General features: G+C 45.0%; 89 protein-coding genes, 1 pseudogene and 1 riboswitch (2 of these 91 only partly in view). Of the genes and pseudogenes, 14 read left to right on the top strand and 76 right to left on the bottom strand.

What is annotated here, in order from left to right:
• The 3 genes from NYR53_RS12555 to NYR53_RS12545 form a co-directional block, all read right to left on the bottom strand.
• Positions 1–1723 carry the 5' portion of a heavy metal translocating P-type ATPase gene (locus tag NYR53_RS12555; RefSeq protein ID WP_261305479.1) on the bottom strand. The gene continues 704 nt to the left of window position 1, outside the view, so 1723 of the gene's 2427 nt are visible here — the first part of the coding sequence; its start codon is at positions 1721–1723; the stop codon falls past the left edge of the window.
• A gap of 94 nt (positions 1724–1817) precedes the next feature.
• The gene (copZ, locus tag NYR53_RS12550; protein ID WP_171688992.1) at positions 1818–2021 is read right to left on the bottom strand and encodes a copper chaperone CopZ; all 204 of its coding nucleotides are present in this window, start codon (positions 2019–2021) and stop codon (positions 1818–1820) included.
• Between the two features lie 17 nt (positions 2022–2038).
• The gene (locus NYR53_RS12545; protein WP_261305478.1) at positions 2039–2371 is read right to left on the bottom strand and encodes a metal-sensitive transcriptional regulator; all 333 of its coding nucleotides are present in this window, start codon (positions 2369–2371) and stop codon (positions 2039–2041) included.
• Between the two features lie 480 nt (positions 2372–2851).
• Between NYR53_RS12545 and NYR53_RS12540 the strand changes: the two genes are divergently transcribed.
• Both NYR53_RS12540 and NYR53_RS12535 read left to right on the top strand, forming a co-directional pair.
• The gene (locus NYR53_RS12540; protein ID WP_261305477.1) at positions 2852–3283 is read left to right on the top strand and encodes a helical membrane plugin domain-containing protein; all 432 of its coding nucleotides are present in this window, start codon (positions 2852–2854) and stop codon (positions 3281–3283) included.
• 21 nt (positions 3284–3304) lie between these two features.
• Complete coding sequence (locus NYR53_RS12535; protein ID WP_261305476.1) at positions 3305–4486, top strand: NAD(P)/FAD-dependent oxidoreductase; 1182 nt, start codon at positions 3305–3307, stop codon at positions 4484–4486.
• Between the two features lie 778 nt (positions 4487–5264).
• Here the strand turns inward: NYR53_RS12535 and NYR53_RS12530 are convergent.
• The 3 genes from NYR53_RS12530 to NYR53_RS12525 form a co-directional block, all read right to left on the bottom strand.
• Entirely contained in the window at positions 5265–5630 is a 366-nt protein-coding gene (locus NYR53_RS12530; RefSeq protein ID WP_261305475.1) for a group I truncated hemoglobin, read from the bottom strand.
• 172 nt (positions 5631–5802) lie between these two features.
• A complete protein-coding gene (locus tag NYR53_RS34440; RefSeq protein WP_367618670.1) occupies positions 5803–5886 on the bottom strand; it encodes a hypothetical protein in 84 nt (27 codons plus the stop codon).
• A gap of 25 nt (positions 5887–5911) precedes the next feature.
• Positions 5912–7738 (bottom strand): UbiD family decarboxylase, encoded by a 1827-nt coding sequence (locus NYR53_RS12525; RefSeq protein WP_261305474.1) that lies wholly within the window; start codon positions 7736–7738, stop codon positions 5912–5914.
• A gap of 363 nt (positions 7739–8101) precedes the next feature.
• Between NYR53_RS12525 and NYR53_RS12520 the strand changes: the two genes are divergently transcribed.
• The 5 genes from NYR53_RS12520 (at position 8102) to NYR53_RS12500 (ending at position 14266) form a co-directional block, all read left to right on the top strand.
• A complete protein-coding gene (locus tag NYR53_RS12520) occupies positions 8102–9418 on the top strand; it encodes a spore germination protein (RefSeq protein WP_261305473.1) in 1317 nt (438 codons plus the stop codon).
• The gene (locus NYR53_RS12515; RefSeq protein ID WP_261305472.1) at positions 9415–10497 is read left to right on the top strand and encodes a GerAB/ArcD/ProY family transporter; all 1083 of its coding nucleotides are present in this window, start codon (positions 9415–9417) and stop codon (positions 10495–10497) included. Before NYR53_RS12520 ends, NYR53_RS12515 begins: the two co-directional genes overlap by 4 nt.
• The gene (locus NYR53_RS12510) at positions 10484–11533 is read left to right on the top strand and encodes a Ger(x)C family spore germination protein (protein WP_261305471.1); all 1050 of its coding nucleotides are present in this window, start codon (positions 10484–10486) and stop codon (positions 11531–11533) included. Before NYR53_RS12515 ends, NYR53_RS12510 begins: the two co-directional genes overlap by 14 nt.
• A gap of 358 nt (positions 11534–11891) precedes the next feature.
• Complete coding sequence (locus tag NYR53_RS12505; RefSeq protein WP_261305470.1) at positions 11892–13241, top strand: cytochrome ubiquinol oxidase subunit I; 1350 nt, start codon at positions 11892–11894, stop codon at positions 13239–13241.
• Positions 13238–14266, top strand: a complete 1029-nt coding sequence (locus tag NYR53_RS12500; RefSeq protein ID WP_261305469.1) for a cytochrome d ubiquinol oxidase subunit II — start codon at positions 13238–13240, stop codon at positions 14264–14266. The genes NYR53_RS12505 and NYR53_RS12500 overlap by 4 nt, the downstream gene beginning before the upstream one ends.
• Positions 14267–14505: 239 nt before the next feature.
• Here the strand turns inward: NYR53_RS12500 and NYR53_RS12495 are convergent, their stop codons facing one another.
• The 4 genes from NYR53_RS12495 to NYR53_RS12480 form a co-directional block, all read right to left on the bottom strand.
• Positions 14506–15312, bottom strand: a complete 807-nt coding sequence (locus NYR53_RS12495) for a transporter substrate-binding domain-containing protein (RefSeq protein WP_261305468.1) — start codon at positions 15310–15312, stop codon at positions 14506–14508.
• Positions 15313–15456: 144 nt separating this feature from the next.
• Positions 15457–16665: a ZIP family metal transporter gene (locus NYR53_RS12490; protein WP_261305467.1), complete on the bottom strand. Its 1209-nt coding sequence runs from the start codon at positions 16663–16665 to the stop codon at positions 15457–15459.
• Positions 16666–16685: 20 nt separating this feature from the next.
• Positions 16686–17723: a multicopper oxidase domain-containing protein gene (locus NYR53_RS12485; RefSeq protein ID WP_261305466.1), complete on the bottom strand. Its 1038-nt coding sequence runs from the start codon at positions 17721–17723 to the stop codon at positions 16686–16688.
• Between the two features lie 1259 nt (positions 17724–18982).
• The gene (locus NYR53_RS12480; RefSeq protein ID WP_261305465.1) at positions 18983–19906 is read right to left on the bottom strand and encodes an NHL repeat-containing protein; all 924 of its coding nucleotides are present in this window, start codon (positions 19904–19906) and stop codon (positions 18983–18985) included.
• Positions 19907–19998: 92 nt separating this feature from the next.
• Here NYR53_RS12480 and NYR53_RS12475 point away from each other — a divergent pair.
• A pseudogene (locus NYR53_RS12475) lies at positions 19999–20349 on the top strand (alpha/beta hydrolase); the annotation flags it as partial.
• Positions 20350–20383: 34 nt separating this feature from the next.
• Here NYR53_RS12475 and NYR53_RS12470 read toward each other — a convergent pair.
• Positions 20384–22207 carry a heparinase II/III family protein gene (locus NYR53_RS12470; protein WP_261305464.1) on the bottom strand — a complete coding sequence of 608 codons (1824 nt, stop codon included), beginning with the start codon at positions 22205–22207 and terminating at the stop codon, positions 20384–20386.
• Between the two features lie 279 nt (positions 22208–22486).
• On the opposite strand from NYR53_RS12470, the gene NYR53_RS12465 reads away from it, so the two are divergent.
• Complete coding sequence (locus NYR53_RS12465) at positions 22487–23032, top strand: hypothetical protein (protein WP_261305463.1); 546 nt, start codon at positions 22487–22489, stop codon at positions 23030–23032.
• 159 nt (positions 23033–23191) lie between these two features.
• Here NYR53_RS12465 and NYR53_RS12460 read toward each other — a convergent pair whose 3' ends face one another.
• The 8 genes from NYR53_RS12460 to NYR53_RS12425 form a co-directional block, all read right to left on the bottom strand.
• A complete protein-coding gene (locus NYR53_RS12460; RefSeq protein ID WP_261305462.1) occupies positions 23192–24106 on the bottom strand; it encodes an SGNH/GDSL hydrolase family protein in 915 nt (304 codons plus the stop codon).
• A 128-nt stretch (positions 24107–24234) separates the two neighbouring features.
• Positions 24235–24915: a GntR family transcriptional regulator gene (locus NYR53_RS12455; RefSeq protein ID WP_261305461.1), complete on the bottom strand. Its 681-nt coding sequence runs from the start codon at positions 24913–24915 to the stop codon at positions 24235–24237.
• A gap of 157 nt (positions 24916–25072) precedes the next feature.
• Positions 25073–29509 (bottom strand): X2-like carbohydrate binding domain-containing protein, encoded by a 4437-nt coding sequence (locus NYR53_RS12450; RefSeq protein ID WP_261306347.1) that lies wholly within the window; start codon positions 29507–29509, stop codon positions 25073–25075.
• A 99-nt stretch (positions 29510–29608) separates the two neighbouring features.
• Positions 29609–31249 (bottom strand): extracellular solute-binding protein, encoded by a 1641-nt coding sequence (locus NYR53_RS12445; protein ID WP_437180178.1) that lies wholly within the window; start codon positions 31247–31249, stop codon positions 29609–29611.
• 160 nt (positions 31250–31409) lie between these two features.
• Positions 31410–32306 carry a carbohydrate ABC transporter permease gene (locus tag NYR53_RS12440; protein WP_261305459.1) on the bottom strand — a complete coding sequence of 299 codons (897 nt, stop codon included), beginning with the start codon at positions 32304–32306 and terminating at the stop codon, positions 31410–31412.
• Between the two features lie 19 nt (positions 32307–32325).
• Positions 32326–33279, bottom strand: a complete 954-nt coding sequence (locus NYR53_RS12435) for an ABC transporter permease (protein WP_261306346.1) — start codon at positions 33277–33279, stop codon at positions 32326–32328.
• 226 nt (positions 33280–33505) lie between these two features.
• On the bottom strand, positions 33506–35812 hold the full coding sequence (locus tag NYR53_RS12430) for a helix-turn-helix domain-containing protein (protein WP_261305458.1): 2307 nt from the start codon (positions 35810–35812) through the stop codon (positions 33506–33508).
• A 205-nt stretch (positions 35813–36017) separates the two neighbouring features.
• Positions 36018–38324: a glycoside hydrolase family 95 protein gene (locus NYR53_RS12425; protein ID WP_261305457.1), complete on the bottom strand. Its 2307-nt coding sequence runs from the start codon at positions 38322–38324 to the stop codon at positions 36018–36020.
• Positions 38325–38626: 302 nt separating this feature from the next.
• On the opposite strand from NYR53_RS12425, the gene NYR53_RS12420 reads away from it, so the two are divergent.
• A complete protein-coding gene (locus NYR53_RS12420) occupies positions 38627–38842 on the top strand; it encodes a hypothetical protein (protein ID WP_261305456.1) in 216 nt (71 codons plus the stop codon).
• A gap of 267 nt (positions 38843–39109) precedes the next feature.
• Here the strand turns inward: NYR53_RS12420 and NYR53_RS12415 are convergent, their stop codons facing one another.
• The 27 genes from NYR53_RS12415 to NYR53_RS12285 all read right to left on the bottom strand — a co-directional run bounded on the left by NYR53_RS12415 (position 39110) and on the right by NYR53_RS12285 (position 74407).
• Positions 39110–40012, bottom strand: coding sequence for a polysaccharide deacetylase family protein (locus tag NYR53_RS12415; RefSeq protein ID WP_261305455.1), 903 nt, complete (start codon positions 40010–40012; stop codon positions 39110–39112).
• A 155-nt stretch (positions 40013–40167) separates the two neighbouring features.
• Positions 40168–41496 (bottom strand): DRTGG domain-containing protein, encoded by a 1329-nt coding sequence (locus NYR53_RS12410; RefSeq protein WP_261305454.1) that lies wholly within the window; start codon positions 41494–41496, stop codon positions 40168–40170.
• Between the two features lie 104 nt (positions 41497–41600).
• A complete protein-coding gene (aceB, locus tag NYR53_RS12405; protein ID WP_261306345.1) occupies positions 41601–43181 on the bottom strand; it encodes a malate synthase A in 1581 nt (526 codons plus the stop codon).
• A gap of 49 nt (positions 43182–43230) precedes the next feature.
• Positions 43231–44508 (bottom strand): isocitrate lyase, encoded by a 1278-nt coding sequence (gene aceA / locus NYR53_RS12400; protein ID WP_261305453.1) that lies wholly within the window; start codon positions 44506–44508, stop codon positions 43231–43233.
• A 33-nt stretch (positions 44509–44541) separates the two neighbouring features.
• Positions 44542–44709, bottom strand: coding sequence for a hypothetical protein (locus NYR53_RS12395; RefSeq protein WP_154669581.1), 168 nt, complete (start codon positions 44707–44709; stop codon positions 44542–44544).
• Positions 44710–44896: 187 nt separating this feature from the next.
• Positions 44897–45094, bottom strand: a complete 198-nt coding sequence (locus tag NYR53_RS12390) for a hypothetical protein (RefSeq protein WP_261305452.1) — start codon at positions 45092–45094, stop codon at positions 44897–44899.
• A gap of 204 nt (positions 45095–45298) precedes the next feature.
• Positions 45299–45943 (bottom strand): HAD family hydrolase, encoded by a 645-nt coding sequence (locus NYR53_RS12385; protein WP_261305451.1) that lies wholly within the window; start codon positions 45941–45943, stop codon positions 45299–45301.
• Between the two features lie 377 nt (positions 45944–46320).
• The gene (locus NYR53_RS12380) at positions 46321–47967 is read right to left on the bottom strand and encodes a helix-turn-helix domain-containing protein (RefSeq protein ID WP_261305450.1); all 1647 of its coding nucleotides are present in this window, start codon (positions 47965–47967) and stop codon (positions 46321–46323) included.
• Between the two features lie 47 nt (positions 47968–48014).
• Positions 48015–48866: a carbohydrate ABC transporter permease gene (locus NYR53_RS12375; protein ID WP_261305449.1), complete on the bottom strand. Its 852-nt coding sequence runs from the start codon at positions 48864–48866 to the stop codon at positions 48015–48017.
• A complete protein-coding gene (locus NYR53_RS12370; protein ID WP_261305448.1) occupies positions 48866–49747 on the bottom strand; it encodes a carbohydrate ABC transporter permease in 882 nt (293 codons plus the stop codon). The genes NYR53_RS12375 and NYR53_RS12370 overlap by 1 nt, the downstream gene beginning before the upstream one ends.
• A gap of 79 nt (positions 49748–49826) precedes the next feature.
• On the bottom strand, positions 49827–51146 hold the full coding sequence (locus tag NYR53_RS12365; RefSeq protein WP_261305447.1) for an ABC transporter substrate-binding protein: 1320 nt from the start codon (positions 51144–51146) through the stop codon (positions 49827–49829).
• Between the two features lie 104 nt (positions 51147–51250).
• Positions 51251–53047: a cache domain-containing sensor histidine kinase gene (locus NYR53_RS12360; protein ID WP_261305446.1), complete on the bottom strand. Its 1797-nt coding sequence runs from the start codon at positions 53045–53047 to the stop codon at positions 51251–51253.
• Positions 53048–53347: 300 nt separating this feature from the next.
• Positions 53348–57259 carry a polysaccharide lyase family 8 super-sandwich domain-containing protein gene (locus NYR53_RS12355; RefSeq protein WP_261305445.1) on the bottom strand — a complete coding sequence of 1304 codons (3912 nt, stop codon included), beginning with the start codon at positions 57257–57259 and terminating at the stop codon, positions 53348–53350.
• Positions 57260–57424: 165 nt separating this feature from the next.
• The gene (locus NYR53_RS12350) at positions 57425–58960 is read right to left on the bottom strand and encodes an extracellular solute-binding protein (protein WP_261305444.1); all 1536 of its coding nucleotides are present in this window, start codon (positions 58958–58960) and stop codon (positions 57425–57427) included.
• Positions 58961–59048: 88 nt separating this feature from the next.
• Positions 59049–59927, bottom strand: coding sequence for a carbohydrate ABC transporter permease (locus NYR53_RS12345; protein ID WP_261305443.1), 879 nt, complete (start codon positions 59925–59927; stop codon positions 59049–59051).
• Position 59928: 1 nt separating this feature from the next.
• Complete coding sequence (locus NYR53_RS12340) at positions 59929–60915, bottom strand: ABC transporter permease (protein WP_261305442.1); 987 nt, start codon at positions 60913–60915, stop codon at positions 59929–59931.
• Between the two features lie 209 nt (positions 60916–61124).
• Positions 61125–63560, bottom strand: a complete 2436-nt coding sequence (locus NYR53_RS12335) for an AraC family transcriptional regulator (RefSeq protein ID WP_261305441.1) — start codon at positions 63558–63560, stop codon at positions 61125–61127.
• A 114-nt stretch (positions 63561–63674) separates the two neighbouring features.
• Positions 63675–64607, bottom strand: a complete 933-nt coding sequence (locus NYR53_RS12330) for an EamA family transporter (RefSeq protein ID WP_261305440.1) — start codon at positions 64605–64607, stop codon at positions 63675–63677.
• Between the two features lie 106 nt (positions 64608–64713).
• Positions 64714–65643 carry a nucleoside hydrolase gene (locus tag NYR53_RS12325; RefSeq protein ID WP_261305439.1) on the bottom strand — a complete coding sequence of 310 codons (930 nt, stop codon included), beginning with the start codon at positions 65641–65643 and terminating at the stop codon, positions 64714–64716.
• A gap of 17 nt (positions 65644–65660) precedes the next feature.
• Positions 65661–66608, bottom strand: a complete 948-nt coding sequence (locus NYR53_RS12320; RefSeq protein WP_261305438.1) for a nucleoside hydrolase — start codon at positions 66606–66608, stop codon at positions 65661–65663.
• A gap of 11 nt (positions 66609–66619) precedes the next feature.
• Complete coding sequence (locus NYR53_RS12315; protein ID WP_261305437.1) at positions 66620–67561, bottom strand: nucleoside hydrolase; 942 nt, start codon at positions 67559–67561, stop codon at positions 66620–66622.
• A 15-nt stretch (positions 67562–67576) separates the two neighbouring features.
• On the bottom strand, positions 67577–68548 hold the full coding sequence (locus tag NYR53_RS12310; RefSeq protein WP_261305436.1) for an ABC transporter permease: 972 nt from the start codon (positions 68546–68548) through the stop codon (positions 67577–67579).
• Positions 68549–69607, bottom strand: coding sequence for an ABC transporter permease (locus NYR53_RS12305; protein WP_261305435.1), 1059 nt, complete (start codon positions 69605–69607; stop codon positions 68549–68551).
• Positions 69604–71151, bottom strand: coding sequence for an ABC transporter ATP-binding protein (locus NYR53_RS12300; protein WP_261305434.1), 1548 nt, complete (start codon positions 71149–71151; stop codon positions 69604–69606). Before NYR53_RS12300 ends, NYR53_RS12305 begins: the two co-directional genes overlap by 4 nt.
• Positions 71152–71177: 26 nt before the next feature.
• Complete coding sequence (locus NYR53_RS12295) at positions 71178–72242, bottom strand: BMP family lipoprotein (RefSeq protein ID WP_261305433.1); 1065 nt, start codon at positions 72240–72242, stop codon at positions 71178–71180.
• Between the two features lie 25 nt (positions 72243–72267).
• Complete coding sequence (gene rbsK / locus NYR53_RS12290; RefSeq protein ID WP_367618641.1) at positions 72268–73188, bottom strand: ribokinase; 921 nt, start codon at positions 73186–73188, stop codon at positions 72268–72270.
• A gap of 121 nt (positions 73189–73309) precedes the next feature.
• Entirely contained in the window at positions 73310–74407 is a 1098-nt protein-coding gene (locus NYR53_RS12285; RefSeq protein WP_261305432.1) for a BMP family lipoprotein, read from the bottom strand.
• A 225-nt stretch (positions 74408–74632) separates the two neighbouring features.
• Between NYR53_RS12285 and NYR53_RS12280 the strand changes: the two genes are divergently transcribed.
• Both NYR53_RS12280 and NYR53_RS12275 read left to right on the top strand, forming a co-directional pair.
• The gene (locus NYR53_RS12280; RefSeq protein ID WP_261305431.1) at positions 74633–76363 is read left to right on the top strand and encodes a cache domain-containing sensor histidine kinase; all 1731 of its coding nucleotides are present in this window, start codon (positions 74633–74635) and stop codon (positions 76361–76363) included.
• A complete protein-coding gene (locus NYR53_RS12275) occupies positions 76360–77109 on the top strand; it encodes a response regulator transcription factor (protein ID WP_261305430.1) in 750 nt (249 codons plus the stop codon). The genes NYR53_RS12280 and NYR53_RS12275 overlap by 4 nt, the downstream gene beginning before the upstream one ends.
• 165 nt (positions 77110–77274) lie before the next feature.
• Here the strand turns inward: NYR53_RS12275 and NYR53_RS12270 are convergent, their stop codons facing one another.
• The 25 genes from NYR53_RS12270 to NYR53_RS12150 all read right to left on the bottom strand — a co-directional run bounded on the left by NYR53_RS12270 (position 77275) and on the right by NYR53_RS12150 (position 109692).
• On the bottom strand, positions 77275–79032 hold the full coding sequence (locus NYR53_RS12270; RefSeq protein WP_261305429.1) for a methyl-accepting chemotaxis protein: 1758 nt from the start codon (positions 79030–79032) through the stop codon (positions 77275–77277).
• A gap of 120 nt (positions 79033–79152) precedes the next feature.
• Positions 79153–80106 (bottom strand): ribose ABC transporter substrate-binding protein RbsB, encoded by a 954-nt coding sequence (rbsB, locus tag NYR53_RS12265; protein WP_261305428.1) that lies wholly within the window; start codon positions 80104–80106, stop codon positions 79153–79155.
• Between the two features lie 23 nt (positions 80107–80129).
• Positions 80130–81041 (bottom strand): ABC transporter permease subunit, encoded by a 912-nt coding sequence (locus tag NYR53_RS12260; RefSeq protein WP_290429008.1) that lies wholly within the window; start codon positions 81039–81041, stop codon positions 80130–80132.
• Between the two features lie 34 nt (positions 81042–81075).
• The gene (locus tag NYR53_RS12255) at positions 81076–82584 is read right to left on the bottom strand and encodes a sugar ABC transporter ATP-binding protein (RefSeq protein WP_261305426.1); all 1509 of its coding nucleotides are present in this window, start codon (positions 82582–82584) and stop codon (positions 81076–81078) included.
• Between the two features lie 14 nt (positions 82585–82598).
• Positions 82599–82994: a D-ribose pyranase gene (rbsD, locus tag NYR53_RS12250; RefSeq protein WP_261305425.1), complete on the bottom strand. Its 396-nt coding sequence runs from the start codon at positions 82992–82994 to the stop codon at positions 82599–82601.
• Positions 82991–83902, bottom strand: a complete 912-nt coding sequence (gene rbsK / locus NYR53_RS12245; protein ID WP_437180177.1) for a ribokinase — start codon at positions 83900–83902, stop codon at positions 82991–82993. Before rbsK (NYR53_RS12245) ends, rbsD begins: the two co-directional genes overlap by 4 nt.
• Before the next feature lie 23 nt (positions 83903–83925).
• A complete protein-coding gene (locus NYR53_RS12240) occupies positions 83926–84924 on the bottom strand; it encodes a LacI family DNA-binding transcriptional regulator (protein WP_261305423.1) in 999 nt (332 codons plus the stop codon).
• 318 nt (positions 84925–85242) lie between these two features.
• Positions 85243–85434 carry a hypothetical protein gene (locus tag NYR53_RS12235; RefSeq protein ID WP_261305422.1) on the bottom strand — a complete coding sequence of 64 codons (192 nt, stop codon included), beginning with the start codon at positions 85432–85434 and terminating at the stop codon, positions 85243–85245.
• Positions 85435–85833: 399 nt separating this feature from the next.
• Positions 85834–85989 (bottom strand): hypothetical protein, encoded by a 156-nt coding sequence (locus NYR53_RS12230; RefSeq protein WP_261305421.1) that lies wholly within the window; start codon positions 85987–85989, stop codon positions 85834–85836.
• A 49-nt stretch (positions 85990–86038) separates the two neighbouring features.
• Positions 86039–88222, bottom strand: a complete 2184-nt coding sequence (locus NYR53_RS12225) for a hypothetical protein (protein WP_261305420.1) — start codon at positions 88220–88222, stop codon at positions 86039–86041.
• A 100-nt stretch (positions 88223–88322) separates the two neighbouring features.
• A complete protein-coding gene (locus NYR53_RS12220; RefSeq protein ID WP_261305419.1) occupies positions 88323–90005 on the bottom strand; it encodes a type 2 periplasmic-binding domain-containing protein in 1683 nt (560 codons plus the stop codon).
• 51 nt (positions 90006–90056) lie between these two features.
• Positions 90057–90950, bottom strand: a complete 894-nt coding sequence (locus tag NYR53_RS12215; RefSeq protein ID WP_261305418.1) for a carbohydrate ABC transporter permease — start codon at positions 90948–90950, stop codon at positions 90057–90059.
• Between the two features lie 40 nt (positions 90951–90990).
• The gene (locus tag NYR53_RS12210; RefSeq protein WP_261305417.1) at positions 90991–91953 is read right to left on the bottom strand and encodes an ABC transporter permease; all 963 of its coding nucleotides are present in this window, start codon (positions 91951–91953) and stop codon (positions 90991–90993) included.
• 162 nt (positions 91954–92115) lie between these two features.
• Entirely contained in the window at positions 92116–93738 is a 1623-nt protein-coding gene (locus NYR53_RS12205; protein ID WP_261305416.1) for a response regulator, read from the bottom strand.
• Positions 93731–95461: a sensor histidine kinase gene (locus NYR53_RS12200; protein ID WP_261305415.1), complete on the bottom strand. Its 1731-nt coding sequence runs from the start codon at positions 95459–95461 to the stop codon at positions 93731–93733. The genes NYR53_RS12205 and NYR53_RS12200 overlap by 8 nt, the downstream gene beginning before the upstream one ends.
• A 95-nt stretch (positions 95462–95556) precedes the next feature.
• Positions 95557–98736, bottom strand: a complete 3180-nt coding sequence (locus tag NYR53_RS12195) for a GxGYxYP domain-containing protein (RefSeq protein WP_261305414.1) — start codon at positions 98734–98736, stop codon at positions 95557–95559.
• Between the two features lie 262 nt (positions 98737–98998).
• The gene (locus NYR53_RS12190) at positions 98999–101419 is read right to left on the bottom strand and encodes a sensor domain-containing diguanylate cyclase (RefSeq protein WP_261305413.1); all 2421 of its coding nucleotides are present in this window, start codon (positions 101417–101419) and stop codon (positions 98999–99001) included.
• A 98-nt stretch (positions 101420–101517) separates the two neighbouring features.
• A riboswitch (cyclic di-GMP riboswitch) is annotated at positions 101518–101603 on the bottom strand.
• Positions 101604–101872: 269 nt separating this feature from the next.
• Entirely contained in the window at positions 101873–103585 is a 1713-nt protein-coding gene (locus NYR53_RS12185) for an adenine deaminase (protein WP_261305412.1), read from the bottom strand.
• A gap of 21 nt (positions 103586–103606) precedes the next feature.
• A complete protein-coding gene (locus tag NYR53_RS12180) occupies positions 103607–104668 on the bottom strand; it encodes an ABC transporter ATP-binding protein (protein ID WP_261305411.1) in 1062 nt (353 codons plus the stop codon).
• Positions 104669–104683: 15 nt separating this feature from the next.
• Complete coding sequence (locus NYR53_RS12175; protein ID WP_056839164.1) at positions 104684–105472, bottom strand: ABC transporter permease; 789 nt, start codon at positions 105470–105472, stop codon at positions 104684–104686.
• A 4-nt stretch (positions 105473–105476) separates the two neighbouring features.
• Positions 105477–106298 carry an ABC transporter permease gene (locus NYR53_RS12170; RefSeq protein WP_261305410.1) on the bottom strand — a complete coding sequence of 274 codons (822 nt, stop codon included), beginning with the start codon at positions 106296–106298 and terminating at the stop codon, positions 105477–105479.
• Positions 106299–106325: 27 nt separating this feature from the next.
• Positions 106326–107258: a nucleoside hydrolase gene (locus tag NYR53_RS12165; RefSeq protein ID WP_261305409.1), complete on the bottom strand. Its 933-nt coding sequence runs from the start codon at positions 107256–107258 to the stop codon at positions 106326–106328.
• Positions 107259–107329: 71 nt separating this feature from the next.
• Complete coding sequence (locus tag NYR53_RS12160; RefSeq protein ID WP_261305408.1) at positions 107330–108442, bottom strand: ABC transporter substrate-binding protein; 1113 nt, start codon at positions 108440–108442, stop codon at positions 107330–107332.
• A 255-nt stretch (positions 108443–108697) separates the two neighbouring features.
• Positions 108698–109045, bottom strand: coding sequence for a DUF2294 domain-containing protein (locus tag NYR53_RS12155; protein WP_261305407.1), 348 nt, complete (start codon positions 109043–109045; stop codon positions 108698–108700).
• Positions 109046–109353: 308 nt separating this feature from the next.
• Positions 109354–109692: a winged helix-turn-helix transcriptional regulator gene (locus NYR53_RS12150; RefSeq protein WP_261305406.1), complete on the bottom strand. Its 339-nt coding sequence runs from the start codon at positions 109690–109692 to the stop codon at positions 109354–109356.
• 164 nt (positions 109693–109856) lie between these two features.
• Between NYR53_RS12150 and NYR53_RS12145 the strand changes: the two genes are divergently transcribed.
• Both NYR53_RS12145 and NYR53_RS12140 read left to right on the top strand, forming a co-directional pair.
• Complete coding sequence (locus NYR53_RS12145; protein ID WP_261305405.1) at positions 109857–110408, top strand: NAD(P)H-dependent oxidoreductase; 552 nt, start codon at positions 109857–109859, stop codon at positions 110406–110408.
• Positions 110396–111148 carry an SDR family oxidoreductase gene (locus NYR53_RS12140; RefSeq protein WP_261306343.1) on the top strand — a complete coding sequence of 251 codons (753 nt, stop codon included), beginning with the start codon at positions 110396–110398 and terminating at the stop codon, positions 111146–111148. The genes NYR53_RS12145 and NYR53_RS12140 overlap by 13 nt, the downstream gene beginning before the upstream one ends.
• Positions 111149–111275: 127 nt before the next feature.
• Here the strand turns inward: NYR53_RS12140 and NYR53_RS12135 are convergent, their stop codons facing one another.
• The 5 genes from NYR53_RS12135 to NYR53_RS12115 all read right to left on the bottom strand — a co-directional run.
• On the bottom strand, positions 111276–111800 hold the full coding sequence (locus NYR53_RS12135; RefSeq protein WP_261305404.1) for a hypothetical protein: 525 nt from the start codon (positions 111798–111800) through the stop codon (positions 111276–111278).
• Between the two features lie 168 nt (positions 111801–111968).
• A complete protein-coding gene (locus NYR53_RS12130) occupies positions 111969–113108 on the bottom strand; it encodes an exo-beta-N-acetylmuramidase NamZ family protein (protein ID WP_261305403.1) in 1140 nt (379 codons plus the stop codon).
• Positions 113109–113213: 105 nt separating this feature from the next.
• Positions 113214–113921 carry a PIG-L deacetylase family protein gene (locus NYR53_RS12125; protein ID WP_261305402.1) on the bottom strand — a complete coding sequence of 236 codons (708 nt, stop codon included), beginning with the start codon at positions 113919–113921 and terminating at the stop codon, positions 113214–113216.
• The gene (locus NYR53_RS12120; protein ID WP_261305401.1) at positions 113922–114890 is read right to left on the bottom strand and encodes a GNAT family N-acetyltransferase; all 969 of its coding nucleotides are present in this window, start codon (positions 114888–114890) and stop codon (positions 113922–113924) included.
• 34 nt (positions 114891–114924) lie between these two features.
• Positions 114925–115343 carry the 3' end of a carbohydrate ABC transporter permease gene (locus NYR53_RS12115; protein WP_261305400.1) on the bottom strand. 442 nt of this gene lie beyond the right edge of the window, so 419 of the gene's 861 nt are visible here — the last part of the coding sequence; its start codon lies off the right edge, out of view — the gene reads right to left on this strand; it ends in the stop codon at positions 114925–114927.

Raw genomic sequence — 115343 nt, 5'->3', positions numbered from 1 at the left:
GAATTCCGTAACCAGGAATAGCTTCGAATTGCTCAGTGGTGGTTAGCGTTATGCCTTTAGCCACAATTCCTGCCACGATCGCCTCAGCAAGCGGATGCTCAGATTGTTTTTCAGCAGAGCCGATTAAGCGAAGAGCTGTCTCTTCATCCATGTTTTCAATTTGAAAGTCGGTAAGTTCCGGTTTGCCTTTCGTTACCGTACCCGTTTTATCAAGTACAATAATTTGCACTTTTTGCATCGATTCTAAATGTTCTCCACCCTTAAACAGGATGCCAAATTCCGCCGCGCGACCGGATCCGGCCATAATCGAAGTTGGTGTTGCAAGACCTAGAGCACAAGGGCAAGCAATGACAAGAACAGCAATGGCCTTTTCCAGCGCAGTTGCAAATTCACCAGGAGCAACCCAAATAAACCATACCAGAAAAGTAACAACAGCAATTCCTACAACAATCGGGACAAAGATACCCGAGATCACATCAGCGATACGTTGAATAGGTGCTTTAGAGCCTTGGGCTTCTTCCACAACTTTAATAATTTGAGCAAGAGCTGTCTCTTGACCAACACGAGTTGCTTTAATTTTCAAACCGCCGTTTTTATTAACAGTAGCGCCAATAACGGCGTCACCGATTTTCTTCTGGGCAGGGATACTCTCACCCGTAAGCATGGATTCATCAACTGCGGACAAACCGTCTACAACTTCACCATCGACGGGAATTTTCTCACCCGGTTTGACAAGCACAATGTCCCCGATGACAACTTCTTCAACCGGTATCGACTCTTCTTGACCATTCCGAATGACTAACGCTGTTTTCGCTTGAAGCCCCATCAATTTCTTGATGGCTTCAGAGGTTCGCCCTTTTGCCAACACTTCAAACAGTTTCCCTAAAATAATCAAAGTAATAAGAATCGCGCTTGTTTCGTAATACATATCGGGCGCATGGTGATGAGCATCAGCAGAAGCTGCCCATTGCAGTGTTAGGTATAAACTATAGAAGTACGCAGCTGATGTTCCAAGGGAAACAAGCACATCCATATTGGCGCTTTTATTGCGAAGTGCTTTATATGCTCCCACGTAAAACTGACTACCAATAATGAATTGTACCGGTGTGGCAAGAACAAGCTGTACCCAAGGATTCATCAAGAACTCTGGCAGGTAAATCCACGATGTAAAAGTAAAGTGACTCACCATGGCCCACAGAAGCGGCAGCGAAAGAATTGCCGATACAGCTAGCTGTATTTTCTTGTGCCGTATCTCCTTTTGCTTATAATCGCCTTTAGCAGCCACTTCCTCTTTACGTATGGCTTTATATCCGAGTTGATCAACTTTGTTAACCATATCGCTTATCGAAACTTCGGCTGCGCTAAACTCAACATGAGCAGTTTCTAATGCAAGGTTAACAGTAGCTTTGCTAACACCTGGCATTTTATTTAACCCTTTCTCAATACGAGTCGAGCACGCGGCGCAGGTCATACCAACGATATTAAAATCGACTGTTTCCTTTACCGTGCTGTAACCCAGATCCAGTATTTTCTCTTCCATGGCCGATACACTGATTTGATTCGGATTATACGTTACTGAAGCTTTCTCAAGTGCAAAATTCACGTTAGCTTCTGCAACACCTTCTAATTTCTTCAAGCCTTTTTCTATTCGGTTCGCGCATGCCGCACAAGTCATTCCCGCAATTTGCAGACTCGCTTGTTGCTGCTCTAATGGTTTTGCCATTGCAGTCCCTCCAGCCTCTAAATACCCCCAAGGGGTATATTTTTTTAAAAAAAAATAAGTGTTACATGGAGCCGCATGAAGCGGCTCATTATCTTTATTTCGCAACGTCATAACCTTGTTCTTCAATCGCTTCTTTAATAGCGTCCAAAGAAACTTTAGACTCATCGAAATCTACAGTAACGGAGCCACCACTCAAATCAACTTTGCCGGAAGCACCAAGTTTCTTGACTGCGCCCTCAACGGAATTCACGCAATGCCCGCAGGACATACCTTCAACTTTAAGTGTAACTGTTTGCATATCAAATCTCTCCCTTATTATTTCATTAATTTATTCATGGTAACCATGAGTTCTTTAATAACCTCATTATCGCCTTCTTGAATGCGTTCGATCACACAGCTGTTTAGATGATGTTCGAGAAGCAGTTTCCCAACCCCGTTTAAAGCGGATTGAACCGCGGCAATTTGATTTAACACATCGTCGCAATACGTATCCTTCTCAATAAGACCTTTCACACCGCGAATTTGTCCTTCGATGCGATTAAGCCTAGAAATCAAATTGTTTTTTGTTTTATCAGAATGATGACTTTTTCGATCACTGCCCGAATGACAACTGTTCTCATTTATTTCTTGGTTATCATGTTGTTCCATTGCATTTCCTCCTCACATTCAGAATATACCATACCCCCATACCCTATATCAAGTGATATTTCAATTATTTTCAATTTTTTTTTAGAAAGAAACAGAATGCGCGCGGTAAATTTTTAAGTTCGTTATATCTTCATTTTCATTGTATATTGATCGCCTTCATTTTGGTTTTGTTTAGACTTATCCACTGCAAATGTTGCTATTACGGCGATTAATGAAATAGAAAGCTTTCTCACTACTCTTCCTTATTTACAAAAAAGTATGCCGGACCTATCATGTTCACGAAATTGAAATATTTTCATTTTAATATTTATCGCAAAAAGGTGTAAAATATTTAAATACGGTTTAATCCAATTGTGTCGATGTTGATTGATATTTTGTTATGTGAAAAATGTTACAATCATTTTTTCGAAAACGAAGTTACCGTTTCGTACACATTGTGACAGTACCCGATTTTTTTCAACGCAAAGGAGGATTTTTCATATGTCACAGACATCTGCTGTTCAAGAAGTAGCAGCAACGCTTGCTGCGGAACCAAAAACGTTAGACGTACTTGACCAATTATTGAAGCCTGAGGTGCAGCAATCTCTGACTGTATTGGTCGATAACCTGCCTAAATTAGCTGAAATGGTGACTGTCTTAACCAAAGCCTACGATTTCGCGCAAAGCATTGCCACAGACAAAGTTCTGATCAACGATTTTGCCCAAGGTATTGGGGAATTCGTCAAACCTGTGCAAGAAAAGGCAAAAGACATTGCATCGGCAGCGATTGAGGCTGGCGAACGCTCACAGGCTGAGGCAGGAACAACCATCGGTCTTTTCGGGATGCTAAAAATGCTGAAAGATCCTGAAGTGCAGAAGACACTTCGTTTTGCTCAAGCATTCTTGAACGTACTCTCTGAGCGCAAAAATTAATACGGACAAGGGATGATAACGATGGCTAAACAAATACTTATTCTTGGTGGCGGTTACGGCGGTCTACTAACCGCATTGACAGCACGTAAACATTTGACGGCTGCAGAAGCCAATATTACGATCATCAACCGCTTTCCAACACACCAAATTATTACGGAATTGCATCGTTTGGCTGGTGGTACTATCAAAGAACAAGCTGTTGCGCTTCCGCTTCAAAAACTGCTAGGCGACAAAGCTGTGAATATCGTTGTCGACACCATTAAGGAAATTAAGCCAAATGAGAAGCAAGTCCTTACAAGCAGCGGCGCCTTACATACGTACGATGCGCTGGTCGTTGCGTTAGGTAGCGAAACTAATTACTTCGGCATTCCAGGTCTGGAAGAGAACAGTCTTATTCTCAAATCTGCAGCTGATGCTAACCGTATTCGCGAACATGTTGAAGCTCGTCTAGACGCTTATAAGGCTACCGGCAATAAAGCAGATGCAAACATCGTAGTTGGCGGCGGCGGTTTAACAGGCGTTGAGCTTGTTGGCGAATTCGCTGATAAGCTGCCTGAAGTTTGCCGCAGCAAAGGCATCGATTTTAGCGATATTTCGATCTATTGCGTTGAAGCGGGCCCAGCCATCCTTCCGGTATTCCCTCCAGTACTGATTGAGCGCGCGGTAACGAGCCTTGAGAAACGCGGCGTTACTTTCCTGACAGGTGTCGCGATTACAGAAGCAACGAAAAATTCGGTATCGCTTAAAAGCGGTCAAACCATCGAGTCGAACACGATTATTTGGACTGGCGGCGTCAAAGGCAACCACGTTGTTGCAAGCTGCGGAATCGCTGAAGATCGTGGCCGTGCTACCGTGACACCGACGCTGCAATCCACATCCCACTCCGATATCTTCCTTGCAGGCGATTGCGCGGTTGTATTCCCTGAAGGCAGTGAAAGACCTTACCCTCCTACTGCTCAGCTTGCTTGGCAGATGGGTGAAACCGTCGGTTACAACCTGTCCGTTCAGCTCAAAGGCGGCGTCATGGATAAGTTCATACCGGTATTCTCCGGAACACTCGGCAGCTTGGGCCGTAAAGACGGCATAGGCACTATCGGCGGAAATAACACGAAGCTAAAAGGCTTACCGGCTTCGCTTATGAAAGAAGCGAGCAACGTTCGCTATCTGTCCCACATTCATGGTCTATTCGCTTTAGCCTATTAAGATACCAAAACAAAAGATGTCCCACTGCCTCTTATGGCTAAGTGGGACATCTTTTGTTCACATTTTATCCGCTCAGCCCCTTAGTGTACCGATATGATTGGAGCCTTAAAAGGAAGGCTTTGATTCATTCCGTGTGCCTCATCACAACGGGGTTAAGGCAAATAGGCTGCAGCGATTACCAATGATGTAAATACTGCAACAATTCATGTGCCAAATGGCCATTTAGTTCGTTGAAGTTGCAGAACGTACAACATTTTAGACCTTTTTACAATATCAAGCTAAAAATCATAGAAGGTGTAATCTTCGCTTAGCCCAAAACCCCAAACATATAATTGTTTATATCTCAAAATAGGTTTTATCAAAAATTTTCCATTGGTGTGAAACCTCAGCTGACTCTGAGGGACCTGTGGCATCTCCTGAATCCATCCGATCAAAATCCCATGCAACATCAAGTTGTATCTTTTCGGTCCAGCCCGGACCTGCAAAAAGTACATCTTATTTTAAATAATTTGCCGTTTTCAAGGTGCTTACCTGTAAAACCTGCATCTCATTTGCTCGAAAATCGCCAACAGTGAATAAAACGATCGGTTTAGATGTAACTTTTGCAGGTCATCCCCTATAATTCTATCTATTGTCTGCATTATCGTGTATAAAATGCAGGTTGTTCATCCTCTGACAGAAGGCAGTTACTTGCGGAAACTGTGGCTTCTTCTTTTGTTTTTTCCTTTTTGCTTCCCAGCAAAAAGGAACAGGACATTTAGCACCTGTTCCCTATTTTTCATTTATACAGAATATCATCTTTTAATGGCGCAACATGACTTAAGGCTTCTGAGATATCAGATTCACTAACTTGAAAATGAGCGAGCGCATCATGAAGATGCTTAACAATGGCAGAAAAATGTTCTGGTTGAATATTCATACCCTCATGTGCTTTAGCCATCGATGATCCTGAATATTGGTTAGGACCACCTAATGCGAAACTAATAAACTTGGTCTGATGCTTTCGTTGTTTCTCCATGTCCGTGTCAAGGAAAAACTTTTCAACCGTCTTATCTGCTAAAACTAGCGTGTAAAAGTAATCGACCACTTTGGAGATTACCTCTTCCCCACCTAATTTATCATATAGCGTTTCTTTGGTTTGCATATTTACAACTCCCTTGACAAATTTTGATCATGGATATATTTTACACAAGATAATCATTTTATCCACTTCAATGGCTGACTGCATTAATAAATATCACGGTTTATTTTCTTTACATAAGAGGCACGAAATAAAAAAACGACCTTCATGCCATTTTTTGGGATGAGGGGGTCGTCTATTCATTATCTAAGCAGGCTTGTGTGGTTGTTTTTTCTATCCTTGAAACATTACTCCGCGAAATCCCCAGCTCTTTCGCAATCTCTCACTGCGTTCGCTTTGCTTCGTTACAGCACGCCATTCAAGCTGCCACCGGTGGCAAACAGCCGGTTGATTCTCTTTTCAATCGCCGGATCGGAGACAAGCGGTGGGGCGTGATGTGGTTTCGTCCGAGCGTCGATAATGACGTTGTCGCAACCCCAATGCTTGAACACGAACCCGTCATTCACCCCGTAAATATCATGGGACGGATTGCTCCGGGTAAAGGTAATCCACAGGAAGTTGGCTAACGACGCGCCGACAAAGGAACTGTCGTCACAAAGTACAATCAGCGGGCATTCCGGCATTGGCCCGCGCGCGCCTATCGCTTCCGTTAGTTCGCGAAGTTGCTGATTGGCATCCGCGTAATTACTGAATGACGGTCCCTCCAGTGCGACGACGCCCGGCAGAACGAGCAACGGGTTGCCGTAATCCCGCAGTCCCCGAAGCTGCTCTGGCAAGTTGTTACATAGCTCACGCTTCTTGTCTCCGCAGGCAGCGAATACGACTTTGCTTCCCTGGTTTAGACCACTACCAGAATAATCCAACGTATCGATTGTCGTGTTTGTTTGGAAATGAAGATCGCGCCTGAGGTCGATCCGCTCTAGTACGTACGCTAGAAATTCCGCTTCCTGATATGTGCTGAGCGGCTGTCTTTCTTCAGCCGTGATAAACAAATATTTAGCAAGACTGAGTTGTCCCGTCCCGAGAATCCGGTTCGCAATCGTAAGCAGTTCGGACGGCTGCTGCACCTTGGTGTAAGGGGTGTAGCGTTCGGTGCCGATCGCGAACAACAGTGGGTGAACGCCCGCGACATCGACGGCGTGAACCTCCTTCACACCCGGCACCTCCTGTTTTACAGCATCGCCGGTTAATTCGTGAATGAGCGCCCCAAACGCAGTGTCCTCCTGGGGGGGCCTGCCGACGACAGTAAACGGCCAGATCGCGTTCTGCTTTGCATACACCTTTTTGACGCGCATCAATGGAAACGGATGGACCAAGCTGTAGTAGCCGAGATGGTCACCGAAGGGTCCTTCAGCTTTCGTCTCGCCGGGATGAATCTCTCCCGTAATGACGAAGTCGGCGTCGTGACTGATGCAAAATCCATCCGAATAACCGTATCGGAAGCGGCGGCCTGCAAGCAGACCTGCGAATGTCAGCTCGCTTAAACCTTCCGGGAGCGGCATGATGGCCGACAGGGAATGGGCTGGTGGTCCGCCAACAAAGATGCTTACTTTAAGCGGTTCTCCCTTACGGTTCGCTTTATGCTGGTGAACGCCAATGCCGCGGTGAATTTGGTAATGCAGGCCGATTTCCTTATTCGTCGCATAGTCATTACCAGTCAGTTGTATCCGGTACATCCCCAAGTTCGCGTTCATAATCCCAGGATTATCGGGGTCTTCGGTATAAACTTGCGGCAGCGTGACGAAAGCCCCTCCATCCATTGGCCAGTGCTTAATCAATGGAAGATCGGTTATCGCTACTTCCTTAAAGCCGGAAACACTACCTCCATGCTGAAGCGGCAGTGCCTTTGTTGCAGCTATCGCCGCACTAACATGCCGAATTGGCTGCCTCAACGCCCTCATTGGATCGTTGCGCAGAGCGATGACGCTCTGTGTTGATTTCCAGGTCTGCCTAAAAATAAACTTACTTCGCTCCAGTGAGCCGAACAGGTTTGAAACCGCTCTGTATCTAGTTCCTTTCAGATTCTCGAACAAGAGGGCCGGACCTCCGGCATTGAACACACGCAGGTGAATTGCAGCGATTTCCAATTCGGGGTCCACTTCTTCCCGGATCCGGACGAGATGGCCATTCCGTTCAAGGTCGTTTACACATGCTTCCAACGTTGGGTACATCTTTAGTTTACTCCTATCATTTCATCGAATTGCTACGGAATATAGAAACTTACATAACCTTATTTTACACTAGGAGATGCGATTACGCTAAACCAGCTAATAGCCTCAGGGTTGTCCCTAATATAAAAATGCTTATCCTTTACTTTTCCCCTTTGAAATTGCCTGCCCATTACACTGGATTCATAATGTTCTCCCCCGGTATCCCTCCGATTTTACAGCTTGGAATATTGTGCAGGGACGGTGTGGCTCACCGTCCTTTTTACAATGATAGCGGTTGTGAGTTGGTAGACGGCTTGAACCTGCATAATCATTCCATTTGCTGGAAACAATAGGGCTACACGTTACTTGAAGGGGCATGGTTTCATGGGCAATTTCGTTCAGGAAATGAAATCCACATTCGCCGAGCATGATGATTTTTTCATTCACGAAGAGCAATTTGATCATACGGCGATTTTTCTTATAGGATTTAATTCGCTCATCAATTTTTCCAAGTCCAATTTATACGTTCGGCAAATGGCGGAATTATCTGGTTCCGTTGATGAACTATTTACGAACCTCAGTGATCAGCATGATGTTGATGCTAAACAAATCATAAGGGCCGTTCTAGAAGGCAAATTGGTCATCTTAACAGGAGATGATCAACGTAACGCCATTGTGGAACCCGTCCCCCAAAATCTGAGGAGAAGCATTGAAGAGCCCAAAAATGAAAGCCCTGTTCAAGGTCCTTTGGACGCCTTTGGAGAGGATATTGATATTAACATAGGACTGATCCGAATGAGACTGGGCACTGAGCGTCTGATCCATAGCTCATATCAAGTCGGAGAGCTGCCAAAGCGAAGGATTTCCATGCTTTATCTTAAAGGAAAAGCTCCGGATGAACTTATTGAAAAAATAGACCAGAAGTTGAAACAAGCTCACTCAGATATTGAAACGATAAATGACCTGAATATTCTTTTTGGTGCCCACAAATTTGTACCTGTCAGTCATTTCTCCATAACTGAACTTCCGCTACAAGCCGTCTATTCGTTAAAACGGAACAGAGTCGTTCTCTTTTTGGACAATACTCCCTACGCTTTTGTTCTTCCGCATCTGTTCTGGGATATGTTGTCCACTGCAAACGATCGCAATTTCCATGTCAGTTTCACATATTTGATTCGAACCCTCAGGGGATTGGGGATATTGTGCAATCTCATCCTTCCCGCTTTATATATTGCCATAACGTCAGTCAATCCTGAAATATTGAAAATAGACCTCGCCTTGTTTGTCGCAGAAAGCAGAGAAGGCATTCCGCTAGCACCCTTATTTGAAACCCTTGCTATGGTCGTATTAGTTGATTTAGTGACTGAAGCGATTATCAGACTCCCCAAAACCGTAGGACCGACCGTTACGATGGTTGGAGGAGTCATACTAGGCCAAGGGGTCGTGGAAGCGAAATTGGTCAGTAATTTATTGGTCATTGTCATCACCGCAATGTTGATTTCAGGTTCAGCAATCGTTGGAGTTCAAAACTCGTTGTACATTCGTACGCTAAAATACTTTATTTTAATTTCGGCATCCGTTTTCGGCATACTGGGTATATGTACCGGATTATTATTTGTATGCATAATTCTGGCAAGTTTTAAGACATGCGATATTCCGTATATGGCATTTCGGATAACGGAAAAGGGGGATGCCAAGTGAACCATAGGGTACAACTTGGAATGTTGGTTTGTGTCATGAGTGGGGGCTTCGTTTTTTTGCAGTATCCCAAAATCATAAATTCGATCACGGTAGGTGGTCATTGGGTAGTGATTCTTTGTACAGGATTGCTGCAAATGGTATTTACGCTGATCTACAAAAAAGGGTTGGATTATTTTCCGAAAAAGGATGTGATCGATATATTTAGGCAAATGGGAAAGTGGGCTGCATGCATCGTGCTTGTCCCTTTGGCATTTGTTCTCACAGCAATGGTTGGATTCGGCCTTCGCGCCCACAGCGATGCAACTATAGCAATTTTTTTGAATCGGACTCCTTCTTGGGCGGTTCTGGCTGTTTTCGTTTTCCTAGCTGCTTTTGCAGCAGTAAAAGGGTTGGAAACGATGATGCGTGCTTCTGTCATTGTATTCATTATCGTTAATTCATTGGTATTGTTCATAGCATTTACTGTAATCATCAATTTTGATGTACATAATGCTTCACCCGTTTTGCCTACATCTCCAAAATTTTTATTGAACACAAAGTTTTACTATCTATCGGGTTTTTCAGCGTTATTATTTATAGGCTTCGTGCCTTCCGAAAACAATATGAAATACGGTCAACTGTTTATGGTATGTACCTATGTGACGTTGCTCATTCTCCTCATAATTTATCTTCCGATTTTCGTATTTGGACAAGAAACGCTTGTCACGTTTCGTTATCCGGTAGAAGAGGCGGTGAATATCGTTGACTTGAGATGGTTTATATTCAGTCGGCAAACGGTGTTCTTCGGCATCTCATTAATCGGATTCACGATCTTCTTGAATGCCGTAATACTATGGATGACCGGACAAATTATGCAGAAAACGTTCAATTGGCAAAGAACCAAATCTTATTATTGGATCATTGCTTTGGCTCTAATCGCATTTCTTATGGGAGTATATGTCCCAAACCGGGACATGGTTGAAAAACTTTTGGTGTTGAGTACAAATGCTCACGCTTTGTTTATCGTCATCATTACATTTACCATTTTTATCTATGGAGTCTTAGGTAATCTAAGGATGGCGAGTTATGAAAAGAAATAATCGATTCAAACTTTTCATTGTACTTACGGCTTTAACCCTTCTATGTGGTTGTTGGGATGTTAAAGAAATCAATTTACGTACCCCTCCTTTACTCATCGGCATTGCCAAGGGAAACGATGATGAATACAGAGTGACACTGTATATTCCCGTAACGCAAAAAGGTAAAACAACATCAAGAATAGTAACGGGGAAAGGCAATTCAATTTTCAATATTCTGCAACAAATGCAGACAAACTCTGATGATGCCCTCGATTACACACAAGTACAATTCATTCTTATCGAAAACAACTTGGCAGAGAACGAAGAGGAAATGGGTAAACTTTTTCGACTTTTAATGGAGATGGAGCAACTGCCGTCCAAAGCGTTGGTTGCCATTACAGATGAGGGTATTGAGAAAATGCTGTCGAATATTGACAAAGTAACAGGTGCTCAAATTACCTCTATCCATGAATTTTTTAATAAAGGGGAGTGGGCACCAGAGGTTTCGAGTACCCGCATTATGGAATTTTATGGAAGTTTATATTCCTATACGAAGGATATAAACGTTCCGATCGTCATTTCCGGCAAAGAAACAGTATTACGCTTCGAAGGCTCCGCTTTTTTCAAAAAAGAGAAAATGGTGGGACGGATCAACTCAAAGGAAAATCTGCTAGTTAATTTGTTTCATCACCGCAATGTAACAGGCGAGATTGAGAGCCTGGGTTCTGCCGACATGATCGTAAAAAACAGCTCATTGCACATCAAGTCGTCAATGAAAAAGGATGAACCGTTAGTGTCATGCGATTTGAAATTAAAGATACATGTTATGGAAAGAAAAGAGGGCGTGACGGATAAACAGATCCAAGAAGAACTCGAAAAGCAGATCGAAAAGCGGTTTAACAAGATATTCGAACAAGCCCAAGAAAACAAATCAGATATTTTTGGGTTTGGCCAACATTTCCGTAATCAGATTCCATATCAGGAATTAAAAAACTGGAGAGAAGAATATTATCCAAAGCTAAAAGTGAATTTTCAGGTCCATGTAAGCCATTTGTAATTTCAAGAAGCGCCTCCTTATCTTTATCAGAGGCGCTTTTAATAATCCCACTCGATCGTAGCAGGCGGTTTGGAAGTTCTTCAATCTTTATTTTCCCTGATCAGTAAGTGAGTTAATAAAGTTGTAATACATTGTTCAAACCCTATTCACATCTTATGTGAAAAAAATCACATACATGAAGTAAGATAGAAATATATAACAAATCAAATTGAAAACAGAAGGTGATACCCCTTGAATCAAGCTCGAAAACATGAAAAACGATTGATGTACCTGATGTTCGTTGTTGCTTTTGTCATGTTGCTCTCTTTTATTCGCAAGTTTTTTTGAACATGAAAGTTACCAAGGGAGATGAGTCCATATGCCTACCTACGATTCCGTATTTTATAGTCGCATGCTCACTGAGACCACACTGGCATTTCATATTATTTTCGCTACCATCGGCGTTGGTGTTCCAGTCATGATTATGTTAGCTGAGTTAGCCAGCATCAAACGCAAAGATCCCTACTATGCCTTGCTGGCACGAAGATGGGCTCGCGGATTCGTTATCACCGTTGCTATTGGGGTGGTTACGGGTACGGCTATCGGGCTTCAGCTCAGCCTGTTGTGGCCGAAATTCATGGAGATTGCCGGGCAAGCCATTGCGCTTCCGTTGTTTCTGGAAACTTTCGCCTTTTTCATCGAGGCTATCTTCTTAGGGATTTATTTATATACATGGGAACGTTTAAAACCTAAACATCATTTGTTATTACTCGTGCCTGTTGTCATTGGTTCGTCTGCTTCCGCATTTTTTATTACGACTGTGAATGCTTTCATGAATACGCCGCAAGGCTTCACGCTAAAAGATGGCTTGATTACGAATGTACAGCCGATTCTAGCTATGTTTAATCCTTCCATGCCGACCAAGGTGGCACATGTACTTTCCTCTTCCTACATGACCAGCGCGTTTATCTTGGCAGCTGCAGCGGCTTACTCCCTTCTCAGGAAAAAAGGGGACACTTTATATGCTAAGAAAGCTTTAAAACTGACCGTGACTGCCGGTCTCGTGTTCGCCATTACTACGGCAATGATCGGTGATCTATCTGCCAAATTTCTAGCTCATACTCAGCCCGAAAAACTTGCCGCAGCCGAGTGGCATTTTGAAACGACATCGAATGCACCGCTCGTACTGGGTGGCATTTTGACTGAAAATAATGAGGTTAAATATGCGTTGAAAATTCCATATGCACTTAGTATCTTGGCAGGTGGAACTCCCGGAACCGAGGTCAAAGGGCTGAATGAGATTCCGAAGGATCTCCGACCTCCTTTATATGTACATTATTTCTTTGATGCCATGGTTGCTATAGGGATGTTTGTGATAGTCGTTGCCATTTGCCATATGTGGTATGCACGCAAAAAATCCCGTAAACCTTATCCGAGATGGCTTCTAGCGATTATCGTAGTGTGTGGTCCTCTTTCTATGTTAGGCATCCAATGTGGATGGTTTTACGCGGAGGTTGGTCGCCAACCTTGGATTCTGCGTGGTTATATGAAGGTAGCAGATGCCGCTACAACTTCACAAGACGTGGATACGATGTTACTGCTGTTCTGTTTACTTTATCTCGTTTTAGCACTGACTGCTGTAAAAGTATTATCCAAACTTTTTAGAAAAAACGATGTTGCAGATGAACTGATTGCACTTGGTATTTTCGGGGGGAGGACCCCAGAATGAGTCTAGAACTTGTTGGAATTACGGTTTTGTGGATTTTTTTATACGGCTATTTAATTGTAGCATCCATTGACTTTGGTGCAGGTTTCTTCAGTTACTATTCGGTTATCACGATGAAAAAACATATCATTCATAAGATTATTGATCGATATTTGTCTCCCGTCTGGGAAGTTACCAATGTATTCTTAGTTTTCTTCTACATCGGTATGATCGGTTTCTTCCCTGAAACTGCACGTTATTATGGGACCGCGCTACTTGTACCAGGTAGTATGGCTATCATATTGCTAGCCATTCGAGGCGCATACTACGCTTTCAGCAATTATGGTTCCAAAGATAACAAGTGGTACATGCTGCTCTATGGAGCAACGGGCCTACTCATCCCTTCAACCCTTTCTACGGTGCTAACCATTTCTGAGGGTGGAATCATCGTGGAACAGAACGGAACGATTTTGCTAGATTGGAGTAAGCTGCTTGGGAGCCCTTATACTTGGTCGGTCATTTTACTATCCCTAGTCAGCGTTCTCTATATTTCGTCCATGTTCCTTTCCTTCTATGCCTATAGAGCAAAAGACTATCCCGCTTTTGGCATTTTACGAGGCTATGCTCTTGTCTGGAGCGGGCCTACTATTCTAGCAAGTCTGCTTGTTTTTTTCACTATAAACCAGCAAAACCCTGAACATTTCCGCAACATGCTTAACCTTGGCTGGATGTTCGGAGCATCCTTTCTCTGCTTTTTAGTAGCCGTCTACTTCCTTTGGAAACAAATCAAGCTAGGTCTAGCGTTCATTTTGGTACTTTTACAATTTGCTTTTGCTTTCTTTGGTTATGGTAAGGCCCATTTACCGTATCTTTTATTTCCGTACATTTCCATTCACGAAAATTTTACTAACCAAGCAATGGGAACTGCGCTAGTCATTGCCTTTCTTGCAGGGCTTGTTATTCTAATCCCCTCTCTGTTTCTGCTTATGCGTCTATTTCTATTTGATGCTGATTATGTGCAAGGTAAATTGATAAAGAAGGGTGACTAAACTTATGGAAAACATGCTAATCCAATATGCTCCACCGGTATTTGTTATATTATCACTTGTTTTTATGATTCTATGGGTATCAAGAGCTAGTGAAGTCATAGAATATACGGATAAAAAATAACGGAACTAAAGCATGAGCAAGGGGTTGCCCATTATCGAACGATAGTGAGCAACTCCTTTTCTTCCTTCGGTGTTTGTTTAACCACCATAGCGCTTCAACCTTTACGAAGCACTTATGATTATTCGTGTTCAATATCCTTTTCCATCTCGTGTCTAAGCTCTTTTGGCGTTTTTTCTGGTTTACTTCCGAACCACTTTGTATATAGAGCTTCATAGGTTCCATCTTTGGAGACTGCTAGAATGGCCTTATTGATCTTTCCCATGTACATGTTCCGCTTTTTAGCAACGATTGCGTAGCTATCTTTGTTGAATACTTCCCCTACTTTTTTAAATTTTCCATCTGCTGAGTTTTGCACATAATCTTGAATGCTGTGCTCTTCAAAAATCACGGCATCAACGTTTTTATTTTTCAAATCATCGTAGGCGTCGGAGATATCCGCATAGCTTCTTATTTTGATCCCTTGAATTTCACTTGCAAATTGATAAGCAGTGGATCCGTTCCTTGTTGCCACCACTTTCTGGGCCAAGTCATCTTGGCTGTTGATCGTCTCGTTATCTGATGCGGTAAGTATCGCTTCTCCCGATTCAAAATACGGATCTGAATAATCTAATTTGTTCTTGCGGGCATTCGTGATGGTCATTCCGGCGATTGCCAGATCCACATCACCCGATTTTACACTTTTGTTCAACTCACCGTATTCCATATCTACCCATTCATAGTTTATTTTCGCCTTTTTCGCAATGGCTTGCCATAATTCCACTTCGAAGCCTTTCTTCTCTTCCCCCTCTGTATACGTAAAGGGACGGTTGTTTTTCTCAATACCGACTTTGATCGTTTCATCTTTCGAACATCCCGTGAAAGCTAGTGTTACCAAAAGACCGATCAACAGCGTGATCCCCAGCTTGCTTCGAACTTGTATATTCATTGCTTTTTATACCCTCCTTATCAGGTAAACAACGGTATTATTTGTAAATTGTTAACCGGTTATGCAGAAATGACAGCATATATTGTTGTTATTCAGGGGCGTTAAAAAGACCAACCCGCAAAATGTGGATTGGTCTTCTATTCACTAAAATTTAACCATGAGAGCCGTCACATACATAATAAGAATTCCAGCAGTTAGCCCTCCAAAATTAAGCCATGAAACAGGGGAAAGATTTCTTTTATCGGATTCTTTAAGAATCATTTTGGATATGACATAAATAACCTGTAGAATGGCGCCAGCGCCTATACCGAAGAAAAGCGCGGCTAAAGTATCGTTAAAAATAAATCCGCCTACCCATGTGCCAATAATGGCGGGTCCACCCGCGATCAACGCTAAGATGACAAAAGTCTTCCAGTTCGGACGATCTTTAAGCAGTGGGGCCGCGATTCCGACACCTTCCGTGATGTTGTGAAGCGTAAACCCGATGATTAAGAAAGTTCCTAATGCTGCTTCTCCGACCGCAAAAGCGGATCCAATGGCAAGCCCTTCACCAAAATTATGAAGACCAATACCGGTGGCGATTTTGCCCGATACCCTTCTTCCTTCCAAAGAGCTGCTATTTAGCTTGCGTTCATTCGACTGATCTACCGCAATTAGGAAGAGACAACTGAGCAGTGCACCAAACCACACCAATCCAGTACCTTGAAATACACCTGGAGCTTCTGAAGCCATTTCAAACCCTTCTTCAAAGGTATCTATCACAAGAAAAAACAAAAGCCCAATCGTCAATGCGAGAATAGCATGCATCCCTCTAACTGAAAATCTACGTAAAAATGGATACCACATGAGTCCTAACCCAATAGGAACAATTCCTACGTAAAATCCTATTAAGGCATATTGCCAAAAAAGTTTGCCATTGGGTTCAGGTGTTGCGGCTGCGGCAGCAACTTCCCCAGTGAAAATCAATCCATTTGAGGTGATGAGTTTAACTTCATGTGGATCTCCTTGAACCCAAGGGTAAGGGATATTGACAGTGCCCTGTTCAAATCTTTGCAAGGTATCACTTGGTAAGAATTCCGCATTCCAAAAGGCTCCATCCACAACGACTTGGGCGATCGTTACTTCCTCTGGTCCCGAATTAAGCACCTTAAGCTCAATTCCTTCATCGTTAAGCGTTATTTTCTCCACATTCAGAACTTCAATAGGAGCAGCAGGCTCATTTTCGATTCCTGTTCCTACTTTTGCTATGGCAGTGATAATGGCAATTAGCAAAATCAGAGGGAGAATTCCCCATAAGACAGCTTTCAATTTGTTTGTTGGAACCTTATTTTCAGTTTGAACATTAGTATTCATCGTACGCTCACTCCTCCTCTCTATTCAGCTATGAAGAAGCCCATCCAACCGAGCTCAGCAAATTCACTTTGATGCGCATGAAACATGTATCGCCCAGGTACTGGGAATACAATTTCTAATAGGCCTCGTTCTCCCTGACATTGCATAATCGTGTCTGTAAAATGAGGTCGCGCTTCTGGATCTGCACCAGTTGCATAATAGTTGAAAAAGTTCGCATGAAGGTGAAAAGAATTAATGGGATCAAATTCAGTCAGATTGCTGAGATAAATACGTACGAGTTCCCCAGCTTTCACCTTAATTGGTTCTTGCTGATAGGCAAATGCGTACCCATTCACCGTGTAGACTTCATTTTCGCCATCTAGGTCAAGATCATAGCCGTTCATCAGCATATTGAATTCTTTGGCAGCAGCCCTTGGTTTCTTCGGATCAATGATGAAGTTACCATAAAGTCCTTTATGAATATGTCTGGCGAGAGGAGCAACGTGACAATGGTAGACATGCATACCAGCAGGCTTCGCCTCAAACTCGTATGTAAAAGTTCCACCTGCCTTAATTGCTTCCAGTCCGTCCATGTTGGTAGGATGCATGCCATGAAAATGGATCGAATGAGGATGGCTCGTTGCATTGGTAAAATGAACCCGGAGGACATCTCCTTCTGTACAACGAATAGTGGGTCCTGGAATCGTGCCGTTGAATGTCCAACCGGGAAACTTGATCCCTTTTGCGATCTCAACGTTAGTTTCATAGGATGTAATTTCGTACTCCCGTAACGTTCTTCCGTCAGGAAGCTTACTTACCTTTCCATAATCAAATGCTGTCAGTGCTTTCTGTGCTGCTTTAAAACCTTCGGTCACTTCTGTACTCGGAACATAACCATGCTTCATACCATCATGCAATTGTTCTTTCATAGCATTATGAACGCTATGCTTATCCGCAGCTAATGTTGTTTTACCAAATGGATTCAATAAAGCACTGCCAATGACAGCAAAAGCACCAGCGGTTCCCATTTTCAAAAGATTACGTCTTGATACCTTATCAACTGGTTTACGGAACATCATTTATACCCTCCTATTTAATATTGCTTGTTTACAATTTTTTTGTATTAGGGAAACATTTTATGCAAAAAAATTTTTGTTTCCAATAGGACAAAGAGTTTACCAAGGGAAACACCATAGTTTCACTATAATCATAAACACTTGGTTTGTAAACCTATTTTTCTAAAGAAACATACCGTCACTGCTTTCCATCTCAAAAGAAAACCTGAGCGTATAAAACACGGCTTACGCCGTTGTTCGGGAGCTCCAGAAGCGGGAAATAAAGGCTTCATATTCCGCTAACATCTGGTGATACCAAGTGCTTGTCGAGTTTGGGATATAGATAGAGGAACTAGGGTACGGCTTGCCTGTGATTGGGCCATGATATGGACGTGCTCCGTTATTGGAGGGTATAGTTAAAAGTTTGATGCGGGGGCAGGTAGATAGAAATCTGTTCAGTTACTGATAAGCTAGCTGATCGAATCTAAATTCTTTGGAGTGATTTCGGACATAAAAGCTGCTAATTTGAGGTTCAGGGGGAACGAGGTGGCGCTATTTCGGTGATTATGCCGACGCAGGGCTGGCAAGCGGAACGAGGAGGCTCTATTTCTTTGTTTTACCGGTTTTTACACCCCCAAAGTGGGAAATAGAGGCTCCACGTTCCGCAAAAACGTGATATACGCAGTTTTGAGCAAAATAAGGCTTCTACGTTCCGCTGATATCTGGTGATACCAGGTGATTGTTGAGGTTAGGATACAGATAGAAGTAGTATGGTGCGCTTTTCTGTGATTGGACCATGGGATGGACGGCAGGTAGATATCAAAAAAAGGTTCACAGTGGGTGAACCTTACCTATTTGGCTACAGAAGGAGCGGCTATACGGGAATCGACATGAAATGTACGGTTGAGCGCTAAGTGGATACCATTTCTGCATCCAATCCAGCAGCAGCTTTTGACTTGGCTGTCCCTAATCCCTGTTTTGTATGATTACAAAACAGGGACTTTTTCCACAAACTACTTCTGAAAGGTTCTCGGCGAGCTACCATTTTTCTTATAAAATTCGACTTCTTCCTTGGTTGATTTACTCAACGTTATCCCTCCAAAATGTAGCTCTTATCAACAAATCAACTATAACGCACATGTTGGATAACAAGCTTATCGTTTACTCAGAAAAAGTTAGCGTATCTTAAGGTAAAGTTAAAATTAGCTGCGTAGAGCACAAAAATAAGCCACTCTCGGAAGAGTGACTTTGTTCCTGCATGATAAGCAACATAATGATTTCAATTAACTGCGAGCCAGCTTGGTCAAACGCCCATCCGAAATCCACTCGGCAACATACACATCTCCACGCGAATCGACACAGATGCCATGCGGAGAACTGAATTTGTTTGCGCGATAGTAAGCTTTATCCAGATTAGGCCATCCCTCCTGTGATTTAGCTTGACGATCCTCACCCAAGTGCGTAATTAATCTATCATGTTTATCGAATACCGTTACACGGCTGTATAAGTCCGGAAAATACATTTCATCCTTGTAGAAATAGAAGCTGCAAGGCATATCCATATCATGGTCAAAAGCGCGTTTGAATTGCCCATCTAGAGTAAATACTTGGATCCGATGATTGCCTCGATCCGCAACATAAAGTTCCGGTTCTCCGCGTCGCAAATCAACGGAAATACCATGCGGACAAGCGAATTGCCCAACTTCAGAGCCTTTTCCTCCCCATGAGCGAATATAGTCACCAAGTGCATTATATTGATGCACCCAGCTTTGACCATAACCATCCGCAATATAAATATCGCCATTTGGCGCCACAGCTACATCCGTAGGCACAAATTTGCGTTCAGCATCATAAATCTCAGGTAGATCTGGCGTCCCGATCGTTAACAAATGTTCGCCGGTTAATGTTGTTTTAACCATAATCCCTTTGTCCGTATCGGTCACATAAAGGAATTCGCCACCTGCTTCTTTGTGAAGATAAAAGCCGTGCGCACCTCCCTCGAATTCTTCGCCCCATGCATTCAAATATTGCCCATTGCGGTCAAATACCACAACAGAAGGCGTTCCGGTATGGAACAAATAAAAGCGATCCATTTGATCAACTTCAATTCCGTGTGTGTAACCTAGCGTGACATTCTCGGGTACTTTGGCCCAATTCGGAATAACTTCATAGTTATGTGACGTATTACCTGCTTGAAGGGAACTCATAGATAGCGCTTCCAATTTATCCACATCCTTTTTCTACTTATTTCCTTTCATAATAACACTTAATTATTGCTGTATACTAGTTCAATTGTTGAAAAGGGCGCGAGACTGTTGACAAGGTGCAATCCGAGCCCGTCCATAAAGAAACTGTCGACATGCAAGATCTTACAATCGCAGGTGGCCCGAGCGGTGAAGTATCCGTGAGAATTCTGCGACCAAAGAATTCACCGCCGACACTCCCTGTTATCCTGTATATCCACGGTGCTGGGTGGGTTTTCGGAAATGCACATACGCATGATCGCTTGGTCCGCGAGCTTGCCGTTGGTGCTCAGGCAGCCGTCGTATTCCCCAATTATAGCCTTTCGCCTGAGGCCAAGTATCCAACAGCACTCGAGGAGCTCTACGCTGTCCTCCAATGGATAGCCGACCATGCAAAAGAGTACGGCTTCGATGCTCATTACTATTACATCCATTAACTTATTAAAACACAGGCTCTAGCGTAACAGATATGACCTGCTGCCTAGCTGAATCTCTACTCTGTAAATCAATGAGATACACGGTCTCGGAATTGCCAGAATGATCAAGATGTTCAGCAGTCTGGATCGTTGCATGCAACCGCCGAGCTTCATATAGTAGGCGAAGATTCCGACCTTCACTCGCTCTTAAAATGATCTCCCCTTCCCTACCGACTTCTGGCGGATAAAGGGTAATGAAACGCTCAGTAATCGATGTAGGAGATTCCGAGAATTCATAGCTGTCAGAAATCGTTAACTTGCCCTGCTGCTTGTCCAAATCGAACAATCGCTCTAATTTGAGCAGTTGCGGTACGTCATAAGCTTGCCGCAGATCCAATAGGAATCGATCTCTACCTTCTTGAATACCCACTTCCACTACCTGCGATCGATACTGCTCTCCCTCGCTTTGAAAGCAGCCATTGATGATGGGAACACTATGCCCAGCCGAGCTGTTGCAAAGAATCGAATAACGTTCATCGCCAAAATATTGTCTTGTATATAAACCGGCACCAAGATCCTCCCACCACCTGACGCCGTCCACTACCAAGACAAAATGTCCGATATCATTATGATTATGAGGCTCTGCATTATGTCCGCCTTTGGCCGCAAAGCTAATAAGTTTACCGCCAACCTGACACCGGCTCACCATCCATTCGGCTTCTTGAAGGAACTCTGAATGAAGCGGCAGCCCTTCTCTTTTTTCCAGCAGCGCATAGTCCGTCCAAGCCAGATCACGAATTGCCGTTGCGAAACGGCCGCAGTGATCAATTGAATTAAGGCGATGCGTCAGTGACGGGATGCGGAGTTGTTCAATCCTTTGGCATAGCCGGCTGAACAAGCCAGACTGAATACCGCTCGTACGCCCGCAATCGGAGAAATTCGCCACATGATTCTCCTGTAAAAAGCAGAATTGCGGGAACTCCGCAATACGTTTTGCTTTCTTTTCAACCAGAAGCAGATCGACCTGTCCACCTGTACGCTGCTTCAGCAGCTCTGCAAAATAAACGTAATAACCGAAACCGTAGTACCAGTATCCGAGACCTTCGAGACACGCCCCCTCTTCGGTGAACCCTTCAAGGAAACACGCCATCGCTTCAAAAACACGATTTAACAATGGCATCAGGATTCTCGAATCCTGAATCATATAAATAGCAGCCATTCCGATACTTCCTGCGCATACAGCCGACCAGTTGTTCGTTGCTGTTTCCCACCCAAACACACTCTTGAGCTGCATATACGGATTCAGTACTCTTCGCATAACCTCGTGGCGTGCGCGTTTAACAATTTGTGGATCGAGTCGATCCTTGAACAAATGACAAATCTCACTCAATGCATGCGCTGTCTCTGAAGCGAACAAATCAACATGCTTTGACGCATCATTTTCCGCTTCGAGATCATGAACGTTCAGGTGTGCAGGCAAGCACCATGTGTATTCATCGCATATGGCCCAAATTATGTCCTCGAGTGCAGGAATGAATGCTGCATCATCTTCCGTTAGGGCAGCGATTGCTAAAGCAGCAAGCCGACGTCGGCGATCGAAGTAGACCTTCTCGAATTCTTTTCTCGAACCATTTAATTGAAATAATCGAAATGCGCTGAAGGGCAACGCCTCGATGGGCTGCATGAGAAATTGATCAGCCAACTGCCGGATTTCTTTCTGGTGGGCATCCAGCAGCGGATTGTCCATACCAGAGCGTATATCCGCGGATCGCGTTCTGACTTCTTCAAAAAGGGAAGCGTGATCCGCCTCCGCAGCCTGCAGCGCTTCCAACAATAATCGACTATTCAAGTGAACACCTCTTTTAGGTTAGTTATCTTTAAACCCACTATAATGAATAAGGTGTTTACCGTCTAGTTCATGAATTTACTTTTTCGGGTAAAATATTGACCTCTTCCAATGTTCAGCCATTGACTATTTTTCACATAGGTCTAACCTGCAAGAAGGAGAATTTGCAATTTCTCACAATTTCGTATATATTCTTATATTGCTGATTAAAAATAATATATATTTCGGATAATTTTACAAAATCAGACTTATCCGAACGATGAAATGAAGAGGTGCATGACAATGACTTTGAAAAAAACAGCAGCAGGACTCATTCTACTATCCGTGATGTTGACAGGAGCAGCTTGCTCTTCCAGCCAACCGAAATCATCCCCGAGCCCTGCGGCTACAACGAACGTTGCAGCTTCTCCGCAAGCAACTGCTGAAAGCCAAGATGCCGTTAATATGAAAGGCTATATAGCTGCTAGAATCGCTCAAGAGAAAGTGGACTTCCTCTTTGCGGAAGCCAAATCCAGTGACGGCGCGTTTATCCTCAACCCTAAAGCTGCAGACGGCAAAGAAAAAGCAGTGAAATTTCTTTCCAGCTACTTCGATACTGCAATGGTAGATAAACTAACTGCTCATTACCTAACCGATCAAAAAGCGGATAATGCTATCGTAACAAACAAAAAGTCTTTCTTTACTTCGAACCTTCTCGCTACCAAAAAAGAAGATATTACGTTCGACGCTTCGAATTCGAAGGATCAAGTGAAGTTCACTACCAAAGACGGTGCAGCGTATACAACAAAAAAAGTGAACGACAAATTCGTTGTCGCTGATGTTCAATAAAATAACGGCAAAAAAAGTACCGTCAGGGAAGTTTCAAACCCTGATGGTACTTTTTTGTCTGAATTAAGCGCGAAAAACGCGCTTACACGATTATCCCGCTTACGATATACGGAAGCCTTCTAATTTATCAATGAATCATGAAAATTTCGGGAGTGTAACTTAAGACTTTGCGGCGATCATCCGGATTTGCATGGTGATCTCTTCGCCTTTTCTAAAGGCTAATTCCAGCGGCAAAGCTTCCTTTTTATTAGGATTGGTATGACCTACATGCTCTTTCCATGCTGAGCCTAATAACCGTTGACGCTGCAAAATCAATTGAAATATTGGGGATTGATCGGGATGTTCTACGAAATCAGGCACCTGTTCCAAGGTAATATGAAATAAACGGCTTAAAAGCGTTTTAGCCATTATCCAATGACCATCTGAATTGGGATGAATACCGTCACCCGAACGATAGCCAGGGTTCATTTCGCGTTCACTTTCTCTATGCTGAAGAAGTGGGTCGAAGATATTCACGACTTCATCAGCAATTGAATCCAGCGTTAGCAGCCAATTAGCATAGTGTCTAAGGACATCATTGTAGCGTGCATATGGCTCCTTATAGCTGTAATCTTTTTGACCATCGGGCAAAAGAACATTAGCATCCATAGATTCGGGATCAAATGGCGGAGGCGTCATGATGATGGCTTTTGCTCCGTGCTGATGGATCAATCGAATGGCTGTAAGAATACCATTTTGATAAGCTTGAAATCGTTCAATTAAAAATGGCGAATAGATGCCATCATTCATTCCGTATCCCACAACAACCCAATCCGGTTTGCTTTCTTGTAGCGCCCTAGCTAATCGATCATGGATATAGGGACGTGGAAATGGATGGTCGGCCTCGGTTAATCCAGAGGCTGTCTCACTGCTTATGCCTAGGTTTATGAATGTAAAAGGAATGTCGGACGTACGCTGCTCAAAATATGTATCCAGATAAGTAATAAACGTCCCTTCATCTGTAATACTGTCCCCAAGAAAAACGATTTTTTTACCGCCAGTCAACTGCGATTCCTCTCCTTCGATTGGAGTCATCTTAACCCTCCTTTTTATCGTATATCATGTATGATAATATTGTAGAGGATTGCTACAATACCTCTTTTTCAGTATCCAAAAGACGTACTGCAATCAACCGTTAAAGCAATCCCCCTGATAAAATTCGACTAGTTACTTCCTGCTTCCATAAAGTGAGCATTCGTCCTTTTGCGGGAGTTACTAATATGTTGAGACATGGCGTCGGATGCGCCTTTGGGATCTCGCTGCTTTAATTTCTGCAAGACCGCATTATGTTCCACCCATTCCTCATTCGTGGAATTAATATCCAAATTCAATTGGATGTAGGTTAAATATCTTTGATTCTGTTCAATATACCCCCAAACCAAATTCTGTAAGTTGGTATTTTCGCAATAGGCAAGAATAGTACCATGTAAAGACATGTTCATTTCTTTAATTGTCTCCAAACCGTTAGTCGATCTCGGTGATTGCTGGGTTTGAAGAGAATTCATAGTTTCTTGCAGCCGCTCTAAGATATCATCAGGAATAAGCAGCGTAGCCTTTTCAACAGCAAACGGTTCAAGCTGCAGTCTAATTTCAAATAATTCGTCCAACTCTTTGACACTCATCTTATTCACAAACATTCCTTTAAAAGGAATAACATTCAGATATCCTTCTGATTGCAATCTAGAGAGAGCTTCACGAATCGGAATGTTGCTTACTTCTAAAGCGCGCGCTAATTGATCAATGTTAATTTTTTCGCCGGATTTTAATTTATGAGTTAAAATGTCTTCTTTGACAATCCGATAAATTTCTTCAGTTAAATTAACACGACTAATTTTATTACCCATGTGACACCCTCAATTTTTTACACTCAATATATCATGTATGATTGGGGATTATCAAATAAAAATATCGAGCCCTCCCTTGACAACTTAGAAGGGCTCGATATCTCAGATGCCTATGGTGTAACGCTCAGAAAATTTACTCGCCGCAGTACTCGAATAGTTATTGATCATTCTGGTCATCGTCTTCATGATCATTCTGATTCTCGGATTGCTTACTTGTTTTAAAAGTAACTTCAGCCCCATAGCTCGTTCCAGCTGCGTTGGTCGCGTAAGTTCTGGCGTAATACGTCGTATTAGGTTTCAATTTCTTTATTTTTCCGCTAAACACGCCTAATCCAGAACCAATGGCAACTTTGGTTGATCCGGAACCAGTTATTGTAGGAGTAGGTGCTGTTGCATACACAATTCCTCGCGATGTGACAGCAGAACCTCCATCAGCCGTTACATTCCCGGCAATCGTTGCGCTTGTACTTTTGACCTTAGAGACCCCAGTCGTCGTTACGGCTGCAGTTGACGGGACTTGCGCAACCGTAAAGCTTAGTTTATCCAGCAGCATGTAGCTGCCTGTTTTTTTCACGACTTTGATCGTATGCAAGCTGTTGGACAGATCGGCGATACTGTACACCGTTTGTTGAACTAACCGCGTCGCATTATACGTGTTAACAGTTTGTTTGAAAACATTATCCACGTATACGTCGATTTCACCTTGTGAAGCATCTTTTTCCGTAATAACAGCAACTCCGGTTCCTTTAAAGGTGTATGTGAAATAATCGTTGTTCGTTTCTGTAAAATGCACATCATTCTGATAATCCCCACTGAAGACAAATGTCAGATTCGTAGTTCCGACCGGCTGCGCTGCAAGGTATGACTTCTTGATCGTCAACGTATTGCCTACTAATGTATAATCGGTGCCTGGTACTAGGGTAGTTCGGCCATTGTCGATTCGTTCAAGTACATACTCGCCTAGGGACAACGTTGTACTCACATCCGCCTGTGCAGTTATCATTTTGTCAAAATTGCCTGTATCCGGACTCATCAGATCGCCTACAACTATCGTTAATTTATCGAGCAGCATATAGGATCCCGATTTTTTCACAACTTTAAGCGTATGAGAACCACTCGGCAATCCTGCAATGCTGTACACCGTTTGCTGTGCTAATCGACTAGAATGATAAGTACTCACGGTTTGCTTGAATACATCGTCAACGTAAATATCGATATCGCCCTGCGAAGTATCTTTCTCTGTGATCAACTCGATGCCCGTTCCCTTGAAAACATATTCAAAATAATCATTGTTATTCTCGGTGTAATGAACATCGTTCTGATAATCTCCGAGTCCTCGATTGTTGCTATAACCCCATGAACCGGAATAATGAATCGCAGCATTCGTATCATTAATGCTGGCCGTGGCGCCATGGGATGCGGGAGCCGTTTGTACGGTCATTTCTGAGGCTGCCGACGGAGTCAACTGAATCGACGTAATCGTTGGTACTACTTGAACCGATTGTGCTGACACCTGTCTATACACACTTCCCGTAACTGTGCTGCCCGCAGCTGATGGCGTCACGCTCAGTTTATCCAACAGCATATAGGACCCTGATTTCTTCACTACTTTTATCGTATGAGAGCCATCCGGCAGTCCCGCGATACTGTATACGCTTTGCTGGACTAACCGACCATTATTAAATGTACCCACCGTTTGCTGGAACACGTTATCTACATAAATATCGATATCTCCCTGCGAATTATCTTTCTCCGTAATCAATTCGATGCCCGTTCCCGTGAAAGCATACTCGAAGTAATCGTTGTTAGCCTCGGAATAATGAACATCATCGTGATAATCTCCGAGTCCCCGATTGTAGCTATAGCCCCAAGAGCCTGTATACACAATGCCCGGATCGGTATCGTTAACAGAAATCGGCGTAATCGTTGTTGAACTATCGATTACTGAAATGGCAAGCGTCTGGGTGGCTCCCCCACTGAAGGAGAAAGTCAGATCCGTCCAGCCAATAGGTTGAGCTGCGACGTATTCCTTCTTGATTGTTACGACGTTACCCGATAACGTGTAGTCGGTACCAGCAACCAATGTCGTTGCTCCGTTTGCTATGCCGTTGAACGTATAGGTGCTTGGTGTCAGAGTAATCGTTACGTCTGCCTGTGCCGTTGTCTTTTTATCAAAGCTTCCCGCAACGGGATTAATCAGATCAGCGATGAGTATTCGCAATTTATCAAGGAGCATGTAAGAACCTGATTTTTTCACAACCTTGAGCGTATGCTGACCGCTGGATAGTCCTGAAATTCCGTAGACGGGTTGTAGGGCTAAACGGCTCGAATTGTACGTGCTAATCGTTTGTTTAAATACACCATCCACGTAAACATCGACATCGCCCTGTGATGAATCCATTTCAGTAATGTATTCAATGCCCGTTCCGGTAAAGGCATATTCAAAGTATTCATTATTCCTCTCCGTGAACTGCACATCATTCATATAATCGCCTAGTCCTCGATTCGTACTTCGCTGCCAAGCGGTCGAATACGTAATCCCCGAGTCGTCGTTATTGATGGCAATTGAACCGCCCTGAGAGGTGTTGCTTACAACAATGGCAAGCGTTTGCGGATTTCCGGCACTGAAGGAAATGAGCAAGTTCGTTGTCCCGAGCGGTTGTAGAGCTAGGTACTCCTTCTTGATCGTTATCGTATTGCCAGATACGGTATAGTCGGTGCCGAATACAAGCGGTGTTCCACCATTCGTTATAGCACTCAACTGATTACCGTCTAGTGTCATTGTAGTTGTAACATCCGCTTGCAGCGCTGTCTTCTTGTCAAAATTTCGAGTCGATGGAAGGATCGTGCTGTTCTTAGGCGAAGTGTCACTCACTGCAATGTCTAGAATCGGTCTAGCTCCGGCACTGAAAGTGAAAGTTAGCTGCGTCGTTCCGACAGGTTGAGCAGCAAGGTAACTTTTCTTGATCGTGACCGCGTTACCTGAAACTGTATAATCGGTGCCTAGCACCAAGTCTACACCATCATTCGAAATACCACTTAGTGTGTTTCCATTCAAAGTCATCGAAGTCGTTACATCGGTCTGAGCGGTTACATTTTTATCAAAGTTCCCGGTAGACGGGCTGATCGTGCTATTCTGTGCCAGGGAATCAATCACGGTGATGGCAAGATTCTGCGTGGCACCCAGCCCCCTGTTGCTGTTTCGCTGCCAATCGCCCGTGTAGGAAATTCCCGTATCATCATCGTTGATGGAGGAAACGCCGCCTTGTGATGTAACCTTCAACAAACGAGAAGCATGAGGCGCTAAATCCCCTGAACTGAAGCTCGAGTTAAAAACACCTAGATCGCTATGACTCCACAAATCACGTACAGAGGCAGCTCCGCTTAAACCGATATCGCTCCAATTGACATTGACCGTCGCGTTCGAGCTTCCCAGGTTAAACAATCCAACGGTATACGTACCATCACCGTTGTTCGCATACCAGACCTGCTGATCTGATGCGAGAGATACGGGATGTGCCGGCTTACCGGCCTGATTGACGGCGATTGCCTCATCGTTCGTCAACAGCTTAATGCCGAACTCGTCTAGATTGGTTAAGTCATTGCCTGTGTATAATTGGGCCGACGAGATGGCCCAGAAAGTCATAGCTGTCTGCCGCTCATCCGGTGTAATGCCGTCCATGGCGCCGTTACCGATATTCAAGGAATCGAAATTATTCCATCCGCCCGGACCTGCGTGACGCCACCACTCACCTGCTCGCGGAAATAGCCTTGCGATATTCGCCCAATTGGTTAGTCCCGCTTTTCCACAATAACATTCAATATCCCAGTCGACACGCCATCCATTCGCATACTTTTTCCAAGTGTCAACGTAGTTAATATCCAGCGCCCACGATAGCTCGAACCAAATATGGTGCGGGGCGAGTGCCTGTGACCACGCTTTGACATCACCGCGAGCATCAATAGACGTGTCATTATGTCCAGAGCCCGGTGTTACGCTATCGAATTTTACAAAATCAACACCCCATGAGGCAATCTCATCGGCAATGGAGTTAATATAGCTCTGAGCACATGGCTTAGAGAAGTCAATTTTATAGCCTATATTCCAATAATCCGACGTAGTTAGTGGAAGTACCACGATGTCTTGTGCGTGGCAGGAGGTACCATAAATCGGCAAGTTGGCGTCGTACGCTTGCGGTGACATCCCCGGTATAAAATAGAGACCAAACTTTTGTCCATTGTTATGTACATGATTGATGACCTCACTAAGACCATTCGGATACAAAGTGGTGCTTGGTTGCGGGCGTCCATATTCATCCATGCTGCCATTCCAAGCTGCATCTACATTGATATAATTGTAACCATGAGGTTGCAAAATGGCATGCATAGCATCAGATTGCGCCATAATCTGCGCAGCTGTAATCCAATTCCCGCTGTTATACACTTGCATACTGTAGCTGCTCCAGCCCATGTAGGGTTTTTGAGCTAGTCCATTATCGGCTGCCTGTACGGGTTGATCCTTCGGAATAAAGACAGCAAACAAAGTGATAAAGAAACTAAAAACCAGCAGCCATAATCTAGTCTTCTTAATCATATATCCCACATCATACATCCCCTTTAGTGTTAAAATTCGTAAAAAAGAGCCAGGTGCTTTATTTCTGGAACAAACACCTGGCCACTTCTTCATCGATCGTTATTTTTTTATTGCTGCCGTATCGTAAGCCTTTTGCAGAATTTCAAGGTATCTGCCGACTTTCAAGTTTTCGAGACCCTTCACATAAGCATCCCAATCCTTCGTCAAATCCTTATTCCCTGTAATAAATTGAAGCGAACTTTGATCAATATAGTTCTTAATGTTTGTTTGCAGAATGCTTGCTTCGTCAGTGAGAGCTGGATCAATCCAAATCGCCCACATCGGGAATAGTTCCTTCGGTTCATGACCTTGATACAAGAGCGTCGCATCGTACAGTCTGCGTTCGTAGTTGGCTGAGTCGTAAACATCCGTCCCTTGTACGAAGCTGTCTCTGTACTCTTTCGGCTGGTAGAAGTGACCCATACCGCTCCATCCGGCATTACGAGGAGGCTGCCCATCTACAGTTGGAATCGTTGCAATTTGAGGGGTAACTCCCTTGCCTAGCGCCACTTCGCCATCTTTCGGTTTTCTCCAATCAATGCCTTCCATACCGGATGCTGCGTTCGTTTGTCCTTCTGTCGTATACATATAATCAACCATTTTGATGAGTGCGATTTGTGCTTCTTTGCTTGCTTTATTCGTTAAAACGAATTTCGCACCCGGAGTTAAACCGCCTCCATCATGCGTTGCTAATGAACCATGCGGTCCTGTGAGCGGAGGTACGGGATTATAATCAGCTGAATTTTTGTTTCCTTTATCAATGTTAACGAAGATGGCTGGATGCATGCCCGCGCCTGCACCTAGAATTTGTCCGCCAGCGTTCTCGCCAATTTTCTTAAAGGCTTCGGCATTTTGCGTAAAAGCACCTGGATCGATCAAGCCCTCATCGTACAAGGATTTAATATAAGCAAGTCCTTCTTTCCATTCCGGCTTATTGGCCGCAGTATCCACTTTACCGTTAACTAAGTTCAGGTAATTCCGGTCGTCATCATAGATGAAGCCGTTCATCAGGAATGGAATGACACGTACACCGAAGTCCTCAATGGATCCGCTGAGCGGAACTTCGTCTGCTTTACCGTTGCCGTTCGGATCGTTCTTCTTGAAAGCTTGAAGCACTTTCTTGAAATCTTCGGTCGTTTTTGGCATTTCGAGGTTTAATTTTTTCAACCAACTTGTATTGATCCACATTTTATTCGGGTAGGAACAGTGGAAACATTGCGTATAAGAGCCAAGTCCGTATATTTTTCCATCTGGCGCTGTAATGAAGCTTTTGAGCGTTGGATCCTTCTCCATCGCCTTTTTAATATTAGGCGCATACTGGTCGATCAAATCATTCAATGGAAGCAGTACGCCCTGCTTACCGAACTTGAGAAGATCAGCTTGCGAGAATTGGTCGATATAGGCCGTTAAGATATACGCCTCTGGATAATCGCCGCTCGCTAAGGAGATTTGCCGTTTTTCCTTCGCACCATCATAAGGAATGATTTCGAACTTAAATTTAGCGTTAAATTTGCTTTCCAAATGTTTCGTGAACAGGTTCGTCTTCAAATCCATATCGTTAGCCTGTTGAGCAAAGACACTTATTTCTACGGGCTTAGCCGCCGCTGGTGCTGCACTCGGCGATGCTGTACCTGTTGAAGGACTTGGCGATGCCGGAGTCTCCACTTTACTTGAACATGCGGCAAGAACCATACTGAACATCAAGATGAAAACCAAGCTACTAACCGATCTTCTTTTCAATTGAATCCGCTCCCTTTTTGAATTGACTAGTTTGCTTATCTATCGTTTACTCCTTAGACGCTATGTTTTTAGTCAATCACCCCTTTCAATTCTTCAATAAGACACGGTATCCCTCTTTCAGTTACCCTTTTACAGAACCTACCAACATCCCCTGAACAAAATAGCGCTGCACAAACGGATAGATGATGAGTACTGGAAGCGTTGCCACGACAATCAGTGAATATTTCAAAAGCTCTGCCAACTGCTGTCTTTCTACCTGTTTTAAAGCATCTGTGGCATTTGAGCTATTGTTAAGAATGATAATGCTGCGCAAGATGAGCTGGAGTGGAAATAGATTAGCGGTTTTGAGATAAATAAGAGCATCGAAGTAAGAATTCCATTGACCCACAGCGTACATCAAGAACAGAACAGCTATGATTGGTTTCGATAACGGAACCACGACACTCCACATAAACCTGATATCGCTGCATCCGTCTATTTCACTCGAATCAATTAATTCATCTGGAATCGAGGATTGGAAGAACGTTCTTGCAATGATCACTTGCCATACCCATATCGCGTTTGGAATCAATAAGGCCCATCTGGTATCGATTAACCCCATCTGCTTCACAACCAAGTAAGTAGGAATCAATCCTCCGCTAAATAACAACGTGAATGTAATGAGCATCATCAGCATATTTCTTCCGAATAACGTTTTACGTGATAAGGGATAAGCAATCATGATCGTAAGCGCTACACTAATGATCGTTCCGGAAGCCGTATAAAATAGAGAGTTGGCGTAGCCTGTCACGATTTTCGGATTCTCTATGATACTTGCATATCCCTTAAGTGAAAAATCTACTGGCCACAGCCACACACGGCCTGAAGTTACCGCCGACGGACTGCTGAACGAGCTGCTAAAAATATAAATAAGCGGATATAAGACGACAACTAATAGGAGGCTCAGTATCACGTAGATGCTAATCAAAAATAGTTTATCGCCAACCGAATCTCTAATCGTCGTTTTCATCGTATTCATCGTTTGGTTCCTCCATTATTTACCAGATACTCGTATTCGATAATCGCTTTGCCACCATATTTACACCAACCAGCAGAATTAAATTGATAACGGAATTAAACAATCCCACCGCCGTTGCAAAGCTATAGTTCGCGTTCAATAAACCTATTTGATACACGTAAGTGGCAATCACTTCGGAACTTATCTTGTTCAGCGGATTTTGCAGCAGATAAATCTTTTCGAAGCCTAGCGACATGACACTTCCTACATTTAATATGAAAACGATCGTGATCGTTGGCATGATGCCAGGCAAGTCAATATGACGGATTTTCTGAAACCGTGAAGCGCCATCAACCTTGGCTGCCTCATAGAGCGAAGGATCGACTCCCGCTAACGCAGCCAAGAAGATAACGGCCGAATAGCCTGCCGTCTGCCAAATATCCGACCACACATAGATCGAACGAAACATGCCGGGTTCCCCGAGAAAATTGATAGATCCCATTCCGAAATGATTCATCGCGACATTCACAAAGCCTAACCGTGGTGCTAGAAAAAGCATGATAATAGATACCATAACGACGGTGGATATAAAATAAGGTGCAAACGATACTAATTGAACAAACCGCTTAAATTTGCCGTTGCGTATTTCATTAAGCGCTAAGGCTAACAAAATCGGAATTGGAAATCCGACGATTAGCAAGTATCCGCTAATGAGGAGTGTATTTTTAATTAACGTCCAGAAAATCGGATTATCAAAAAACAACTTAAAATGTTTGAATCCCACCCATGGGCTTCCCCATATCCCTTTCGTGACGTTGTAATCCTTAAAAGCTAGGACGGCATTCAACATTGGATAGTATTTAAAAATAAGGAAAAACAAGGCTGGCGGAATGACGATAAGATATAATTGCCAGTGTTTTCTAAAACTCTTTGCCGCTGCTGTGAGGAGGCCTCCGCGCTCTTTTGGTACCACTCTGCTGCGTTCGATTACCATTCCTTTTTCCAAAATGCTCCCTCCTAAATTCCTCACGCCGTTATGTTAGCGCTTTCTATATGGCTGATTATAGGGGGCTTTTGTGGCTGCAGTATAGGTACAATTGCGTCGTTTTACGAACAAATAACCCGAATTCAGCGGACATTTTTCCTATACGAACGGCCATTTTTCCCTCAACAGCCTTGTAAGACAGAAAAAATCCTAACCGCCTAAGCGATTAGGATTTTCATTCTCCTGGGGACTGTCTGAACGAGCTGGGGGATACGCCCATCACTCGCTTAAACGCCCTTCGGAAGGAATGTGAACTGTTATAACCAACATGCGAAGCGATTTCATCCACGTTATATTGGTTTCTTTTTAAAAGAGTCGCTGCGTGGTCCATTCTCACTTTTTCTAGATGATCGGATAAATTCGTCCCCGTTACCTCTTTAAATAATTGGGAGATGTATTTTTCTGGACGCTCTACAATCTCAGCTATCCGGTACAGATTTAAATCGGGATCTGAATACTTTTCAGCGATATAATCATTAATTTGCTTCACGGTTTTAATGTGTGCATCGTTCTTTTTACTCATGATGAGACCGCACATGGCTGAGATAATCTCATTAATTTCACGCGAAATGAGTTCCATGGCTTCAGTGGCTTGGATGCTAATGATCCGATTTTTGATTTTCTCGAACATCGGGGATTCCATGAGAGCCTTCTGGTCGAGTAGTTTAAGCAGCGTTCCTTTCACTTCACCGATGAACTGATGCTTCATCTCCACAGAAAGTTCTCGATTTTCCGTATTTTGCTCGATCATCGACTTAACAATCCGCTCGGCTTCATCCACATCGCCGGCCCTAATCGTACTAATTAATCGCAGCTCCACATCGATTGGATAATAATACGTGTTACTCTCTACTCGTGTATCACTGTACCAAACTATTCCTTTTCTATTCATATATACAGCGTATTCTAAGGCCTGTCTGGCTTGCTCATAGGAACGGCTGATCTCCATGACAGAGGAAAAAGGATCGCTTAGTGCGGCTGTGATGGTAATTCGATAATCGGTAAAGGCCAGATCAGCTAGATTCGCCACGAGCTGCTCGATATCTTCCTTGCCAACTTCTTCACCTTCATCTTTTTCTCCCGATGTAAATAGAGTGACTATGCGATCTGAACCCAAATCCGTCATATGAACATGCAGGCGGCTGCCTGAATCCATTAAAATCTGTTTCAGGATGAGTCTGGCCGCATTCAGTTCGTTGAGAATTTCAACGCTTTCCATACCGGAGTATCCATTGATTTGCAGAATACCCGTATATCCGGCATTCATATTAAGCCCTGTATCAGCCTGCGCGGCAGCAGAAATCAATTCTTCCCTCGATTGAAATTCTCCCGCAATTAACCTTTTATAAAAGGCATCGCGGATTAATGGCAGCTGCCGATTAAGCTCAGACTCCAGGCGCTTATTGTTGGTAATGATACTCGATATATTCCCCTGCAAGAAATCATATTCATTGCGTTCAGTCGTTGCTTCCTTGCCAAACTGCTCTTTCATCACACTAAGCAGCCTATTGATCGGGGCCGTATTTCGATATGACAGCATAAATCCAACAAAGAGTCCGATCAATATAGCAACACCGGTCACTGACCAAGTGATGTACTTGATTTTATTCGCATTCTCCATGAGGACATATCTTGGAATGCCTGTGCTGTATACCCATCCCGTTGATTTGGATTGTATCCGTATCACAAGATCATCGTCATAGAATTGACTGACTTTCCCTTTATCGAAGCGGCTATCAGCGGATAAGTGATCCATTTCCAGTTGACTAATCCCCTGCAAACTAATGGTATGTCCTTCCGAATCGCTAATATGCGTCCAACCGCCGTTCGGATCTCTTAACCCAGACAAAACACTGTTGATCGTTTGTTCATCAATAATGGTGACAACCGTGGCCGGTGGAGAATCACCGAAGCTGTCTAATGGGAGCGATTGCATAAAGGTAACGACTGAGGTTTGCACGCCGTTATTGACAAACGGACTCAGCGGCATAATTTCGCTTCTATGCGTTTTCTCTAGTACCGTTTTTTTCCATTCATCCAAGGAAAGATTGCTGTAATGGGAAGTCTGATAATAATGCTCAGGGCGAAAATAAGCATTGCCTGGTGTCACAACAACGTTAAAATTCGTCAAATAAATATAGAATTGCTTCAAAAAATCATTCGTTTGGCTGTAGGCCTTAATATCTCTCGTTATTTTCCAGACCCCATACACATTTGCTTTATCATCGACCAATTTTTCGTTCAAAAGGACACTCAAGTCTTGGTTTAAAGCTAATTGTCTCGTAAAACTTTCAACTTCGGCCATTCTGCGTTCCAGAATCTCTTGGCTCTTTTGAAGCTGCGTCACATTATTCTCAATGGAAATCGATTGCGTGACTGTGATCGAAGTACGGTATGACATATAGCCTGCGATGCTGGGGATGATCAAAATAACGATATAAGAGATCAGAAACCTTCGAAATAATCTGGAATACTTGGGCACTGGCAATTCTCCCTTCCATTTTGGAGGTTTCGGAATACGTTCTTTAACAAATTAGCATGATTCTTCAACAAAAAAAACCCCTAGTCGGGTCTTTTCTGATTTTCTTAAATGACTTTTATATGATAGCGCTTTCCACAAGTCTGATTATATAGATTTAGGGCAATATCGCATAGGTACAATTGGGTCGTTGAGCATACAATTTTCCTTATTGCTTCTGAGTCACTTTCAACTGCTTGTCGATTGTATAGACAGAATTAGGCGTTAGCACGAGCGGAACGCTTTGTTCACGGAAGCGCAGAAATGTTTGACCCGCTGAGAATGCTTGAATAGTGGCCTCCATCAACTCACCGTTCTCCCAGACAATATCCACTTCTATATTTCCTTTGGCCCGCAGTCCTGAAACTTTACCTGTATGCCATTTCCTCGGCAGGGCGGGAAGCAAATTGATTTCTCCCGCATGACTTTGCAGCAGCATTTCCGCAATCGCCGCCGTCCCTCCGAAATTTCCATCTACGACAAATATGTGTTTCTCCGCTCCAGCAATCCCCGGTTTGGAAAACGTTAATAAGTTATCGAAGCTCAATTGACCGATTAAATGGGTTAAATGCTTATACGCATGTTCGCCGTCCTCTAGTCGGGCGAAGCTCGCTGCAAACGAGGCAACCGTGAACTCAACATCTTCCAACGCCTCGCGAGACATGCGATTTTCTAGTGTGGTTCTTGCAGCGGCGCTTAGTTCCGGTGTTCCTCTTAGGGTGATTTGGTTACCAGGATGTAAGCTGACTAGATGAGATAGGTGACGATGATCCGGCTGTGCTTCTTTATAATCTTCCAGCCATTCCTGTAATTGTCCCCGTTTGCCAATGCGAAGGGGTGGCAGCTTATCAATGGCTTGCTTCAACTTTGTTTGCAAATCGAAATCCACTTGCAGCGTATCGGCAGCCTCTAGGCAAAAGACGAATAAGTCACGAACCAATACTTGATCGAGTGTCGATCCCATCGACAATTGATGAACGTTGTCTTCGATATAGAAGCTATTTTCCGGTGAGTTAGAAGGCCCGGTTACAAGCCACCCATATTGTGGATGCATCGTCATGTAGTCCAGGAAAAAGGCGGCGGCTTCTTTCAACACAGGATAAGCTTGCTGCGCTAAGAACTCCTGATCTAAGCTAAATTCATAATGTTCTCGCAGTTGGCTTGCAATCCATAAACCCCCTGTAACATTCAGTCCCCACGAAGTTTCCCAACCCGGAGCCGTAAACCCCCATGCATTGGAGAAGACGTGAGCCACCCAACCTTCGCATCCATAAAAGTCTTGCGCTGTCGTTCGGCCAGCTTGCGCTAACATCTCCAAATAATTCATTAAAGGGATATGACATTCTGCCAAATTGCTAGCTTCCGTTGGAAAGTAATTCATTTGTGTGTTGATGTCCAGATGATAATCGCAGCTCCATTGCATACGATTGGCTTCGCCATCATTCCAAATGCCCTGTAAATTTAGAGGCAAAGGAGAATCCGCACGTGAACCGGAAATCATCAAATAGCGGCCATATTGATAAAATAAGGCAAATAATTCCGGATCATCATCTTGTCCATTCTGGAAAAGACGAATTCTTTCGTCCGTTGGCAGTTGGGACGCGACTGATTGACCTAAGTCAAGATTCACTCGACCATACAAACGATGATAATCGGATATGTGATGTTCTTTCAGCTTTGTGTAGCCATGCACGATGGCTTCTGCCAGCTGGCGCTCAGACTCTTGCAGCCAAGCTTCATCATTTTTCCCAAAATCGGTATTAGCAGTAAAGTAAATGCATGCTTCATCTGCGTTTTTTACGACGATTTGATTATCCTCTACAACAATGGTTCCGCCCTGTGCCACTACTTTGACCATACCTTGACAGAAAACTCCACACTTACCGTCACTATGCATCGTTTCCGTTGCTTGCCCTTTAAAAGTAATCGCAGCGTCCTCGGCAAACCGTTTCGTAAAATTGTCAGTCAAACCTTCTATTTCTAATACGAATGAAATGCCCCCTTTTTGCTCACTCCAAAAGCGCGAAGCCACAATATCATCCGCGTGCGAAGCAAATATTTCCCGGGTAAAGTTGTTGCCGTTTACGCTGTAAGAAGTATGAAAGATAGCGTTTTCAAGGTTTAGTACACGCTGGAGATCTTCCCCCTGATGATCCACACTCAGGATAAGATTACATATCTGCAAATTCGTGCCGAAATTTTGCTTTTTAGGCTGCAATGCACGCTGAGCTAGCTCTTCCCCGCGTTTGTAATCGCCTGTGAAGAAATGCTGCCGCATTTGATCAAGATCATCTTTGCCCTTTGAATGGCTTTCGATCTTCTCCGTTTTTCCAGACCAATACGTGACCTCCGTCATACTCCAGGTTTCCTTCTCGATCCCGCCATAGATGACGGAACCTAGTCTCCCGTTGCCTATTGGCAGCCCTTGCGACCAGTTCAGTGCAGCGCTAGTATACCGCAGCTTCAAATCATTCATCAGGATTAGCCTCCTCAAATTCATCGCATATTATATATCATGTATGATTTTCAATATTATCATTTGCGAATAATCGTGTAAAGACACGATATCTCCTCATGAAAAAGCAGTCCATGATTTAGAAAAATTGGACTGCTCTCCGTACATTTGAATTGAAGAATGGATTGGATTACAACTGATTTCCCCCATATGATTCTACCTCCTTCTCATATTTATGAATACGACACGGATAACGAATGATTTAGTCAAATTGTGGCAATATTAACTTTGCCTAAAAAAACAATAGATCGGAGATGTCTGTCATGTCTGACCAACAATCCAAACAACAAAGTGCAGAAATTGAAGCCCATAATGCGGTAGCTGATGCCCTAAGCGAACTGAATCAAGCACAATCGATTAGTACTCATCGAAGAAGGGCTGTTCAGGAAGCACACGAACAGCTTGACCAAGCACATGCCCAATTAGCAGAAGCACGAACAGAACAATCTGGTAGTGCTGATGAAGATAGCCTCACGTAAATAAGGAGTATCCTCATCTACATTCACATGAAGGGGGCTGTTTCAAAAGGACAATGACCTTTTGGGATAAGCCCCTTTTGTTTCCGAACACAACGTGTGGGGATCAAATGTCTTTTGACCTTTTGGGACATTCGAAACTGTATTCAGCACGTAATTCATATTTCCATTGGAATTTTCCAATGGAATCTCTTCTCAAACCTCGAAATTCGTACTTTTATTGGAAAAAATCCAATAGAATTAGCTTAAAGGCTGCCAAGGTCTCTCCCCTCACTTTTTACGATCATAGTTCTGCAGCTTCTTCAGAAAGTTATCCGCGGTAACATAGGGCATTCCAACATTCAACCGATTTATTTCCCTACTGTCCCCCGAATTAATCCCTTCTTTCGTCGTAATAAAATAACGGAAGCCAATTTCTTTCGCATCGTCCATAACGGTCTGATTATACTCCCCAAAAGGGAAACACAGCATGGAAAGCTTATTGTCCAGCTGCGTTTTTAACATGGCTTCGGCCATCCAAAGATCCTCACGGACTCTTGTTCTCCATTCCTCTTCTGTCTCCAACCGCTTTTCCTGTTCCAGGAAAATGCGATTGGTAAGAGTCGGTACCGGGTTTACTCCGTCACCCCTCTTTTTTTGGTGCAGATTAAACGTATGAGAATAGAAACTGAAGCCATCGCGTTTCATCTCTTGCACTTGCTTCCAAGTCAGAAAGGGCAGAGACGGATAATCAGAATCCAAATAACTTACTACTACAAAGTTAGTTGCCGGGAATCCTTGCTTTTTCAGTAAAGGGTAGGCCTTCTCATAAAAAGATCGATAGCCATCATCGAATGTAATCACGACAGCATTCGGAGGAATTGACTTTCGATGCTCTAGAAAACAGCTATAATCTTCGATCGGGATCACGTTATAATGATTTTCTTTTAATACCTGGAGGTGCTGATTGAATTTAGTTGGGGAAATCGTCACAAATGACTCGTTGTCATCCAGATGGTGGTAGGTAAGAAAAATAGCTTGATTGGTATAATGAATAACTTTGGTATCCACTGTCGGCCTAATGATTGCGCTTTCATTAATGCTGGAGCAAACCTGATTGAGGTTTTCATCCGGATTCCCCACATTCCCCCATGGCGCTAAAGCTAACATTAAGTAGAAGATCCATGCATTCATTTGCCGTGACTCCTCCCCCAGTTCAATTAGAAAAACATAATTAACCAGCCCGCACTTCGCCATTTGATAAATAATACATATCATTCTCAGTCCAAACTTATGCTTCCATAAACAAAAAAAAGCCACCTCAACGGGTGGCAATTCTTCCTTTATACTTATAAAATTCGTGCCGTAAACATGGATCTAGCGACTCTAGTACCGTTCGTTCTGATTTCCATATCAATCTTGCAAAATCTGCGGCTCATCTCCACGATCGAAGGTACGATTTCGATGACGTCATCAATTTGCAGCGGGATCAGAAAATAACTGGAAGAACTATCTAGAATAAGATCTCCTTTCTTGTGTTCCTGAACCGTGCGGTAAGCCGCACGAATCATTATCGTAGTCAGTACACCCTCAGAGACCAAACCTTCGAAATTCGTCATTTGCGGTGTAACCGTTCCTTGGAAATACAACTTGCCTTCCTCATCTCGAAGCTCGTCGATCCCCGAATAGATCTGTACCTCGAACGTTTCAGCGTTCTGAGGCTGCCTTTGCATATGCTGCATCGCTTTCATAACGTCCTTACGACTAATGACACCGATCATCTTGCGATCGGTATCGATGACGGGCAGCAGCTCGATGCCTTCCCACACCATGGTATGTCCAGCTGATGCTACCGACGTTTTCAAGTTAATCATAAGCGGATTCGGTGTCATTAGGGTGCCAATAAGCTGATTCGGTTTGGCGCCAATAATATCCTTGGTCGTGATCATGCCAATCGGCACCTGATCCTCATCGATGACAGGATACCGGGTATGCGTCGTTTCCTCAACCAGCTTTTGCAAGTCTTTGACCGTGTTAGTCGCGAGCAGCGAATAAATAGGGCTGTCTTTGCGCACGATGTCATCGACAATCATGATCTTTTTCTTAATGAGGCGATCTTCCATCGCTCGATTAATCATCGTGGCAACCGTGAATGTATCGAATGAGCTTCCGATAATAGGCAGCTGTAGTTCATCTGCAAGCTCCTTGACTTCAGGCGTGGTATCAAAACCACCGGTAATCAATACGCCAGCGCCCTGACTTAGTGCACACATGTGTGCTTGTACACGATTGCCGACAATGAGCAAATTGCCTGCTTCAATATACTTCAGCATGGCCTCCAGCTGCATCGCGCCAATCACGAATTTGTTCAGGGACTTATGTATACCCGAAGAACCACCCAGCACAACGCCTTCCACCACATTCACGATTTCCGCGAACGTTAATTTATCAATGACGGGTTCTTCTTTCTTCTCCATGCGAATCGTGCCGATCCGCCGTTTGGTGCTCACCAGACCAATATTTTCCGCTTCCTTGATAGCCCGATAAGCCGTTCCCTCACTCACATCCAGGTCTTGAGCGATTTGCCGAACGGATAGCTTGGTGCCTACAGCCAAAGATTCAATATATTTCGTAATTTGTTCATGCTTCGTATGAAGCTCCGAATGGCCCGTGCTCATGGTTCACACCTCGCTGAACTGTTCTATAACATTGAAATAATTATAGTATATTCAACTAAAAAAAGACAGAAGCCTCAGAAAGGCCCTGTCTCCAATTACTTCAATCACAAATACCGATACCCTTGTTCGGTTAAAAAAGCTTCAAATTCAGGTGAAACCGTCATCTGGGTAAAAAGCACATTCGCTAGGTCAAACTTCATTTGCTGGAATGCCTCTTCCCCAAGCTTTTCTTTAATCTTTGCCAATTCTTCAACTTGAATCTGTTGAAATAGGTCTGCCGTTACTTTACGTCCATCATCCAAAATCCCTAGTGGATGGTGGATCCACTGCCAAAGCTGCGCACGTGATATCTCCGCTGTGGCCACGTCTTCCATCAAATTGTTGATCGGTACGGCCCCGAAACCACGCAGCCAGGCTTCCAAATATTGAATGCCGACGCTGACGTTCGTCCGAATCCCATTCTCTGTTATCGGCCCGAGCGGCACCTCTAGCAATTGCTCAGCGGTTATTTCGATGCCAGATAGCTGCTTATCAATTTGATTCGCTGAAGGCATATGCTCATCGAAAATCGCTTTAGCCACAGGGACTAATCCAGGATGAGCCACCCATGTGCCATCGTGACCATTTCTCACCTCTCGCAGCTTATCTGCTCTTACTTTCGCCATTGCCTCTTCGTTTGCCGCAGGATCATTCCTCACCGGAATTTGTGCGGCCATGCCTCCAATGCAAGGCGCATTACGCTTATGACAAGTCTGGATGGCGAGCAGCGAATAAGCTTTCATGAATGGCGATTCCATCGTAACGAGAGCGCGATCGGGAACGATGACGTGCGGCTGCTTCTGCAGCTTTTTAATATAACTGAAGATATAATCCCAACGTCCGCAATTCAGCCCAGCGCTATGCTCGCGAAGTTCATACAAAATTTCATCCATTTCAAAGGCAGCGACGATGGTCTCGATGAGTACCGTAGCTTTAATGGTGCCTTGCGGAATGCCCAGCTCCTGCTGCGCAAATAGGAACACTTCATTCCAAAGACGTGCCTCCAAATGGCTCTCTTGCTTAGGCAAGTAAAAATAGGGTCCGCTTCCTTGCTCAATCAGTACCTTTGCATTATGGAAAAAGAATAAGCCAAAATCAAATAACGAACCTGAAACAGAGTGCCCATCAACCTGCATATGCTTCTCTTCCAAGTGCCAACCACGAGGACGAACTTTGAGCACTGCTGTCTGAGCTTGAAGATTGTAGCTTTTCCCTTCCGGACTGGTGAAAGTGATCGTTCGCCGAACCGCATCGTACAAATTCACTTGACCGTCGATCGTATTGTTCCACGTTGGCGAGTTAGCGTCCTCGAAATCTGCCATGTAGACGTAAGCACCTGAGTTGAACGCGTTAATAACCATCTTACGGTCGCCAGCTGGACCTGTTATCTCGACGCGCCGATCTTGCAAATCCGCAGGGATCGGTGCTATGCTCCAATCGCTGCTGCGTATTTTTGCTGTTACCGGTAAAAAGTCCGGCAGCTCGCCTGCATCAATACGACTCTGCCTCAGGTTGCGTTGCTGCAATAGCTCAAGGCGTTTTGCTCCAAATGTGCGTTCAAGCAGCGCTACGAATGCTAGTGCTTCTGGGGTGAGAATCTTCTGCCCCTCCGTAGAAGTCGGTTCGATTTCAATTCCCCTAAGCATGGTTTGATCGATCAATATCCTCATCTCCTTAGACCTTCCAGTCTCGCTTTTAATGGGCAAATTGCTCCTCTTCTGTAGAGCCGGAAAGCGCAGTAGTAGAAGAAGTACCGCTGGTAATAACTTGGGAAACTTCGTCGAAATAGCCTGTTCCAACTTCGCGCTGATGGCGTGTCGCTTCATAACCGCGAGATTCACTAGCGAATTCCGTTTGCTGGAACTGAGAGTATGCAGCCATTCCACGATCTCTATAATCGTGAGCCAGTTCAAACATACTGTGATTCAAAGCATGAAAGCCAGCCAAGGTCACGAACTGGAACTTATAGCCCAGCTTACCTAGTTCTTGTTGAAATTTTGCAATCGTAGGTTCATCTAACTTCTTCTTCCAGTTAAATGAAGGAGAGCAGTTATAGGCGAGCAGTTTGCCTGGAAATTTCTCGTGAATCGCTTCAGCAAAGCGTTTTGCTTCCTCTAGGTTTGGCTCCGAGGTTTCACACCAGACCATATCCGCATAAGGGGCATAGGCCAAACCGCGTGAGATTGCTTGATCCAAGCCTGCATGTACATAGAAGAATCCTTCGGGAGAACGCTCGCCAGTTAGAAACGGTCGATCGTTTTCATCTATGTCGCTCGTCAGGAGACTTGCTGCATTCGCATCTGTTCGGGCGATTAGCACAGTCTCCACGCCCATCACATCGGCTGCCAGCCTTGCTGCGATTAGGTTTTTTACGGATTGCTGCGTTGGCAGCAGCACTTTGCCGCCCAAATGGCCGCATTTCTTTTCGGAGGAGAGTTGATCCTCGAAATGGACAGCAGCGGCTCCTGCCTCAATCATGCCCTTCATCAGCTCGAACACATTAAGCGGTCCTCCGAATCCAGCTTCTGCGTCTGCCACAATGGGGAGAAAGAAGTCAATGCTTCCCTTGCCTTCCGCATGCTGGATCTGATCGGCGCGCTGCAGCGCCTGATTAATTCTTTTCACAACGCTAGGTACGCTGTTAGCTGGATAAAGACTTTGATCGGGATACATATGACCGGATAAGTTCGCATCGGCGGCAACTTGCCAACCGCTCAAATAAATTGCTTTAAGTCCTGCTTTTGCTTGCTGCACAGCTTGATTTCCCGTTAGAGCGCCAAGTGCAGGCACAAAGTCCTCTTCGTTAACCCGCTCCCAGAATTTGCGAGCTCCCTGCTTAGCCAATGTCTGTTCAATCATTACGGAGCCACGAAGGCGAAGTACATCATCTACTGAATAAGGTCGAGACACCCCTTCGAATCGCTTGGAATTCCAGCTTGCTTGTAGTTGTTCACTTTGATTTTGTTTGCTCATGATCCTATGCACTCCTTTTGATGTGGTTTGTTTTTAAAAGGATACGTCTAGAAATCCGCTGCCGCCGCAAATCGGGCAAGTATTTGGCCAGAGCACACGATCCTGACCAAAAGGGATGGACGCCCCCTCTTTGTGAAAGTGCTCATCCGTGCTTCTCATTTCCTCTAAATCTCCATTACCTTGGCATGTTGGACAATCCATGGTTGTTTCCTCCTCGAATGTATTAATACAGAATTATTTTCGTTATATAATATATAACACATTACAAAATAATGTTCAATACTGTTTTATAAAATTAATTAATTTTGTTATTATACTACAACAATAAAAAGCCTACCGAAAACTCGGTAGGCTTTCATTTCATTTTATAAGCTGCGCAGTCCGCCAATTATCCCACTTCCACATCATGATCAAAGGCATAATACAGTGTCAAAGACAGTGGAGACAATGGATATAGAGAAGTTTCACCGCATTCATCGTGTTCCTTATGAACTTCTCGTTTTGCTGCAGCCCGCTGAAAATCATAAGCGCGAAGGTTTGTGAATTTCCTTCTTTCAAACTCCATCGACGATGCCAAACTACTCATATCCATCTCTCCCTTCAACATATGAACCATTGTACCAATACAGAATGAGTTTATATATTATATTGTATAACTAAATAAAACATTTATGCAATAACAATTTTGAAATATATTTAATGTTATATAACAAAAAGAAACAGAGTGGATGAATCCACTCTGCAATGTCCTGTACCCAGATATTTCCCTCCAGGTATGCAAATATTCTTCTTACAGTAAATTTTCAACCTTAATCTCACTAATTGCATGGATAATGAAATCCGCTTTAGACAAATCCTGCTGGCCCGAGTTCTCATTGACGTAGCCAAAACAGGTCATACCCGCAGCTTTGGCCGCAGCAACACCATGTTTAGCATCTTCAACAACAACACAATCCTCTGGGTCAACACCTAGCAGGGAGGCAGCTTCCAAATATACATCAGGAGCCGGTTTGCCTTGATTGACTTCCTCGCCACTCACCACGCAATCAAAATAACTGACAAGATCGAACTTTTTCAACACTTCCTCAATGAAAACCCTAGGTGACGAAGATGCGATTCCAATTGGAATTCGATTGTTTTTTAGAGATGTAAGCAGCTCTCTAATTCCTTCAATCGGTTCGATTTGAATGCCTTGTAAAAGCGTTATTTTAGATGAGAGTTGATGTTCGATGATCTCGGCAACCGTCTGCTGAAGCTGATACTCTTCTTTAATGACCTTCCACATCTCAGGGTTCGTCATCCCCACAAATTTCTCCAGCTCTTCCTGCGTAATTGCCTTCCCGAAATGTTTCATCGTTTGCACGTCTACATCAAAATGGATCGGCTCGCTATCAATGATGACGCCATCCATATCGAAAATGAATGCTTTTAGCATGTGTTGTGTCTCCTCTGCTATTGGATTTCCCCTATTTACATTTTAGTTGAATCTTTCGTTATTATCGAGTGTCGTAATGAAGACATATAGAGATCCTCGGCGCACTGTTTTTGCAAATGAAAATAAGAGGCTGCCCTTCCACCCATTTCGTGGTTTTTGAGGGCAGCCTCTTAAATTATTACCTAATCGAGATCTTCGATTCATTCACCCACTTTAGTTCTACATGGATTATTTCAGTTGAATGATGTTATAAAATCTGCAACAATCGCTGCCTAGTTCCCGTCTTTCTCCATTGATTGTTGTAAAATGTACAACAATTCCGCCCAATACACGTATTTTAGATCCATTGGTAAAAAAATTCTCCACAAGCTGGCCGTCTACTCTCTCCCCAAACTCTCCCGATAAGCCTTCGGGCTAAAACCCGTCATCTTCTTGAAAATGCGGCTGAAATGCTCGGGGTTGAGGTATCCGATTCTCTCCGAGATATCGGAAATTTTAATACCCTTTTCGAGCAGCTGCTTCGCCTCTTCGATACGCAGCTTCGTTAAATAGTGAATGAAATTGCAGCCGACTTCTTTGACGAACTGCTTGCTCAAATAGCTTTCGCTCACGCCCACCATCTCACTAATGAGCGACTGATTAATTTCCTCACGATAATGCAAATCGAGGAATTTCTTTGCACTAGCAATAGAAGGACTATAGCGCGCTTCGTTCAATAAGCTATTCCCGTGAATAGCGGAATGAGCTCGCTGTAACAACTGTCTGACATACTGCTGTGTTTCCTCCAGCGTCTCCATCTGTTTAATTTCATCAAATGGATTGTGAGAAGCAGGCTGTACCTCCTCTATGCGTTTGCCTTTGGCATAGAGAACAGCGCCGAGCTCCCACAACACATCGACGAAAAAAGCTCGCACCCTGTCGGGCTGCTCCTGCTTGGCATCATTCATTCGTTTCTCCAATTGCTCATACTCACGAACCCACTGACTTTCGTCAGATTGCTTAAAAGCATGAAGCAATGCAAGCCTCCCTGCTTTCAAGTCTTCCCACAACGCATGGCCCTCTTTGTCTTTCACACCTGAACCGTGAGACGCCGACTCCCCATAAAACAGCTTACCTAAACCGGCAAAATAACTTTTCGCTGCCAACTGCTTAGCCTGCTGGTATAGGCGAGGCCACTGCTTGCAGCCATTTGCCAAATCGCTTATTCCTACCGAAATAGGTGCGTTCACATATTGCAGCAGGCGAGTTTGAATCATCGTCATCGCGCTATGAATGTGGGCACGAATCGCCGATTCGCTGCGATCATGCGGGAACACACACAATAAGACGTATTCGCCAGCCTCCCGTCGAACAATTTCATGCAAAATGGACATTTCATGCAGAACCGTTTGAATCGTTTGTTGGATAAAACCATGCAGCTTCGTCGTATCGATAGCTCGTGCTATTTGAATGACAATCGCCATCTCGTTCGTTTCATTTAACAAACCGCTCACTGATAACAGCCATTGTTCGAACGATTCTGCTTCTTCGTACGGATCGAAGTCAAGAAGCTTCTGTAATAACGCTTCCTTATCCGATTCTTGGACTAGCTGCTTGTCCTCATCTTCACTCGCCTCTATCTTCGATACGCCACCTAACCGGACTAACTCTTCTACGGCTTTAGCGATAACCGGACTAATATGCTCCTCATCCATATCCACCTTGACGATGTAGTCGAGAGCACCGAGAAGGAAAGCTTCCCTCACATAGCTGTAGTCGCTATAAGCGCTTAGGATAACTGGAATCGGACGCTTTGGTAAAGCTGGGTCATTCAGTGCCTTTAATAACTCTATGCCGTTCATTCGCGGCATTTGGATATCAACTAGCAGCAAGTCGATGTCGCTACGGGCCTTAAGAAGCGCGAGACCCTCGACACCGTCACCCGCTTCGCACACGATTTCAATATGGAGAGCTTGCCAATCGATCAAATGATGCAAGGCCAAACGAACTAACGGTTCATCATCAACGATCATCATCTTGTACATGGTAGTTACCCCTCATATAGAAATTCGTCTGTCTAGCTGCCTTGCGGCTAACCTTTAATGGCTCCATCCATCAAGCCTCTAAATATTAACCGTTGAAAGGCGATGTAGAAAAGCATACTGGGCAGAAGGACAAGAATAATGCCTGCACATAAAGCTACTAGATCTGAAGTCCGTTCACCGACAAAAGCCATTAACGCTGTAGGCAAGGTCGCCAGCTCTTTTTTCGGCATATATAAGTTTTGCAAATAAATATCGTTCATGATGGTCACGCTTTTCAGAATACCTAGCGTAGCCGTCGCTGGCAGCAGCAGAGGAAAAATAATGGAGCGGAAAATCCGGAAATACGAAGCGCCATCCATCATTGCGCTTTCATCGAGCTGCGCCGATATTTTCTCCAAAAACTGTATGTAAATATAGATTTGCATAATGTCTGTACCCACATAAATGAGCAGCGGAGCCCCCAATGTGTTGTATAGATGCATCGAGTGAATCAGTTGAAAACGCGCGATCTCCGTTGTGTATGTCGGAATGATCATCGAAATCATGAACAGCAGAAGCACCACTTTTTTCAACTTAAACTCAAAACGATTTAACACAAATGCAATCATCGTGCCAAGGAACGCGTTACCCACCATACTAACTACAACTAGCACAAACGTATTGCGCAAACCAAGTAAAATGTGACCCTCGTTAAAGGCCTTTACATAATTCTCGAAATGAAAGAAATTGCTTGGCAGGGAGAATGGCGAAGTAACCCCAAGCTCGGCATTCGTCTTCAATGAGCCGAAAACGACAAGCAGAATCGGTATAAAAACAATCAAGCACATCGTAATAAAAAGTATATAATACAGGACATTACTGAGCAATTGGTGTTTGCTTGCGGCAAGTGATGTTTCCATTAAGACTCGCTCCTATCTTTAATGAGCCAATTTTGCAAAGACGAGAAGCAGATGATCAAAATCAGAAGACTGACTGCCATAGCCGAAGCGAGGCCGTAATTGTTATAAGTAAACGCTGTTTGCAAGGAAAACAAGCCGAATGTAGAACTGGCAGTTCCTGGTCCGCCGCCGGTCATAACATAAGGAATATCGTATTGCAGCAGCGCACCGGAGATATTCAGGAATAAAATGATTTCCATTACGCGCCGAATACCGGGCAATGCGATATGACGCAGCTGTTTCCAGAAGCCGGCGCCATCCATTTTGGCAGCTTCATACAGATCCGTCGGAACCGATTGCAAACCAGCCAGAATCAGAATGATATGAACACCGCTAAAGCGCCATAAGGATACGGCGACCAGCGAGTAATTGACGACACTCAAGTTACTTAACCAGCCCGTAATGAGAGACTCCAAACCCAACCATTTGAGCAGCTCATTGAGTGGACCATTGACCGGATTATAGATGTAGCTAAACATATAAGCAACGGCTATCCCATTAATAATATAGGGCATGAGCACCGTGAAACGAAAAAACGAGCTTCCCTGTATGGTGCGATTGAGCAGTACCGCCGTCATGACTTCAATGGGGATGAAAAGTAGATGATCGATAAAATATATCCCATTATTGCCAATAGCCTTCCACGCATCGGGAAAATCAAAAATCAATTTCTTATAATTTTCAAAACCGATATACTTCAAGCTCTCACTGTATCCATCCCAATTCGTTATACTATAACGAAACAGTTGAAATGTCGGATAGATGAGGAATAAGAGCATGAGCGCAACGGGAATGAACAAAAACGACCATATGATGACTTTCTTCTGCAAGGTATAACTCATCTCTACTCACTCCTAGGCCTTCAGTTGATATAAAAAGGGTACTATTCCGACTTGCTCAAATAGTACCCCTCATTGGTCATTACTTCGCAGCTGTGTCGATAGCTTTCTTCCATTTTTCGTTAAGTTCTTTTTCTACGGCATCGATCGGTTTGCCAGCAAAAATGCTTTGTGCGGCTTTCTTCGGATCGAATTGTGCTGCGGCACTCACTTTTGCATAGGCCTCATCTGTTCCATAATACACAAACGGTTTAGAAGGATTAGCCGTTGTCCATTTGTTGAAGAACGGAAGATCCGCAGTGATGTCATTAACCGTGGAGAATTGCTGTACTTTATTAACTAAACCTGAGTAGATCTCTTTGCTGAACATCCAATCCATGAATGCTTTGGCTTCTTCGGCGTTTTTGGTGTTTTTATTAATACCGATGTTCATATCAGACATCATCATCGCTTTCAGATCGCTACTCGTCGAATCACGGAAAGGAAGCGGGAACACGCCCAGATCATCATCCGTCTTCACTTTCTCCATGTAAGATGGATAGTACCACTGGCCAAGCGCAATCATAGCCGACTTCTTCGCTTCGAAGGACTGTGTAGACTGGTCGAACGAAACCGACAGCGCATCAGGACCTGCGTATTTCTTATCGGCAATTTCCTTAATCGCCTTACCTACTTTATCAAAAGTGCTGCCTTCTCCAAATGGCGCAGGATTTTTCGCCAGATTCACCAAATAATTCTCATCGCCAGATAAAACATGCGGGCCGAACTCCATCAATGGATAGAATGTCCAATCATCTTTGCCACCAATGGAAATTGGTGTGTATTTACTATTCGTTTTGATCTTATCCAGTGTAGTAATGAATTCTGGAAACGTTTTCGGAATTTCCAAGCCCAACTCTTTGAATATACTTGGATGGAAATAAACAAATTCAGAGAACGAGATGAGAGGAAGACCCAATACTTTGCCATCAATTTTAGTCGGAAATTTGTTGATTTTGGCCGCATTCGAATCATCCAGAGGCAGCAGCGCCTGCTTGTAGATTTGCATGTGGCTCGGCTTTAGATACATCAGATCCGGCAAATCGTTTGCCGCCAACCTAACCTTCAAGTATTGCCCTCCGTTGTCAGGCACCTTTTCCACTTCAACAGTTACATTCGGCTTTAGCTTGGAATACTCTTTCGCCTTCTCTGTCCAATACTCAAAATCAACTTTCGTGTCCCACATGGCGAGTTTCAGCTTCACCGGTTGAGTTGGCTTAGCCGTCTGTGCTGCTTCTTTCGTCGCTTCTGGCGCTGTGCTTGCAGGCGTTGATACTGTCTTTGTACCGCCGCACCCTGTCAAAGCCGTCATGGCCACTACCCCTGCCAAAGCCAAGGAACTTACCCATTTTCTATTGCTCATCGCATTGACCCTCCACCTGGTATCGATTAGGTTGTTTGTACCTTGTATTTATCATAAACGATAGTTTAACGCAGCCGAATGATCGATTTTGCCCATTACTTGATCTATTTTGAACTAACGATTCGATCTTCTTCCTGACTTCGGATGATTGGAAGTGTAATTTCCACCTTCGTGCCCGACGGTTCCAACCGCTTTATGGCTACGCCATAGTCTTGTCCGTAATGCAGCCCAATGCGATGATGCACGTTAAGAATGCCCATACCACTGAACGTATAATCCTGATCAGGGTCCTGCAGCTTCTCGATCTGCTCGTCCGAGATGCCTACACCGTCATCTGCAATGATAATGCAAAGCTGTTGGTCCACCTTTTGGATAGCAATCGTAATTGTTCCATTCGTCTCTTTACTAACCAAACCGTGCGTAATTGCATTTTCAAGAATCGGTTGAAGCAGCAGCTTCAAAACATAGAACGAGGTTGCTGATTCATCAACTTCCCATTTCACCTCAAATTTATTACCGTAACGTGTTTCCATAATGAAAATGTACTGTTTTAAGTTCTCAATTTCATCGGCAAGCAGCGTCAAACTGCCTCCGCGATTAAAGGAGGAAGATACCAACCGGATCAGCGCCTGAGTCATATTACGGATGTTGTCAACTCGGCTAATGATCGCCATCAGTTTAATGGAATTGAGTGTATTAATTAGAAAATGCGGATTAATTTGCGATTGCATCGCAGCGAATTCCGCCTTCTGCTTCGCTTTCTCCTGCTGTTCGGTCTGATTAATAAGCAGCTTGATTTGGTCCATCATATGGTTAAACGTGAGCCCCAGTGTGATCGTTTCTGCGCTGCCGGAAGCCTCGATCTTCACATTGAGATTCCCGTCCATGACGCGCGACATTTTCACCACTAACACATGGATAGGCTTCATTAAATTATGAACTAGGTAAAAAGAAATGATCAGGAATACGACGATAACGACGAAAGTTGCGAAAAGGACTAATCGATAAATAGTGCTGTAATTAGCCGTCAACTCGCTGTATGGAATTTGATACACGATTTTCCAGTTCGCAGTGTCCACCGTTGCAAAAGCAACCAGCATCTTCTGCCCATGTATCGTGTCCACGAAGTTGCCATCGCGCTGCGAGTTGATGCGGCTGATTAGCGAAGTATCCATCCCTTGCTCGTTTGCCGGTAAGTTATAGCTGGAGGCGATAACGTCGCCATCCGTCGTTACGATGCGGAATGCCGATGATCCGCTGATTGGATTTTGCCACAGCATTTTCTCGAAATGATCCCGACTAAACACAAAATATATGAAATCAATCCCATGCAGCATTTGAAAATAACTCGGCGAAATTGTGGTTACAATGCTCGTAGATTCTTGTGAATCGTATAGCGCGCCTTTTTGTTTGCCAATGAAATGAACGTGATCCTGTTCGGTGATCGTCGTCTTGTACCAATCCATTTTGCGTAGAATGTTGTCATCTATTGCTAAATCTTTTAAGTACGAATAAACGCCTCCGTCTTTATAAAAGAAATTGATCGACTGTACCCTGCCTGACATGGACGAGCTGTATTTCCCCAGAGCTTTCGATAAATCAATGGAATAAGGCTGCCTATTATCCAAGGCTGATTCATGCAGCAAAGTCGCAGTCTCCAGAACTTCCGCATCCATACCGACAGCGGCCGAGAAGGTTACCACATTATTTATTTCCTGCTCGATGGAGTATTTAACCGCATGAAGCGTCTGAAGCGTTCGATCCGTTGTCTGCTGGATAAGATCTCTCTTGTATACCTGCAGAATAGTAACGCTTATCGTCAATATTGGCAGCACCACCATCGTAAACAGCAGAATGTAGAGCGTAGTAGACGTTCTCCATGGTTTTCTGAATCGGTTCATCAGTACTCGACCTCGCATCACATTGTGGAATAGGGATTCACCCCTAGATGTAAAATATCATAGCACATCTGGTTGGATGCCTGATTATTTTCTTATTTTCTTGAAATCTCCAGCGATTTCGAACACAGTTGTTGCGAAATGGCCTGTATTGGGGCCCAATTGTTGGGGCCCATTCCCATTTCTCCCTCAGATCAGAATACTAAACATCAGGAGGTAGTAAGCTTTGCTCTCCCCCTCACATCAAGCAAAACCCAACTTCGTCCAAATGGACAAAGTTGGGTTCACGTTTCTCAACAGCTGTTAGGATTTACACTGTGCAATGGCTTGTAATAAAAGTTCCGCAAACACGGAGTCAATCTTTTTGCCGGATTGTGCTCGAATGTGATTCTCTAGATCTTTCCAGTCATTTTTCTTTTGACTGTCATCATCATTCCGTTGAATCTTTTCTATCTTCGAAAGCAAGCTGTTCAATATGCCCTGATTGGTGATCCAGCCTTGTTGATAAGCGTAACGAACAGCTTCGTCCAAATGATCGGCATCCATCCGTACTTTTAGCAAATATGTTGCGGTAGTTTCGTTCCCAGCCGCATCAACCGCTTTTACTTTCACCGCATGTTCGCCAATGCTAAGTGATAACGGACTAAACGAATAGGGTCGGCTTATTGGAACACTATCCAACAGAAGTGACTCACTAGCGACACCGCTCACCGGATCGGTGATATCGAATTGCAGGCTGCCGCCATCTGTCCAATATACGTCCATGGTAACTGTAGGAACGATAACGGGACCTGCTGAATCGATTTTGATTGCTGCCGTTTTAGTTGCTTCTTGGTTTCCTGCATGATCGATGCTGTAATACTGAATTTGATGTATGCCCTCTTCAGCAACAACGATGTTGTTCCCTTCCACAAAGGCGCCACCATCCAAACTGTAAAACGTCTTCTGCACACCGCTGACTTCATCGTTTGCCGTCAATGTCACCGATTGTGCAGTACGCTGCCAATCAGACTTCGCATTCGTTGTCGTAACCGGCGCTGCTGTATCTTTCTTGAACGTAACGACATGCGTTTTGCCGAAAGATCCTGTGACCGTAATATTCAGCTTTAAGGAAGGTATCGTCTGCAGAACCGCAACCGTGTCATCGGCGCGAACTAGTGTCAATCCCGCCTTGTTCAGTTCAAGCGCAATCGTGCTTTGCTGCTGCGTCGGATCGGATACGGCTACGGTCAATTCGCTTTCTGTTTCCTTCACCATCACGGATGCCGGATTTTGCGCGGAAATGAAATCAACCGATGCCGGATTCCAGAAATTCGCCGCAGTAATGCCAAGCTTCTTCTCTCTAACCGCATGCACATCCGTTGTATTGCTCAGCACCTCAACATTAGGATCGCTGCTATAAAGCGCTGTATCCGCCGTATTTTTATGAGGCAGAATGACATAGGAATAAGATGCATTCGAAGGCGTTGCCCCATGTTCAAAGGCCAAACTTACATAATTTCGAGTGACCGGGGAAGCCGATTGTCCGCTATTAATATCTTTCCAGGCACCGGTTCTCGCTTCGCGTAAACCATACACATTAGAAGCCTCAGGGAAATAATAGCCAATGTCGGTACCCGGCGCGTTTCCGGCCAAGTGAGCCCACTTCACGTCACCCATCGTTTCCGACCAGCCGAGCTCACCCGACTTTACGGTTCCGTTAATCGTGAGTGCGTTATCTCCCGCATCGTTCAGCTTGCGGTTATCGATAATGGTCTCCACCGGCTGCGGACCGGCTGTCGTGCTCGAAATACCGGCACCCAATGCGACGATTTCGTCATCGAACATAAACCATGATTTTTTGCCCTGCAGATTGCTTCCTGTTGATTGGGCAAGCGAGAAATCCATACCCGCTGCACCGTAAAGGTTATCGATGGAAGAGCCGCCGACCCAAGTCTTCGGATTCATATAACTTTTCCATTCGACGGGAGTTGTCCCTTTCCCTGAGCCATCCGTTGTCGTGCCAGGCAGCCGGAATGAATCCACAGTTGGCCAGAAATCGTTGCGGTACTGGGTAAGATCTTGGTCATATAAAAACGTCATTCCGATGCCCGTATACCAGCCCTTTAAGTTCTCGTTATTGCCCTTTTCAAAGGCAGAGATGCGGTTGGAGAACAGACTGAGCCCGAAACCATATCCTTCACGTAAATGAACAACTCTGTCCATACCAGCAAACACTTGGTTTTTCAGCAATTCTCCACGAGGCTGGATCGAAGGATCGTTCATCAATTGCTTGACTAAAGACAGCTCATAAATCGGTAATCCGTCGTAATAATTGGCATATGTCGTATCCGACAGAATCCATTCTTTGGCCATTCGCTTAATTGATAAAGCTACATCCGCAGGTGCACCCTCGGCTAAACGAAGCAAAGTAACGATTGTGCCTCTAGCGCTTCCCGAGCTTTGTCTGGAAATTCCTCTGCCGTTCACCATATCCATAAAGAGTCCTTTATAAATAACAGGTTCAAACGTATCTGATACCCAATCGTACACATGATTCACGTTAGGATCCGTCACCGGCCAAGGCGAACCGTTCAACAAAAACGTCATATCGGCCGCACGGTTAAGCCATACTGCTCCGTATCCTGCTGTGTAGGCGATGTTGGTATGTTGAACAAGCGAACCGTCCTTATAAACACCGTCACCATGATCCGTGTAAACAAATTCCGGCCCGATGGAATCAAGCCCTTGCTTGATCTTCGCGCTGCTGTTTCCGATCACACCGCGCATCGTAACGACCAATGCTTTGTCGAGCAGGTTAGCTCCAGTTTCCGTCACGTTGTTGAGCGTTCTCTTCTTCGGATCCGGAACGAATCGATCAATGGCTTTGATATACTTGCTTATTTGTGCCGGTGTCAAATTGGCGAACATCAACACTAGGGTATCGTTCAGAATTTGCGGCGCTCCGATTTCCCAATCCCACCAGTTACCGTACTCATTTTTGGTTTCATTGTAACGGTTCGCATACATCCAGTCCAAAGTGCTGATGATGTCATCCCGCAGCGCCGTATTCTGATACAGGCTTGAGCCCTGTAGAGAATAAGCGAGCGCCATAGCTTTCAGCCTGCCAAATGCACTAGATATTTGAGCCGAATCTGTCGTGCTGGACAGATCGTTCCACAAATTAGTACGGCCCGCAGCTTTATTGAGCGTATCCCAATGCCCGGTCATATTACCATTCGATACACTATCCGCTAACTTAGATAGGTTAGCAGCAATATCCGGATCAGCCGCATTGTACGAGGTACCGCCGGTTAATTTGCCGTACCATTTCAGACGAAGATCGCTGTACGATTGCATCGTTGCAGCAGATTCTACGTTAACAAGACACTGAGCTTTTATTGTTCCATCTGGTGTTGAGACCATAATCGTAGCTGAACCTAACCCTTCTCCGGTTACTTTTCCATTACTGTCCACGGTTGCTACACTCGGATCGCTGGAGCTCCAGACAACTGTTTTGTCCGCTGCGGTCACTGGTGTGAATGTAGGTGTAATCGTAACCGATGCAGCTTTGGCCATGGAAAAGGCCGTTTGATCTAAAGCAATGCCTGTAATCCCGTCATATTCCTCCAAACTTATATCGTCAAACCATACTTTTCCTTTTCCCGTTTCAAGGAAAGGTTCAATAACCAACTTCGTGACGCCCGCTGGTATCGTCATAAATACTTGCTGCAAAGTCCAATCCTTCGTACCTAACAACTTGGCAGATGCAGGACCGTCTCCAACTTTACTCGTGTTATAGTATTGCGTTCTGAAGTACGCCCCAATACCCGTTACGTTGTCGGTTTTCACCCACACTTTAAGTCTGTAAGATTTACCGGCCGTTACCGTCGTGACGCTTTGATTCACAGATACTCGGCTTGTTGCAAAGGCATCGAACAAAATGGACTTACTTCCTTCATGATACGTGTTTGAATCCAGCATGACATTCACCGTTTTATTCGGAGCTTTCCCGCTCCCGGTTGGAATCCATAACCCCCAGCCAACAGGGACAGGACTTGTGACACCGCTCCAGGCGGCATCCGTTGTTGTGGTTGTCTGCTCGAAGCTTCCATTCGTCATCTGATTCACCGCTGCAGCCTCTGCCTTAAGGATAGCGTTTTCATAAAAGGGAATGTACGATCCAACCAGGCTAAAAATTAAACTGACAGCTAACAGCACACTTACTTTCTTCATTAACTTCACCTCGCTAGAAATTAATATAAAAACAATTAAAATGTAAGACATATCACGGAATTTGTATATCGACGATATTTGAACCATCTCGTTTTTTTATGAAAGTAGAGAACAAAACCCGACGACGCCAATAAAGATGTCATAGTCGGGTCTGCGATGCTGCGATTATTTCTTGTTCTTCTCTTTAAAGAAGTCACTCGTTTCTTTGACGTGCTGTTGGAAGCTTGGGTCGTCTTTGTACGTTTTTACGAATTTATCCCAATCTTCTATAGAATTCTTGCCGATAATCACGTTAGTGAGCATGTCGTTAAGTTTCTTGTTCCAGTCCGCACCTTTTTCTTTAAATGGAGCTGAATTCATCAAGCCATACGTAGGATCCGGGATGGAGCTGATCGAGTCAATCAACTTTTTATTTGCTTCAAATACGTCGCTCGGAATGCCCGATACTTTCGCTCTCAGGTATTTATCAAAAGTACCCGTCACCCATTGGCCGGTCGTATCGCCTGAATATCCTTTTTTCTTGCCTTCTTCCGTTTGCTCTACAAAGCCATCAGGCTTTAATTTGTAATCAACGTCTTGAATACCGTACACTGCCAGGTTGTAACCTTCTACAGAAGCTGTGTAATCGTAAACTTCAAGAATTTTCTTCAGCTTCGCCTCATCTACAGATTTCTTATTGATCAGGAATTGACCGTAAAAGCCGCTCGCTTGCTCGTAATAGGCTTTACCGTCGGCCGCTTTCGGAAGCTCAAAAGCAACCAGATTGGCTTTAGGATTCGTCTTTTGCAGCTCGACATTGTATTTGTAAGCATCAACAACGTTAGCGATGGCAAGTCCTGCCTTCCCTTGCACGAGCATGTCTTTGATTTGTGCTGTCTTGAGCACAGGGAAGTCAGGCAATATGCCGCCAGATTTGTAAACTTTGTTCCAATTAATTAGCGCCTCTTTCGCTTGCGGCGTCCACCAATATGGAATCAGGCCTCCATTCTCTTCCTTCCACTTTGTTCCTGTTCCGAAAAGCGACAACAAATAGCTGGACGGTCCAGGAGATCCAGGAAATACAGCGCCGTATGTGTCCGCAGCGCCATTGCCGTCCGGATCTTTCTTCGCGAATGCGTCAAGCACATTGTAAAGCTCATCCATTGTTTTCGGCGGCTGCAAGCCGAGCTTATCCAGCCAATCTTTGCGGATTAGCAGCGATTCATGACCGTCCAGCGGTCTGACGCGAGGCAGCGAGTAAAGCTTTCCTTTGAGCGATGCGTTTTTGTACACATTCTCCGGATATTTGGCCAAGTTCGGGTAATTTTTAACATAATCCGTTAATTCCCAGAAAGCGCCTTGATCGATTGCATTCAAGAAGGCAGGCGTTGAATTGAAATCCTCGATGAAGAGCACATCCGGCAAATCTCTGGACGCGAGCAGGGCATTTAATTTTTCCGAAATTTGAGCGGATGGAATCCAACTCAGCTTCAGGTTGACGTTTAATTTCTCATTCAGCTTTTTAACCGCTTCCAGTTCACCCGTTGGAGCTGCGGCGAAGGCCAGCGTCGTAATCGAAATATCCGTCGGTTTCGCAGGCTTGCTGCTTGCTGTGCTGCCTGCCTTTTGACCTTCATTTGATGCGCTGCCGCAAGCCGCCAAGGATGCAGTAAGCGCAGCCGCTGTCATAACAACAGCCAATTTTTTTACCATTGGTTTCATGTGAGGACCTCCCAGAAATCATATCTTTATACTTAAAACTTCTGCTGTGCGTTTAAGCCAGCATCACCCCTTTCAGAGCCATTCACCGTTATCCTTTCACGGAGCCAACCATCATGCCTTTGACAAAATATTTTTGCAGAAATGGATACACGATGACGATCGGAAGCGATGAAATAACGACTGCGGCCATTTTGATCACCTGCGGAGGTACCGTCTGCTCACTCTCCAGCATTGCGGCAATGGACGGGTCCGCCATTTGTGAAGCCGAAACCAGCATCATTTGCAGCAGAACCTGCAGCGGTCTGAGCGTATCCGTATTAATGTAGAGAACGCCACTGAAGTACGTATTCCAGTAAGCTACCGCATAAAACAAGCCGAATGCCGCTAGCGCCGAAACGGATACAGGCAGCATGATACGGATAAAGACGCCGATATCGGAACATCCATCGATTTTGGCCGCTTCCTCCAGTTCATCCGGTATTTCCTGATAAAAGTTTTTCATCAAAAAGACATACCATGCGCTAGTCAATGCGGGCAATAAGAGTGCCCATACCGAATCCATCAAGCCAAGACTATCCACAAGTAGATAGTTTGGAATCATACCTGGGTTAAAAAGCATGGTCAGCAAAATCGCGACTAAGAAAAATTTCTTTCCTTTCAGCCTTTTACGCGATAGGACATAGGCGAGTGCACTCGTAACGATTAAGCTCAAAACAGTACCGAAGACCGCTAGAAACCCGCTGACCCCCATAGCTTTCAAGAACGCATTGGTCGAAAAAATAAACTCGTAAGCAGAGAGACTCCATGTTTGCGGTATTAATACGATTGACTTGCTCAAATACTCTGTCGGATCGGTAAAAGATACGAGTATGACATACAGAAATGGCAGCAAGGTCACAAGCGCAAATATCGTTAACACAGCGTAGTTGATCGCAGTAAAGAATTTCACGCCGAAGCTTTTATTCATGTTAGTAGAGTCCCTCCTCTCCGAATCTTTTGGCCAAGCGGTTGGACATTACGACCAGGATGAGTCCTACCACCGATTTGAAAAGTCCGGCAACCGTCGCATACCCGAATCTTCCTTGCTGAATACCGACACGATACGCATACGTATCGAAAACATCGGCGAGATGCGCAACCGGCCCACTCATCATTAAGTAAATTTGTTCAAAGCCTACGTCCATCACTTGTCCCAAGCGCAGGATGAGCAGGACGATGATCGTGCTTTTAATACCGGGAAGTGTCACATTCATCGCTTGCTGCCAGCGACTAGCACCGTCGATTTGCGCAGCTTCATATAGCTCCGAGTTAATGCCAGCAAGAGCGGCAAGAAAAATGATGGTCCCCCAACCGGCTTCTTTCCAGATACTTTGTGCGGTCAGCATACCCCAGAATAAGTTCGGTTCCGTCATGAACTCGATCTTTTGTCCCCCGGACTCTACAATCAGTTGGTTAATGACTCCGCTGCCTTGGCCGAAGATCAGAAAGCAAATCCCCACAATGATGACCCAGGAAAGAAAGTGCGGCAAGTAAATGACGGTTTGCACGATTTTTTTGAAAGCGAGCTTACGCACCTCGTTCAGCAGCAGCGCCACAATGATCGGAATCGGGAAGAAAAAAATGATGTTCAACAGGCTGATCGCCATCGTATTTCGGAACAATTGCATAAAATCGGGATTGGTGAAAAACTCGTTGAAGTATTTCAGGCCTACCCATTCGCTACCCCAAAAGCCTAAATAGGGAGAATAGTTTTGAAAAGCTAGCAGTAGTCCCCACAATGGGAAATATTTAAATAGCAGGAAAAATAATAAACCAGGCGCTGCCATTATATATAGATATTTGTCACGTTTTATCGCGACGGTCCAATCTTGCACCCACGAGCTTTTTACTCTACTTGCCTTTTCCACTCCAGCTGGTGCCGCTGTCTGGATCGGTTCCAATCGACTTTGCGACAACTTCCTCACCTCTCGTTCATGTCATTAGCATCTCGCTGCTTTGCATGAACAGATCGTACAATGATCATCGTTCTCCGCACAATGACCAATTCTTGTAGTCTACAACGATTGAGGCAAAAAAAGAGAAACCCCGCAGTAGAGGGGTTCCTCCGAAGATTTATGCACTTTTTTTGCTGTAGAACAAGCCTGCGGAACAAAATATGTGCATGCTAAGTATCGCTGTCGGCTCCCCGGTATTGACCCGGCGTAACGCCGATGTGCTTTTTGAATACACGTATAAAGTTTTTCGTCTGGTAGCCGACTCTTTCGGCAATGTCCGAAACCGACAAATCCGTCGTTCGCAGCAGCTCGATGGACCGTTCAATTCTGATCTTCGTCAAATATTCGATAAATGAAACATCCATCGTCTTTTTAAACAGCTTGCTCAAATAATGGGAACTCAAACCGCAAATTTGTGCGCATTGATCCAGCGATAAATCGAAGTGATAGTTGTCCTCGATGTAGCGGACGACCTTTTGGATTAATTGTTCATGTTCCTGATGCTGTTTGCCGTGCACATAAGCAACAATCGGATCAACCATTTGAAGTTTGAACCATTCATTCAATTCACGAATCGTGCTGATCTTGCGGATTTGTCCGTAAGGATCGGATTCCGCTTCTCCCGACACCTGCGCCGAATCGATGCCCAGCAAGTAAGCAGTTCGAATAGCAGCAGTTAGCAGCCGATAATACGACATTTGTATCAGTTCAGGCTTTTGGACGTTATCACTCATCGACTTGGCGAATTCAGCCAGCATCCGCTCCGCTTCTTCCTGATCGCCTAGCTGCAAGGAATGTTCGAAGTGGGTTTCGATTTCGAGCGGATAGCGGTAATGAAGTTCAGTTGCGCCTCCACCGCCCGAGTGCGTAATCACCTGATTACCGCCAACGATGATGCGGGAGCGCACGGACAAGACCGCCTCTTCATAAAGTTCAGGCAAATCTGTAATCCGGTCGCTTTGTCCACTCAAACCGATGGTCACTGGAAGACGTAGATAATCGGACACCAGCATTCTCAGGCGTTCTGCAAACAATTTAACCTCTGTCTGCCCGTCATCTGTCTGCTCGGGGTCGCGGAACAGCCAAACAGCGACCTGATCATTCAGCTGATTGATGACGATACCCTCCATTTCCTGTGATTGCAGCAGCTCGCAAACAATATTTTTCAAGGCAAAGACGATCAAATCGCGGTCATTTTCCTGAAAGCGCGAACCACTATCCTGCGGCGGGTCGCAAGTGATGACGAAGATGCTGTTTTCCCGCCCGGCAGGTACGTCGTATCTGCGCAGCATGCCCTCTAACTGATCCCCAGAGTAATGGAGAAACCGCCCCTGTAAAAGCTGCAGTGCAAAAATTTCACGAACTAAGGGCAATTGATCGCTTAGCTGCTGCTGCAGTTGATTGGCCGTGCTGCTCAGCTCACCCCATCGTTTGCGTACAAAGCCAACTTCATCCGTTTCCGAGTCAATTGCTTGTCCGCCTTTCAAATGGGCCACGAGGTTCTCGATCGGACGATAGACACGCCTTGATCCCCATAATGCGATTAAGATACCTAGTACAAGACAAACTGCAATGATCGCCACCGTAATCAGGGCAATGCCTTTCGATTTGGCGTTCAATTCATTGACTGGCACCATGTTAATATACTGCCATTTGTTATAGGAGGAAGTGATTGGTGTCACCATGTAATTCGTACCTTGAAAAGAGAAAGTAAAGCGCTGCTCTGATTGCTTTTGAGCAACACGATCGAACAATCCTTGCGGCACGGTATCTCCACCCGTTGAGGTGACGAGGTCACCCTTCGCGTTTAGGATGAACATCTGTTCACCGCGATAGCTGGCGAATCGGTTCATAATGTTCTGAAACAGTGCTTCGTCGATACGGATAAACAAGAGACCGGTCGGCTTAGTGGCCAGAAGCGGCACTTTGCATATAAATGTAACACCGTTACCATGATAACCGGGCAAATACGGGTAGGGTCCAGTGACCCATTTGATATGGTCTTCGGAGGCAAGTTCCTTCAACATCGCCTCGCGTTCTTTGTCTTCCGTAATTCTGCGACCACCGGAGATCGGCGAGATTAGATAACCTTCATCCGGCACGTACATCGCAACATCGCTTACCTCTTTGTTGCCATTTTGCAGCGCAGATAACTCTCTTGAAATGTAAGAATAAAAGCCGGCATAGTTCGTACTCTTCATCTCCGTCAAATTCGAGGTAAAGAAAGTACCCAACAGCATTTGAATGGCATTGTTTTGTATCCGATCCAACGTCGAATCGATACTGGAGGACACGTTATTCAATATGCGGACATTCGATTGGTTAACTTCTTTTTGCACGACCGAAGCAGAAAACATATAACTTCCGATTCCAACGGCTAATACCGGAATGACAGCTACGAATAAAGACAAGGTAACCATATTGCGAAAAATCGTTTTACGCTGAAATAAGCGTTTCCAACTATCCTTAAGCCATTTACGCATAGCGAACACCTCATCAACAGATTCATGAGCATTGTAAACGGATGCCGGAATAAAATCAACCAAAATAGCCCATTTTGATGCACTTTCTGCAACATCTTCAACCGAGAATATGGATTCATTCATCCAGCAACCTCAATCGACGGTAATCAAGGAAATTCCCACCCTCCTTATCAATTGAAAAAGGCAAACACGAAATCTTGACGATTTCGCGTTCACCTTTTAGAAAAAGACCGTTGATCACGCACTTACATTTGCGCCGACAGTAACAGCTGGACTCTTCTTCTTGCGCTTCATCAACTCAGGAAGGGCAATGCCGAACATCGTGATCCCTACGCCAAGCCATTGCATCCAGTTGACGGACTCGTTCAACACGACGTACGACATAACAACGGCAGTTGGCAGCTCAGCTGCACTCAAGATGGTTGCCAGTCCTCCGCCAACACGCGGTACGCCAATAGCATAGAACAATGGCGGAATGACAACACCGAAGAGAGCTAGCAGCAGCGCCCAAGGCAGAAGCGCCTCATGCAATGATCCATTTACAAGAAAATGCGGTGGAAACACCAGCATGACGAGAATAAACGAGCCCGTCAGCATAATCGCGCTTCGTGTGATCGGAGCGACTTGTTTGGCTGTTTTCCCGCTAAACCAGATGAAGAGCGCATAGGTAACTGCTGCCAACAAACCAAGGGTAATACCTATCCAGGAAACAGCCTCCTGACCCCCGCCCAAATAGCCGCTTGCCATAATAATCCCAACAAACAAGATGATGAGTGATAAAATCTTGTCCTTACCAGGTCGTTTGCGCTCGAAGATTGCCTCCAGCAAGATGCCCATCCATGTAAATTGGAACAACAAGATAATCGCGAACGAAGCCGAAATATACTGCAAAGCCGCATAGTATAGCATCCCCGTTAAGCCTGTCGTCGTTCCTACGGCCATGAGCGAGAGAGCTTGCCGCTTTGTTACTTTAAATGTAGGCGACCCTGTAGACTGCTTGGCGGATTTCGCTGTCACGAAGACCAACATCCACAGCATAATCACTCCGAATAGGTTTTGGCTGCCGACGACATCACCGACATTGAAACCAGACTCATAAGCTTTCTTAACAAAAGTAGATAATAAACCGAAGCTGCATGCCCCAGCCAAAACAAATAAAATGTATTTCATGTTACCTCCCTGCGAAAAGAAAAAAACGGACTGTGTGCCCAGTCCGCCACGTTTCGTTATTATGCCATTATATATAAATCTTATGACGAAATCGAGTCAATTCCATTTAAACTACTTTACTGAGAAAGTGTTCCAAGAAACGCTCGGCGTCTACTTCCAAACAAACATCCATGTTAGGCTTGTTAGCTGGCTTACTTCGCAGATCACCCACTGTACGGCCTAAGGAGTGGAAACCGTCGAGATCGACCCGTACATGCAGGGGTTTCGTAGTAACGAAATCCGGATTAATGGCCACACCAACCGCAAGCGGATCGTGAAGGCCGCAGCCACCGATGCCCGGGTAGAAATCTTCATAGGCATCAATATAAAAATCGGTCATATCCGCCAATAAAGTGCTGAGAGCTGTTTGCTTATCGCGCCAAACCTGAACATCTTTCTTCGGCAGCAGTGTCTCCATCGTTACGTCAAGCCCTACGAGTGTGATCGGGATGCCGGAGGCGAACACATAATCCGCCGCTTCAGGGTCGGCATAAATGTTTGCTTCCGCATGCGGTGTCACATTACCTGCTCGAGTTACAGCCCCGCCCATAACAACCACCTTGTCCACTAGGCCCACGATATCAGGAGCTTGCATGATGGCTAGCGCCAGATTCGTCATCGCAGCGACCGTAATAATCGTCACTTGATGCGGCTTACTCCGCACTTGATCAATAATAAATTGTGGTGCGTACTGCTGGGATGCTTCTCGTGTAGACATATCTGTCAGCGTGTTCCCAATGCCGTCTTCGCCATGAATATGGGTCGCACTCGCTTTCACTCGACTAACGAAAAGCGGCTTAGCCGCCCCCGGAATGACAGGAACTGAACTGTCCAAATGTTCCAGTACTAGCAGCGTATTGCGGGTCGCTTCTTGAACCGTAACGTTGCCGAAGCAAGTCGTCACCCCCAGTAATTCCACTTCTGGGGCATTCACCGCGTAACTTATTGCCAGTGCATCATCAATACCTGTATCAACATCCAAAATAATCGGTTTCATCTAAGTTTCTCCTCTCGTTAGCTCTTTAATGTGGTGATGAAATAGTCAAGAAACCGCGGGCTGTTGACTTCAAACGCAACTGCTGTATTCGTTACCGGCACCGTTCTGCGGAAATCAGCCAATGTAGCTCCATAGGACATGGTCCCTTTTGTCTCAATGCTTATATACAAATCTTCCGTCGTGACAAGATCCGGATAAGCAGCTACAGCAACTGCAAGCGGATCATGCAGCGGTGCGCCGTAGAAACCGTTTTGTTTGTCGTATGCGTTAAAATAAAACTTGTTAGCTTCATTGATATAAGCGGCTGCCCTTTCATTGCCGGGAACAGGCGATTCCGTAAGTAAACGAAGGTGCTCCTCGCCGATGATCGTCTTCATCGTAACATCGAGGCCGACGAGCGTAATCGGGATACCGGATTCAAACACGCGATGCGCAGCCTCAGGATCGCCGTAGATATTCGCTTCGGCAACAGGTGTAACGTTGCCAGGCACTTTCACCGCGCCGCCCATGATCACAAGCCGCTTCACCTTGGAAGCGATGGAAGGATCTTGTGCGAGTGCGATAGCCAGGTTCGTCATCCGACCCACGAACACTAGCGTTAGCTCGTGCGGGTTTTCATTCACCTTGCGAACGATGAACTGAGCAGCGCTCTCCGCAATAGCCTTCCCTTTGGGCTGCGGCAGCTCGCAGTTACCGATACCGTTATCGCCGTGAATATGCGTGACAGGACCGCGCCAGTCGCGGAACAGCGGCTTTGCAGCGCCCATGGCTACCGGCACTTCGTAATCAACGCCCGACAGTTCAATCACTTGCAGCGTATTGCGAGTTGCTTGCACGACATCCGTATTACCGAACACGGTTGTAATGCCTTCTACTTTTATGTGTTTTGTTTTCAGGGCGAGCAAAATCGCCATGGAATCATCAATACCTGTATCAACATCAAGAATCATGCGAACGTTTTGCAATGTAGTCACCTCTATGTGTAGTTTTTCAAAGTTTGAATTAGCATGTCCCAGAATTTATCTTGGTCGAGAGTGAAGGCCACATTTACATTGGGCTCACGACCTGTGACACCCAGCAAATCAACAACTGTCATACCGTACGTATGCTCACCTTTTGTTTCAATATCAACCCGCAGCTTCTTCGTTCCGAATGCCGTCGGGTCAATACAATAAGCAACGCAGCAAGCATCGTGAATCGGAGCACCGGCAAAACCGAATACTTCTTTGTACGTATGGGCGAAAAAACCCAAAAGTTCATGAACAAAATGAGAAACCCGGTTATCCACATCGAGAATTCGTTGATGAACATCATCTGTTACGATCGCTTGATGCGTTAAATCCAGACCCATCATCGTGATAGGCACGCCGCTCTCGAATACAACCTTTGCCGCTTCCGCATCAACGTAAATATTGAACTCGGCAGCAGGTGTTGAATTTCCGAACGTTCCTCCGCCCATGATGACAATTTCTTGTATTTTGGATAAAATCGCCGGTTCTTTGCGCATTGCCAGTGCAATGTTCGTGAGCGGCGCGACCGGAACCAGTGTAATATCGCCATCCGATTCCATCAACTTGCGAATAAGAAGATCAACGGCGTGTTCCTTCTCCACAGATTTACTTGGATTAGGTAGCATAGGGCCATCCATGCCAGAGTTGCCATGAATGTCTGCCGCTGTCCTCCGCTCTCGTATGAGCGGCTGTCCAGCTCCTTTGGCAACAGGAACGTGCGTGATGCCAGCCAGCTCGCATACTTTCAAAGCGTTAACCGTCGTTTTCTCGACCTCTGCATTGCCTGCCACAGTCGTGATAGCGACCAACTCCACGTGCGGATTAGCCCCTGCCAATAAGATCGCGATAGCATCATCGTGCCCCGGATCGCAATCAATAATCATTTTTCTTTTCACTTTAGATTCCATCGTTCGCTCCTTTTCTTAAGCCGCAGCAATTTTCACTGCCCCTTCGGCCTGCGCCCTTAGCGCATCGTTCAGCTTTTTCTTCTTGCGAATGGCAAAGAATACAAGTGCTGCAATGGTTACGAGATAAGGAATCATTTGGATAAATTGACTCGGAACTTTACTGCCCGGAATCGTTTGGACAACTGTGGCGATCGCGCTAGCTAAGCCGAAAATCAGCGAGCCGAACAAGATTCCGACCGGATTGCGGTTCCCGAGTAAAACGACGGCAAGTGCCAGGAAGCCTGTGCCAGCGGTCATATCTTTAACGAACATACTCGTCATACCCATAGATAAGTAGGCGCCGGCTAAACCCGTAAACAATCCGCTCCAAGCAAGCGCTGAATATTGAATGCGATTTACGGAAATACCGAGCGATTTGGCCGCTTGCGGCGCCTCGCCAACGGAACGGAGGTGAACGCCGTATGGTGTTTTGTAAAGAATGAATACACATAACAGGACAGATAAGAAAGCGATCCAGGTCATGAGACTGTGCCCGCTAAGCAGCTTATTCAAGAAAGGAATCGTATCAATAAACGGAATACGAACAACGGGAATATTCTGCAATCCAGAAGGTGTGTAGTTGCCTGTCACTCCGAAAATTTTGTTCATAAGGAAAATCGTCAAGCCTGAACCCAAAATATTCACGGCAAAGCCGGTAATGATCATATCCACTTTCAGTTTGAGTGAGAAGAACCCCATTCCGTAGCACACGAGCATGGAAGAAGCAACCCCTGCAACCAAACCGAGAACCCAACTATCTGTTACAGAACCAACGGCAATGGCGCTAAACGCTGAGATTAGCATCAAACCTTCCAAACCGATATTGATGACGCCTGCGACATCGGCGATAAGTCCGCCTAAAGCCGACAGCAGAATCGGTGTTGTGAATCTGAGCAGGACAACAAACAGAGATAAGTCGATAATTTGACCCCAAAGAGCTGATAGCATTTAGTTCACCGCCTTTTGCCGCAGGACGAATTTTTGTTTCAAATAAGCAAAGATCGCTTGCGAAGAAACGAATAAGACCAGCATAACTTGAATAATAATAGCCAACTCACGCGGCATATCGCTCCCCACCTGCATGGATGCAGCACCCACTTGAAGGTAAGCATAGAACAAACTAACAGCCACTACGCCAATCGGATGATTTCTAGCAAGTAAAGCAATGATAATGCCATCAAAACCTAATCCAGCTGAAAAGTTATCTTTATAAGTGCCGTGTACACCGAGAATTTCAACGATACCAGCAAGTCCAGCCAGCGCTCCGCTAATCATCACGCTTACAATCACAACACGCTTCGTTGAGATACCGCCGTAATCGGCGAACCGGCTGTTTTTACCTACTAAGCGCAGCTCATACCCCGATCGCGTTTTGTACATAAAAAGATACGCGACAGCAGCAGCCAGCAGTGCGATTACTACACCATAGTGTGCCGGGAACCCTGCGAATATTTTGCCCAACTTTGCACCTTCATCTACATAATGCATGCGAGCGAAGCCGCCGCTAGTCGGATCTTTGAATACGTTGTTGACCAAGTACGAGGTGGTCAAAATCGCGACGAAGTTCATCATCAGCGTAGTAACAATCTCATTCGCATTCCACTTTGTCTTGAGCCAGCCAGGTATCGCGCCATAAAGCGCCCCGCCAGTCATTGCACATATAAGCACCAAGGGAAGCAGAATCCAAGCTGGTAAACCGTGTACATAGACAGCGACTAGAGAACCTACGAAAGCGCCAACGTACAGCTGACCTTCTGCTCCCATGCTGAATACACCACTCTGAAAAACAACGGATAGCGCCAATCCCGTCAAAATCAGGGGAACGGCTTTATTCAAAATGGTACCGATATTGAACGCCCCGGATAGAGGACCGCCCAGAAAAGAACTGATCGCCTCAATCGGGTTTTGGCTGGAGAACAAGATCACGATGAATCCGCAAAGGATCGCCATGACAGCTGCGGCAATGATACCTGTGATTTCCAAATAGATAGCTTGTCTTGTATTCATTGGAGCGCCTCTTTCCTTTCCTGATTCTTGATCCCCAGCATGTAATAGCCGAGTTCCTCTTCTGTCAGCCCATCATGATTATTAAGAACGGCAACGATTTTACCATTGTACATAACAGCAATGCGGTCGCTTAAGCCCATGACTTCCGATAATTCAGCCGAAACGAGCAGTACTGCCGCGCCTCCATCACGCCTTTTGATAATCTCACGATGAATAGATTCGATGGCTCCGATATCGACACCCCGGGTTGGCTGTGATGCGATCAGAAGCTTCGGATTTTTCGAAATCTCCCGGGCTATCACCACTTTTTGCAAGTTGCCCCCGGATAAAGCTCCGGCCATCACGTCTTCGTTTTGAGCGCGTACGTCGTAAACATCCATCATCACTTTTGCAAATTCCTTGATTTTCTTTTTATTCAGAAAAGGTCCCCGTCGGAATTCAGGATTCCGGTAATGGTCAAGAATTAAGTTTTCGGCAATGGTCGACGTTAAACTGGCGCCCGTTGTTTGCCGGTCTTCTGGAACGTGCCCGATTTTCATCGCGCGAATTTGCGCAACGCTTTTTCCGATCAATTCCTCGCCTAAGTAGCTAATTGCACCTGATGTTGCTCTTCGCATACCCGTGATCGTTTCGACCAGTTCTGTTTGTCCGTTTCCTTCCACGCCTGCGATTCCCACCACCTCGCCAGCCCGAATATCGAGCGAAATACCACGAAGCGCCGGTGCTCCCTTATCATCCGAAGCGCACAGATTCTTAGTTGATAATATGGTTTCTTTCGGTTCGGAAGGCTGCTTTTCGACGCGAAATAAGACTTCTCTGCCAACCATGAGTCTCGAAATTTCTTCCGGATTCGTTTCCTTGGTAAGCAGTGTCGTGATCGTTTTCCCTGCTTTAAGCACCGTAACTCGATTGGATATTTCCATCACTTCACGCAGTTTATGCGTAATGAAAATGATCGTATAGCCTTGTCTAACCAGCGTTTGGATCGATTCAAACAGCTCATCAGTTTCCTGCGGTGTTAAGACAGCCGTTGGTTCATCAAGAATAATGAGGCGTGCGCCGCGATACAGCACCTTAATAATTTCAACGCGTTGTTTCTGCCCAACAGATATCGTTTCGACCGTTGCACGAGGATCAACCTTCAGTTTGAAAGTTTCAATCAATTTTTCAATTTCGGAAAGTTCCTTAGCACGATCTCGTACGAGGGAGAAAAGCCCTTTGACGGGCTCCTCACCAAGCACGATGTTTTCTGAAACTGTGAGCGAGGGGACGAGCATGAAATGTTGATGCACCATGCCCATCCCTTGCTTAATCGCATCTTTCGGTCCTTGGAAGCGAAGCGGTTGGCCTTTATAAAGGATGGAGCCGCTTGTCGGTGCCTCTAGTCCGAACAGTATTTTCATAAGCGTTGATTTGCCAGCTCCATTCTCGCCGACTAGGGCATGAATCTCGCCCTCATGTATTGTCAAATCCACACCACGGTTCGCCTTCGTACCATTGGGGTAAGTTTTATGGATGTCTTTCATCTCCAGCAAAATCGCCATGGCTACGTTTCCCCCTCGTTACCGGCTTATTTCAAAGTGGATTGCACTTTGATTTCGCCTTTGTTTAACTTTTGCTCAATTTCCATGATTTTATCTTGCATAGCTTTAGGGACATGTTTGCTGTACAATTCGTCTTTCGCCAAGCCTACGCCGCCTTCTTTAATACCTAACACTTCATTCTTGCCGAATCCCAGTCTATCTTGACTGAACAAAGTCAATGCACGGAGAACCGAGTTGTCAATCGCTTTTACCATGGAAGTTAACACACTGCCCGGATACAGACCGTTTTGATTGGAGTCTACACCGATCGAATATTTGCCTAATGAATTACCCGCTTCCAGAAGGCCAAGTCCAGCTCCTCCGGCTACGTTGAATGCGATATCTACTTTTTGTGAATTATACTGAGCGAGTGCAAGTTCTTTACCCTTGGGAGCGTTTGCAAAGTCACCAACATAAGAAGCGACAACCGTAATTGCGGGATCCACGTATTTCGCGCCTTGCTCATAACCCGCTTTAAAGTCATTAATAATGGGAATGTCCATACCGCCGATAAAGCCGATCACTTTTTCTGGATTTGCACCTTTCAGTTCTGTGCTTGTCGTAACCAATGCGGCAAATGCTCCTGCCATAAAGGAACCTTCATTTTGCGAGTAAGTCATGGAGTACACATTCGGAAGACCTGTAATAGCTTCATCGAAGAAAATGAACTTCTGTTTCTCGTAACGCTTCGCCACATCTTTGATGATGTCTGTCATTTGGCTTGTCCCAAGCACGATCACGTCATATTTCCCGCTGGAAGCGAGTGATTCTAGTCCTGATGGCCAGTCAGCTTGGTTCGTGCCGCCTTCAACGGTTTTCACTGTCATGCCAAGTGTTTCACCAGCTTGCTTCACGCCTCTTTGTGCAGAGTCGAAAAATCCTTTATCTCCAAGCGTTCCGTTCACGAAGTATACAGCATTGATTTTCTTGCCCGCGGCAGGTGTACCTGCTGCTCCTGGCGTGCTTGTTGATGTGCCCGACTTCCCACAACCTGCTATGAATACCAATACGGACAGTAACAATAAGGCAGTGATTCCTAATCTTTTTTTCATCGTGTAAATCCCCCTTAGGATTATCTTATGGTTGGTTAAATGTTTTTAAATCTTCCTGGGTCGGCATGCCAGCTTGTGCACCGAGCTTTGTTACAGACATCGCAGACACCTTACAAGCGAAAGCTACCGCCTCTTTCAACTCACTGCCCGCGGCCAGCGCATAGGCTAGTCCACCGTTGTAGGCGTCACCAGCTCCAGTCGTATCAACAACAGGAACACGGTAAGCTGGAACTTTCACTAATGATTCTCCTTTGCGTAGAAAGGCAGAGCCTTCCTCGCCGAGCGTCGTTATGACACAGCTCGGTCCCAGATCAAGCAGCGCTTCCATTGCTGTCTGCAGCTGATCGCCAGAAGCATCAATGCCAGTGAGTGTCGCCAGCTCTAAGCGGTTCGGCGTTATATAGTCCACGCATTTCAGCATAGCCTCCGACAGCTTGCGCGCAGGTGCTGGATTCAAGATCACTGTCTTGCCTAACTTCTTCGCTAACTGGCAAACGGCCGAAGCCGTTTCAAGCGGAATTTCCAATTGCACGAGCACGATATCATGCTCAGCGATGACTTGCTCCACGGCTTGAATATGTTCTGGCAAACAGCTTGCGTTGGCCCCCGGAACGACTACAATTTGGTTGTCCGACTCGGCCAGCATGATAGAGGCGATACCTGTCGGGGTTCCGGCGATCCGAATGACATGATCTGTGGAAATCGCATCCTGCTGAAGCGATTCAATGAGCGATTGTCCGAACATATCGTCTCCCACGGAGCCAATCATCGTCGCCTGACCGCCTAGTCTCGCAGCAGCTACGGCCTGATTCGCGCCTTTGCCGCCTGGTATAAAGTGGACATGCTCGCCTGTCAGAGTTTCCCCGACACGCGGAAATCGAGACGTTTCCACTACAATGTCCATATTCAAGCTCCCGATGACCACAATACGGGGTTTATTCATCATTTCTTTTCCTTTCTGTCGAACCTCTTTGTATGAGCGTTACATCGAACAGATGTGTCTGCTCTTCTTGGATGTCGCCTTCGATCTTTAAATGCCGAACAGCGATTCTTAACCAACCACACGCTTATGGACTCACTTTTGTCAAGGAGGACTTGACCCTGATTTCCCCGCTGGCGATCTTGCCCTCAATATCTTTTATTTTTTCCTTAATTATATTTGGAACGTACTTCTCATACAGCTCGTCCCTGGCAATCCCGATCCCGCTCACCTTCACACCAAGCACCTCCGTCGTACCGAATGGCAGCGAACCACCGCGGATTTTGCTTAAAGCACGAAAAACGGACTCATCCACATTTTTGAGCATGGAGGTGAGCACGCTGCCCGGATACAATGGATTCTGGTTGCTGTCGACCCCGATCGTGTATTTGCCGGCTTCATTCCCTGCTTTCAGCAGACCCAACCCGGCGGCGCCGGCCACGTTATATATAATGTCAACCTTCTGCAACAAGTACTGCGTTTTCGCCAATTTCTTCGCCTTGCCTTGGTTCACAAAATCGCCGACGTAAACCGCTACCACTTGCATATCCGGATCGATAAACAAAGCGCCCTGCTCGTAACCCGACTTGAAATCATTAATGATTTCGTTATCCACGCCCCCAATGAAACCGATTTTTTTCTCGGGATTTGCCCCGCTCAGCTCCGGGCTCGTCGAGACCATCGCGGCGAAAGCGCCCGCGAGGAACGAACCCTCGCTCTGCGAATAGAGCATCGCGTAAACATTCGGTATTCCTTGAATCGTATCGTCATAGAACACAAACCGCTGCTTCGGATAACGGCCTGCCAACTCCTTAACTAGCTCCCTCAATGGCGTCGTGCCAACTACGATGACGTCATATACGCCGGAGGCCGCCAGCTTCTCGAGGCCAGCCTTCCAAACCGTGGAATCCTCGCCTCCTTCAACGGTCGACGTTTCGAAGCCGAATACATACTCGGCTTTTTTGAGTCCCCGTTCGGCCGAATCGAAGAAGCCCTTGTCGCCCAGCTTGCCGCCAACATAATGCACGACTTTGATCCGTCCTTCATGAACGGACGCCTTGTCCGACGTCTCCGATTTTGCCGGCTCCTGCCGCTTCGTCTTGGTCAAATCTGCGCCGCCGCAGCTGGTTAGTCCCCAAAAGAAAAGGGCGGTCATCATAACCCATAGTCCTTGTTTCCGTCTCATTACCACTCCCCCCTGAAACTGTTTGCCTGTCCGCTTTCGTCTATCAGTTTGTGCTCTGTAAGCGATTTCAATACAAATATATCATGTTTACACTACCAAAAAAGGAGACAGACCATTGATCTTGGGTGTAAAAATCGTGCATTTTTTCTATTTGCCTGAATTAAGCATGTTCTGCTAAGGTATACTTACATTACTGCATAAGCCTTGAGGTAGGGGGTATCGCGCTTGTTGTTCCGGAACTCGATTTTCTCCAAGCTGCTTCTGTCGTTCCTGCTGCTCTCGACCATACCGCTTATGCTATCGGGCTGGTTTACGCTATCAAGCTCCGAACGTAAGCTGAATGAAAAGCTCCAAAGGGAAACGATCAATATACTCGATCAAAAGTTGAAAACGCTCTCTCTTTATATTGCCGACATGCGGCGCATGGGGGACTCGATCGCCCTGGACCCGAACGTCTTGGCTTTCCTAAACAAGCCGAGCACCGCGGCAGAACAAGCCCTTATCCCCGACCTGAATCGTTTATTGTCTGCCACCCAAGCTATTCGCCCTGAAAATATCGGAATGACGCTTATTAGCGACCGCGGCCTCATCCATGCTTACGGCTACGATCTGCGTCCCGGTGCCACCCGGCAAAGCGACTTTCATTGGCTTTCTGGGAACGAAGACAATGCGAACTTGTATACGATTTCGCAGATGCACTACCGTTCCTATAGCGCTCAAGAGGCGACTCAACCCGTTTTCTCATTCATCCGTTACATGAGAGACACCGGGTCCGGAGCTCGCGGCGTTCTGATCATCGATTTTAAAATCGACGTGTTGCAGGATTTACTGAAAAACATTTTCTTGATGGGCGACATTTACAACGATTACGCTTCAGGTGTTATTATTACCGATCGGGCGGGAGAGATCTTATACCCATATCAAGCCGGCCTTTTTGTTGACGATGATTATAAACATCTGGAGCAAAACTACTTTCTCATTCAACGCTACGACAAAACGACAGGCTGGAATTTCACCTCCTATTTTTTAAAAAGCGAGCTCTACAAGCCGATTTACGGCATCCGCCAGATCGCTCTCTGGATTACGATCGGCAGCATCGTCGTTTGCGTGATCGTTTCGCTCATTTTATCGGACCGGATTTCCAAGCCCATTCTACATCTTCGCAATCTGATGATGAAGGTCGGCCGTGGCGACTTCGACGTGCACTATCAAGGCGGGGCGTTAGACGAGATCGGCGTCCTCGGTCAAGGCTTCAATACGATGGTGCGCCGCATCCAAGATTTGGTCCGGCAAGTATACGATGAGCAGGATCAGAAGCGTCGCGCCGAGGTGACCGCGATGCAGTCGCAGATCAATCCGCATTTTCTGTACAACACGCTCGAATCGATTAATTCCCTAGCCCGCAAAACGAAGCAGCAGGAAATCAGCCGGATGATCGTGCTACTCGGCAAGCTGCTGCGGATGAGCATCGGCACCTTCGACGATATGATTCGGATTGAGAAAGAGGTTGCTTACGTACGGAATTATCTCGAAATTCACAAGCTGCGGATGAAGGAAGGCTTCCGGTATGACATCCAGCTCGATCCGCAGCTGCTTCACCTATATACGATCAAATGGATTTTGCAGCCCGTCATCGAGAACGCCATCATTCACGGACTCGATCCGAAGCAGCGCGACGGGAATATCGAAGTGAAGGGCTGGCTCGATGGCAATGACGTCTATATCAGCGTCAGCGACCAAGGCGTGGGCATGGGGACGGAGGCGCTGCTGCAGCTAAGTAACGACCTGGAGCACCGGGCGATCGAGCTGACCAAGCATCATGGCAAGGTGGGTTTATTCAATGTGCAATCGCGCATTAAGCTCTATTTTGGGACGAATTACGGTATACACGTGGAGAGCGTCCAAGGAAACGGCATGACCGTGACGTTCAAGCTGCCTAGGAAGGAGTCGACATGAAGAAAACAAAGCTATTGATCGTCGACGATGAATGGATCATTGCGGACAGTTTAAGCTCGATGGAGGAATGGGACGAGCGGCACATCGAGGTCGTCGGCATCGCTCACAACGGATACGACGCAATCCGTTATCTGGAGGCGGAGCCGATCGGGCTTGTCATCTCCGATATCCGCATGCCGGATATGGACGGACTGCAGCTGCTTCAATACATTTACGAAGAAATGTCGAATACTCAAGTCATCCTGATCAGCGGTTATGAAGATTTCACCTATGCGAGAACGGCGCTGAAATACGGGGCCAAAGGGTACATCTTGAAGCCCATCGACACGGATGAGCTTCTCGAGACCGTCGATCGTCTCTTAGGATCTCGCAATCCAGAAACTGGAGCCGATATCGAAGCGGTTCAACCCGAGCTCCCCTTGACATATCACAAGGAAATCGTTCGTAAAGCGATGCGGTATATCCAAGACCACCTGCATACACCGCTTTCGCTCTCCGATGTGGCGGAGACTATACATTTGACGGCGCACTATTTCGGACAAATTTTTAAAAGTGAGAGCGGCCTGCTCTTCAACTCGTATTTGACTCATGTCCGGATGGAGAAAGCATGCGAGCTGCTGAAGAATTCGGGACTTAAAATATACGAAATATGCGAGCAGGTCGGCTATGTCGATCCGAAGTATTTTGCCAAGGTATTTCAGAAGCAATTCGGTATGACCCCGAACGAATTCCGGCAGAAGAAGTGAGTGGAAGCCTCCTTTCACGGATTATTTCTACATATTAGAGTTATTCAATATATCCAAGTAAATCAAAGAGGAGCTGCTCTAGAAGATGCTGCCCCTCCTGATCTACTGATCCCCAATGGTTGAACAAAAACTTGAAAGAGCCCAAAATTTGTAGAGTACTGTCTTTTATTCTTTATCGATTTTGAACATACTTATTACTTGTTGTAATTCTTGTGCGACTACAGTTAAAGTATTCGAAGAAGCTGTGATTTCTTGCATAGAAGCTAATTGTCCAATGGAAGTTTCTGCAACATTTTGGGTATGGCTATAAGACTTTTTAGAGATATGAGTCATTTCCAATACGGACGCAGTCACTTGTTCACTACTCGCGGACATTTGTTCGGATGATGATGCAATCTCTTGAATCTGGATAGATAAGCTGTCGAATGCACCCACGATTTCTTCAAAAGCGGCTCCCGCTAAGCTGACAGATTTCATCCCGTCATGAATTTCACTTACTCCTTCATTCATGGACAAGACAGCGCGACTTGTATCCGTTTGAATACTCCGAATTAATTCCTGAATTTGCTGAGCTGACCGTTCAGACTCCTCTGCTAACTTTTTAACTTCTGCGGCAACGACTGAAAAGCCTCTCCCTAGTTCCCCCGCACGAGCTGCCTCTATCGAAGCATTCAAAGCAAGCAAATGTGTTTGAGATGCGATCTCGGTAATCATATTTACTATGCCGCCTATTTCTTTAGAACGATCATTTAATTGGATAAGTTCAGCAGCACTCTTTTGTACAATATCGTTTACAGCATTCATCCGATGGATAGCTAAATGGATCATTTCATTACCTTGAATAGCTCCTTTTGTCGTTTCAATTGCAAGATCTGACGCATTGCTTGAAGCTTCAGCTATATTCTGAATGCCTTTTGACATTTCTTCCATGGCCTTACTTGTTTCAGAGAATCCCAACATTTGATTCTCCGCCCCTGCGGCTACTTCTTGCATGGCTGTTGTAATCTGCTCCGTAGATAGGGATGTTTCTTCCGAACTCCCCGACAAATCCTCTGACGAAGAAGCTACTGTTAGGGAAGCTTGTTGAATCCGAATTACAATACTTTGTAAATTTCCAACCATTTGATTTAGTGAATTTACCAAATTACCAATTTCATCGCGGTTTTTCACTTTCATTGCTTTGATTCTAAGGTCACCTGATGCCACCTGCTCTAGCATACGAGATACCAAACGTACTGGATTAGAAATATTTCGGGTAATAAAATAGGCAAGAATCATGGAAATAATGAGCGAGATGATAATGAAAACTAGAGAAGTTATAATACCTGAATGATAGACCTGTTGAGACTCTTCTCCCGCCTTTATTGAACCATCATGATTGATTTTAACTAAAAAGTTCACATTGATTTGCATATTATCAAATACTTTTTGTGAATCCCTTAAGAATTGTAAAAGCTGATCTCCTTTGTCTCCTGACCCCTTATAAATGAGATTAATTTTTTTGGATAACTCAATAAATTGGTTATGTAAAGATTTATATTTGTCCCACTCTTCTTTTAACGAATCGAAATTTACTTGCTCTTCATCAGTGGCAATCGTCTTTGCATATGTCTGAAAGTCATTTTCGATCTTCTCCATGGCTATTTGCGTTTGGGCGTTAAGTTCTCCAATTAAAGATTGATTGGGTTCAATTAAAGTTCGAAGTTCCAGGGAACGTACTTGCTCCGTTAAATAATTAATCTCATTAATCAATTCAATGCCAGGCAACCGGTCTGTAGTAATGTTTATAGATTTAACGTTCACAGATTTCAATTGATTTATTGTTGTCAAACCAAGCATACACATCAATAACAAAATTACGATAAAGCCGGCATATAACTTCTTACCGACAGTTAGTTTTATTTTTTTAAATCGTTGATTCACAGTGCCAACCTCCAATGTTGAATTCACCTTTTAAACAGAAGATGAACCCCACCACCTTTATTTCCTTCAGTGGAAGGGTTCATCACTCATTTTGCTAATATGATAAACAGATACGTATTCTTATTTTTTCGTAATCAATTCCAAATCTACCGGAATAAATTTTTCAACTTTTTCCCCTTTAAGCACTTTCAACGCTGTTTTCACAGCTGTGTCTCCGATGGATGCCGGTTTTTGAGCTACTGTTGCGGCAAGTTTCCCGTCATTTACAGCTTTAACCGCGTCATCGGTAGCATCGAAACCAACTACAGCAATATTTTTACCAGATGCTTGAATCGCTTGAAGGGCACCTAATGCCATTTCATCATTATGAGCAAATACCGCCTGAATATCTTTATTTCCTTGTAAAATATTTTCCATTACGGAAAGCCCTTTTGCTCGGTCGAAATCAGCAGGTTGAGAAGCAATCACTTTTACGCCAGCTTTTCCGTCAACAGCATCATGGAAGCCTTTTCCTCGATCACGTGCTGCAGAAGTTCCTGCGATCCCTTGAAGTTCTACTAGATTACCTTTATCACCAAGGGTTTTCAAAATAAAGTCGCCTGCCATTTTGCCGCCTTTTACATTATCTGAAGCAATGTGAGTAACGACTGTTCCGCCATTGGCTGCACGGTCAACCGTAATTACAGGAATATTGGCTTTATTGGCAGATTGAACTGCAGTAACAATCGCGTCGCTATCTGTTGGATTGATAAGAATTACGCTTACCTTTTTCTGAATTAAATCTTCAATGCCGCTAATTTGTTTCGCTGTATCATTTTGAGCATCTACAACGACCAAAGTAGCACCAGCTTCTTTTGCCGCTTTATCCGCACCATCTTTCAAGGTGACGAAGAATGGATTATTTAAAGTGGATACGGAAAGCCCAATTGTCATCTTACCTGTAGCTGCTTTGCTATCCGTGGTAGCTGATGGTGCAGCAGTAGCTCCTCCCTCAACCTTAGATTGAGTCGAACAACCAGCCAATATCAGGAACACCGCTACTACGGCGGACAATACGAGATTCATTTTTTTCATGGTAAACTCCCCTTTGATGTGTTTTATTTTCGAGCCTTTGATCGGTCTAACAATACAGCAATTAAGATGACTATCCCTTTAACCACCTGTTGATAAAAAGACGAAACATTTAATAGGTTAAGACCGTTGTCCAATACACCAATGATCATGGCTCCGATTAATGTACCGACAATCCAACCTCTTCCCCCTGATAAGCTGGTTCCACCAAGAACTACGGCTGCAATCGCATCCAGTTCAAAAGCTCCTCCTGCTGTCGGCTGAGCGGAGTTAAGTCTGGAAGTTAGAATGATACCGCTAATTGCAGCTAATAGACCGCTAATCGAGTAAACCAAGATTTTTACTTTCGATGTGTTAATACCTGAAAGCCAAGTCGCCTCCTCGTTGCTGCCGAGTGCGTATACACGTCGACCAAAAGTTGTATGCTTTAAAATAATATATAAAACTGCAAATGCAATAACCATCCATATAATTGGCATTGGAATTTGCAGAAAATACCCTTTCCCTAACAAAGCGAAATCCTCTTTGAAGCCCGTGATTGGCCTTCCCTGCGTATAAACTAAGGTAAGTCCGCGGAATACTGTCATTGTTGCCAGTGTCGCAATAAATGGAGCTACCTTACCTTTCGTAATTAACAATCCATTGATCGCTCCCATGACCAAACCGCCAACTAAACCGATTCCTACAGCTAGCCACGTATTCATCCCGCTTGCCATTAAACCAGCCGTAAAAGCACTTGATAAGGCCAGTATGGATCCTACAGAAAGATCGATTCCCCCAGTCAGAATAACGAATGTCATACCGAAGGCAATAAGAGCATTAATCGAAATTTGACGAAGAACGTTAAAAATATTACCAACGGTTAAAAAATCACCGTTCACTACCGACAAAATAACTACAATTAGAACCAATCCCAATAAAGACCCAAGACTCTGCATCTTACCGATTTTGGGTCTGCTTAAAGCTTTACCGTCAACCTGCATGTCGGTTCCCTCCCCCTGTTGCACTTAACATGATTTTTTCCTGACTTGCCTCTTCTTGTGTAAATTCACCGCTTATTTTCCCCTCGTGCATGACGAGTATGCGGTCACTCATTCCCAAAACTTCCGGAAGCTCGGAAGAGATCATAAGAATGGCTACACCTTGCGAAACTAGTTCATTCATGAGATCATAGATTTCTTTCTTAGCACCGATATCAACTCCGCGTGTGGGCTCATCCAAAATCAAAACTTGCGGGCTTGTCGCCAACCATTTTCCGATAACCACTTTTTGCTGATTACCTCCGCTAAGAGAGCCGACCTTCTGCTCACTGTTTGGTGTTTTAATCAGCAGTTTTTTAATCATGGAATCCGATAGCTCCCGTTCCTTTGAACGGTTCATGAAACCAAATGATGACAATAGCTTCAGATTCGGAAGGGCTAAGTTGTCGTTTACCGAAAGGGGAAGGAGCAGTCCCTCATCTTTCCGATCTTCCGTGATTAAGCCAATACCCGCGTGAATGGCATCAATTGGTTTATGAATGGAGACTGGTTTTCCGTTAATGGAAATCGTTCCACGATCAATAGGAGTCACTCCGAACAGTGCTTTCGCCAGTTCTGTTCTTCCAGCACCCATAAGTCCGGCGATGCCTACGATCTCTCCTGCTCTTACAGATAAGGAAATGTCATGGAGTTTCCCTTTTTGAGTCAACCCGCTCACCGTCAGTTTTTCTTCTCCTAGGGTGACTTTTACTTTAGGAAAACGGTCTTTTATTTCCCTGCCAACCATCATTTTGACGAGATGATCCATCGTCGTATTGGCAATGTATTCGGTTCCAATATAATGTCCATCGCGCATCACTGTAACTTGATCGCAAATCCTAAAAATTTCTTCCATCCGATGCGAAATATAAATCATGCCGACACCCTTTTCCTTAAGGGAAGCGATGACAAGGAACAATGCCTCAATTTCACGATCGGTGAGGGCCGCTGTCGGTTCATCCAAAACAAGAATTTCTGCCTTCATAGACAGCGCTTTCGCAATTTCGACCATTTGCTGTTGACCTACAGAAAGCTCATTAACTAACGTACCCGGATCAATATTCAAACCCAATTGAGATAAGTAACGATGGGACTCTTGTCTCATCCTTCTCCAGTTAATTAGCTTCGACTTCCCATAAGTGAATTCTCGACCAAGAAAAATATTTTCCATGACCGTTAAATGGGGAACCATATTTAGCTCCTGATGAATAATAACGATACCTAAGTCTTGTGCCATGGAAGGCGATGCAATATCGTAAACGTTTCCATTAACTGTAATGGATCCACTATCCTTTGTATGAATCCCACCCAATATTTTCATTAGCGTAGATTTGCCAGCCCCGTTTTCCCCCATCAGCGCATGTACTTCTCCGCGATGCAGGGTGAAATCTACCTGTTCTAACACCTTAACACCTGGGAAACTTTTACTGATTCCCTTCATTTCCAATAGTTTTGATGTCATTCCAATTCCTCCTTTCAGAAGATAACTCCAGATTGAAGAATCACGTTGGCATATGGAGTAAACTCACCCGTTCGAATGATTGCCTTTGCTTGATGAGTCATTGTCTTCAGTTCTTCATGACTGACCTCATTCAAAGTTACCCCTTCCAACGCCAACTCTGTTTGTTTCTTTAGTTTTGGGCTTCTTTGATCCATTTCACGTGCAACGAAAGCCTGCTCCACTTGTAATTCTTTAAGTACGGTTTCCAAACAATCCATAAAAGAAGGAACACCTTGTTTCAAAGCCAAATCAATCCGCTTAACATGGGCAGGAATAGGCAGCCCGCTATCACAAATGACAATCGTGTCGGTATGCCCAAGTTCACTGATCACCTTGGAAATTTCACTATTTAAAATTCCGATCTTTTTCATGATGACTCTCCCTTGGAATTCTTCGCAAACAGTTCCACTTCCTCAAGGCTCGGCATTCCAGCTTGAGCCCCAAACTTAGTAACAGCTAGCGCAGAAACCTTTGCTGCAAATGATACAGATTGTTCCAAGCTGTTTTGCTTGGCAAGCGAAAAAGCTAATCCGGCATTGAATGAATCCCCAGCACCTGTCGTATCGACAACAGAAACCTTATAGCCTGGCACTTTGTGAAGCTTACCTTTTTCTAAAAAAGCAGATCCGTCACCACCTAAAGTCGTTATAACGTTACTTGCTCCTTTTTGCATCAAACTTGTCATAGCAACTTCCAACTCTTCACCCTCTGCATGGATTCCTGTAAGCAAGCTCAATTCAGAACGGTTGGGAGTGATGTAATCTACATTCCTTAACAGCTCGTCAGGTAAAAACTGAGCGGGAGCCGGATTCAAGACAACCGTCTTTCCAAAGGATTTTGCCTTTTTCGCAGCATGGACAACCGTTTCTAAAGGAATTTCCAGCTGAAGAAGAAGGATATCCGCCGTTTGAATGATGTCATCATATCGATCGATATCGTCAGGTAGCAATTGATAATTAGCACCCGGAACAACCACAATGCTGTTATCCCCATTGGAGATAAAGATGGAAGCTATCCCCGTTGCAATACCATCCATGAGTTTAACTGAGTTTCTACTGATCTGATTATCATCTAAAGCTTTTAATAACTCTTGACCAAAACTGTCTGTTCCGACAGCTCCAATCATTGTTGTTTGGGCTCCGAGCCTTGCAGCCGCTACCGCTTGATTTGCACCTTTGCCACCTGGTATGAACCGGGCGTTAGATCCAAGAATCGTTTCTCCCAGTTGTGGGTGTCTATCTGCTTCAATAACGATATCCATGTTTAAGCTTCCGATCACAACAATATGAGGTACCTTCAATTTTACCCACTCCTCTTCGTAGATTCTCTTGGGACTAACGTGACATCCAGTTCATAAATTTGATCCGCTTCGATGGTACCTTCGATCTTCTTAATCAAAATCCTCGATACTAATGCACCCATATCATAAATGGGTTGCGCAATCGTTGTTAGTTCAGGTTCTGTTATTTCCGTCATATTTATTCCATCAAATCCACAAACTACAACTTGTCCAGGTACTTGAATGCCCATTCTATGCAGCGCTTTCAAGGCTCCGACAGCCATTAAATCATTTCCTGCGAAAATAGCATCAATATCAGGATGCCGCCGCATAAGTTCCTCTGTAGCTTTTATACCGCCGCTAATCCCAAAATCCCCTTGAACCATTAAGCTTGGGCTGAACCATTCAAAAGCTCTTACGGATTCCTCGTATCCAATTAATCTCTCTTTGGCAGGGATCAGATCCTGAGGACCATAAATATGTCCGATTTTCTTGCTTCCTAACTCAAGAAGATGCTTTACTGCTAATCTGCCTCCCTCACGATTGTTCGAACGAACAACGCTGCAGGATTTATTCGTAGGAGCTCGGTCTAAACAAACAAACGGGATGTTAAAGGACGCCAATTTGTCTACATCTTCTTGTCCCAATGTATTGGATGCAAAAATAATGCCATCGATATTTTTGCTCTTTAATATGTCAATATAATTTTTCTCTTTACCAATTTGTCCATCAGAATTGCATAGTATGACAGTAAATCCATACGTAGAAGCAACATCTTCAACTGCCCGTGCCAGCTCTGGAAAAAAGGGGTTTGAAATGTCGGGTAAAATTAGCGCAAATGTTTTTGTGCTTTTTCCAGCAAGTCCCCTTGCTACAACACTAGGTAAATAATTCAGTTTTTCAATAGCATGTTTTATTTTCAGTTCGGTATCTGCGTTTACATATCCACTTTTGTTTAAGTAACGAGATATAGTGGCAACAGAGACTCCGGCTAACTTGGCTACATCACGAATGGTTGCCATCCTAGTTTCACTTCCAAGTTTATATTTATGGTAACGATACCGCAAATTAATACTAACCTTGATAATATACAGGTTTTATAATGTGGTACCGGTTACACATGAAATATATCATAGTTTATTTTCATTCGCAAGATAAATATTTTAACAACAAGCGTTTGTTGTAAACACCAATCCATCTAAGCCATTCGGTGCAAGCCTCATACACTTTCCATTCGTGTTTGTTCAATCTCCTGTTTAATTTGAGTCCAGAACAGCTGGCTTATCATCAAAAGCTCATGCTGCGGATGACGGTTCAAACCGATCTTCCCTTAATAGTTATTAAAATGAAAAAAGCTTGATCCAGAGGCAATTCATTGGATCAAGCTTTTGAGTCCTACTGATTTTACCGATCGTTCCAGTAAGCTGATATAAGCATGGCTTAAGCCCGAATGCTTCGCCAACTCTCTTCGGGGAGTAACCCATAATAATTCGCGCTTTGATAAATACTTCAGTCTTGAGCATAATTCTCATATCCACCATCCTCCCGAAGCTCTCATCCAGCGTTTCCTTGGGGGGCGCTGTCCGCATCATTCCTTGTTTCATCAATAGTAAGAGGTTCTTCCCCAGGATAATTTTTATAGGAATCAAAAATATAAAGAAATTGAAATAACAAAAAACCGGGTGAACACCCAATCCATGAAGAAAACCTAAATATGAATCCTCACAGCTCTAATCACCAATCTACGATTTACCATCCAAATGGAATTAACAGGTAACTGGTGCGTTAAAAAAAAGAGTTAGCTAATTTGAGCTAACTCTCTTTTGGTCTAACTATTAATAACCTACCACGGATAATACGCGGTCACTAATGGCATTCAACTTCTCGAGTTCGGATACGAACAATGAAAGGGCTGCCGCTGCACCATGCTGCTACGTTTCAATGTCTTCCTTATCTACTTCCATCTCACCATTAAGCTGTTTGGCGTAATCGCGCATCAATTCAAAATCCGGATTGCAGATGTCCTCTTGCATGTTGGCTTCATCTACATCCTGCGTATTCAAAAGATTCCTATTCACGTTGTCCATCCTACTCTCTCCTTTCTTCCTGAGAGTAGGTTTTCCATTCTTATACAATTTATCCCTTTCCGAAAATGACCGTAACGAGTGTCCCCTCCGGCACCCCCGGATAACGGATTAGAAGCGTTCGAGATCCAGGCTCCCAGCTTCGATCTACAATTTCAAGACCATCCGCGATGACAAGACGGGGTTCCTCTGTCAGTTGAAGCCTTGTACTAACGGTTATACCTGCAGGCGCCTCGGAGACGAACCGGAACTTCCCATTTACGAGAGGTTCCTCGCCGCGGATTCGCGATGAACTGACGACGACAGCTGAAGTCATGTCCGGGGCTGCCTCAAGATCATAGAGCAGACTTCCCTTGCCTGGTACGACAATCGGGTTGTTCACAATCGCAAGCCTGGCATCGAAAAGGTCTATATAGCTGCCATGAACGATGACAGTCTCATCCGTAAGCGACTCCGTCATGACGCGTGTCGCGACATAGGGGCCACGTCGGATTTGAAGGTAATGCTTTTCGCGCAAAGGCTCCTCATCTCCGCGCATGGCAAGTGCACGTTTTACGCTTTCGCGGACCCAATTCGCGCCATCTTCGGTTTCAGCCAATCGGGCTGGATGTACGCGATGGACGATAACACCACCTTGACCTACCCGGTACTCCCCATCCTCAGGGCGGCGTCCTATCCCAATGGCCTCAAACAAATGATCATCTGGCCGTTCGTAGGCTTTAGCACCTTGGTTCCACCATTCCTTGACACCGTGGTACGGGTCACTGCCGTCTCCTACATAGATTAAGCAGCCTCCTTCTCGTATCCACTGCGACAGCACTTGATGAAGACCAGCGTGCTCCGGTTTCATAAATTCATAACTGAGAAGCAGCACCCGGTAATCGTCCAAATACCCCGGGAAATGAAGCAAATTGTCCAACTGCACCGGGCGAAGCGGAATGCCATGTTTAACAAGCGGCAGCGCCAGCCCATAGAATGCCGACCAATTCAGCATCTCTTCGTGATGCTCGGAAGGGAGAATTAGCGAACTGATGGTGCCATCGTAACGAAAGTCAGCCTCACTTGACTCTGACTCAATGTCACCCCGTTGGAACATCGCTGAGTTGGCAAGAAGGAGACCGATGCCATCTGTTTGTTCATCGGACATGATTTCCTCATGGCGGTGCATGTCACGAAGTACATGCATGATGGTCAACAGCTCGGTCGCATAATCGGGCGGAATCATTTCTTTTCCTTTGCCGTCTTCCTTCGGGTAGGCAACCTCAAACACTCTTCGCGGCCAAGGGCATATCTCGTAATGGTTTACGTAAGGATGCAGCAGAGAGGCCACAACTGTATCTTCATAATTGACCTTATATTCCGACCATGTGTAATTCGGATTGTCCTCAATGGGGTCGTGCAGAAACCACATATCACGGCCCGTGCCGCGAACGAGTTCTTGCATGACGCCGTATTCCAGGAATGCCGTTTCGAACGTTCGCTCTTCGCGGATGCCTTTGTACACATTGCGCGTACGCGAAGTCCCCGTCCATACTTGAGCAATAAACCCATCGCAAGCTGGCATGTTGACCAGTAGTGCTTCCGGACTCACAATCCGCCACTGCGTGTAATTGATCAGACTATGCGTCGGCACATAAAATCGGATCGCTCGCCCATAATGAACTTCCGCATATTCCTTCATCTGCGCACATAAGCGATCTAGCGTACGATAGTACAGATACGCCTTCAACTTGGACGCCCGGTACTGCGCATCTGGCGACTCATGTGGCGGTATCCACGGCTCCTGATAGAAGATGCGCCATTCCCTCTTGAAGGCTTCCGAATATCCGCCGGCTACCCAAAACTCCGGCTCCTCCAGATGAATGGCTTCGGCCCCACTATCAATAGCCCGCTTAATACCAGCAGCAAGGTACTCGCTGAAGGAAATCGTCGGGACCATATAAGGCACGTCTTTGCCGTGCAGCAGATGATCTCCGGCGCGATTGGTCTGGGCTTCGTCCCAATGATCACGGCCATCATACTTTCCGTACAAATAGTTTTGATATTCTCCCCATGACACTCCTGTCATCAGGTGGATGATGTAGCCCCTTTCTTTCCATCCCGCGATTCGTTCCTCCAAGTCGTCCGAGATACCGTACACCATGACAAAATCGCTGCGCAAATCGTACTTAGCCCCATACGGACGTGATTCTTGGAAACCCGTCCATTCCTTCCTATCCGATACCGGTCTCGACAAAGGTAATCCCTCCTCCAGGAGTTCCCACTCAGCAGAACAAGAACGGGAGAGTCTTATGCCTCTCCCGCCGTTCGCCACCTGAGCGGCCTCTTGTTAAGTTTTAGTTAGGCATTTGAAATTTCACAACTTCTTTGCCTTTTAGATTATCATTCGTGAATTTGATCGCTTCGTTATATCCTGTTTTCACCAACTGCCCACGTAAATCATTGATGATTTTGAGTGCTGCTTCATCGGATTTGGCAAATATCGCTTCCTTCCAAACGTCACCGGTTTTATCCATGGATGGCTTCAGTGATTCCCATTGAGGGGCTTTCGTAATGACGTCCCATGGATTATAGGCAGTAATGACTTTAATACCGTTCGGGCGCATTATTTTGCGAGCTTTCTCTAGAGAAGCCACGCGATTCTGATCGGCCCAGATGTCCCCGTTACCTTTGGAATTCGTACGATCCAGACCGGTCAAACTTTCGTAGCCGACGCCGATCCCTTCGTTCTTTTTCAACTTCCCGGTTTTGTCATTCACAAACTTATCAAACCATTCCTTTTTCGCTGTCGGTTTGCCGTTCTGCATATCCCAATGGACGCCTTGAACGCCGTAGCGAGTGAGCATGAAGCCTTCATCCGAAGCAAGGAAATCCAGCAGGCGAAGTGCCGCATCCACATCCTTTGCTTGCTTCGTAATGACGGTCACATTGTTGCCTTGAACACCTAGATCGGCCGGACGGTTGGCATCAGCACCCGCTCTTTCCAGCGGACCTACTGGCACGTAATCGCTGCCCGGGTGAGATTGGACGTAGTCCTTGGAAGCATCAAGAATAGCTGGATAATGAGCTGCGAGGACAGCTACGCGCCCTTGCTTTACTTTCTCATTCGCTATTGGATCTGTCTGCGTGAACGCTTCGGGATCCAGCAACCCTTGGGAAATCAGCTTTCGATAGTATAACGTGTAGTCTTCGTATGCTTTCGTGAAGAAATTATTCTCGAGAGTGCCATCCCCTTTATCGAGGAAGCCTGAACCCATAAACATCTGATCGCCGATATTAACAGCCCAACCGTTGTGAAAGCCTCCGAGTGGAATGACAGGTTGACCGCTCTCTTTGAGGCCAGCATCTTTAATCTTCTTCAAGAAATTATATAAGTCGTCCTTTGTTTTGACGGACTGCGGATCTACCCCTACTTTATCTGCAATGTCCTTGCGTACATAGAATCCGTACAGCCAGTCCATAGCATCCTTGTCCGTTGCAGGGTGATTTTGATATAGCAAATATTTTTTGCCGCTATAGGCGTCGATCGCTTTTTCGTAGAGCGCAGGCGGTACGTGTTCTTTGGCGATTTCTTTGGCTAGGTTAGGGTAATTGGCCAGCTTACCGGAGAGATCAACCAATTGGCCCTCTTTTGCAGCTTTGACGATGCCATCCAGCTCACCACCCCAAGCCGGTCCCGTATATATATCTGGCAGATCTTGCGTTGCGAAGATCGTGTTGACTTTCTCCACTTCGCTTCCTTTGGTATATTCCATTTGAACCGTTACCCCGGTTTTCTCCTTGATCACTTTGGCAACGGCATTCATGTCGCTTTCAGAACCGCTGGAACCATTCCAGTTATGCAAAACTTTAAGTGTGACCTCTTTCTTGGTGTCCGTTTTGGCCGTAGTACTTGGACTTGTGCTTGAATTTGCGCTTGGACTTGGAGAATTTTCATCCTTCTGCGTACAACCTACTAAACTACCAGCAAGCGTTAATGCTAATACAACGGAAGTACCTCTGGACCATTTCTTTTTCATGAGAACCCTCCTTGATTTTATTATAAGTTAAGCCCCCAATATCGAGGACAGCTAACCCTTAACAGAACCTAACAAAACGCCTTTGACAAAATACTTTTGCAAGAATGGGTATATGCACAAAATCGGGAAGACGGTAATAACCAGGAGAGCCATCCGTAACGATTCGGGCGTTGAGCCGGCTGGATTCACGCTAATCGTTTGGCCTCCTTGCTGAGCTGCCCGCTGCATCGAATTCGAGAGCGCTTCCGCTTCGGTCAGCATTTGCTGCAACAGCGTTTGAACAGGAACTAGGTTTTTGTTCGATACATAGTAAGCCCCAGCAAACCAATCGTTCCAATGTGCGACACCAATGAACAAGCTTATTGTTGCCAGCACTGGACCTGATAAGGGAAGGATAATTTTCAAGAAGATCGTGAAATCCCCATATCCGTCAATGCGTGCCGACTCGTCCAGCTCTTCCGGTATCCCCTGCAGGAATGTCCGGATGATGACGATATGCATGAAGTTGAATAGCATCGGAATGATATACACCCAGAACGTGTTGATCAGATGAAGTTTTTGCAGCGTGATGAAGTAAGGAATGAAACCCGCGCTGAAAATCGTAGGCAAAAAGATATAAAATGTGAAAAACGTTCTTCCGGGCAGTGTTTTCTTAGCCAGTGCGTAAGCCATAAGGGTACATAGAAGCACGTGTAGTAAAGTGCCGAGGATCGTGCGCAGCAGTGTAATTTTGTAAGCTTGCCAGATCCGAGGATTGTGGAACACTTGCGCGTAATTATCAATTGTAAACTGCCGAGGCCAGAAATACAGCGCACCCTTCATGGAGTCATTTCCATCGTTTAGTGAGTAGACAAGAATATAAATGAACGGGTAGATCATTGAGAAACCGATCAGCGCCAGGATGATATAATTTAGTGTGTTGAATAAGGAAAAATCGCGCTTCATCTCATCACTTCCTTAGCGTCTTCATGAGTAAACTTTTGCTTTAAAAAAGGGACACATCGCTATATTTCTTAGCGATTCGATTGACAACAAGAATCATCACCAGACCGATAATGCTTTGGAACAAACCAACGGCAGCCGCATAGCTTAGGCGGCCTCCACTAATACCGGAAGTGATGACATGCACGTCAAGGACACTGCCTATTCGGGCTGTTGCAGGTCCATTCAAGAGAAGCAATTGCTCGTACCCGGCGCTCATCAAGCCACCGACGGAGAGAATAAAGAGGATCACCGCAATATTGCGAATACCTGGGAGCGTGACATGCCACATTTGCCGAAAACGGTTCGCGCCGTCAATCTTTGCCGCTTCGTACAATTGCTGATCAATCCCGGCTATTGCCGCCATATAGATGATGGAATTCCATCCAATATTTTTCCATACATCAGACCCCAATATCATGGGATAAAACCATGTCGTGTTGTAAAGGAATTGAATCCGCTCCAAGCCGAGTGAGGCAAGCAGGTCATTCATCGGTCCTCCGTACGGAGTTAGGAGGCGCTGCATCAGCGTTACGACTACGACCCAAGATACGAAGTAAGGTAAGTAGGAAAGCGTCTGGACAACTTTTTTGAATTTCACTCTTCGTACTTCATTCAGAAGTATCGCTAGAATAATCGGCATTGGGAAACCAATGAGAAGCTTTGACAAACTGATCACAATGGTGTTCCGAATGAGCTCTGTTGCTTGATAATAATCGAAGAATTGGCGAAAGTATTTCAAGCCGGCCCAAGGACTCCCGGAGAAGCCGCCGGTGAACGTAAAATTACGAAATGCCACTTGAATTCCGTATAAGGGAACGTAAGAAAAAATGAAGAACCAAATGATGCCTGGCAGCATGAATAAGTAAAATACTTTATGTTGCCAGATGCGTTTCCATAGCAAACGCTTGAATGACATCGATTTTCGGGTTTGAACTTCGGCCATAGAATTTGTCAATGATTCCATTGTAAGCGTTTTACCTCCTTATTGGACTTATTCATAGGTTCCATTTGATATATTTATCATATCAGCTATGAATGCCCACTCGGTAGTCCAAATATTTATGATCAGGTATCACTTTCTTTGGAATTTGTCATGTTTTTTGGATTCACACTTCATCTTGAATTTTCACTTCATCTTGAGCCGTTCCCTGAACTGCGTCGGCGTCATCTCGTAGTAATCTTTGAATACCTTTGTAAAATAGCGGTAACTTTGGTATCCGACCTCATTCCCAACTTGAGCGACGGTTAATGCCGTTCCTTCAAGAAGTTCCAAGCTCTTCTCCATGCGAAGCCGAACGAGAAATTCCACGAAGTTATAACCCTTCTCTTGCTTAAATAAAGTGCTGAAATATGAAGCACTGATCCCCACATATTCAGCGACTTCATGAAGTGAAATATCCCGAGACAGCTTGATCTTCATGTATTCAATGCCTTTGGAGACCGGCGACAGAGAAAGGGCTTCGATAGCGATCGATTGCAGCATAAACTGAATCAACTCTTTCGCCTTCTCGGCAAGCTCAGCATACGTTTCCTGACAACGGATTTCCTCAATAAACATTTCCATGACTTCACTCGTCACAGGAAGTGATTTAACTTCCCTCAGCTGACGAAACAGATTAACGAGCATTTCACCCACAATGAATCGTATGGCATCCTCCGATTCCCCGCTGCTGCACAAGCTCCGCAGAAATTCAGTAAAGAGTCCATAACCCCCTTGCTCGTCACCATGCTTAAAGGCGATAATGAGTTTTTTTTCAAGATCAGTCGGATAAAAGCCTTCGCTTTGACCTTGCGGTGATGGATGATATAGATTCACAGACGCTTTACCCGTGAAAAATTTGCGCCTAAGCGCCTTGAACGCTTGCTCATAGGCCTCGGGAACATTGGAAATACCCCTGAACGGTTGACTGCATCCCACTGAAAGTTGAACGTTAAATAAGCGCAAATATTTGTTTAAGTTATCCTGGAAGGCACGGCCTGCAAGAAGCCCTTGGTTATCAACTTCTCTTTCTGGTCCAGCTTCAAGTAGGAAAACGTAACGGTTCGGCGGCATCTGCACAGAATCCACTGCTCCGTAATTGTGAGAGATTTCATCCAAAATATTAGTAACGATGAAACGGCATAGCTTCTGATCTTCATCGTTATAATTCTCAGTGAACTTGGCGTAATCGTCGAATTCCGCAACAAGCATAAGAAATGAGCCATTCACGATATCTACTGGAGTGTCAAATTGACTGAACCACCGCTCCGGAGAGATTACGTTGTCTTTACGCGTCAGCCAGCGCTCATAGATTTGCGCTTTATGGAGCAATGCCTTCTCCTTCTGCATTTGATTCGCATATTGGATTTTCGTCGATTTCAAATGCCGCTCATCCAGTCTTCGCGCGATTGTTTCGAAAACTTCTGTTAATTGCTCTTTGGTTACAGGCTTCAGCAAATAATCGCGTACGTCAAGCTTAATGGCCTGCTGGGCATAATCGAATTCTCCGAAACCGCTCAGAATGACAATTTCCACAGGTTCACCCGGCAGCGACCGGATACGCTCCGTTAGTTCCAAACCATCCATGTAGGGCATCCGGATATCGGTCATCACCACGTCCACTTCAGGACGTTCCTTCAGGATTTCCCATGCTTGCTGCCCATCCTCCACAATTGCAATGACTTCAAAACCATTTTGCTCCCAATTAATAACCTTAGTGAACCACTTGCGCGTTGATAATTCGTCTTCCACAATAAGCAGCTTATACATGTTCAACCCCCTCAAGCACTGGCAGCGTTAATACAACTTCCGTTCCTTTCCCAGGCTCGGACTTAATGGACAAGCCATACTCATTGCCGAAATACATCCGAATTCGACTGTTCACGTTGTACAACCCGATGCCCTTGCTGGGCGAATGATCACTTAGCAAAGTTTCTGCCTGAGCTTTCGTCATCCCCACGCCATTATCACGAACGGTCACGATGACAGCCTGCTCCATGAGCTCGCCAATCACGGTCACAGAGCCTCCCGCCATTCCCTTCAGCCCATGCTGGATCGCATTTTCCAGGAGAGGCTGAAGGATTATTTTCAAGGTATAGAGACTTGGTATCTGCGGATCTATTTGCCATTCGATCGTATGTCTAGCACCAAAACGAATTTCCAGAATCTTCAAATAACACTTGGCGTGATCAATTTCTTGCTCGAAACGGATGGTGTTACTTCCCTTGGATACTGATATTCGAAAGAGGTCCGCTAGTGCGACGACCATACCAATGGCAGTTTGCTTCTCGTCCATGTCAATTTCGTTCTTTATTGCATCCAGTGTATTGTATAGAAAATGAGGATTAATCTGAGCTTGTAAAAAATTGAGCTCCATTTCCCTTCTTTCCAGTTTTTCCACATAGTTTTGGTGAATGAGGTCTCGCAAATTATCGAGCATTTTATCAAAATTACGATCTAATTCATCGATCTCATCACCTTTAACGCGGACTCTGCGGCTCGTAGAGAGCACCCCTCTGCCTACTCGGGATACTTTGGCGTGGAGACGTCTGATCCCTCGGGTCAGTTGACGGGTGATAAGCAAGGTTAGAAAAGAGAAAATAATCATGCAAATGATACTGACTGTCAAAATCGTTTGACGAATTTCATTTACTTTGGATTGAATCGACGCTTTGGGCACAAGAAGGTACATCGTCCAGTCCACATTCTGGAGTTTGCGGTACCACATGACATAGTCGGTCCCCTGTATATGTAGGTTCAGCTCGGAATCAGAGCTTCGATCCTCACGCGTCCGTTCGACGATTTCCTGTGGAAGCGGTTTGCCAAGTTGATCGGTGTCAGGGTTAAACATGATGGTTCCCTTACTGTCCGCGATGAATAAGCTGCCGCTAGCGTCCGCTTTGTTGCCCAACGTTTCCTGCACATACGTCACGGAAGGGATCTGGATCGTTAGCTTGATGTAACCAATCTTCTTAAACTCCCCGATGCTGTAAATCGGCCGCACCAACGCATAATAATATTTACCGTCAACCTGTTCAAGTATCCAAAACTTCGAATCCGGTATATCATTCAAGCCGAGAACCTTTCGAAGCCTATCCACTGGAAAAAGATATACGCCATCGGACATAACATCAGGTGATGTGGAGAAAAATTCGATGCTCTCAACATCGGTCGCCTGATAGGTTTGGATAAACCGGACAGCGCGAGAGATTTCCCGGTTCATGATAATAACGCCTTTCTCCCTGTATACTTCGGGTTCCGAAAGTACGCTTTGAACAGACTCCGACACCGTTAGATTATCAAGAATGCTTTCATAAAATCGGATATTGTAATAAATTCCGTTATTGGATTGGACTAATATCTTTTGATAAGAATCCGATACGTACCGGATAATGAGGTCTGACATTTGATTAAGGAAGTAATTGGTTAACCCTACGATTGGAAGTAAAATGGTCACCAAATATACGATCATTAATTTTTTGTGCAGCTTCATGCCTGTCTGTCCCCCTTAGTTTAAGTAAGCCTAACATTCTCTTCATTTCCCTGAGGGGACAGACATTTCCTTTATGGAAATAATTAACAAATGGATTATTCCGGAATACGTACTGACACATTATCGATCTGAACAGTCGCGTTATCGTCATACCACACACGGAACTGATAGGCATGCCCCAGAACGAAATCAGCTTCCATCATAATGGACTGATACGTATCGGCGACATTAAAATCACTGCGCAGCACGGCTTTTTCTCCAGTTACTTTGTTGCCTGTTCCGTCATAGATGTCGAGATTGAGCACCCGTTCGGAACCACCTGCCGGATTGTCGATCTTTATGCGGAAGTCGACCTTAAGGCTTCCGGATGGGAGATCCGCTACCCCGGGGCCATGCAGCATATGTCCAGCCGCATGCTCCTGCGGATTCGCGTACCAACCATCCGCGGCTGCAGCTCCCGTATTATGGCCGAAGTCTCGCTCTGCTTCGAAAATACGGCTCGTATAGTTTGCCGATATATGAATCGGAATCTGCGCTTCAAGGCCATTGTATGCCGCCTTTACGATGGCATCTCCGCTTTGAAGCACCTGCAGTGCGCCACCGGCACTGATAGTGACCGAAGCTTCACCTTGTACGATGGTCCAAGCCCCATCCGCCGTCAGATTAACGTCCGGCTTGCCTTGCTCGCTCGCTTTCCCCCACAACTGCAGCTGCTTATGCCCTGCATCCGTTCCGAACACCAACGAATTTACACCCGATCCGCCGAATTTAAAATAAAGCGTTTGTGTGTTCGGCTTCGTTATTTCTGGCATATCCAGTCTCACGTGGTCAACTTTGACGTTCGCCTTATCTTCGAAGTGCACACGGAATTCATAGGTGCTGCCGAGCGAAAAATCGACGTCTTCCAAGCTTATATCCATGTACTGATCTTGTACGGCAAAATCACGTAACTTCAACTCTTTTGAAGCTATAATTTGATCTGCGCTAGCATTATTAATATCTACAATTGCAATGGTATCTTCAGATCCAGTCGCACCTGAAGCCTTCATACGGAAAGTGACATCATGCACGCCTGATGGTATATCCGCCACATAAGGTCCGTATAACATATGACCGGGGCCATGCAGTTCTGTATTCGCCGACCAACCATCTCCGTCAAGCGCCCCCGTGTTATGTCCGAAATCGTTCTCCGCTTCATAGAGTTGCTGTGCTAAATTACGGTTCATCACGACAGTGACGCGATCGATCTTAACCTTGGCGTTGCCATCATACCAAGCTCTGAATTGATAAGAATGACCGGCAACAAAGTCAGCCTCAAGTGTTGAATTATGGTACGTGTCGGCACTTGGGAACTCGGAGCGATGCACGGCTTTCTCAGCCACCACCATGCCAGCTGTATCGTCATAGATATCCAGATTCAATACACGATCATTATCGCCAGTCACACGGTCAATCATGGTTTTGAATTTGACTTGGTTGCGGCCTGCCGGAATGTCTGAGGCACCTGGTCCGAAGAGCATATGTCCAGCAGCATGCTCCTGCGGATTAGCTGACCAGCCATCGCCATCCAACTTCCCTGTATTATGGCCAAAATCAGTTTCCGCTTCATACACTTTGTTGGTTACTTCCGTATCCTCTTTCGGTACGTTATTTTGAATGAGCTTCACCATTTTTTCAGGTGTTACGACTTGAACATCGCCGTGAAGTTGATCGATAACAGCCTTTACTTCATCCATAGAGGATGACCAGGCATGAACGAGAACGAGCGAATAGCCTGCAGCACTCTTCGGATTTCTTGGCGCCGCATTGATATGCTGGGCAACCGAATTTACATCACTTCCAGCGATGCCATGCCATAGCATTTCACGCGGAGTGACGATAGGCTTATTGTTAGACCACTTTAAAGCCCCGTTTAATGCTTTATGATTGCTGTATTCCAAATAAATGACGCCATCGACATTCGGCTCAGCTGTATATTTATCCCAGATCGCCTTCTTGTTAAAAGCATTAAAATCAATCACTTCAACAAGCGATAAATCAGCTTTGCCCATATACGAATTTAACCTTTTGAGATGTGTATCCAATTCCTGCTCCGGGTACATGGACGGATACATATATCCGCCGCCAGACGGACCAACGACAAAATTGTCCTTGTTTGTACCATCCTTATAAAAACGTTCCAGTACAGTTGGTGCTAAATCCATCATGCTGGGAGAAACAGCCCAACCCATATCGAAATTCCCACGGTTTGGGTTACCGAACCAAGGCTTGCCCTTCTCGGCCAAATCGTTCAGCATCCATTGAATATTATCGCCATCCGACATGACAAATGACACATAATGCACCTGATCCTGAACCGGAGGAGGCGTCTGTTCCTTCTGTTTGAGCTCTTTGATAGTAAAGCTGCTTAACACTGACAAATTATAGGCATGGTCAGCAGGCAGTGTATACAAACCCGCAGATGAACTTGGACGTATGAAAGCGTCTTCACCTTTGGACGCATCTCCCCATCCTAAAATAACAGCATCCGGCTCCGCATCCGCAATGATGGATTGTCGGAACGCGCTGTTCCCATCATAGAAGGTGAAAGCGTTAGCCATTACAGCGTAATCTCGCAGTTTGCCGCCCATACCGGACGCCAATTCTTCGCTCGTTTCCCCTTTTTGCTCAATCAAGGTGCGATGGTTGAGCTTATTCCAATAGTTTTGCTTGACCCAAGCTTCATCCTTTGTCGAGAGATCCATCAATTGCTTATTGCCTTTGGCTTGTTTGACATCGCCTTTTTCAATTAAGATGGCCTGTTTCAAATGGGCTAGTGATGTAGCTGCATTGATGGAGCTGTTCCCCTTTTCCCATAGTAAATAGCCGTCGAACTGCTTCTTGAACTCCTTCACGAGCTTCCAAGGATCACGGATAAATTCCGTTTTCACCCCGTATTTTTGGACCAAATCGTCCAGCCACTTCTTGTAATTCCCGGAATCGGGCAGTATGTATATTTGATCGGAAGACTTATTGGCGAGCAGCCCTTGCAGCGAAGCGATCATAACACTTTCCGTTTCCGACATATCGCCCAAACGGATCACGTAAAGCTTTTTGGCTTTAACAGCAGCCTTTACGTAGTTAGCGTCCGATTGCAGCGAACCGCTTTGAGAAAGCGTTGTTTCATCATCCGATTCAAATTCATTAGCTGCAGCGGATGAAGACAGAGGTGTTCCTAAGAGTGACATGACAATTGAAAAGCATACAAACAAGGCAAATAGACCGTTTTTTCTCATTGTAAACCTCCTCATGATTTAAATGTAGGACTGGATTGACTTGCTATTTGAATTATACATTTTAATATCAACATATTCTACATGTCATTTAGATCATTTAGCTTGTTATGGTCGCGTCATTGGGGTCATGATTCGACATATTAAACTCCATTTAGACTGACAGGCTGGGCCTCAGATCCTATGCGATCGATGGTTATCCATGAACGAAAAAAAGCCAAGCCAGGTTCTGCTCAGCATCCCTGACTCAGCTTATTCAATTGATCTAATGTAATTTTGTTTCGGGTACCTGAAGCAAATCAGAGCCATTCAACATCTCAATAATCCTGCTAGCCGGCACCGGTTTACTGATGAGAAATCCTTGAATCTGATCGCACCGGTATGTTTGGAGAATACGAAGCTGCTCCGGCAGCTCAACTCCCTCCGCCACTACGGATAGCTGCAGCCGATGAGCCATTTCGATCAACGACGATACAACAACTTGGCTTCTAATGTTATCTGCCAGTTGATCGATCAACGTTTTATCAATTTTCATACATTGTATGGGAAGCTGACATACATATTTCATTGAAGAGTAGCCTGCTCCAAAATCGTCAATGGAAATCATAAAACCTAGATTACGTAATTCGATCAATATGTTGATCACTTCTTCAAAGTTTTCGATCGCAAAGCTTTCCGTCACTTCCAGCTCGAAATGGCAGGGATCAACCTCTTCTTCTGCGAATACCCCGCGAATTCGTTCAACAAAGTTTGGCCGCAGCAGTTGGGCGCCTGAAATATTAATAGCAACGATAAGAGGCATGTCCGCTGATTGCTTTCGCCATGCGTTGAATTGCCTGCATGCTGATCGCATGACCCATTCACCTATCTCATTAATGATTCCGGAATACTCAGCAATGGGAATAAATTCATAAGGAGATACATGTCCAAGTTGTCTGTTCGTCCACCTAAGCAGTGCTTCCACCCCAACCATTTTATTTCGTGCCAAATCCAATTTTGGTTGGTAATGAAGCGTAAGCTCGTCGTTGTCAATCGCACACTTCAAGTATTGCTCTAAAAGCATTCTTCTGGTCCGAATCGCTTCAATCGATTCCGAATACAAACGGTAATTATTTTTTCCGGATTCTTTGACATCCAGCATAGCCATATCAGAATGATGCAACAAGCTTTCCGAATCCTTTCCATGATCAGGATACAGACTAATTCCGATACTGGCTGAAATCGTGGCACGATAGCCATCTAGATCGTAAGGCACATTAATCGTCTCTTTGATGACCTTTGCCAGGTGTTCAATTGGCTTGGAATCATGAACGTCATGGGAAACGATGCAAAACTCATCGCCCCCCAAGCGGCAAAGGAATTCGCCCTCCTTCATACAAAGCCGTAATCTCTCGGCAATCTCGATCAGCAGCAAGTCTCCCCTATGATGTCCCATCGTATCGTTGATCAGCTTAAAGCGATCCAAGTCGATGAAGATTATGGCAAAGCGGAATGGAAGCTGATGGTTTTGTGAAATGATTTTCTCCAGATACTCGAAAAAAGCTCTTCGATTGTTGAGACCGGTCAAATTATCATGATTTGCTTGATAATGAATTTCGTTCTGCGATTGCTCCAGCGACATCATCATGTGGTTAAACGAATTCTCGAGCTGGGTAATCTCATCTTTGCCGGATTCCTGAATGCGAATCGAAAAATCTTGTTTGGTTTTGATCACATTCATCCCAAAGATCGTGCGGTTCAATCTAGCAAATATCGTCCGCTGAAGGACGCAGCTAATAATGATAAAGAATACCAGTCCGGAAAGCCCAAAATAGAACAAGTAAAATAAGATACTTCTTTGAGCTTCCTTATATAATTCTCTCGGTTTCACGAATTTCAAGAGAACGGCGGGTTTATTATTGACGTCTGTTAGCAGCGAAAAGCTTGTGATCGTCGATTTATCAGACTCGGTCCAAAACGGCAGCGCGCGGTTTTTGGGACCCATTATGGTTGTAGCTTGAAGAGGAGGTGTAAAAGATGGATCCACAATAGATATACTTAAAGGCAAGTCCGTTTTTTCAGAAATATACTGAATGTAATTCGAGTCTAAGAAACGCGCAAAAACCAAGGTTCCGTGAATGGGTCCTTCATTGTTGCTCGTTAGAATTGGGTATGAAGTTGCGATTACCGGTTGCTTATCAACAAGCAATAACCCCATCTTCCGGGAAGAAGCGTCCGACTGTTCAAGGAAGGAAGCATATTCAGTCTGTAAGGTATGTATGAATGTACTTGGATAGCCGAGTGGGCTGTTATTGCCATAATCATAGGCTTTACCGAAGTAAACTTGCTTTCCGTTGTTCATCAGAAGCGTTATATTAAGACGACTTGACATAAACAAGGAATCGGTATAATTGACTGTGAGATAAGGATCGTTATTAGCAGGAATCGTCGGCCTATCGATAAAGTTGTATGTATCATCCCAACCAGCATAATTAATCGCAATTGCACCTAAATTTGTATACTCATCAAAATAAGAAAGAAGGTTTTGTTTCATGTTTTCACGCAAACTTTCAAGCTCCATCTGCTCATAATTGCGCAGAAGAGCCCTCTCTGAAATCACGTATAGAAGTGAAAGCATGCAAAGCGTGGTTAACCCTACGTAGATGATGATTTTCCGGCGAAGCGACATGGCAACATCAACCTCCAATGATGAATTTCTTTGTGCAATAGTCTTTAGGTTGAATAGCTGCCTATGATCTCCGTTCAAAAAAACCACATCAACTTAAGAGAGATGTGGTTTTCTTTTACAGCAACTGGCTGGCGTGGCGCATTGCCCTATAGCCCCTTTAGTTTTGCGTCCCCGGATTTCTGCGGGTTTGCCTTTAACGGTATTCTTATATGTATTTGTATTTATCTCATTTGATTATAATGGACTATAAATAACAACACAATATATAGTTCTAAAGTATTATAAAAACAGCCCACAATTACTGCGAAAGTGCAGATATTTTTTCTAAAACCGTTTGAAAAATGGAAAAGCCTGCCATTATGCAGGTTTACCTCAAAAAAAAGAGGCTTTCCTCAAGTAGATTTATCTACTTTTTAGATCAGCCCCTTATTCCATGAGTTCCATTAGCCTCCACCTTGAATCGGCGAAAGCTCAGCTGTGTATGATTAAAGGCACAACTTTCCCTTCATTTACATCAATTAAACCGTAATCCGTTATTTTCAACGCAGGACTAACGGGTAAAGAATGCGTGCTGATGGACATAATCGGGTTATAATGGCAGTAGCCTAACGATTCCATGGCCTTGCGCAGCTGCTCAACTTCCTTGGCGACTTGCTCCAAAGGGACTTCCGTTAAAATACCGCCGACAGGCAGCTCAAGATTAGCGATCACCTCGCCATTCTCAACTACGCTGAAGCCCCCTTGATTCTTGATGACCTCATTAGCAGCGATCATCATATCGACTGGATTATGCCCCACAACAAGCATGTTATGGTTATCGTGAGAATACGTCGTTGCTATGGCTCCACGCTTGATCGTATCCCCGCCGATTAAACCATAAGCGCGATTCCCGTTTTTCCCGTAGCGTTCAAACGTAGCAATGAGTCCATAGCCGCTCTCCGACCAGTTAAGCTTTCCTTGACGAACATCTACATCGACCTGATGCTCTTCTGTAAACGTGGAGCCATCCTTCACCATCATGGTTCGGCAGGCATACCGGCCATCCGCTGCTTCTGTGTTCACGGTGAAGTCCGCTTCTGTTAAAGGCGACATATGAACGCTTTGATAGTAGTGTGCTGGAAAGGCTGGTGCATGGACAGTTGGCTTGTATGGCTCGCGAGCATCATAGACCTTGCGGCCATGCTTGTATACTTGATCGATTGTCAGCTGCTCCAGATCGGAGATCAGTTGAAAATCACCAATTTTACCGGGCGCAATTACGCCGCGATCATACATCCGCATTCTTTTGGCTGGCGAAAGCGTACTGGCATAAATCGCCTGCTCAGGCTTCATGCCCATGCCTATCGCTTTGCGAACAAGGTGATTCAAGTGCCCTCGACGCTCAAAGGAATCAGCCATCACATCATCGGTAACAAAGCAAAAGTGCTCAGATACCTCATGCTCCATCAAATACGCCATCACTTCAGGCGTCATCGATTTTTCTTGAATTTCAATAAACATCCCTGCAGCGATCCGAGCTTCCATCCCCTCGATCGATTGATGCGTGTGATCGGAATCTACACCGCTATAGATCATTCGATGCAAGTCCAGATCCAATAATTTCGGCACGTGTCCTTCAATAATGAGGTGAGGATAATGAGTGCGGATATGATTTAAGATGTGGTTCGTTTTGCAATCAGGATCTGTTATCACATCTACGTAGTTCATGATTTCGCCTAAACAAATGATGCGTTCTGTACGAAGCAGCTCGTCCAAATCCTCGATTTCAATCGCGCCTCCGGTCGTTTCCATTGAAGTGGCAGGAACCGAGCTCGGGATGGCATAAAACATGTCAGCAACACAATGCTTGCTAGCTTTAATGAATTCCTTCACCCCGTCAAGTCCGAAGACGTTGGCGATCTCATGAGGTTCTGGAACGATGGTTGTAACACCGTTACGAATGAGTCCGTAAGAGAACGTCTCCGGCGTGACCATCGTGCTTTCGATATGCAAATGGATATCAATAAGGCCGGGAATCATATAACGTCCTTGTCCGTCCAAGTGCTCAGCCGCTTCGAAGCTATCGGCAGCCCGTCCTCCGATATATAGAAACCTTCCATCCAAGATCGCCGCATTGCCTTGGATGAATGTTTTAAAATAACTATTATAAATTCGGACATTTTCAATCAGTAAATCTACACGCATCTGCCTTCGCCTCCAGGTACATTACTCCACTAGAACTAATTTCTCGCTAGGAAAAAGAAGCCGGACCTCTTGACCATTCTGGTAAGGAAGTTCCATTTCTTTATTCACTGTGAAATTCCCCAGCTCCGTCTCGACAACGTATTGATAGCTTCTTCCAAGGAAAGTACTGACTTTGACACGACCTGTCAAACGATTCGTTCCTGCCTCAATTTCATCAGGCATGCCAATCACAACATCATCCGGACGAATAGCGCCTTGCTTGCCCACCTGTTCTCCTTTACTGGCATGCTTCGTAACGGCGAACATATAGTCTTTCACCTTCAACGCAATCTCTTCATTTCCATCGAACCTTGAATCGAAGGTAATAAAATTCGTAAATCCAATAAACCGAGCCACAAACTCCGTTTTTGGATATTTAAATATCGCCGCTGGTGCACCAAGCTGTTCAATGATGCCTTTATTCATAATCGCAACTTGATCGGAGATGGAGAAGCACTCTTCCTGATCATGCGATACATAGACCGTAGTAATACCAAGCTCCTGCTGGATGCGGCGGATCTCCACCCGCATGTTAATACGCAAATTAGCGTCCAAATTGCTTAGCGGTTCGTCAAATAGCAGCAGTTCCGGCTCGATCACAAGCGCTCTGGCAATAGCAACCCGCTGTCTTTGGCCGCCAGATAGCTCCTTCGGAAACCGCTTTTCGAAGCCGGACAAGCTTACGATATCCAGAATGTTCCGGACCCGCCGATCGATCTCTGCCCCGCTTACTTTCCGAAGACGCAGACCGAAAGCGACATTATCATAAATGGATAAGTGCGGAAACAAAGCATAGCTTTGAAACACGAATCCGAAGTTCCGTTTGTTGACGGGGACGTGCGTATAATCTTTTCCGTTTAGTGAAAATTTGCCCGCCCTTGCCTCGATAAATCCCGCAATTAGCCGCAAAGTCGTCGTTTTCCCGCATCCACTTGGACCGAGCAGTGAGATCAGACTTCCTTTTTCAACACTGAGGTTGAAGTCCTGCAGAATATATTGCTGGTCATAGGCAACCGAAATATTTTCCAGTGATAGCAATGCCATGGATGAAAGCCTCCGTTATCGTTTGGTGAAATAGGATAAACCCATTAACCGTTCAATGATGAACATAAGTACGGCAGTGAAGAGCATGAGTAAAACAGAAATAGCGGCAATAGTAGGGTCAAAATGATTCTCCACATACGTCAGCATCTGAATTGGCAGTGTACTGACCCCGGGACCCGTCATAAAGACCGAGATGTCGACATTATTGAATGATTCTAAAAATGCAATAAGAATGGCCGCGATAATACCGGACTTGATGTTCGGTAGGACGACTTTGAAAAAGGTTTTAAGCTGACCGGCGCCAAGACTTAACGCGGCTTCCTCAATCGCAAAATCGAAATTCGATAAGCTTGATGCAATAACGCGGATAATAAAAGGAAGCATAATCACGGTATGTCCAATCAGCAATGCTGCATAGATCGGCAGGTGATAGGTGACGATAAGATACTTGAGCATCGTAAACCCAAGCACGATACCCGGAATAAGTACAGGGGAAATAAAAATCGCGTTAAGCGCTCCTTTTCCCTTAAACTCAAACCGGCTTAACGCATAAGCTGCTGGGATACCAAGCAGTAGGGCAAACAAATTACCGATCATCGATACGATAACCGAGGTACCCGCGGTCGTCATGAACATCTTGACTTCCAAAATGTTGCGGTACCATTTCAATGAAAATCCTGTCGGTGGGAATTTCAATACACTCCCCGGCTCAAATGAAGCAAATGCAATAATGACGAGCGGCCCGAGCAAGAACATATAGACAAGAAGCGTAAATAAGGCCAGTCCTCGATTCTTCTCCCGCATACTTCTACCCCTTCGGATTTAATTTAGTAGCCAGTTTGTTCATAAGCGCAATAACCACAAAGGTGATCACGATCATAATCACGGCAATGACGGAGGCGAGATACCAATCGTTCAGTGTAATCGCATTCTGATAGAGGAATGTGGAAATGACCCGCTGCTTGCCTCCGAGCAAAGCCGGTGTCGTGTAAGCTGTCAGGCTTCCGACAAAAACAAGGATACTGCCTATAATTAATCCGGGTACACTAAGCGGCACGATGACCTTGACGAAAGCCGTAAATCGGTTAGCTCCCAAGCTCTCCGCCGCTTTGATCAGATCCGGATCTATATTCTCAAGAACACCGACCAACGTAATAATGATGAGCGGAAGAAACAAATGGAGAAGACCAATCATCATCGCGGCAGGCGTGTACAAAATATCAAGAGGCTCTTGGATGAGACCAATGGCCATCAGGGCATTATTGAGCAGCCCTTTTTTACCTAAAATAATCATCCAACTGAAAGACCTGACAACCGAGCTCGTAAGCAGCGGGAAAATAGCCAATGCAAGTAAGATCGCCTTTTGTCTCGGACTCTGTTTGGAGATAAAGTAAGCTACAGGGAATCCAAGCAAAATGCAACATAGGGTAGTTACCAAGCTGACACGCAGCGTCGTCCAGACGATTTTGAGAAAATAAGGGTCTTTAAAGAAATTTAAGTACCCTCCAAGTGTAAATGCCCCTTTATCGAAAAAGGTTGAACCTATCGTGAGTAGAATCGGTACCACCATGAAAATCGTCAGGAACAGTAGTCCCGGTAGCAATAATAAAAATAAGAACTTTTTTTTCATGTAGCTTTACTCCTGTTCCTGGGTTCGCTAGGCACGCAGTGCTTTTATAAAAAGCTGAAGGAATTCGTCAGCCGATACTTCCGTACATACATGAACATTCGCCTCTTTGGACAAGCGGTTTTGGAAATCGCATACGGTTTGTCCGTCGCACAGCTCACTGCGAGTTTCAACATCAACGTAATAATGGCGTGTTGTGACCAGCTGTTTATTCAAAGCCACACCGACAGCAAGTGGATCGTGAAGCGCACAGGCCCGAACCCCATTACGTTCATAGTAACGCTTCATATAATTCGCGGTGCTTTCCTGAACATAACGAGCTATTGGAGAATCACCGAGCTCGCGGATATGTTCATCGGTCAGCAGCGCTTTACGCGTCACATCCAACCCAACAAGGGTTAAGGATGGAAAACCTGCTTGGAAAACGATCTTTGCGGCTTCCGGATCGACATACATATTGTACTCTGCCGTGGGCGTTACATTACCGAAGCCTTGAACTACGCCCCCCATCACAATCACTTCTTTGACCTGATGTATCAGATCAGGATGCTTCATAACCGCCAAAGCCAGATTCGTTAGCGGCGCAGTCATAACCAAAGTTACTTCTCCCACGTGCTTCCGCACTTGTTCCACGATAAAATCGGAAGCATGTCCAGCCGTTGGCTTCATATGAACCGGCATATCGCTTAAAGCGCCGCCAAGCCCATCATTGCCGTGAACATGATGCTCAAAGTGTGTAGCTCGCATCAAAGGTTTGTCTGCCCCTTTAACGACTGGAATCTTCTCTTCCATTCCAAGCAATTGGACGATTTTACATGTATTCTTGGTTGCTTGGTCCAGAGAAACATTGCCATTCACGGTTGTAATTCCTAGCACATCCATCTCTCCACTGCGGACGGCTAACAGAATACCTAACGCATCATCCACACCCGTGTCTACATCTAGGATGACCTTCTTTTTCATGACTAAGCCCCCTTTAAAGTCCTAGTGAAGCAATCAAGGGTATATTCGCATATACCCTTGATTGGTTTTATTTATTGAGTAACTTCCTTATTCCAACGGGCAATCCATGCTTTGAGATTCTGATTGACGAATTTCATGTCCAATTTGCGAAGTTTACTCACAACATCTGCTCCATAAGTAATCCCCGTAGCTTCTTCAGGCGAAAGCTGAAGTGTCGTGTTTACAGGTGAATCTACTTTCGCTTTGGCTGATTTCTCTTGTACTTCCTTGCTCAAATGCCAGTTGATGAAATCTTCCGCCAACTGCTTATTTTTACTTCCTTTAATCACGTTCACCGTGTTCATAACGGCATAAGCTCCTTCTTGCGGGGAGACGAACTTCGTTTCTGGCACAGCCGCTTTCAAATCCTTCACATACATTTCCATGATAGGTCCAGCTGCAATTTCCCCTTGAGAGAACATGTTAACGAATTCGGACGTTTGGCCGTAGTATTTAACGACGCCTTTATTTACTTCCTTAACCTTTGCGAAAGCTTGATCCTCATTAAAGGTCGTGTTACCAGCGACCACAGATGCTGCATCCAAGACCATTGGACCTGTTGTTGACGTGATGTTAGGAAGTGTCAGCTTCTTGGAAAGCTCTGGACTCCAGAGATCGCTCCATGACTTGATCTCTTTGGTGGTTGCTTTCGGATTGTAGGCAATTCCCAGTCGACCTACGGTGTACGCAGGACCGTAATCTTCACCCAGCGGCGCCTTAGCCAAATCATAGATGTCTTTCAAATTCGGAATGCGGCTGCGATCGATTTTATCGAAAAGTCCCGCTTCAATTCCTTGTTGTGCGTAATAGTCAGATAAATAAATGAGATCCACACTCGAACTGCCTTGTTTCACTTTGTTCAAACGTTCTGCGTTATTGCCTATTTCCAGAACAATCTTAGCGTTATGCGCTTTCTCAAACGGCGCGTACACTTCTTTCTTGAAGAAATCATCGGAAAACCCCCAGGTGGAAATGACTAACGTTGTAGGTTCCCCTTTGGATGCCGCTGTGGCTGCTGCTGTGGGCGCTGTTGTAGCTCCACTTGTATTGCCCTGGTCCTTCGCAGGCGCTGTGCCGCAACCTGTTAAGGCTAGTCCTACTACAGATAAAGAAATTAAACCACGAACCATTTTTTGTTTCATCATTCATCGTCCTCCCAAGTTTTTCATGTATGATTGTAATGCGTGAATCCCCTGTCAAATTTTTACTAGTATTCTTCAAGACCCCAGATCTATGCGCTTTCACCCAAAATCCAGCTATACAAAAAAAAGAAAAGTACCCTTGATAGAAAGAAGCTTCTAACAAGAGCACTCTTCATTGTAAACAATGCAAAGTGACATCTATTGGTATACATGTGGTTTCCTCTTAAGATAAATCAAAAGAGAACACCGTCGACTAGACTATTCGGTTTGTTTAAGAATAATGTTCGTGATTGCCCATTGCGTCGGCGGATCATAGTCCCTTAATACGGCATCCATGGATAAGCCAAGTTCTTGCTCTAGCTTCTCCCGGATTCTCTTCTTGTATATGGAGGACATATAAAAATCGACTTCGTGTTTGAGCGTTGGCGCCTCGCCCTCTAATGCAGTTGAACGTGGTGAGCGGCGATGCTTAGCATGAAAAGTAATAATGTTCTGATCAATGGAAACCTTCAGCAGTGTTGTGCCAAACCCGAACAACTCTTTGGAGATTTCGTTATAGAGGTGACACAGCTTCTTCTTGTATTCATTAGAATCTAGTTGTGGCATGGAATCACCTTCAAGATCAATTATCAACCCATATGCATGAAAATCTATCTTAATAATACATAGGATTTCAGAATTAATCAAGAGAATCGTTCGTCTTTCCTACTAAAAAAGGGCAATATTCACCTACATCACATCTAAATGATCCAATTTTCCGAATGTCTTACAAATTTTTGATGCAAATGGGCTCAAATTATTATACGAACTGCAACTTCAAGTTGCAATATAGCCTTTAGGCGCGCGTATTGTTGTAGGAAATACAACATGGGTTACCACATTACCCATAACCAAACACAAACCTGTTGAATCTTTTACAAATTTAATCCAAACCTCTTTAATTCAACAAAAATGCGTTCCAAATTCTTTCCTTTTTCCGTTAACGTATATTCTACGCGAGGGGGGACTTCGGGAAACACTTTCCTTTCCACTACGCCATGTTCCTCTAGCACCTTAAGACGGAGCGAGAGCGTTTTTGGACTAATGCCATCCATTGATTTCAGCAGGTCGCTGAATCGCAGCGTACCTTCGATAAGAAGGTCCCGAATAATTAAAAAGGTCCATTTCGTCCCAATCACGTCAAGTGTTTTGGCAATGGGGCATGGTACGCCTGGTGTTCCTTTGGTTAATTCGATAGGTTCAACAACGCTCATACGAATATCCTCCATAAAAAAACGATTGATTTATCCCATTATATCACAATAGTAACTTTTCGGAAATTATATGAATTTAAAATCACTACTTCCCAAAATGAATTTACTTTATTTATAATAGTGATGTGAAGCAAATAGAGATCTTATGGAGGAGAAGCGTGAAGATGAAAAACATACTTATTATTAATGGTCACCAAAAATATGGTTCTTCATCGGGAAAATTGAATCAAACATTGATGCAGAGCATAGTGAGTCTCTTAAAAGAAAAGAACAATATCCAAACAACAATAATTCAAAACGGATATTCCATCGAAGAAGAACAACAAAAATTTCTATGGGCTGACATTATCATTTACCAAACACCCATCTACTGGTTCAGTGTCCCAGGGTTATTTAAAACCTATATGGACGAAGTCTATGCTTACGGATTATTTTTCAAGGGCAACGATCTATATGGGAGAGGCGGATTATTAACCGGCAAAAAATATATGTTTTCGACGACTTGGAATGCACCTAAAGAAGCATTTAACGATCCAGCTCAGTTTTTCAAAGGGAATAGCTTAGAAGAAGCAGTAAGTCATTTACATCGTGTACAGGAATTTCTTGGCATGCAACCATTAAAAAGCTTCGCTTGTTATGATGTCGTCAAAAATCCGAATGTTGATCAATTTGTATCCGAACTGGATGTACATCTAAAAGAGGTATTGAATTTTTAACAAATACAAAATTAGGAGGAATAAATATGTTACAGAATCAAAAAGTAGTGATTATCGGCGGAAGCTCCGGGATTGGATTGGAAACAGCTAAACAAGCAATAACGCTTGGAGCGGAAGTAATCATTGCCAGTCGTTCCGAGGGTAAGTTGCAGAAGGCAAAAGAGGAGTTGGGATCTCGAGCTGCGGTTTACACGCTGGACACAACTCAAGAAGAGCAAATGCAATCTTTCTTTGAAACAGTCGGCCAGTTCGATCATCTTGTGGTAAGCGCAGCGGAAACATCTGGCGGATCATTCCTTCAAACGGATACTGCCCAAGCCCGGCAGTTGTTCGAAAACAAATTTTGGGGCCAATACTATGCCGCTAAATACGGCGCACCGAAAATTTCAGCGAACGGATCAATCACCTTATTCTCTGGCGTCGTTGCCTACAAATCGATGGTTGGTTCTGCTACACTTGGCGCTGTTAATGCAGCAGTTGCGAATCTAGGTCAAACCTTGGCTTTGGAGCTTGCTCCTATTCGAGTAAACATCGTTTCACCTGGTATTATTGATACGCCTTCGCGCAGTAAAATGCCAGAAGAATCGCGCAATCAGTTTTATACAACGGTGGCGAACAAACTCCCTGTGAAGCGAGTTGGCAAAGCAGAAGATGTCGCACAAAGTGTACTGTACTTGATCCAAAATGGTTTCGTGACCGGAACGGTTCTTCACGTTGAGGGTGGACATATTTTGACTTAAGGATGCAAGGATAATATATAGAAAAAGGGCGAATAGCTTGACGCAACCTGATACAAAGAAGCATGTTCTGATTTCATTCAGGAACATGCTCCTTCTGTTATTTTTTCACGGCTGAGTTATTTACATTCTATAGAACAAAGAATTGAGTAACAAAAACAGCGCCGGTCGAGGCTTTGATCTCCAACACGATGCCAGTCGAATCGCCACGTGCCGCTACTAAGCTGCCCGACGGCAGCAGCGGCGCTACTAGCGCGCGGAGCCTAAGATTGTTGCTTTTCCGTGCAGCCAGCACGAGTTGGGTTGCAAATGCTTTATCGGCGGCAATCCTGCGCAACAGGCGCAACAGCCGTCTCGCAATACTTCGTAAGCTGACCGTCGTCGGCTTCACCGTGCCTCTCTTGGTAATGGCATTCTCCACTTGATTCGCTGGCAGCGGAGCTGCAAAACCGATGTTGAACCCAAAGCCGTTCGTTCCGAAATCGTTGAAACCAAATGTAGCTTGCCGCAGCAGTTGGCCAAGCGCGTTGAGATTGTTGCTCCGGATCGCTTGCGTCAAGCGTGTCGCATAGACCGCGTCACCTGCAATCTTTTGATAAATTGGCAGCGTCCGGTTAGCGACTTTGCGAAGCGAAACTACGGTTAAACGACTCATCTCTCTCATCTCCCTCCTACTTTACTAATCTAGTATATGAGGAAGAAATTAAAAGAGTTCGAGACATTTGCAAAAGGGGCATGAGAGAGACGGATTGCATGTTGACGTTCATTGAAGCGGAAGTCTAATACTTTAATTTCACCGTACATTTAGACGCACTAAAACGCCTCAATATAGATGATACTGCTGTTTCATCTGTTCGAATTCCCGGCTTTCGTCCCGAAATTGCTCCAACAATACCGAAACATCTAATGAGTCTTCACGGTAGATCTTATCCCCACACAACAAATCAATAAAAGGCCTAGACCCCTCTTTAAGAGGCGGAAGGAAAGCAAATTGTTCATAGTTACGCTTAACGGTATACATCAGTGTAATAGCTGTCTCCAAAGGCCGAATGGCTCGAGTATCCAATACATGAAGCTGAACGCCGCTGCATGACTCACCCTGAAATTTGGAAAAGGTCGGTTTAAAATAGACCGGTCGGAAAACGACCCCAGGCAGTTTCTTACGGTTCATCTCATCCGCCAGCTGCTCGCCGTCGATGAACGGAGCTCCTACAATTTCAAAAGGAACTGTGGTTCCTCTTCCTTCAGACATGTTGGTGCCTTCAAATATACAAGTGCCGGGATACAGCAATGCCGTGTCAAACCGGGGAATCCCCAAAGAGGGCATCACCCAGTGTCGACCGGTATCAGCGAACTGCATCTTCCGCTCCCAGCCTTCAGCGCGTATCACATGCAGATCACAATGCCAGTTCATCTGATCGTTAGCCATGGTGGCCACCTCACCGGCAGTCAGGCCGTAACGCACACAAAGCGGATAATTGCCAACAAACGATTGATAGTCCTGCTTTAAAATGTTTCCTTCTACCGTCACCCCATCCAGTGGGTTGATCCGGTCCAAAATGACAAATGGCTTGCCTGCTTTCGCACAGTCTTCCAGAGCATACAGCATTGTGTAAATAAAAGTGTAGTACCGTGTGCCCACGTCCTGAATATCATAGACGACCATATCTACCTCTTCCAGCATTTCCTGGCTTAGGCGCTTAGAATCTTTACGGTACAAACTATACACCGGCACCTGTGTGATAGGGTCCAGATATGTTTCTACCAAGGCGCCTGCAGCTTGATCTCCACGCACACCGTGTTCCGGTGAAAACAGGGCTGTCAGATTGAAATTCTCATGCAGAATTTGAATGGTGGATACGAAATCATTGTTTAAGCCGGTAGGGGCCGTAATGAGTCCCAATCGTTTCCCTTTGAATAGTTGATTGTACTGCCCAATGCAATCAATACCGTTTCTGATCATAGCTGCCTCCCACATTTTGTCACTTTACCCAAAGCCAAAGTTGAGAAAACCCCTAACGAGGCCATTGATGAATGAACAGCCGCGTGTAGAGGTTGGTTTTATTTTTTATAATTCAGTTTTGAGAACACGCATATTTTCTTCTGGAATCATGAAGGTTTGTGCATATTGCTTTCTGGCTTCAATTCCGCGGACACGCATCAGATGCTTATAGTATTCCAGGTACTGGAAGGACTTACTGCCGGTTACGAACCAGTGCGTGGAGACCGCCTTCACCCATAGATCAAAGGCTTCCTGGTCGTAGTCGACATACACATACGGACGATAGTCAACGGCATCTTCCCAGTTCTCGGCATAATACAATCTCTGCGCAAAATGGGCAGGAAGCTCCCGCTCAAATGTCGGCAACGCGGCAAAAAAGCGAGCGTCATTGACGATGCGGTGTGTTGTCATATGATCCTTGTGCATGCTGTTCTTCCAATGCGTAATAATGACGTTCGGACGAACTTGACGAATGACATCGCATACGCGAAAACGCATTTCTTGGTTATCTTGCAGCTCGCCGTCAGGAATATCGTCGAATACGAACGCTTCCCCGCCCAGCATCTCGGCAAAAGTTTTCGCCTCATTCACTTTCTGCACACGATATTCGGCCATATCTTGTCCTGCCGGAACGCCGCGTTCACCTGCTGTCAGCGCCAGAGTCGCAATACGGTCACCTTTCAAAAAGTGACTTGCCAATACGCCCCCTGCCGTTAATTCGGCATCACCAACATGGCCACCGATGGCTAATATCGATAATTTTTCCTCGCTCATTCACACAAACTCCCTTCGCATAACAGAAAATTGTTTGACGGTTGTGAAGCCTGCCTTCTCGTAGATGCGGATAGCCGGGTTCGTACTGCCCGTATAGAGCGACATGTAGCCGGTCCCGATCGAACGAAAAGCTTCACACAGCTTGAAGAACAGGATGCTGCCCAGACCGTGCCCCTCGTGCTCAGGGAGAACGCCGATTCCGGCGAAATAGCCCCTGCCGTTGTCCTGACGAATGACCGGACCAGCAAATCCGATGACCTTGCCTTTATATGCAGCAATGACGACCGGCACACCGTCTGCCGTGCATTGCCCGATTTCCTTTTGCCAAAAAAGATTATTAAAGCCATTCAGCATTTCATCCACGCCATCATGCTTTTCCCGGTCAAATAATTCCACCGTGTAACCTTCAGCAGCTGCTTTATCTTCCTTGGCTCTGATATCTTCCGGGATGGTGAAACCATCGAGCTTCAAATACATGGCGCATTCTTTGGCACGCTCCACATACCCTGCTCGCAGCAAAAACGCATACAATTTACTTTCTATCGGCACGCCCGGCGCATTGTTATGCTCATGCTTCGGAGTCCCCGGTATATACCATGGCAATAACATCGGGTTAAAAAATAAAACATCGCCTTGCTTTTTTCCCTGCTGTTGAAAGCGACGCTCCAAAGCGTCTAACATACCTTGATAGTTCTTATCGGTTTTGAAGTCTTCAGCTAGAACGATGCAAGTGATGTACCCAGCCACTTCTCCAAGCGGCAGATCATCACCTGTACAGCCGCAGGCAAAGCCTTTAACCTCATTTTGTTCCAATAAAATAAACGTATTTTGACTATCAAAATAAGGGTTCGCCGTGAAAATACACTCAAAGCTTTGTTCGGTTAGCTCCTTATAGCTTTCTTTCACGGCTTCTTTATTCCATAAAGAAATAACCGCATGCTTATACTGATTATCCCAAGACACAATCATGCTGATGTGATACCTCCCTCAAGCACGGCTTGTATTAGCCCTTCACCGCACCTACCGTTACACCTTCTAAGAAGTACTTTTGCAAGCTGAAAAAAAGAATAAACATCGGCAGTGCAGAGATCGTAGCCCCCGCCATCATCGGCGCGATAAACGTCGTATTGGCGAAACGGAAGTTTTTGAGTCCGACTTGAATCGTCTGCATATCCATCGTATTGGTAACAAGCAGAGGCCAGAAGAATGTGTTCCAGCTATCCATAAACGTTAGAATTGCCATGACGGCAAGCACGGTTTTGGACAAAGGCAGAATGATTCTCCAATAGATCGTGAACTGGCTGCACCCTTCGATCTTGGCGCTTTCCATAATCTCGTTCGGGATGCTGCTCATAAACTGTTTAGCCAGAAAAATATTATATACCGTAACGATACCCGGCATAATTAACGCGCTGTACGTAT

This window comes from Paenibacillus andongensis (genome assembly GCF_025369935.1).
Classification (GTDB): domain Bacteria; phylum Bacillota; class Bacilli; order Paenibacillales; family NBRC-103111; genus Paenibacillus_E; species Paenibacillus_E andongensis.
The sequence above is the reverse complement of the archived record's forward strand: the minus strand, read 5'-3'. Positions and strand labels throughout refer to the sequence as shown.

What these genes read in the sequence shown, in the direction of transcription:
- copZ (WP_171688992.1), bottom strand. Translation starts at nt 2,021, where the DNA reads ATGCAAACAGTTACACTTAAAGTTGAAGGTATGTCCTGCGGGCATTGC.
- NYR53_RS12545 (WP_261305478.1), bottom strand. Translation starts at nt 2,371, where the DNA reads ATGGAACAACATGATAACCAAGAAATAAATGAGAACAGTTGTCATTCG.
- NYR53_RS12540 (WP_261305477.1), top strand. Translation starts at nt 2,852, where the DNA reads ATGTCACAGACATCTGCTGTTCAAGAAGTAGCAGCAACGCTTGCTGCG.
- NYR53_RS12535 (WP_261305476.1), top strand. Translation starts at nt 3,305, where the DNA reads ATGGCTAAACAAATACTTATTCTTGGTGGCGGTTACGGCGGTCTACTA.
- NYR53_RS12530 (WP_261305475.1), bottom strand. Translation starts at nt 5,630, where the DNA reads ATGCAAACCAAAGAAACGCTATATGATAAATTAGGTGGGGAAGAGGTA.
- NYR53_RS12525 (WP_261305474.1), bottom strand. Translation starts at nt 7,738, where the DNA reads ATGTACCCAACGTTGGAAGCATGTGTAAACGACCTTGAACGGAATGGC.
- NYR53_RS12520 (WP_261305473.1), top strand. Translation starts at nt 8,102, where the DNA reads ATGGGCAATTTCGTTCAGGAAATGAAATCCACATTCGCCGAGCATGAT.
- NYR53_RS12510 (WP_261305471.1), top strand. Translation starts at nt 10,484, where the DNA reads ATGAAAAGAAATAATCGATTCAAACTTTTCATTGTACTTACGGCTTTA.
- NYR53_RS12505 (WP_261305470.1), top strand. Translation starts at nt 11,892, where the DNA reads ATGCCTACCTACGATTCCGTATTTTATAGTCGCATGCTCACTGAGACC.
- NYR53_RS12500 (WP_261305469.1), top strand. Translation starts at nt 13,238, where the DNA reads ATGAGTCTAGAACTTGTTGGAATTACGGTTTTGTGGATTTTTTTATAC.
- NYR53_RS12495 (WP_261305468.1), bottom strand. Translation starts at nt 15,312, where the DNA reads ATGAATATACAAGTTCGAAGCAAGCTGGGGATCACGCTGTTGATCGGT.
- NYR53_RS12490 (WP_261305467.1), bottom strand. Translation starts at nt 16,665, where the DNA reads ATGAATACTAATGTTCAAACTGAAAATAAGGTTCCAACAAACAAATTG.
- NYR53_RS12485 (WP_261305466.1), bottom strand. Translation starts at nt 17,723, where the DNA reads ATGATGTTCCGTAAACCAGTTGATAAGGTATCAAGACGTAATCTTTTG.
- NYR53_RS12480 (WP_261305465.1), bottom strand. Translation starts at nt 19,906, where the DNA reads ATGAGTTCCCTTCAAGCAGGTAATACGTCACATAACTATGAAGTTATT.
- NYR53_RS12465 (WP_261305463.1), top strand. Translation starts at nt 22,487, where the DNA reads ATGACTTTGAAAAAAACAGCAGCAGGACTCATTCTACTATCCGTGATG.
- NYR53_RS12460 (WP_261305462.1), bottom strand. Translation starts at nt 24,106, where the DNA reads ATGACTCCAATCGAAGGAGAGGAATCGCAGTTGACTGGCGGTAAAAAA.
- NYR53_RS12455 (WP_261305461.1), bottom strand. Translation starts at nt 24,915, where the DNA reads ATGGGTAATAAAATTAGTCGTGTTAATTTAACTGAAGAAATTTATCGG.
- NYR53_RS12450 (WP_261306347.1), bottom strand. Translation starts at nt 29,509, where the DNA reads ATGATTAAGAAGACTAGATTATGGCTGCTGGTTTTTAGTTTCTTTATC.
- NYR53_RS12445 (WP_437180178.1), bottom strand. Translation starts at nt 31,249, where the DNA reads ATGTTCAGTATGGTTCTTGCCGCATGTTCAAGTAAAGTGGAGACTCCG.
- NYR53_RS12440 (WP_261305459.1), bottom strand. Translation starts at nt 32,306, where the DNA reads ATGAATACGATGAAAACGACGATTAGAGATTCGGTTGGCGATAAACTA.
- NYR53_RS12435 (WP_261306346.1), bottom strand. Translation starts at nt 33,279, where the DNA reads ATGGTAATCGAACGCAGCAGAGTGGTACCAAAAGAGCGCGGAGGCCTC.
- NYR53_RS12425 (WP_261305457.1), bottom strand. Translation starts at nt 38,324, where the DNA reads ATGAATGATTTGAAGCTGCGGTATACTAGCGCTGCACTGAACTGGTCG.
- NYR53_RS12420 (WP_261305456.1), top strand. Translation starts at nt 38,627, where the DNA reads ATGTCTGACCAACAATCCAAACAACAAAGTGCAGAAATTGAAGCCCAT.
- NYR53_RS12415 (WP_261305455.1), bottom strand. Translation starts at nt 40,012, where the DNA reads ATGAATGCATGGATCTTCTACTTAATGTTAGCTTTAGCGCCATGGGGG.
- NYR53_RS12410 (WP_261305454.1), bottom strand. Translation starts at nt 41,496, where the DNA reads ATGAGCACGGGCCATTCGGAGCTTCATACGAAGCATGAACAAATTACG.
- aceB (WP_261306345.1), bottom strand. Translation starts at nt 43,181, where the DNA reads ATGCTTAGGGGAATTGAAATCGAACCGACTTCTACGGAGGGGCAGAAG.
- aceA (WP_261305453.1), bottom strand. Translation starts at nt 44,508, where the DNA reads ATGAGCAAACAAAATCAAAGTGAACAACTACAAGCAAGCTGGAATTCC.
- NYR53_RS12395 (WP_154669581.1), bottom strand. Translation starts at nt 44,709, where the DNA reads ATGGATTGTCCAACATGCCAAGGTAATGGAGATTTAGAGGAAATGAGA.
- NYR53_RS12390 (WP_261305452.1), bottom strand. Translation starts at nt 45,094, where the DNA reads ATGAGTAGTTTGGCATCGTCGATGGAGTTTGAAAGAAGGAAATTCACA.
- NYR53_RS12385 (WP_261305451.1), bottom strand. Translation starts at nt 45,943, where the DNA reads ATGCTAAAAGCATTCATTTTCGATATGGATGGCGTCATCATTGATAGC.
- NYR53_RS12380 (WP_261305450.1), bottom strand. Translation starts at nt 47,967, where the DNA reads ATGTACAAGATGATGATCGTTGATGATGAACCGTTAGTTCGTTTGGCC.
- NYR53_RS12375 (WP_261305449.1), bottom strand. Translation starts at nt 48,866, where the DNA reads ATGGAAACATCACTTGCCGCAAGCAAACACCAATTGCTCAGTAATGTC.
- NYR53_RS12370 (WP_261305448.1), bottom strand. Translation starts at nt 49,747, where the DNA reads ATGAGTTATACCTTGCAGAAGAAAGTCATCATATGGTCGTTTTTGTTC.
- NYR53_RS12365 (WP_261305447.1), bottom strand. Translation starts at nt 51,146, where the DNA reads ATGAGCAATAGAAAATGGGTAAGTTCCTTGGCTTTGGCAGGGGTAGTG.
- NYR53_RS12360 (WP_261305446.1), bottom strand. Translation starts at nt 53,047, where the DNA reads ATGAACCGATTCAGAAAACCATGGAGAACGTCTACTACGCTCTACATT.
- NYR53_RS12355 (WP_261305445.1), bottom strand. Translation starts at nt 57,259, where the DNA reads ATGAAGAAAGTAAGTGTGCTGTTAGCTGTCAGTTTAATTTTTAGCCTG.
- NYR53_RS12350 (WP_261305444.1), bottom strand. Translation starts at nt 58,960, where the DNA reads ATGAAACCAATGGTAAAAAAATTGGCTGTTGTTATGACAGCGGCTGCG.
- NYR53_RS12345 (WP_261305443.1), bottom strand. Translation starts at nt 59,927, where the DNA reads ATGAATAAAAGCTTCGGCGTGAAATTCTTTACTGCGATCAACTACGCT.
- NYR53_RS12335 (WP_261305441.1), bottom strand. Translation starts at nt 63,560, where the DNA reads ATGAATGAATCCATATTCTCGGTTGAAGATGTTGCAGAAAGTGCATCA.
- NYR53_RS12330 (WP_261305440.1), bottom strand. Translation starts at nt 64,607, where the DNA reads ATGAAATACATTTTATTTGTTTTGGCTGGGGCATGCAGCTTCGGTTTA.
- NYR53_RS12325 (WP_261305439.1), bottom strand. Translation starts at nt 65,643, where the DNA reads ATGAAACCGATTATTTTGGATGTTGATACAGGTATTGATGATGCACTG.
- NYR53_RS12315 (WP_261305437.1), bottom strand. Translation starts at nt 67,561, where the DNA reads ATGGAATCTAAAGTGAAAAGAAAAATGATTATTGATTGCGATCCGGGG.
- NYR53_RS12310 (WP_261305436.1), bottom strand. Translation starts at nt 68,548, where the DNA reads ATGCTATCAGCTCTTTGGGGTCAAATTATCGACTTATCTCTGTTTGTT.
- NYR53_RS12305 (WP_261305435.1), bottom strand. Translation starts at nt 69,607, where the DNA reads ATGAATACAAGACAAGCTATCTATTTGGAAATCACAGGTATCATTGCC.
- NYR53_RS12300 (WP_261305434.1), bottom strand. Translation starts at nt 71,151, where the DNA reads ATGGCGATTTTGCTGGAGATGAAAGACATCCATAAAACTTACCCCAAT.
- NYR53_RS12295 (WP_261305433.1), bottom strand. Translation starts at nt 72,242, where the DNA reads ATGAAAAAAAGATTAGGAATCACTGCCTTATTGTTACTGTCCGTATTG.
- rbsK (WP_367618641.1), bottom strand. Translation starts at nt 73,188, where the DNA reads ATGATGAATAAACCCCGTATTGTGGTCATCGGGAGCTTGAATATGGAC.
- NYR53_RS12285 (WP_261305432.1), bottom strand. Translation starts at nt 74,407, where the DNA reads ATGAGACGGAAACAAGGACTATGGGTTATGATGACCGCCCTTTTCTTT.
- NYR53_RS12275 (WP_261305430.1), top strand. Translation starts at nt 76,360, where the DNA reads ATGAAGAAAACAAAGCTATTGATCGTCGACGATGAATGGATCATTGCG.
- rbsB (WP_261305428.1), bottom strand. Translation starts at nt 80,106, where the DNA reads ATGAAAAAAATGAATCTCGTATTGTCCGCCGTAGTAGCGGTGTTCCTG.
- NYR53_RS12260 (WP_290429008.1), bottom strand. Translation starts at nt 81,041, where the DNA reads ATGCAGAGTCTTGGGTCTTTATTGGGATTGGTTCTAATTGTAGTTATT.
- NYR53_RS12255 (WP_261305426.1), bottom strand. Translation starts at nt 82,584, where the DNA reads ATGACATCAAAACTATTGGAAATGAAGGGAATCAGTAAAAGTTTCCCA.
- rbsD (WP_261305425.1), bottom strand. Translation starts at nt 82,994, where the DNA reads ATGAAAAAGATCGGAATTTTAAATAGTGAAATTTCCAAGGTGATCAGT.
- NYR53_RS12240 (WP_261305423.1), bottom strand. Translation starts at nt 84,924, where the DNA reads ATGGCAACCATTCGTGATGTAGCCAAGTTAGCCGGAGTCTCTGTTGCC.
- NYR53_RS12235 (WP_261305422.1), bottom strand. Translation starts at nt 85,434, where the DNA reads ATGAGAATTATGCTCAAGACTGAAGTATTTATCAAAGCGCGAATTATT.
- NYR53_RS12230 (WP_261305421.1), bottom strand. Translation starts at nt 85,989, where the DNA reads ATGGACAACGTGAATAGGAATCTTTTGAATACGCAGGATGTAGATGAA.
- NYR53_RS12220 (WP_261305419.1), bottom strand. Translation starts at nt 90,005, where the DNA reads ATGAAAAAGAAATGGTCCAGAGGTACTTCCGTTGTATTAGCATTAACG.
- NYR53_RS12215 (WP_261305418.1), bottom strand. Translation starts at nt 90,950, where the DNA reads ATGAAGCGCGATTTTTCCTTATTCAACACACTAAATTATATCATCCTG.
- NYR53_RS12210 (WP_261305417.1), bottom strand. Translation starts at nt 91,953, where the DNA reads ATGGAATCATTGACAAATTCTATGGCCGAAGTTCAAACCCGAAAATCG.
- NYR53_RS12205 (WP_261305416.1), bottom strand. Translation starts at nt 93,738, where the DNA reads ATGTATAAGCTGCTTATTGTGGAAGACGAATTATCAACGCGCAAGTGG.
- NYR53_RS12200 (WP_261305415.1), bottom strand. Translation starts at nt 95,461, where the DNA reads ATGAAGCTGCACAAAAAATTAATGATCGTATATTTGGTGACCATTTTA.
- NYR53_RS12195 (WP_261305414.1), bottom strand. Translation starts at nt 98,736, where the DNA reads ATGAGAAAAAACGGTCTATTTGCCTTGTTTGTATGCTTTTCAATTGTC.
- NYR53_RS12185 (WP_261305412.1), bottom strand. Translation starts at nt 103,585, where the DNA reads ATGCGTGTAGATTTACTGATTGAAAATGTCCGAATTTATAATAGTTAT.
- NYR53_RS12180 (WP_261305411.1), bottom strand. Translation starts at nt 104,668, where the DNA reads ATGGCATTGCTATCACTGGAAAATATTTCGGTTGCCTATGACCAGCAA.
- NYR53_RS12175 (WP_056839164.1), bottom strand. Translation starts at nt 105,472, where the DNA reads ATGCGGGAGAAGAATCGAGGACTGGCCTTATTTACGCTTCTTGTCTAT.
- NYR53_RS12170 (WP_261305410.1), bottom strand. Translation starts at nt 106,298, where the DNA reads ATGAAAAAAAAGTTCTTATTTTTATTATTGCTACCGGGACTACTGTTC.
- NYR53_RS12165 (WP_261305409.1), bottom strand. Translation starts at nt 107,258, where the DNA reads ATGAAAAAGAAGGTCATCCTAGATGTAGACACGGGTGTGGATGATGCG.
- NYR53_RS12160 (WP_261305408.1), bottom strand. Translation starts at nt 108,442, where the DNA reads ATGATGAAACAAAAAATGGTTCGTGGTTTAATTTCTTTATCTGTAGTA.
- NYR53_RS12155 (WP_261305407.1), bottom strand. Translation starts at nt 109,045, where the DNA reads ATGCCACAACTAGATTCTAATGAATACAAGAAGAAGCTGTGTCACCTC.
- NYR53_RS12150 (WP_261305406.1), bottom strand. Translation starts at nt 109,692, where the DNA reads ATGAGCGTTGTTGAACCTATCGAATTAACCAAAGGAACACCAGGCGTA.
- NYR53_RS12145 (WP_261305405.1), top strand. Translation starts at nt 109,857, where the DNA reads ATGAAAAACATACTTATTATTAATGGTCACCAAAAATATGGTTCTTCA.
- NYR53_RS12135 (WP_261305404.1), bottom strand. Translation starts at nt 111,800, where the DNA reads ATGAGTCGTTTAACCGTAGTTTCGCTTCGCAAAGTCGCTAACCGGACG.
- NYR53_RS12130 (WP_261305403.1), bottom strand. Translation starts at nt 113,108, where the DNA reads ATGATCAGAAACGGTATTGATTGCATTGGGCAGTACAATCAACTATTC.
- NYR53_RS12125 (WP_261305402.1), bottom strand. Translation starts at nt 113,921, where the DNA reads ATGAGCGAGGAAAAATTATCGATATTAGCCATCGGTGGCCATGTTGGT.
- NYR53_RS12120 (WP_261305401.1), bottom strand. Translation starts at nt 114,890, where the DNA reads ATGATTGTGTCTTGGGATAATCAGTATAAGCATGCGGTTATTTCTTTA.